The organism is Aliiroseovarius marinus, assembly GCF_050881025.1.
In the GTDB taxonomy this organism is placed as follows: Bacteria; Pseudomonadota; Alphaproteobacteria; order Rhodobacterales; family Rhodobacteraceae; genus Aliiroseovarius; species Aliiroseovarius marinus_A.
Window position 1 is genome coordinate 845,812 of sequence record NZ_JBNNXQ010000001.1, and the last position, 114,501, is coordinate 960,312.

105 protein-coding genes and 1 tRNA gene (2 of these 106 cut by a window edge) are annotated in these 114,501 nt (G+C 57.7%); 55 read left to right on the plus strand and 51 right to left on the minus strand.

Features of this window, described 5'->3' with window-relative positions:
• From ACRY08_RS04015 to infB, 5 genes are all read left to right on the plus strand, one after another.
• Positions 1-63, plus strand: partial view of a class I SAM-dependent methyltransferase gene (locus ACRY08_RS04015; RefSeq protein ID WP_432448560.1) — the 3' end only. Its footprint begins 552 nt before the window's first position; only the last 63 of its 615 coding nucleotides appear in the window; the start codon falls outside the window, past its left edge; the stop codon is at positions 61-63.
• A gap of 127 nt (positions 64-190) precedes the next feature.
• Positions 191-775, plus strand: coding sequence for a ribosome maturation factor RimP (rimP, locus tag ACRY08_RS04020; RefSeq protein WP_432448561.1), 585 nt, complete (start codon positions 191-193; stop codon positions 773-775).
• Positions 776-777: 2 nt separating this feature from the next.
• Entirely contained in the window at positions 778-2,406 is a 1,629-nt protein-coding gene (nusA, locus tag ACRY08_RS04025) for a transcription termination factor NusA (RefSeq protein ID WP_432448562.1), read from the plus strand.
• Between the two features lie 23 nt (positions 2,407-2,429).
• Entirely contained in the window at positions 2,430-3,068 is a 639-nt protein-coding gene (locus ACRY08_RS04030; RefSeq protein WP_432448563.1) for an RNA-binding protein, read from the plus strand.
• Entirely contained in the window at positions 3,065-5,557 is a 2,493-nt protein-coding gene (gene infB, locus ACRY08_RS04035; protein ID WP_432448564.1) for a translation initiation factor IF-2, read from the plus strand. The genes ACRY08_RS04030 and infB overlap by 4 nt, the downstream gene beginning before the upstream one ends.
• Before the next feature lie 96 nt (positions 5,558-5,653).
• Here infB and ACRY08_RS04040 read toward each other — a convergent pair whose 3' ends face one another.
• The 4 genes from ACRY08_RS04040 to ACRY08_RS04055 all read right to left on the minus strand — a co-directional run bounded on the left by ACRY08_RS04040 (position 5,654) and on the right by ACRY08_RS04055 (position 8,445).
• Positions 5,654-5,794, minus strand: a complete 141-nt coding sequence (locus ACRY08_RS04040; RefSeq protein WP_432448565.1) for a hypothetical protein — start codon at positions 5,792-5,794, stop codon at positions 5,654-5,656.
• Between the two features lie 68 nt (positions 5,795-5,862).
• Positions 5,863-6,261, minus strand: coding sequence for an 8-oxo-dGTP diphosphatase MutT (gene mutT / locus ACRY08_RS04045; RefSeq protein WP_432448566.1), 399 nt, complete (start codon positions 6,259-6,261; stop codon positions 5,863-5,865).
• Positions 6,258-7,553 carry a bifunctional glutamate N-acetyltransferase/amino-acid acetyltransferase ArgJ gene (gene argJ / locus ACRY08_RS04050; RefSeq protein WP_432448567.1) on the minus strand — a complete coding sequence of 432 codons (1,296 nt, stop codon included), beginning with the start codon at positions 7,551-7,553 and terminating at the stop codon, positions 6,258-6,260. Before argJ ends, mutT begins: the two co-directional genes overlap by 4 nt.
• A 10-nt stretch (positions 7,554-7,563) precedes the next feature.
• Complete coding sequence (locus ACRY08_RS04055) at positions 7,564-8,445, minus strand: peptidylprolyl isomerase (protein ID WP_432448569.1); 882 nt, start codon at positions 8,443-8,445, stop codon at positions 7,564-7,566.
• A gap of 189 nt (positions 8,446-8,634) precedes the next feature.
• Between ACRY08_RS04055 and secA the strand changes: the two genes are divergently transcribed.
• The gene (gene secA / locus ACRY08_RS04060; protein ID WP_432448571.1) at positions 8,635-11,307 is read left to right on the plus strand and encodes a preprotein translocase subunit SecA; all 2,673 of its coding nucleotides are present in this window, start codon (positions 8,635-8,637) and stop codon (positions 11,305-11,307) included.
• Positions 11,308-11,391: 84 nt separating this feature from the next.
• Positions 11,392-12,951 carry a phosphate ABC transporter substrate-binding/OmpA family protein gene (locus tag ACRY08_RS04065; protein WP_432448572.1) on the plus strand — a complete coding sequence of 520 codons (1,560 nt, stop codon included), beginning with the start codon at positions 11,392-11,394 and terminating at the stop codon, positions 12,949-12,951.
• Positions 12,952-12,954: 3 nt separating this feature from the next.
• Here the strand turns inward: ACRY08_RS04065 and radC are convergent, their stop codons facing one another.
• From radC to dnaK, 3 genes are all read right to left on the minus strand, one after another.
• Entirely contained in the window at positions 12,955-13,728 is a 774-nt protein-coding gene (gene radC / locus ACRY08_RS04070; protein ID WP_432448573.1) for a RadC family protein, read from the minus strand.
• A 221-nt stretch (positions 13,729-13,949) separates the two neighbouring features.
• The gene (gene dnaJ / locus ACRY08_RS04075) at positions 13,950-15,095 is read right to left on the minus strand and encodes a molecular chaperone DnaJ (protein ID WP_432448574.1); all 1,146 of its coding nucleotides are present in this window, start codon (positions 15,093-15,095) and stop codon (positions 13,950-13,952) included.
• A gap of 64 nt (positions 15,096-15,159) precedes the next feature.
• Entirely contained in the window at positions 15,160-17,076 is a 1,917-nt protein-coding gene (dnaK, locus tag ACRY08_RS04080) for a molecular chaperone DnaK (RefSeq protein WP_432448575.1), read from the minus strand.
• 192 nt (positions 17,077-17,268) lie between these two features.
• Between dnaK and ACRY08_RS04085 the strand changes: the two genes are divergently transcribed.
• Complete coding sequence (locus tag ACRY08_RS04085) at positions 17,269-17,889, plus strand: alpha-ketoglutarate-dependent dioxygenase AlkB family protein (RefSeq protein WP_432448576.1); 621 nt, start codon at positions 17,269-17,271, stop codon at positions 17,887-17,889.
• 38 nt (positions 17,890-17,927) lie between these two features.
• Here ACRY08_RS04085 and ACRY08_RS04090 read toward each other — a convergent pair whose 3' ends face one another.
• Complete coding sequence (locus tag ACRY08_RS04090) at positions 17,928-18,749, minus strand: ABC transporter permease (protein WP_432448577.1); 822 nt, start codon at positions 18,747-18,749, stop codon at positions 17,928-17,930.
• Positions 18,750-18,878: 129 nt separating this feature from the next.
• Here ACRY08_RS04090 and cysQ point away from each other — a divergent pair, with 129 nt between their 5' ends.
• From cysQ to ACRY08_RS04125, 7 genes are all read left to right on the plus strand, one after another.
• The gene (cysQ, locus tag ACRY08_RS04095) at positions 18,879-19,676 is read left to right on the plus strand and encodes a 3'(2'),5'-bisphosphate nucleotidase CysQ (protein ID WP_432448578.1); all 798 of its coding nucleotides are present in this window, start codon (positions 18,879-18,881) and stop codon (positions 19,674-19,676) included.
• A gap of 1 nt (position 19,677) precedes the next feature.
• Complete coding sequence (locus ACRY08_RS04100) at positions 19,678-20,928, plus strand: glycosyltransferase family 2 protein (protein ID WP_432448579.1); 1,251 nt, start codon at positions 19,678-19,680, stop codon at positions 20,926-20,928.
• Positions 20,929-21,032: 104 nt separating this feature from the next.
• Positions 21,033-21,926, plus strand: coding sequence for a UTP--glucose-1-phosphate uridylyltransferase GalU (galU, locus tag ACRY08_RS04105; RefSeq protein WP_432448580.1), 894 nt, complete (start codon positions 21,033-21,035; stop codon positions 21,924-21,926).
• 63 nt (positions 21,927-21,989) lie between these two features.
• Complete coding sequence (locus ACRY08_RS04110; protein ID WP_432448581.1) at positions 21,990-23,228, plus strand: glycosyltransferase family 4 protein; 1,239 nt, start codon at positions 21,990-21,992, stop codon at positions 23,226-23,228.
• Positions 23,229-23,275: 47 nt separating this feature from the next.
• Positions 23,276-24,286: a glycosyltransferase family 2 protein gene (locus ACRY08_RS04115; RefSeq protein WP_432448582.1), complete on the plus strand. Its 1,011-nt coding sequence runs from the start codon at positions 23,276-23,278 to the stop codon at positions 24,284-24,286.
• Positions 24,283-25,980, plus strand: coding sequence for a beta-1,6-N-acetylglucosaminyltransferase (locus ACRY08_RS04120; protein WP_432448583.1), 1,698 nt, complete (start codon positions 24,283-24,285; stop codon positions 25,978-25,980). The genes ACRY08_RS04115 and ACRY08_RS04120 overlap by 4 nt, the downstream gene beginning before the upstream one ends.
• A 3-nt stretch (positions 25,981-25,983) precedes the next feature.
• Positions 25,984-27,405 (plus strand): sulfotransferase family 2 domain-containing protein, encoded by a 1,422-nt coding sequence (locus tag ACRY08_RS04125; protein ID WP_432448584.1) that lies wholly within the window; start codon positions 25,984-25,986, stop codon positions 27,403-27,405.
• A gap of 4 nt (positions 27,406-27,409) precedes the next feature.
• On the opposite strand, the gene ACRY08_RS04130 is transcribed toward ACRY08_RS04125, so the two are convergent.
• The 10 genes from ACRY08_RS04130 to ACRY08_RS04175 all read right to left on the minus strand — a co-directional run bounded on the left by ACRY08_RS04130 (position 27,410) and on the right by ACRY08_RS04175 (position 36,399).
• A complete protein-coding gene (locus ACRY08_RS04130) occupies positions 27,410-27,874 on the minus strand; it encodes a PTS sugar transporter subunit IIA (RefSeq protein WP_432448845.1) in 465 nt (154 codons plus the stop codon).
• A gap of 34 nt (positions 27,875-27,908) precedes the next feature.
• Complete coding sequence (gene hpf, locus ACRY08_RS04135) at positions 27,909-28,484, minus strand: ribosome hibernation-promoting factor, HPF/YfiA family (protein ID WP_432448585.1); 576 nt, start codon at positions 28,482-28,484, stop codon at positions 27,909-27,911.
• 238 nt (positions 28,485-28,722) lie between these two features.
• Positions 28,723-29,481: an LPS export ABC transporter ATP-binding protein gene (gene lptB / locus ACRY08_RS04140; RefSeq protein WP_432448586.1), complete on the minus strand. Its 759-nt coding sequence runs from the start codon at positions 29,479-29,481 to the stop codon at positions 28,723-28,725.
• A complete protein-coding gene (locus ACRY08_RS04145) occupies positions 29,481-29,972 on the minus strand; it encodes an LptA/OstA family protein (RefSeq protein WP_432448846.1) in 492 nt (163 codons plus the stop codon). The genes lptB and ACRY08_RS04145 overlap by 1 nt, the downstream gene beginning before the upstream one ends.
• Positions 29,973-29,974: 2 nt before the next feature.
• Positions 29,975-30,598, minus strand: coding sequence for an LPS export ABC transporter periplasmic protein LptC (lptC, locus tag ACRY08_RS04150; protein WP_432448587.1), 624 nt, complete (start codon positions 30,596-30,598; stop codon positions 29,975-29,977).
• Positions 30,599-30,661: 63 nt separating this feature from the next.
• Positions 30,662-31,273 (minus strand): ribonuclease D, encoded by a 612-nt coding sequence (locus ACRY08_RS04155; protein WP_432448588.1) that lies wholly within the window; start codon positions 31,271-31,273, stop codon positions 30,662-30,664.
• 173 nt (positions 31,274-31,446) lie between these two features.
• Positions 31,447-32,316: a dimethyl sulfoxide reductase anchor subunit family protein gene (locus tag ACRY08_RS04160; protein ID WP_432448589.1), complete on the minus strand. Its 870-nt coding sequence runs from the start codon at positions 32,314-32,316 to the stop codon at positions 31,447-31,449.
• A 12-nt stretch (positions 32,317-32,328) separates the two neighbouring features.
• Positions 32,329-33,060: a 4Fe-4S dicluster domain-containing protein gene (locus ACRY08_RS04165; RefSeq protein ID WP_432448590.1), complete on the minus strand. Its 732-nt coding sequence runs from the start codon at positions 33,058-33,060 to the stop codon at positions 32,329-32,331.
• A complete protein-coding gene (locus ACRY08_RS04170) occupies positions 33,060-35,885 on the minus strand; it encodes a molybdopterin-dependent oxidoreductase (RefSeq protein ID WP_432448591.1) in 2,826 nt (941 codons plus the stop codon). Before ACRY08_RS04170 ends, ACRY08_RS04165 begins: the two co-directional genes overlap by 1 nt.
• A gap of 250 nt (positions 35,886-36,135) precedes the next feature.
• On the minus strand, positions 36,136-36,399 hold the full coding sequence (locus ACRY08_RS04175) for a hypothetical protein (RefSeq protein WP_432448862.1): 264 nt from the start codon (positions 36,397-36,399) through the stop codon (positions 36,136-36,138).
• Here ACRY08_RS04175 and ACRY08_RS04180 point away from each other — a divergent pair.
• The 6 genes from ACRY08_RS04180 to lpxK all read left to right on the plus strand — a co-directional run bounded on the left by ACRY08_RS04180 (position 36,280) and on the right by lpxK (position 42,900).
• Positions 36,280-37,278, plus strand: coding sequence for an NAD(P)-dependent oxidoreductase (locus tag ACRY08_RS04180; protein ID WP_432448847.1), 999 nt, complete (start codon positions 36,280-36,282; stop codon positions 37,276-37,278). The genes ACRY08_RS04175 and ACRY08_RS04180 overlap by 120 nt on opposite strands.
• Positions 37,279-37,359: 81 nt before the next feature.
• Complete coding sequence (locus ACRY08_RS04185) at positions 37,360-38,364, plus strand: ArsJ-associated glyceraldehyde-3-phosphate dehydrogenase (RefSeq protein WP_432448592.1); 1,005 nt, start codon at positions 37,360-37,362, stop codon at positions 38,362-38,364.
• Between the two features lie 65 nt (positions 38,365-38,429).
• Positions 38,430-39,617 (plus strand): organoarsenical effux MFS transporter ArsJ, encoded by a 1,188-nt coding sequence (gene arsJ / locus ACRY08_RS04190; RefSeq protein ID WP_432448848.1) that lies wholly within the window; start codon positions 38,430-38,432, stop codon positions 39,615-39,617.
• Positions 39,618-39,626: 9 nt separating this feature from the next.
• Positions 39,627-40,544 (plus strand): alpha/beta hydrolase, encoded by a 918-nt coding sequence (locus ACRY08_RS04195; RefSeq protein WP_432448593.1) that lies wholly within the window; start codon positions 39,627-39,629, stop codon positions 40,542-40,544.
• A gap of 80 nt (positions 40,545-40,624) precedes the next feature.
• Positions 40,625-41,905 (plus strand): 3-deoxy-D-manno-octulosonic acid transferase, encoded by a 1,281-nt coding sequence (locus ACRY08_RS04200; RefSeq protein ID WP_432448594.1) that lies wholly within the window; start codon positions 40,625-40,627, stop codon positions 41,903-41,905.
• Positions 41,902-42,900, plus strand: a complete 999-nt coding sequence (gene lpxK, locus ACRY08_RS04205) for a tetraacyldisaccharide 4'-kinase (RefSeq protein ID WP_432448595.1) — start codon at positions 41,902-41,904, stop codon at positions 42,898-42,900. Before ACRY08_RS04200 ends, lpxK begins: the two co-directional genes overlap by 4 nt.
• Positions 42,901-42,927: 27 nt before the next feature.
• On the opposite strand, the gene ACRY08_RS04210 is transcribed toward lpxK, so the two are convergent.
• Both ACRY08_RS04210 and ACRY08_RS04215 read right to left on the minus strand, forming a co-directional pair.
• Entirely contained in the window at positions 42,928-43,584 is a 657-nt protein-coding gene (locus tag ACRY08_RS04210; protein WP_432448596.1) for a DsbA family protein, read from the minus strand.
• A gap of 5 nt (positions 43,585-43,589) precedes the next feature.
• On the minus strand, positions 43,590-44,120 hold the full coding sequence (locus ACRY08_RS04215) for a DUF721 domain-containing protein (RefSeq protein ID WP_432448597.1): 531 nt from the start codon (positions 44,118-44,120) through the stop codon (positions 43,590-43,592).
• A gap of 78 nt (positions 44,121-44,198) precedes the next feature.
• On the opposite strand from ACRY08_RS04215, the gene mutY reads away from it, so the two are divergent.
• Together mutY and ACRY08_RS04225 are read left to right on the plus strand one after the other, a co-directional pair.
• On the plus strand, positions 44,199-45,239 hold the full coding sequence (gene mutY, locus ACRY08_RS04220) for an A/G-specific adenine glycosylase (RefSeq protein ID WP_432448598.1): 1,041 nt from the start codon (positions 44,199-44,201) through the stop codon (positions 45,237-45,239).
• Between the two features lie 55 nt (positions 45,240-45,294).
• Positions 45,295-46,434, plus strand: a complete 1,140-nt coding sequence (locus ACRY08_RS04225) for an alkane 1-monooxygenase (RefSeq protein WP_432448599.1) — start codon at positions 45,295-45,297, stop codon at positions 46,432-46,434.
• Between the two features lie 110 nt (positions 46,435-46,544).
• Here ACRY08_RS04225 and ACRY08_RS04230 read toward each other — a convergent pair whose 3' ends face one another.
• From ACRY08_RS04230 to ACRY08_RS04245, 4 genes are all read right to left on the minus strand, one after another.
• Positions 46,545-47,168 carry a glutathione S-transferase gene (locus tag ACRY08_RS04230; protein WP_432448600.1) on the minus strand — a complete coding sequence of 208 codons (624 nt, stop codon included), beginning with the start codon at positions 47,166-47,168 and terminating at the stop codon, positions 46,545-46,547.
• Positions 47,169-47,327: 159 nt separating this feature from the next.
• Positions 47,328-48,428 (minus strand): site-specific DNA-methyltransferase, encoded by a 1,101-nt coding sequence (locus ACRY08_RS04235; protein ID WP_432448601.1) that lies wholly within the window; start codon positions 48,426-48,428, stop codon positions 47,328-47,330.
• A gap of 112 nt (positions 48,429-48,540) precedes the next feature.
• Complete coding sequence (locus ACRY08_RS04240; RefSeq protein WP_432448602.1) at positions 48,541-49,179, minus strand: ribonuclease HII; 639 nt, start codon at positions 49,177-49,179, stop codon at positions 48,541-48,543.
• A 119-nt stretch (positions 49,180-49,298) separates the two neighbouring features.
• Entirely contained in the window at positions 49,299-49,793 is a 495-nt protein-coding gene (locus tag ACRY08_RS04245) for a hypothetical protein (RefSeq protein ID WP_432448603.1), read from the minus strand.
• Positions 49,794-49,960: 167 nt separating this feature from the next.
• On the opposite strand from ACRY08_RS04245, the gene ACRY08_RS04250 reads away from it, so the two are divergent.
• From ACRY08_RS04250 to ACRY08_RS04270, 5 genes are all read left to right on the plus strand, one after another.
• Positions 49,961-50,257 (plus strand): hypothetical protein, encoded by a 297-nt coding sequence (locus tag ACRY08_RS04250; RefSeq protein WP_432448604.1) that lies wholly within the window; start codon positions 49,961-49,963, stop codon positions 50,255-50,257.
• The gene (locus ACRY08_RS04255; RefSeq protein ID WP_432448605.1) at positions 50,229-50,933 is read left to right on the plus strand and encodes a winged helix-turn-helix domain-containing protein; all 705 of its coding nucleotides are present in this window, start codon (positions 50,229-50,231) and stop codon (positions 50,931-50,933) included. Before ACRY08_RS04250 ends, ACRY08_RS04255 begins: the two co-directional genes overlap by 29 nt.
• Positions 50,934-51,444: 511 nt before the next feature.
• Positions 51,445-52,203 carry a hypothetical protein gene (locus tag ACRY08_RS04260; protein ID WP_432448606.1) on the plus strand — a complete coding sequence of 253 codons (759 nt, stop codon included), beginning with the start codon at positions 51,445-51,447 and terminating at the stop codon, positions 52,201-52,203.
• A gap of 11 nt (positions 52,204-52,214) precedes the next feature.
• Complete coding sequence (locus tag ACRY08_RS04265) at positions 52,215-55,685, plus strand: toll/interleukin-1 receptor domain-containing protein (RefSeq protein WP_432448607.1); 3,471 nt, start codon at positions 52,215-52,217, stop codon at positions 55,683-55,685.
• A complete protein-coding gene (locus ACRY08_RS04270) occupies positions 55,685-57,376 on the plus strand; it encodes a RyR domain-containing protein (protein WP_432448608.1) in 1,692 nt (563 codons plus the stop codon). The genes ACRY08_RS04265 and ACRY08_RS04270 overlap by 1 nt, the downstream gene beginning before the upstream one ends.
• 71 nt (positions 57,377-57,447) lie before the next feature.
• On the opposite strand, the gene ACRY08_RS04275 is transcribed toward ACRY08_RS04270, so the two are convergent.
• The 4 genes from ACRY08_RS04275 to ACRY08_RS04290 all read right to left on the minus strand — a co-directional run bounded on the left by ACRY08_RS04275 (position 57,448) and on the right by ACRY08_RS04290 (position 60,817).
• Positions 57,448-57,524, minus strand: a tRNA-Arg gene (locus tag ACRY08_RS04275).
• 46 nt (positions 57,525-57,570) lie between these two features.
• Positions 57,571-58,611: a LacI family DNA-binding transcriptional regulator gene (locus tag ACRY08_RS04280; RefSeq protein ID WP_432448609.1), complete on the minus strand. Its 1,041-nt coding sequence runs from the start codon at positions 58,609-58,611 to the stop codon at positions 57,571-57,573.
• Positions 58,612-58,704: 93 nt separating this feature from the next.
• A complete protein-coding gene (locus ACRY08_RS04285) occupies positions 58,705-59,484 on the minus strand; it encodes an inositol monophosphatase family protein (RefSeq protein WP_432448610.1) in 780 nt (259 codons plus the stop codon).
• Positions 59,471-60,817 (minus strand): TldD/PmbA family protein, encoded by a 1,347-nt coding sequence (locus ACRY08_RS04290; RefSeq protein WP_432448611.1) that lies wholly within the window; start codon positions 60,815-60,817, stop codon positions 59,471-59,473. Before ACRY08_RS04290 ends, ACRY08_RS04285 begins: the two co-directional genes overlap by 14 nt.
• Before the next feature lie 115 nt (positions 60,818-60,932).
• On the opposite strand from ACRY08_RS04290, the gene ACRY08_RS04295 reads away from it, so the two are divergent.
• The 4 genes from ACRY08_RS04295 to ACRY08_RS04310 all read left to right on the plus strand — a co-directional run bounded on the left by ACRY08_RS04295 (position 60,933) and on the right by ACRY08_RS04310 (position 65,018).
• On the plus strand, positions 60,933-61,688 hold the full coding sequence (locus ACRY08_RS04295) for an SDR family oxidoreductase (protein ID WP_432448612.1): 756 nt from the start codon (positions 60,933-60,935) through the stop codon (positions 61,686-61,688).
• Positions 61,685-62,296, plus strand: coding sequence for an enoyl-CoA hydratase/isomerase family protein (locus tag ACRY08_RS04300; RefSeq protein WP_432448613.1), 612 nt, complete (start codon positions 61,685-61,687; stop codon positions 62,294-62,296). The genes ACRY08_RS04295 and ACRY08_RS04300 overlap by 4 nt, the downstream gene beginning before the upstream one ends.
• Positions 62,297-62,505: 209 nt before the next feature.
• Positions 62,506-63,831, plus strand: a complete 1,326-nt coding sequence (locus ACRY08_RS04305; RefSeq protein WP_432448614.1) for a mechanosensitive ion channel family protein — start codon at positions 62,506-62,508, stop codon at positions 63,829-63,831.
• Entirely contained in the window at positions 63,828-65,018 is a 1,191-nt protein-coding gene (locus tag ACRY08_RS04310; RefSeq protein ID WP_432448615.1) for a TIGR03862 family flavoprotein, read from the plus strand. Before ACRY08_RS04305 ends, ACRY08_RS04310 begins: the two co-directional genes overlap by 4 nt.
• A gap of 3 nt (positions 65,019-65,021) precedes the next feature.
• On the opposite strand, the gene holA is transcribed toward ACRY08_RS04310, so the two are convergent.
• The 4 genes from holA to ACRY08_RS04330 all read right to left on the minus strand — a co-directional run bounded on the left by holA (position 65,022) and on the right by ACRY08_RS04330 (position 69,822).
• A complete protein-coding gene (holA, locus tag ACRY08_RS04315) occupies positions 65,022-66,047 on the minus strand; it encodes a DNA polymerase III subunit delta (protein ID WP_432448616.1) in 1,026 nt (341 codons plus the stop codon).
• Complete coding sequence (locus ACRY08_RS04320; RefSeq protein WP_432448617.1) at positions 66,044-66,541, minus strand: LPS assembly lipoprotein LptE; 498 nt, start codon at positions 66,539-66,541, stop codon at positions 66,044-66,046. The genes holA and ACRY08_RS04320 overlap by 4 nt, the downstream gene beginning before the upstream one ends.
• The gene (gene leuS / locus ACRY08_RS04325; protein WP_432448618.1) at positions 66,528-69,230 is read right to left on the minus strand and encodes a leucine--tRNA ligase; all 2,703 of its coding nucleotides are present in this window, start codon (positions 69,228-69,230) and stop codon (positions 66,528-66,530) included. Before leuS ends, ACRY08_RS04320 begins: the two co-directional genes overlap by 14 nt.
• A gap of 73 nt (positions 69,231-69,303) precedes the next feature.
• Positions 69,304-69,822, minus strand: coding sequence for a DUF3576 domain-containing protein (locus ACRY08_RS04330; RefSeq protein ID WP_432448619.1), 519 nt, complete (start codon positions 69,820-69,822; stop codon positions 69,304-69,306).
• Between the two features lie 291 nt (positions 69,823-70,113).
• Between ACRY08_RS04330 and ACRY08_RS04335 the strand changes: the two genes are divergently transcribed.
• Both ACRY08_RS04335 and ACRY08_RS04340 read left to right on the plus strand, forming a co-directional pair.
• Complete coding sequence (locus ACRY08_RS04335; RefSeq protein WP_432448620.1) at positions 70,114-70,947, plus strand: porin; 834 nt, start codon at positions 70,114-70,116, stop codon at positions 70,945-70,947.
• Between the two features lie 92 nt (positions 70,948-71,039).
• Positions 71,040-71,693, plus strand: coding sequence for a YggS family pyridoxal phosphate-dependent enzyme (locus tag ACRY08_RS04340; RefSeq protein WP_432448621.1), 654 nt, complete (start codon positions 71,040-71,042; stop codon positions 71,691-71,693).
• Between the two features lie 75 nt (positions 71,694-71,768).
• On the opposite strand, the gene ACRY08_RS04345 is transcribed toward ACRY08_RS04340, so the two are convergent.
• Together ACRY08_RS04345 and ribA are read right to left on the minus strand one after the other, a co-directional pair.
• Positions 71,769-72,257 (minus strand): L,D-transpeptidase family protein, encoded by a 489-nt coding sequence (locus ACRY08_RS04345; RefSeq protein WP_432448849.1) that lies wholly within the window; start codon positions 72,255-72,257, stop codon positions 71,769-71,771.
• A gap of 17 nt (positions 72,258-72,274) precedes the next feature.
• Entirely contained in the window at positions 72,275-73,354 is a 1,080-nt protein-coding gene (gene ribA / locus ACRY08_RS04350) for a GTP cyclohydrolase II (protein WP_432448850.1), read from the minus strand.
• Between the two features lie 151 nt (positions 73,355-73,505).
• Between ribA and ACRY08_RS04355 the strand changes: the two genes are divergently transcribed.
• Entirely contained in the window at positions 73,506-74,192 is a 687-nt protein-coding gene (locus ACRY08_RS04355; RefSeq protein ID WP_133485480.1) for a response regulator transcription factor, read from the plus strand.
• A 121-nt stretch (positions 74,193-74,313) separates the two neighbouring features.
• On the opposite strand, the gene soxR is transcribed toward ACRY08_RS04355, so the two are convergent.
• Positions 74,314-74,778, minus strand: coding sequence for a redox-sensitive transcriptional activator SoxR (gene soxR, locus ACRY08_RS04360; protein WP_432448622.1), 465 nt, complete (start codon positions 74,776-74,778; stop codon positions 74,314-74,316).
• Between the two features lie 85 nt (positions 74,779-74,863).
• On the opposite strand from soxR, the gene ACRY08_RS04365 reads away from it, so the two are divergent.
• The 5 genes from ACRY08_RS04365 (at position 74,864) to ACRY08_RS04385 (ending at position 77,927) form a co-directional block, all read left to right on the plus strand.
• Positions 74,864-75,241 carry a VOC family protein gene (locus ACRY08_RS04365; protein WP_432448623.1) on the plus strand — a complete coding sequence of 126 codons (378 nt, stop codon included), beginning with the start codon at positions 74,864-74,866 and terminating at the stop codon, positions 75,239-75,241.
• Between the two features lie 87 nt (positions 75,242-75,328).
• Positions 75,329-76,117 (plus strand): exodeoxyribonuclease III, encoded by a 789-nt coding sequence (locus ACRY08_RS04370; protein ID WP_432448624.1) that lies wholly within the window; start codon positions 75,329-75,331, stop codon positions 76,115-76,117.
• Between the two features lie 53 nt (positions 76,118-76,170).
• Positions 76,171-77,073 carry a thioredoxin gene (gene trxA, locus ACRY08_RS04375; RefSeq protein WP_432448625.1) on the plus strand — a complete coding sequence of 301 codons (903 nt, stop codon included), beginning with the start codon at positions 76,171-76,173 and terminating at the stop codon, positions 77,071-77,073.
• 27 nt (positions 77,074-77,100) lie between these two features.
• Positions 77,101-77,745, plus strand: a complete 645-nt coding sequence (locus ACRY08_RS04380) for an LON peptidase substrate-binding domain-containing protein (RefSeq protein WP_432448626.1) — start codon at positions 77,101-77,103, stop codon at positions 77,743-77,745.
• On the plus strand, positions 77,742-77,927 hold the full coding sequence (locus ACRY08_RS04385; protein WP_432448627.1) for a Trm112 family protein: 186 nt from the start codon (positions 77,742-77,744) through the stop codon (positions 77,925-77,927). The genes ACRY08_RS04380 and ACRY08_RS04385 overlap by 4 nt, the downstream gene beginning before the upstream one ends.
• Positions 77,928-77,996: 69 nt before the next feature.
• Here the strand turns inward: ACRY08_RS04385 and ACRY08_RS04390 are convergent, their stop codons facing one another.
• The 11 genes from ACRY08_RS04390 to ACRY08_RS04440 form a co-directional block, all read right to left on the minus strand.
• Positions 77,997-79,259: an ABC transporter permease gene (locus tag ACRY08_RS04390; RefSeq protein ID WP_432448628.1), complete on the minus strand. Its 1,263-nt coding sequence runs from the start codon at positions 79,257-79,259 to the stop codon at positions 77,997-77,999.
• Positions 79,256-80,176, minus strand: a complete 921-nt coding sequence (locus ACRY08_RS04395; protein WP_432448629.1) for an ABC transporter permease — start codon at positions 80,174-80,176, stop codon at positions 79,256-79,258. The genes ACRY08_RS04390 and ACRY08_RS04395 overlap by 4 nt, the downstream gene beginning before the upstream one ends.
• 11 nt (positions 80,177-80,187) lie before the next feature.
• Entirely contained in the window at positions 80,188-81,300 is a 1,113-nt protein-coding gene (locus ACRY08_RS04400) for an ABC transporter ATP-binding protein (protein WP_432448630.1), read from the minus strand.
• A 125-nt stretch (positions 81,301-81,425) separates the two neighbouring features.
• The gene (locus ACRY08_RS04405; RefSeq protein WP_432448631.1) at positions 81,426-82,559 is read right to left on the minus strand and encodes an ABC transporter substrate-binding protein; all 1,134 of its coding nucleotides are present in this window, start codon (positions 82,557-82,559) and stop codon (positions 81,426-81,428) included.
• 343 nt (positions 82,560-82,902) lie between these two features.
• On the minus strand, positions 82,903-83,742 hold the full coding sequence (locus ACRY08_RS04410) for an EamA family transporter (protein ID WP_432448632.1): 840 nt from the start codon (positions 83,740-83,742) through the stop codon (positions 82,903-82,905).
• 4 nt (positions 83,743-83,746) lie between these two features.
• Positions 83,747-84,892: an iron-containing alcohol dehydrogenase gene (locus ACRY08_RS04415; protein WP_432448633.1), complete on the minus strand. Its 1,146-nt coding sequence runs from the start codon at positions 84,890-84,892 to the stop codon at positions 83,747-83,749.
• Positions 84,889-86,271: an aldehyde dehydrogenase family protein gene (locus ACRY08_RS04420; RefSeq protein ID WP_432448634.1), complete on the minus strand. Its 1,383-nt coding sequence runs from the start codon at positions 86,269-86,271 to the stop codon at positions 84,889-84,891. Before ACRY08_RS04420 ends, ACRY08_RS04415 begins: the two co-directional genes overlap by 4 nt.
• A 10-nt stretch (positions 86,272-86,281) precedes the next feature.
• Entirely contained in the window at positions 86,282-87,643 is a 1,362-nt protein-coding gene (locus ACRY08_RS04425) for a glutamine synthetase family protein (protein ID WP_432448635.1), read from the minus strand.
• 29 nt (positions 87,644-87,672) lie between these two features.
• Positions 87,673-89,352: a Na/Pi cotransporter family protein gene (locus ACRY08_RS04430; protein WP_432448636.1), complete on the minus strand. Its 1,680-nt coding sequence runs from the start codon at positions 89,350-89,352 to the stop codon at positions 87,673-87,675.
• Complete coding sequence (locus ACRY08_RS04435) at positions 89,352-90,131, minus strand: inositol monophosphatase family protein (RefSeq protein ID WP_432448637.1); 780 nt, start codon at positions 90,129-90,131, stop codon at positions 89,352-89,354. Before ACRY08_RS04435 ends, ACRY08_RS04430 begins: the two co-directional genes overlap by 1 nt.
• Positions 90,128-90,916: a DeoR/GlpR family DNA-binding transcription regulator gene (locus tag ACRY08_RS04440; RefSeq protein ID WP_432448638.1), complete on the minus strand. Its 789-nt coding sequence runs from the start codon at positions 90,914-90,916 to the stop codon at positions 90,128-90,130. The genes ACRY08_RS04435 and ACRY08_RS04440 overlap by 4 nt, the downstream gene beginning before the upstream one ends.
• 194 nt (positions 90,917-91,110) lie before the next feature.
• Here ACRY08_RS04440 and ACRY08_RS04445 point away from each other — a divergent pair, with 194 nt between their 5' ends.
• Complete coding sequence (locus ACRY08_RS04445) at positions 91,111-92,646, plus strand: alkaline phosphatase family protein (RefSeq protein ID WP_432448639.1); 1,536 nt, start codon at positions 91,111-91,113, stop codon at positions 92,644-92,646.
• Here ACRY08_RS04445 and ACRY08_RS04450 read toward each other — a convergent pair.
• Positions 92,619-93,302 (minus strand): haloacid dehalogenase type II, encoded by a 684-nt coding sequence (locus ACRY08_RS04450; protein ID WP_432448640.1) that lies wholly within the window; start codon positions 93,300-93,302, stop codon positions 92,619-92,621. The genes ACRY08_RS04445 and ACRY08_RS04450 overlap by 28 nt on opposite strands.
• Before the next feature lie 99 nt (positions 93,303-93,401).
• A complete protein-coding gene (gene ilvD / locus ACRY08_RS04455; RefSeq protein WP_432448641.1) occupies positions 93,402-95,237 on the minus strand; it encodes a dihydroxy-acid dehydratase in 1,836 nt (611 codons plus the stop codon).
• A 162-nt stretch (positions 95,238-95,399) separates the two neighbouring features.
• Between ilvD and ACRY08_RS04460 the strand changes: the two genes are divergently transcribed.
• The gene (locus ACRY08_RS04460) at positions 95,400-95,741 is read left to right on the plus strand and encodes a hypothetical protein (protein ID WP_432448642.1); all 342 of its coding nucleotides are present in this window, start codon (positions 95,400-95,402) and stop codon (positions 95,739-95,741) included.
• Positions 95,742-95,744: 3 nt separating this feature from the next.
• Here the strand turns inward: ACRY08_RS04460 and ACRY08_RS04465 are convergent, their stop codons facing one another.
• Positions 95,745-96,191: a hypothetical protein gene (locus ACRY08_RS04465; protein ID WP_432448643.1), complete on the minus strand. Its 447-nt coding sequence runs from the start codon at positions 96,189-96,191 to the stop codon at positions 95,745-95,747.
• 224 nt (positions 96,192-96,415) lie between these two features.
• On the opposite strand from ACRY08_RS04465, the gene ACRY08_RS04470 reads away from it, so the two are divergent.
• The 13 genes from ACRY08_RS04470 (at position 96,416) to ACRY08_RS04530 (ending at position 111,750) form a co-directional block, all read left to right on the plus strand.
• A complete protein-coding gene (locus ACRY08_RS04470; protein WP_432448644.1) occupies positions 96,416-97,438 on the plus strand; it encodes an NAD-dependent epimerase/dehydratase family protein in 1,023 nt (340 codons plus the stop codon).
• Between the two features lie 160 nt (positions 97,439-97,598).
• Entirely contained in the window at positions 97,599-98,879 is a 1,281-nt protein-coding gene (tviB, locus tag ACRY08_RS04475) for a Vi polysaccharide biosynthesis UDP-N-acetylglucosamine C-6 dehydrogenase TviB (RefSeq protein WP_432448645.1), read from the plus strand.
• A 59-nt stretch (positions 98,880-98,938) separates the two neighbouring features.
• The gene (locus ACRY08_RS04480; protein ID WP_432448646.1) at positions 98,939-100,678 is read left to right on the plus strand and encodes an ABC transporter ATP-binding protein; all 1,740 of its coding nucleotides are present in this window, start codon (positions 98,939-98,941) and stop codon (positions 100,676-100,678) included.
• On the plus strand, positions 100,675-101,820 hold the full coding sequence (locus ACRY08_RS04485; protein ID WP_432448647.1) for a glycosyltransferase: 1,146 nt from the start codon (positions 100,675-100,677) through the stop codon (positions 101,818-101,820). Before ACRY08_RS04480 ends, ACRY08_RS04485 begins: the two co-directional genes overlap by 4 nt.
• Positions 101,817-103,061 carry a glycosyltransferase gene (locus ACRY08_RS04490; RefSeq protein ID WP_432448648.1) on the plus strand — a complete coding sequence of 415 codons (1,245 nt, stop codon included), beginning with the start codon at positions 101,817-101,819 and terminating at the stop codon, positions 103,059-103,061. Before ACRY08_RS04485 ends, ACRY08_RS04490 begins: the two co-directional genes overlap by 4 nt.
• Positions 103,058-103,726, plus strand: coding sequence for a haloacid dehalogenase-like hydrolase (locus ACRY08_RS04495; protein WP_432448649.1), 669 nt, complete (start codon positions 103,058-103,060; stop codon positions 103,724-103,726). Before ACRY08_RS04490 ends, ACRY08_RS04495 begins: the two co-directional genes overlap by 4 nt.
• On the plus strand, positions 103,704-104,531 hold the full coding sequence (locus ACRY08_RS04500) for a hypothetical protein (protein ID WP_432448650.1): 828 nt from the start codon (positions 103,704-103,706) through the stop codon (positions 104,529-104,531). The genes ACRY08_RS04495 and ACRY08_RS04500 overlap by 23 nt, the downstream gene beginning before the upstream one ends.
• Positions 104,528-105,598, plus strand: a complete 1,071-nt coding sequence (locus ACRY08_RS04505; protein WP_432448651.1) for an EpsG family protein — start codon at positions 104,528-104,530, stop codon at positions 105,596-105,598. Before ACRY08_RS04500 ends, ACRY08_RS04505 begins: the two co-directional genes overlap by 4 nt.
• Positions 105,599-105,604: 6 nt before the next feature.
• Positions 105,605-106,771 carry a glycosyltransferase family 4 protein gene (locus tag ACRY08_RS04510; protein WP_432448652.1) on the plus strand — a complete coding sequence of 389 codons (1,167 nt, stop codon included), beginning with the start codon at positions 105,605-105,607 and terminating at the stop codon, positions 106,769-106,771.
• The gene (locus ACRY08_RS04515; RefSeq protein ID WP_432448653.1) at positions 106,768-107,526 is read left to right on the plus strand and encodes a metallophosphoesterase; all 759 of its coding nucleotides are present in this window, start codon (positions 106,768-106,770) and stop codon (positions 107,524-107,526) included. The genes ACRY08_RS04510 and ACRY08_RS04515 overlap by 4 nt, the downstream gene beginning before the upstream one ends.
• A 79-nt stretch (positions 107,527-107,605) precedes the next feature.
• A complete protein-coding gene (locus ACRY08_RS04520) occupies positions 107,606-109,750 on the plus strand; it encodes a YjbH domain-containing protein (RefSeq protein WP_432448654.1) in 2,145 nt (714 codons plus the stop codon).
• Positions 109,747-110,370: a YjbF family lipoprotein gene (locus ACRY08_RS04525; RefSeq protein WP_432448655.1), complete on the plus strand. Its 624-nt coding sequence runs from the start codon at positions 109,747-109,749 to the stop codon at positions 110,368-110,370. Before ACRY08_RS04520 ends, ACRY08_RS04525 begins: the two co-directional genes overlap by 4 nt.
• A gap of 9 nt (positions 110,371-110,379) precedes the next feature.
• The gene (locus ACRY08_RS04530; protein ID WP_432448657.1) at positions 110,380-111,750 is read left to right on the plus strand and encodes a polysaccharide biosynthesis/export family protein; all 1,371 of its coding nucleotides are present in this window, start codon (positions 110,380-110,382) and stop codon (positions 111,748-111,750) included.
• Between the two features lie 3 nt (positions 111,751-111,753).
• Here ACRY08_RS04530 and ACRY08_RS04535 read toward each other — a convergent pair whose 3' ends face one another.
• Positions 111,754-113,889, minus strand: a complete 2,136-nt coding sequence (locus tag ACRY08_RS04535; RefSeq protein ID WP_432448658.1) for a polysaccharide biosynthesis tyrosine autokinase — start codon at positions 113,887-113,889, stop codon at positions 111,754-111,756.
• A gap of 14 nt (positions 113,890-113,903) precedes the next feature.
• Positions 113,904-114,501 carry the 3' portion of a sugar transferase gene (locus ACRY08_RS04540; protein ID WP_432448659.1) on the minus strand. The gene runs 56 nt beyond the window's last position, so only the last 598 of its 654 coding nucleotides appear in the window; the start codon falls outside the window, past its right edge; its stop codon occupies positions 113,904-113,906.

Consider the following 114,501-nt stretch of genomic DNA (forward strand, 5'->3'; position numbering starts at 1 on the left):
GACTGGCGGCCCGAGGGTAAGATCAAGGCGCTTTTCCTGATCGCAAAAAGGCCCGACGCTTAGTCTCTTGCAGTTCCACGCGCTTTCCCCTATATCCATTGACAACAGCGGTGCTTCGGTCTCCACCCCCGAAGCTCCACCGGAAAATCCGACGGGCCCGCTGGCCCGTTTTTTTGTTTTGGAGAGATGTGTGAGCAACCTTGTTGCCAAAGCAGCAATTGACCGTCGACTGGCCGACATTGTCGGGCCGGTGATCGAAGATATGGGATTCGAGTTGGTACGCCTGCGGCTGATGGGCGGCAACACGCCCACGCTGCAGATCATGGCCGAACGTCCCGATGGCGGGATCGAGGTGGATGAATGTGCCCAGATCTCGACCGCGATCAGTGCGATCCTTGATGTAGAGGATCCCATCGAGGACAATTATACGCTGGAAGTCGGTTCGCCCGGCATCGACCGCCCCCTGACGCGCCTGAAAGACTTCGAGGCATGGTCGGGCTATGTCGCCAAGATCGAAACCGCCGAGCTGATTGACGGCCGTAAGCGCTTCAAAGGCGTGTTGGCCGGTGTCGAAGGCAACGAGGTTCTGGTCGAAATTGAAAACCAGGGCGAAGAGGTCACCATTGGCCTGGACTTCGACTGGCTTTCCGAGGCGAAGCTTGTTCTGACGGACGAATTGATCCGCGAAGCCCTGCGCCAGCGCAAGGATGCGGGTCAGATCGACGAAGCCCAATTTGACGAAATTCAAGAAATCACCGGTTCCGAGGAGGACTGACCATGGCAATTACTTCTGCAAACCAGCTGGAGCTCTTGCAAACCGCCGAGGCCGTGGCCCGCGAAAAGATGATCGACCCCGCGCTGGTCATCGAGGCAATGGAAGAAAGCCTCGCTCGGGCCGCCAAGTCGCGTTACGGCGCCGAAATGGACATCCGCGTGTCGATTGACCGCAAAACGGGCCGCGCCACCTTTACCCGCGTGCGCACCGTGGTCGAGGATGAAGAACTGGAAAACTATCAGGCTGAGTTCACCGTTGAGCAGGCCAAGCAGTATATGGAAAACCCGCAAGTTGGCGACGTTTTCTCGGAAGAGGTCCCGCCGGTCGAAATGGGCCGTATCGCTGCGCAATCCGCCAAGCAGGTGATCTTGCAGAAGGTGCGCGAAGCGGAACGTGATCGTCAGTACGAAGAGTTCAAGGATCGTGCCGGTACCATCATCAACGGTCAGGTTAAGCGCGAAGAATACGGCAACGTCATCGTCGATGTTGGTGCGGGTGAAGCCATCCTGCGTCGCAACGAAAAGATCGGCCGCGAGGCATACCGCCCCAACGACCGTATCCGCTGCTATGTGAAAGATGTGCGCCGTGAGGCCCGTGGCCCTCAGATTTTCCTGTCGCGCACAGCGCCGGAGTTCATGGCAGAGCTCTTTAAAATGGAAGTGCCGGAAATCTATGACGGTGTGATCGAGATTAAGGCCGTGGCCCGTGACCCCGGTTCGCGCGCCAAGATCGCCGTGATTTCCTATGACGGTTCGATTGACCCCGTTGGGGCCTGTGTTGGTATGCGTGGTTCGCGTGTGCAAGCCGTTGTGAACGAGCTGCAGGGCGAAAAGATCGACATCATTCCGTGGAATGAAGACCAGCCGACCTTCCTTGTGAACGCGCTTCAGCCTGCTGAAGTTTCCAAGGTTGTTCTGGACGAAGAAGCTGGCAAAATCGAAGTGGTTGTGCCGGACGAACAGCTGTCGCTGGCCATTGGCCGTCGCGGACAGAACGTGCGTTTGGCTTCGCAGCTGACAAACCTCGACATCGACATCATGACAGAGGCCGAGGAGTCCGAGCGTCGCCAGAAAGAGTTCGCTGAACGCACAGCGCTCTTCATGCAGACGTTGGATCTGGATGAATTCTTTGCACAGCTTCTGGTTTCTGAAGGCTTCTCGAGCCTTGAAGAAGTGGCCTATGTCGAAGTGGACGAGCTTCTGGTCATCGACGGTGTTGATGAAGCAACCGCCGGAGAATTGCAGGCCCGTGCCCGTGACTTCATTGATGCGCAGAACGCCAAGGCGCTGGAAAACGCTCGCTCGATGGGTGTCGAAGACAGCCTGATCGCCTTTGAGGGTCTGACCCCGCAAATGGTCGAGGCGCTGGCGGAAGACGGCGTGAAGTCGTTGGAAGATTTCGCCACTTGCGCCGACTGGGAACTGGCGGGTGGTTGGACCATCGTGGATGGCGAACGTTCGAAAGATGATGGATCGCTTGAAAAATTCGGCGTGACGTTGGAGCAGGCGCAAGACATGGTGATGACCGCGCGGATCCTTTTGGGTTGGGTTGATCCCGCCGAGCTGGAGGCCGAAGCCGAAGAAGGTGAAGGCGCAGAAGAAGCTGCAACTGCCGAAGGGGCTGAGGCCTGATCTCAGGCCTCAGGGGTTCCCGCATGACGCGCGGCGGTCACAAAAAGCGGCCTGATGAGCCGGAACGGCGCTGTATCGCGACCGGGGACACCCAGCCAAAAGCCGGGTTGATCCGCTTTGTCGTGGGGCCCGACGGAACGATTGTTCCGGACCTTCTGGGTAAGCTGCCCGGGCGCGGCATCTATGTTGCGGCCAACCGTGCGGCGATTGCGACGGCGATCAAGAAGGGCCTGTTTTCGCGCGCAGCGAAGCAGCAGGTCACGGTGCCCGATGGGCTTCTTGATCTGCTCGAGCGTGGCTACGCGGACCGCGTTGTCCATTTGATTGCCATGGCGCGCAAGGCGGGTCAGGCGATTGCGGGCTATGAAAAGGTTAAAGACTGGCTGGCCAAGGATCAGGCACAGGTTTTGATCCAGGCGTCGGATGGGTCCGAACGCGGCAAGTCGAAACTCAGGCCGCCCCGAGAACCGGGACGGTTTATTGAATGTCTGACCGGCAACGAGCTGGGTTTGGCGTTTGGACGTGAAAATGTGATACATGGCGCGCTTGCGTCTGGCGGTTTGGCCTCTCGTGTTGTAGAGGAAGCCCAGAAACTGACAGCGATGCGCGTGCAAGATAGCGACGGTGGGAAGGCCCGCCGGAAAGGTACGAAGACCAGATGAGCGATAATGACGGCAAAAAGACCCTCGGCCTGCGCGGAAGCCGCCCCGGCCAGGTGAAGCAGAGCTTCAGCCACGGGCGCACCAAAAACGTCGTGGTCGAAACGAAACGCAAGCGCGTTGTCGTGCCCAAGCCGGGTGCGGCAGCTGGTGGTGCGGGCGCCTCGCCTGCAGCTGGTGACCCCAAGAAACGCCCCGCCGGCATTTCAGATGCGGAAATGGAACGTCGCCTGAAGGCGCTTCAGGCTGCAAAAGCCCGCGAAACGGAAGAAGCTGAAAAGCGGGCCGCGCAAGAAAAGGCGCGCGAAGAAGAGCGTAAGCGTCGCCGCGAAGAGGCGGAAGCCAAAGAGCGTGCCGAACGCGAACGCGAAGAAGCCCTGAAGGCAAAAGCTGAAGAAGAGGCCCGCAAGAAGCGCGAGGCCGAGGAAGCCAAGACGCGCACGAAGCCTGCGCCTGCTGCCGATCCGGCTGCGGCTCAAGCCGCCGAGCAACGCGGAACAGGCAAACCATCTTCGGCACCCCGCAAAAAAGATGAGCGTGGCGGCGCCAATGATCGCCAGAACCGCAACAGCAAAGGTGGCCGCGATGATGGTCGCCGTTCGGGCAAATTGACCTTGAACCAAGCCATGCGTGGCGGTGACGGACGTCAGCGTTCGGTTGCATCGATGCGTCGTAAGCAAGAGCGTGCACGCCAGAAAGCCATGGGTGAATCGGTCGAGCGGGAAAAGGTCATCCGCGACGTTCAGGTCCCCGAAGCCATCGTCGTCTCCGAGCTGGCCAACCGTATGGCCGAACGTGTGGCTGATGTCGTGAAGGCGCTCATGAAAATGGGCATGATGGTCACGCAGAACCAAGCGATCGACGCCGATACTGCTGAACTGATCATTGAAGAGTTTGGTCACAAGATCGTCCGCGTTTCCGATGCAGACGTGGAAGACGTGATTGATACGGTCGAGGACAAAGAAGAAGACCTTGTCGATCGCGCCCCGATCATCACGATTATGGGTCACGTTGACCACGGTAAGACCTCGCTTCTGGATGCGATCCGGTCAACCAAGGTAACCGCCGGCGAGGCTGGTGGCATTACCCAGCACATTGGCGCCTATCAGGTGACAACGGAAAGCGGAACGACGCTGAGCTTCCTCGACACGCCGGGTCACGCTGCGTTTACATCGATGCGTGCGCGCGGTGCTCAGGTGACGGACATTGTTGTTTTGGTCGTTGCAGCTGATGACAGCGTCATGCCGCAGACCATCGAAGCGATCAACCACGCGAAAGCGGCTGAGGTTCCGATGATCGTTGCGATCAACAAATGCGACAAGCCCACTGCGAACCCCGATCAGGTCCGCGCTGAGCTTCTTCAGCATGAAGTGATCGTCGAGAAGATGTCGGGTGACGTGCAGGACGTTGAAGTTTCTGCCGTGACTGGCGCCGGCCTTGATGAACTGCTGGAAGCGATTGCCCTGCAGTCGGAAATCCTTGAGCTCAAAGCCAACCCGAGCCGTGCAGCTTCGGGCGCCGTGATTGAGGCCCAGCTGGACGTGGGTCGCGGCCCCGTTGCCACCGTTCTGGTCCAGAACGGGACGCTGAAACAGGGCGATATCTTTGTTGTTGGTGAGCAATGGGGTAAAGTCCGTGCGCTGGTCAATGATCAGGGTGATCGCGTGAAAGAAGCTGGTCCCTCTGTGCCGGTTGAGGTTCTCGGTCTGAACGGCACGCCCGAAGCGGGTGACGTTCTGAACGTGGTAGACACTGAAGCCCAGGCCCGTGAAATCGCTGAGTATCGCGAACAGGCGGCCAAGGACAAACGCGCCGCTGCCGGTGCTGCGACCACGCTGGAACAGATGATGGCCAAAGCGAAGGCCGACAAGGATGTGGCCGAGCTGCCCATTCTGGTCAAAGCTGATGTGCAGGGCTCTGCTGAAGCCATCGTTCAGGCGATGGAGAAGATCGGAAACGACGAAGTGCGCGTGCGCGTTCTGCACTATGGTGTGGGCGCAATCACCGAAAGCGATGTGGGTCTGGCCGAAGCCTCGGGCGCGCCGGTTATTGGCTTCAATGTGCGTGCGAACGCCTCGGCCCGTAACTCGGCCAACCAGAAGGGCGTCGAGATCCGCTACTACTCGGTCATCTACGATCTTGTGGATGATGTGAAAGCTGCGGCCTCTGGCCTGCTGTCTGCCGAAGTCCGCGAAAACTTCATCGGTTATGCGGAGATCCGCGAAGTCTTCAAAGTGTCTGGCGTTGGCAAGGTTGCCGGCTGTCTGGTGACCGAAGGCGTCGCGCGCCGCTCTGCTGGTGTGCGTCTGCTTCGTGACAACGTGGTGATCCACGAGGGCACATTGAAAACCCTGAAGCGCTTCAAGGACGAAGTGAAAGAGGTTCTGTCGGGCCAGGAATGCGGTATGGCGTTCGAGAACTACGATGACATTCGCCCGAATGACGTGATCGAGATTTTCGAGCGCGAAGAGGTCGAACGCACCTTGGACTAAGCCAAGCGTGTATGAATGCAAAAGGGGACGGAAATTCCGTCCCCTTTTCTTTTGGTGGCGAGCCAAAGTAGCGAGCGCCAATTCCAGCTTTGCAGATCAGGCAGCTTTCGCGTGCGTAACGGGCCATCCGATATGGATTTTTCCATCAACACGCAGCATCAGTCGCCCATCGGGCAGCTCTTTGACAAAGCGGCCCTGAACCATGATTCGGCTACCAAGCATGATCGTTTTCAGCATGAGACATCCCCCAGGAAATCTGAACTGTCCTTAGGATAGCATCTGAAAGGTAAAGTTCCTGTAAATTTTTAGAGAAGCTCTCTCAACACGGGGATCAAGGGAATGTCTGCCGGTGGCATCGGGTAATCTCGTAGCTCATTCACACGCGCCCATTTCAATACCTGCCCCTCTCGGGGCGTGGGTGTGCCCTCCCATTTCCGGCAGGCAAAGAGTGGCATGAGAAGATGGAAGTCCTCATAGTTGTGGCTTGCAAAAGAAAGAGGCGCCAAGCAAGAAGACCAGGTATTGATCCCCAGCTCCTCTTCAAGCTCGCGGATCAATGCGGCTTCAGGGGTTTCGCCAGCTTCGACTTTGCCGCCCGGAAACTCCCACAACCCCGCCATGGATTTCCCTTCGGGGCGTTGTGCCAACAGAATGCGCCCATCAGGGTCGATCAGGGCGACGGCGGAAACCAGAACCGTCTTCAAGACCGGTAGTCCGCGTTGATCTGGATATAGGCATGGGTCAGGTCGCAGGTCCAGACGGTTGCCTGCCCATCCCCAACGCCCAGATCCACGTCGATCAGCAGCTCGTCCTGCGTCATATAGCCAGCGCCGTCCTCTTCGCGATACTGGGGTGAAACCCAGCCCTTTTCGGCGACAAGGATATCACCAAACCGGATGGTCAGCTTGTCGCGATCCGCATAGGCGCCGGATTTACCGATGGCCATGACTACGCGGCCCCAGTTGGGATCCTCGCCGGCGACAGCGGTCTTCACCAGTGGCGAGTTGGCGATGGACAGGGCGTGGGTCTTGGCGTCCGCATCGGTTTTTGCGCCTGTGACGCGAACCTCGACAAACTTCGTGGCGCCTTCGCCGTCGCGCACGACTTGGTGGGCAAGGTCCAGCATCACCTCGTTCAAGGCGGCGCGGAACCCCGCGTGGTCGCGTTCAACCTCCACACCCGATGCCCCGGTCGCCGCCAGCAGCAGCGTGTCGGAGGTCGACGTATCGCTGTCCACGGTGATCGCGTTGAAACTGCGTTCGTTCAGGTCTGAGAGCATCGCTTGCAGATCGTCCTGCGCCACTTTTGCGTCGGTGAAAATAAAGACCAGCATCGTTGCCATATCCGGCGCGATCATCCCGGACCCTTTGGCGATACCTGCGATTTGTACGCTGCGACCGCCAATTTTTACCTCTGCCTTCGCGCCTTTCGGGAAGGTGTCTGTGGTGCGAATGGCCTGCGCCGCATCCTTCATTGCGTTGGGGGTTAGCGTGTCCTTCAATTCGGAGATGCGGTCTACGATCCGCTCATGCGGCAAAGGTTCACCAATCACGCCAGTTGAGGCGGTATAGACCCTGTTTTCCGGTACGCCCAATGTGCTGGCAACGGCGGATGAAATCGCTTCAACCGAGCCAGTACCGGCAGCACCGGTGAACGCATTTGAGTTGCCTGCGTTGACCAGGAAAGCTGCCCCATCAGAGCTGTCACTGCCCAGCTTGGCCTGACAGTCCAGAACGGGCGCAGACCGTGTTGCGGACTTGGTGAAAACACCGGCGATTGCCGTGCCGGGCTGCAGCTCAGCCAACATCACGTCCGGGCGGCCGACATATTTGACGCCGGAATTCACCGCAGAGAACCTTGCCCCCGCAATTTCTGGCATGTCAGGAAATGCAAGAGGGGCCAGTGGCGAAACCTCAAACGTGTGATCTTGCGCCGCTGCAAGCTGTGCCTTCAGCTTGGCGACCTTTTTCTTGAGCTTCTTTACCTTTTTACCCATGTCGCCGCCCTTACTTGTCCAACAACTCGGCATTGCCAAGAATGTCCGGGTCAATCCCGTCCAACTCGACCCGGTCGATCGTCGCGGCTTCCAGAAGCTTTGCAAGCGCGGCTTCGATCGCGTCATTTTCGATCTTTGCAGCAAGTTCTTCGCGAACTTCTTCAAGCGCGGGGGCGCCTTGCATGCGCTTGTCGTTCAGAATGATCACATGCCAGCCAAACTGCGTCTGAACCGGAGCTGAAACCGCGCCGCGATCCAGCGCGACCACGGCATCTTCAAACGGTTTCACCATCATTCCGGAGCTGAACCAGCCTAACTCTCCCCCATTGGGGCCGGACGGGCCGGTCGAATGCGTTTTGGCCAGAGCGGCGAAATCTGCCCCGCCCTCCAGTTCTGCGATCAGCTCTTTCGCCTTGTCTTCAGTTTCGACAAGGATATGCGAGGCGTTGAACTCTTCTGTCGGCTCTGCCCCGTCAAATTGCGCATCATATTCTGCTTTCAGGGCTTCATCAGTTACCGCACCTGAAATCACGCTGTCGATCATCTCGGCAGCGACAATTTCGCGACGCTGGTTTTCCAGCTGGATCGAGGTGCGGCGGCTAACTTCGCCAATGGCCTGACTGAGAACCGTTTGCTGGATCAGCTGTTCAACCAGACCCGGCAAAAGCACGTCATTGGGAAGCGATTGAAACTGTTCTGCCAACCCCAGACGCGCCGCAATCACATGCGCCATCGTGATGTCATCGCCATTTACGGTGGCCAGGATCGTGTCGCCATCTACAGAGATTGTGGCAGGTGTTTGCGCCGAAGCTGCGGTGTCTTCGGCATGGGCTGGCAGGACCAATGCGACGGCCATCGCAGTTCCCAGCAAAAAGGCGTTGCGGTTCAGCATGAATATGTCCTCAAAACAAGCCGGTTTCCCCGGCAACATTGACAGTTTTACACCCGACGCTTACATCGCTTGAAGGCTTGAGAGCGCTGGTTCTTGGGCTCCTAGATAGGGGGCCGGGCAGGGACGGGCAAGTTCCCTATGGTCACACCAGCGTCAGAAACGCTCAGAAATGCATTGAGGCACAAAAACATGCTTGGAAAAATCGCGCGCGCCGTCTTTGGGACCCCGAATGACCGCAAGATCAAAGCCACCCGACCGGTGGTCGAAAAGATCAATGCGCTGGAAGATGAATTTGCCGCGCTGAGCGATGATGGGCTTGTCGCCAAAACCGAAGAGTTCAAGAAACGCATTGCTGACGGTGAAAAGCTGGATGCGATCCTGCCTGAGGCCTTCGCAAACTGTCGCGAAGCCGCCAAGCGCGCTTTGGGCCTTCGGGCCTTTGATACACAGCTGATGGGCGGCATGTTCCTGCATCAGGGCAACATCGCCGAGATGAAGACGGGCGAAGGTAAAACGCTTGTGGCCACCTTCCCGGCCTATCTGAACGCGCTGACCGGCAAGGGTGTGCATATTGTTACGGTGAACGATTACCTCGCCCGACGCGACGCGGAATGGATGAGCAAGGTTTATGGCGCGCTGGGCATGACCACAGGAGTGGTTTACCCACAGCAGGACGATGCAGAAAAACGTGACGCCTATGCCTGTGATGTGACCTATGCCACCAACAACGAGCTGGGCTTTGACTATCTGCGCGACAATATGAAGTCCGACCTCAAGGACATGGCGCAGCGTGGGCACAATTTCGCAATTGTTGACGAGGTTGACTCGATCCTGATCGACGAGGCCCGCACGCCACTGATCATTTCTGGCCCGTCCGAGGATCGGTCCGAGCTTTACGTCACCATCGACGCGCTGATTCCAGAGCTGACCGAAGACCACTATACGATCGACGAAAAGAACCGTGGCGCTACCTTTACCGAGGATGGCAACGAGTTTTTGGAGGAGGTCCTGCATGCTCGCGGTCTGCTGCCCGAAGGTCAGTCGCTTTATGACCCGGAAAGCACCACCATTGTTCACCACGTGAACCAGGGCCTGCGTGCGCATAAGCTGTTCACACGCGACAAGGATTATATCGTTCGCGATGGCGAGGTTGTGCTGATCGACGAATTCACAGGCCGCATGATGGCAGGTCGCCGCCTGTCCGAAGGTCTGCATCAGGCTATTGAGGCCAAGGAAGGCTGCAAGACCCAGCCCGAGAATGTGACCCTCGCGTCGGTGACCTTCCAGAACTACTTCCGCCTTTATGGCACGCTGTCGGGCATGACCGGCACAGCGCTGACCGAGGCCGAGGAATTTGACGAAATTTATGGTCTGGGTGTTGTCGAAGTACCCACCAACCGCCCGATTGCCCGGATTGACGATCATGACGCGGTTTACCGTACAGAGCGTGAGAAATACGCCGCTGTGGTCGAAGAAATCGCCAAAGCCCATGAGAAAGGGCAGCCGATTCTGGTTGGCACCACCTCGATTGAAAAATCAGAAGAGCTGTCGCAGTTGCTGACACAGGCAAAGATCAAGCATGATGTTCTGAACGCGCGTCAGCACGAGCGCGAAGCACAGATCGTTGCCGATGCCGGCAAGCTGGGCGCAGTCACGATTGCCACCAACATGGCTGGCCGTGGTACGGACATTAAGCTGGGCGGCAATGTCGAGTTTAAGGTGATGGAGGCCATCGCGGCTGACCCTGACGGCAACCCCGATGAAATTCGCACCCGGATCGAAGCTGCACATGATGCCGATGAGCAGGCAGTTAAGGATGCTGGCGGCCTGTTCGTTCTGGCGACAGAGCGTCACGAAAGCCGCCGCATCGATAACCAGCTGCGCGGTCGTTCGGGCCGTCAGGGCGACCCGGGGCGCTCGTCCTTCTTCCTGTCGCTTGAAGATGACCTGATGCGGATTTTCGGCTCGGAACGGCTGGAAAAAGTGCTCTCTACCCTGGGTATGCAGGAAGGCGAAGCCATTGTGCACCCGTGGGTGAACAAATCGCTGGAACGCGCGCAAGCCAAGGTCGAGGGGCGCAACTTCGACATCCGCAAACAGCTTCTGAAATTTGACGACGTGATGAACGATCAGCGTAAAGCCATCTTTGGTCAGCGTCTGGAAATCATGGAAGCCGAGGATCTGTCAGAGATCGCAGGTGATATGCGTCATCAGGTTATTGATGACCTTGTCGACACCCATATGCCGCCGAAATCATATGCAGACCAATGGGATACGACCGGGCTTCAAGCGTCGGTGATTGAACATCTTGGTTTTGAGGTGCCGGTTGTTGACTGGGCCGCAGAGGAAGGCGTTGATGATGACATGATCCGCGAGCGCCTCTATGACGCGTCGGACGAGTTCATGGCCAAGAAGGCCGCTGACTTTGGGCCCGAGACCATGCGCTCGGTCGAGAAGCAGCTTATTCTTCAGACAATTGATGCGAAATGGCGCGAACATCTTCTGACCCTTGATCATCTGCGCTCGGTTGTGGGTTTCCGCGGCTATGCACAGCGTGACCCGTTGAATGAATACAAGACAGAAGCGTTCCAGCTTTTTGAAAGCCTGCTTGATAGCTTGCGGTCGGATGTCACCCAAAAGCTTGGACAAATCCGCCCGATGACGGAAGAAGAGCAACAGGCGATGATGCAACAGATGTTGCAACAGCAACAGGCGCTGGCAGAGGCGGGCGCTCAAAGTCAGGCCGCGCAGGAAGGCTTCGACGAAAATGATCCTTCGACCTGGGGCAATCCTTCGCGCAACGATCCCTGTCCCTGTGGATCCGGCAAGAAGTTCAAGCATTGTCACGGGCGGCTGGCCTGATCCAGCACGCTTGCGCATTGACGGTTGAAATCTGGGCCTCTTGCCCGGATGATTGGCCAGCGCGAGGCAGCTTGGGGTAACAGGATGAGTGTAGTCGGACGGATGGCAGCGGCCGCATTGGCGGCGCTCATCTGGGGGTTTCCAGCCTTGGCCGAGGACGTGACCCTCACGTCCCGCGACAAATCCATTGAGCTGACGGGCACGCTTCTGACCTTTGATGGCGAGTTCTATCGCGTTGACACGGAATACGGCATCCTGACGGTCGATGCATCCGGTGTCACATGTGACGGTCCGGGCTGTCCAAGCCTTGGGCCATATGTTGCAGAGCTGACCATTTCCGGTGCGCGCAACATGGGTGCGGTGTTGTTTCCGGCGTTGGTTGAGGGGTTTGCCTTGCGTCAGGGATACGCGCTGAAACGTGAAGAGCTGCGCGGCATCGGCACGCTTTATACTTTGCTCGAAGGCAATAACGGGCAGGAACTTGCCCGCGTCACTATCAAGCAATCCACCAGCTCAGAGGGCTTTGCAGACCTGCTTAGCCAAGAGGCAGATATGGTGCTGTCGATGCGTCAGGCATCGACCCGTGAACGCAGCATGGCGCGCGATGCAGGGTTGGGGGATTTGCGCATTGCACGACAAAGCCGTGTGATCGCCTTGGATGCGCTGGTGCCCATCGTGTCACCGGGCAACCCGGTTAGTCGCCTGTCCATTTCTCAGCTCGCCGCGATTTATGCCGGGAAGATCAAAAACTGGAAAGAGCTGGGTGGCGAAGACGCGCCGATCACGCCTTACATGATGGATATCGAGGAAGGCTTCAGCCCGGTTTTCATGCAGGATGTGATTTCTGCACAGGGTGTCTCTCTTTCAGACAAAGTGCTTTTCCACCCAACCAGCAGCGCACTTGCGGATGCGATTGCGCGCGATCCATTCGGGATTGCGATCACCACCTTTACGGAACGCGGAAATGGTGAAGTGGTCGAATTGTCAGGCGGGTGCGGGTTTTCGGTTCATGCGTCGCGTGCATCGATCAAGTCAGAAGATTATCCGCTGACCATGCCCATGTATCTCTACCTGCCAGAGCGGCGACTTCCCCTGATTGGGCGCGAGCTGCTTGACTATCTCCGCACTGAGAGCGCTCAGTTCGTCACGCGCCGCGCCCGTTTCGTGGATCAGGCCCTGACAGGACAGCCGCTGCGTGCGCAGGGTGATCGGTTCGCAAACGCGGTCACCGCCGCAGGATCCGAGATTGCGTTGGAGGACCTGAAGGGCATGGTCAGCGCACTCACGGGCAAAGAGCGACTGTCGATCAGTTTTCGGTTTGAAGGCGGCTCGACCCGGCTTGATGCGCCGTCACGATCAAATGTCGCTTTGCTGGCAGAAGCTTTGGAAAATGGACGGTTTGATGGCAAACGGTTGAGCTTCATTGGGTTTTCTGACGGGCAAGGTGATGCGGCGCAAAATTTGACACTGTCACGCAAACGCGCAATGCGTGTCAAAGATTTGGTGATGGGAGAGCTCGAGGCCTTCAACGCGGATCGCGTGACACTTCTGGTTGAAGGGTTTGGTGAAGCGATGCCAATGGCCTGTGACGACAGTGCGTGGGGGCGTGGCGTGAACCGTCGGGTCGAAATCTGGCTCGATTGACCTTCACAAATATCCCGCACTGCGAAAACTCAGCTCGGCCGATTTTCCAATGATAAGATGATCATGAAGAGTGATGTTTAACGCCTGCGCTGCATCGTTCACTTGGCTGGTCATCTGAATATCGCTTTCAGACGGCGTTGGGTCACCGGACGGGTGATTATGCACAAGGATAAGGGCCGAGGCGTTCAGCTCCAGCGCCCGCTTCACAACTTCACGTGGGTAAACCGGTACGTGGTCTACTGTACCTTTGGCTTGCTCTTCATCGGCAATCAGTACGTTCTTACGGTCCAGAAACAACACACGGAATTGTTCCGTGTCGCGATGCGCCATCGTGGTGTGGCAATAGTCCAGAACCGCATCCCAGCTTGAAATTACGTGGCGCTTGATCACCTTTGATCGCGCCATGCGATGCGCCGCGGCTTCGACGATCTTCAGGTCGGTGATCACGGTATCACCAATGCCCGGAACCGCGCGCAGTCTTTCCTTGGGCGCGGAGAGCACTCGATTGAAATCACCAAATGTCTCCAACAGTTCGCGTGCAATCGGTTTGACGTCACGACGCGGAATAGAGCGAAATAGTAACAGCTCGAGCAATTCATAGTCCGGCATGGCCTGTGCACCACCATCCATGAATCGCGCACGCAGGCGTTTGCGGTGATCCTTGATGTAAGACGGCAGTTTGCCGCCCTTCATCTGGATCGGAACGGCTGGCGCTTCCTCGCTGTCAAAGAGCGCCTGGGCCATCTCACCAAATTGGAATTGTCTGCTCTCGGTCATAAGACCAGACTGCCCAGAAACTGGTGAATGAATGGTTAACAGGCGTTAAAGTGTTTCGACTTATTGTTGAGGTACGACAATATGTCGAAACGCGCGGAACCTATTGATGTCGTGGGCGTTTCGAAATCAAGTTGTGATCGGGCTTAATCTCGAAACGCTTTAAGAAAGAACAATGGCCCGAGCTTTATAAGCCGGGCCATTGTTCGTTTCACGGTAGGGTGTCAGCCCTTCATGCTGTCCCAAAAGCTCTTCACCTTCGAGAAGAAATTAGAGCTTTCAGGATTGTTTTCTTCCGATAGTTTTTCAAACTCGCGCAGCAGTTCTTTCTGCTTCGAGGTTAGATTGACCGGGGTCTCAACGGCCAGTTCGATATACATATCGCCATTCGGGCCACCGCGCAGGCCGGGCATACCCTTCGCGCGCAAACGCATTTGACGACCGGACTGGCTGCCCGCCGGGATTTTAACCCGCGAACGGCCACCGTCGATGGTCGGGACTTCGATATCGCCACCCATTGCGGCGGCTGCCATCGAAACCGGGACGCGACAGTGAAGGTGGGTGCCTTCGCGGTCGAATATCTGGTGCTCGGCCACGTCGATGAAGATGTAAAGGTCACCCGAGGGTCCGCCCCGCATTCCAGCTTCGCCTTCACCGGCCAGACGAATACGCGTACCGGTTTCGACACCTGCCGGGATGTTCACCGCCAGCGAGCGTTCCTTTTCCTTGCGCCCGGCACCATGGCAAGACTTGCAGGGGTTTTGGATGATCTGGCCCGTGCCCTGGCAGGTCGGGCAGCTGCGTTCAACGGTAAAGAAACCTTGTTGCGCGCGGACCTTGCCCATGCCTGAACAGGTCGGACACATGGCTGGCTCGGCACCTGCTTCTGCCCCGGTTCCGTCGCATTCTTCGCATGCAACAGAGGTAGGTACGTTGATGGTTTTCTGCAGGCCTGAGAAAGCTTCTTCCAGCGTTACGCGCAGGTTATAGCGCAGGTCCGATCCGCGTTGTGCACGGGCACGTCCGCCACCGCGACCGCCGCCGCCCATGAAGTCGCCAAACAGATCGTCAAACACGTCTGAAAACGCGCTGGCGAAATCGCCTTGTCCGGGGTGTCCGCCACCGGGACGCCCGCCCATGCCACCTTCGAAGGCGGCGTGGCCAAACCGGTCATAGGCGGCTTTCTTTTCGGCATCCTTCAGCACGTCATAGGCTTCGTTCACTTCTTTGAACTGCGCCTCGGCGTTGGGATTGTCGGAATTGCGATCCGGATGAAGTTCCTTGGCCTTCTTGCGATAGGCTTTCTTCAGCTCATCTGCCGAAGCGCCCTTCGCGGCACCAAGGACCTCGTAATAATCACGTTTTGCCATGGGGTCTTCTCCCTTTGGGAGGGGGGCAGGGCAGCCATGCCGCCCCGCCTTTCACCTGATTGACTTAACGTTTGTTATCGTCAAGGTCTTCGAAATCGGCGTCAACGATGTCATCGTCCACAGCCGAAGGGCCATCAGCCTCTTCCGGGGCTTCACCCGCAGCTTCTTCCTGCTGCGACTTATAGATCGCCTCGCCCAGTTTCATGGCCGCTTCGGTCACGTTCTGGATGCCGCCTTTGATCTTGTCGGCACTGGCGTCGTCCTTGGCCAGATCGTCCTTCAGCGCGGCAATTGCCAGCTCGATGGCTTCGATCGTGGTCGGGTCGACCTTGTCGTTGTGCTCTTCCATCGACTTCTCGGTCGAATGGATCAGGCTTTCGGCCTGGTTGCGCGCTTCGACAAGTTCCTTGCGATCCTTGTCCGCTTCGGCGTTGGCTTCAGCGTCTTTCACCATTGCTTCGATGTCGTCATCTGACAGACCGCCCGAAGCTTGGATGGTGATTTTCTGCTCTTTGCCGGTGCCTTTGTCCTTGGCGCCCACTTCAACGATGCCGTTGGCGTCGATGTCGAAGGTCACCTCGATCTGAGGCATGCCGCGCGGTGCGGGCGGGATGTCTTCGAGGTTGAACTGGCCCAGGATCTTGTTGTCCGCAGCCATCTCACGCTCACCTTGGAACACGCGCAGGGTTACGGCGTTCTGGTTGTCTTCCGCGGTCGAGAAGATCTGCGACTTTTTCGTCGGGATCGTCGTGTTGCGGTCGATCAGGCGGGTGAACACGCCACCCAGCGTCTCGATGCCCAGCGACAGCGGGGTTACGTCCAGAAGAACAACGTCTTTCACGTCGCCCTGCAGAACGCCGGCCTGAATGGCGGCACCCATGGCAACCACTTCGTCCGGGTTCACACCCTTGTGCGGCTCTTTACCGAAGAACTTTGTGACCTCTTCGATCACTTTCGGCATGCGGGTCATACCGCCGACCAGAACTACCTCGTCGATGTCGCCGGTCGACAGACCAGCGTCTTTCAGAGCGGCCTGACAGGGCTTGATCGAACGCTTGATCAGGTCCGACACGAGGCTTTCCAGCTTGGCGCGGGTCAGCTTCATGACCATGTGCAGCGGTGCACCATCCGAACCCATCGAGATGAAGGGCTGGTTGATTTCGGTCTGCGAGGCAGACGACAGTTCGATCTTGGCTTTTTCAGCGGCTTCTTTCAGACGCTGCAGAGCCATCTTGTCTTTCGACAGATCAACCTGGTTTTCCTTTTTGAACTCATCAACCAGATACTGGACGATGCGCATGTCGAAGTCTTCACCACCAAGGAACGTGTCGCCGTTGGTCGATTTCACTTCGAACAACCCGTCGTCGATTTCCAGGATGGTCACGTCGAAGGTGCCACCACCAAGGTCGTAAACCGCGATGGTTTGGGTCTCTTCTTTGTCCAGACCGTAAGCCAGAGCAGCAGCGGTCGGTTCGTTGATGATGCGCAGCACTTCCAGACCGGCAATCTTGCCGGCGTCCTTGGTGGCCTGACGCTGTGCGTCGTTGAAATAGGCGGGCACGGTGATCACGGCCTGAGTGACTTCCTCACCCAGATAGCTTTCTGCCGTTTCTTTCATCTTGCCCAGAATGAAGGCCGAAATCTGCGAAGGCGAATATTTCTCACCAGCCGCCTCGACCCATGCGTCGCCATTGCCGCCGTCCACGATGGCGTAGGGAACCAGCTTCTTGTCTTTCTCGACAGCCGGGTCATTCATGTTGCGGCCAATCAGGCGCTTCACGGCGAAGACAGTGTTGTCGGGGTTGGTGACAGCCTGACGTTTGGCCGGCTGGCCCACCAGACGCTCTTCATCTTTGAAGGCGACGATCGAAGGCGTGGTACGTGCGCCTTCTGCGTTTTCAATGACTCGCGGCTGCGAGCCGTCCATGATGGCAACACACGAGTTTGTGGTGCCGAGGTCGATACCGATGACTTTGGCCATGCTCAAAATCCTCTCTTAGGCGATGTTGAAGGAACCGACCTTGCAAAGCATCGGCCCCTGATCCCAAATGTGACCGGTGCAGGTGTGCCTGCATCCGGTGTCGAGGCGTATATAAGTAGGCGAAATCGGGCCTGCAAGCCGTCCCGCACCCGGTAAGGGGCAAAAAAACGAGTCATTTTCAGGGTTTTGGTCATGTTTGCGCAAGACTTGGTGCCGCTCGATCTGGGTGGGGCGAAACTTTTCAAGGGGATGCTTGGTGCTGCGGCGCAAAGTGAACTGGTTGAGCAGGTGCGCGAAGTCGTTGCGCGCGCGCCACTGTTCCACCCTCAAACGGCGTCAGGGAAACAGATGTCCGTGCGTATGACGTCGTCTGGCCGCTTGGGTTGGGTGTCGGACCGCCGTGGCTATCGGTATGAGCCGCGCCACCCAGAGGGGACTGATTGGCCACCGATCCCGCCACTTGCTCTTGACGTGTGGCAAGCACTGTCAGGTGTGCCCCGTGACCCAGACAGCTGTCTGGTGAATTTCTATGCAGAAGGTGCGAAAATGGGGATGCACCAGGATCGAGACGAGGGCGATTTTTCGTGGCCGGTGATTTCGATCAGCCTTGGGGATGACGCGCTATTCAGAATTGGTGGTGTGGAACGAAAAGGCCCAACACAATCGCATTGGCTGACATCCGGCGACGTGTTGGTTTTGGGGGGGCCTGCACGTTTGGCCTATCACGGGGTGGACCGGATTAGATACGGGTCGTCTGCCTTGCTTAAATCATCCGGGAGGCTGAATCTAACCCTGCGCGCTGTTGATCAGTAGGTCTCAGCACTTTGCGAGATTGCGACAGGCCAGAAAGATCAACGCCGCGCATCCCAGCTGATCGAGGCGTGTTTGCGTGTATAGCTTTCCCCCATGAATCCGATCAGCGTGAAGGCCACCGAAACCAAAAGAGGATACATCCAGCTTGAGTGGTGAGGGTTGTAGTTGATGAAGGCAAAACCGCGCGCCTGGTCAATGATGTGAAACAGCGGGTTCCAGCTAAAGAAGACCAGCACATAAAAGGGCAATGTGTTGGCGACGAACATCTTGCCGGAGGCAATCATGTTCGCGCGCGTATAAACCGTTGAAGCAACGCTGGTGAACTGCGGAAACCACGGTTTCAGCGCCAGAAATATCAGGCCAAGTGACGCACCATTGAACCAGCCCAATAGCACCATCGAAAAGGTCGCGACCGGCTGATCAATTTCAACCGGCGTGACCGCCACATGATAGATGAACAGCACCACAAATACCGAAAACAGCTGGATATAGAGCGCCCCAAGAGCGGCCGAGATGATTGCGACAAAGGTGTTCATTGGCGCGTGTTGCATCATCGGGGATGCTGGACCCTCGGACCCGACCACAGCACCCAATGTCTTGGTATTGGTCATAAAGATGAAAATACCGGACATGATATAGACAAGGAAATCACCCCTCAGGGCGGACCCCCTCAGACCCAGAATGCCAAACATCACGTAAAATGTGGCGACCAGAACCATCACCTGGAACATATTGATCAGCAAGGCTGCAAAGGCATTGGCATGCGTCTTGCGCACGCTGCGCGCGGTCGCATGGTAGATGACTTGCATCATCATGAAAGCGGCAACCAGCTTTGACTGGCGTTGCTGAATCTCGAACATAAGGCTGCCTTTCGCCCGGTACGTGCTCTTTTTCGCAGGGAATTCTTGCTGTTCCTTTACCCAAATACCATAAGAGGGCTGCAAAATGTTATCAACAGGGTGAAAACCCGCTGTTTTAGGAGTGAGCCGTTGGATTTCGATCGTTTGGAAAGCGTGATGCGCAAACTGGCACTGGAAGCCGGAGATGTGATCATGGAAATCTACAATTCAGATGATTTCGATGTGCGCGCCAAGTCCGATGACAGCCCGGTGACCGCGGCAGACGAGGCAGCGGATGCGTTGATATCCAAAGGTCTGCGTGCCGTTTTCCCGGACGTGCTTCTGGTTACGGAAGAACAGGCTGACAGCCACAGTGAACAGGCCCGCGAATTTCTGATTGTTGACCCTCTGGACGGCACAAAGGAGTTCATCCATCGGCGCGGTGATTTCACGGTGAACATTGCCTATGTGGTCGATGGCACGCCGATCCGCGGCGTGGTTTATGCGCCTGCCAAAGGCCGCATGTTCTTTACCCGCGCTGGTGGCGAAAGCGTCGAGGAACAGGGCCCCTTTGATAAGGACGCCGTGGGTGCGTTGTCGCCGATCAAGGTTTCGACCCCTGACAATGATGCGCTGTTCATTGTGGCGTCCAAGTCGCACCGTGATCAGGCGACCGAAGACTACATCAACAAATATAGCGTCAAGGACAGCAAGTCCGCAGGCAGCTCGTTGAAGTTCTGTCTCGTCGCCACAGGGGAAGCTGACCTTTACCCGCGCGTGGGCCGGACCATGGAATGGGATACTGCTGCCGGCCATGCGGTCTTGAAAGGCGCGGGGGGCGACGTGGTGCGCTTTGACGATCACTCGCCGTTGACCTATGGCAAACCGATCTATGAAAACCCGTTCTTCATTGCCTATGCACCGGGCGTGGATCTGAAGAAAGCCTGATATGTCTGCCCTTGCCGCCCCTGTCAGCGTCATTGTCGTCAGCCGGGGGCGCCCTGCGCTATTGGGGCGATGCCTGCAGGGGCTTTCGCAGTTGTTCTACCCGTCTGTCGAAGTGATTGTCGTCGCGGATCCGGATGGCATCCGGGTGGCAGAGGCCTCGGGGTTGCCTTTGAAACTGGTGCCATTTGATGAAGCCAATATTTCGAAGGCGCGCAATTTGGGGCTGGCGCATGCGGCGGGCACGTTTGTTGCTTTCATCGATGATGATGCGGTGGCCGAACCCAGCTGGCTCAATCACCTGATCCCCCCCTTTGACGATCCGAATGTCGAGGCAACAGGGGGCTATGTGCGTGGGCGCAATGGGATTAGCCTTCAGTGGTCTGCGCAGTGGGTTGACCGGATGGGCCAGTCCCATCCTTTGGACATGACAGGCGATGTGCCCGAGCTGTTTCGTGGCCGAAAGGACATGGGCATCCGGACCGAGGGCACGAATTGCGCTTTTCGCCGCGACACTCTGTGTCGCATGGGGGGGTTCGACCCTGCCTATGCGTTTTTTCTGGATGAAACCGATGTGAATATGCGGCTGGGCGCACGCGGGGTGTCGACGGTTCTGGTGCCATTGGCCCAGGTGCATCACGGCTATGCTGAAAACGCGGTACGCACGGCAAGTCGCGCACCAACGGACCTGACGCAGATCGGGTCAAGCTCCGCTGTTTTTGCACGCAAACACGCGCCAGATGGCGCGGATGAGCCGGCGCGCGTGATCTGTCGCGATGCTCAGCGCCGGCGCCTTTTGCAACACATGGTGGAGGGGCGGTTGGAGCCGGGGCAGATCGCAACATTGCTGGGCGGGTTCGATGCTGGCTGGGCGTATGGGATAGAACGAGAATTAACGCCCCCAGTCCCCATTGAGCATGCGAAAGCTCCATTTAAGAGCATTTCGGCTAGCACGCGCGGGGCGCGGCTATTGTCGGGTCGTATATGGCAAGCCAAGCAGCTACGGGACAAGGCGCTGAAATTGCGAGAAAAAGGCCATGTGGTCACATTGATCCTCCTGTCGCCCAGCGCCCTTCCGATGCGTGAAGCATTTACCGAAGACGGTATTTGGGAGCGGTCGGGTGGGATATTTGGTCGCACCGATCGGCAAAATCGCATCGTTCAACTGAGCAGTTTCGGAAAACGCATTGCCAACGAAGTGAAAATTCTTGAGAAGCTGGGCCGATTGGATCAAAATCAAGAACAAACGCCATGATCTTGCCCGATTTGTCCGGTAATGAGGACACGAGTCATGTCTGATCAAGGCGCAATGTGAATATTCGGGCGCGAACCTGAATTTGTAGAAGAGGTAGAGTAACAATGAAGCGCAAGGTCACCAAAGCGATTTTCCCCGTCGCCGGCCTGGGAACGCGGTTTCTTCCCGCGACCAAATCTATTCCGAAAGAGATCATGACGCTGGTTGATCGTCCGCTGATCCAATACGCAATTGACGAGGCACGTGCGGCCGGCATCAAGGAGTTCATTTTTGTCACCTCGCGCGGTAAAGGCGCGCTTGAGGACTATTTTGACAACTCACCTGTGTTGGAGCAGGAGTTGCGCAAAAAGGGTAAAGACGAGCTTCTGGAAGTGCTCAAGGATACCAATATGGAATCCGGGGCCATCGCCTATATGCGTCAGCACAAAGCGCTGGGACTTGGGCATGCCGTTTGGTGCGCGCGCCGTTTGATTGCCAATGAACCGTTTGCCGTAATCCTGCCCGATGACGTCATCGCCGCGGAAAAGCCCTGCTTGCAGCAGATGGTGGAAGCCTATGAAGATACCGGCGGTTGTATGGTCGCCGCGATGGAAGTCCCACCTGAAAAAGCCAGCGCCTACGGTGTGTTGGATGTTCAGGAAGACATGGGTACGATGGTGCGTGCCAAAGGTATGGTTGAAAAACCTGATGTTGATGAGGCGCCATCTAATCTGGCCGTGATTGGCCGCTATATCCTGACCCCCGATGTCCTGCGCAGCCTCAACAAGATCAAAAGCGGTGCTGGCGGTGAAATTCAGCTGACGGATGCCATCGCAGAAGAGATCCAACAGGATCGTGGCGTCTATGGGTATCGGTTCCGCGGTCAACGTTTCGACTGTGGTTCGAAGGCTGGTTTCCTGCAGGCCACTGTGGCCTTTGGCATGGCCCGTCCCGAACTGCGCGAGGAGTTTACCGGGTATCTCCATGACCTCGTTGCCCAGCAAAAAGCAGCAGAATAATAGTGTTATGACGATGCCTGTCTACCGGGCGGGCGTCGTCATCCCTTTGCCCATGATATCTTCATGAGCGACTCATCCAACCTACCGTCCTTCTGTCTTGATCTCAGCCGCCTGGCATCGCGCGTCGGTCGTGGGCCCTGGACCGGTGTGGATCGGGTGGAGGCTGCCTATCTTGATTATTTGCTTGGTCAGCATGCGCCTCTCTTCGGCTTGGTGCGTACTGCGCTGGGCTTCGTGCTGTTGGATCGTACCGGGGTCGAGGCGCTGGCAGCGCGATTTCATGGCCGCCTGCCTTGGGGCGCGCCGGATCTGCTGTCGAGCATTTTCCTGAAAGCTTCGCCCGCCAGACGCGCGGTGGACAGTGATTTGCGTCGGATTTGCATTGCCCGATCTGGGCGCGGCGGGTTGGGGCGCATGCTGGCGCGTCATTTGCCCGCTGGATGTCGATACCTGAATGTCGGCCATGCAAACCTGAAACTACATGTTTTTGAGGCGCTCGCGCGCGTCCCCGGCATTTCGCGCGAAGTTCTGGTGCATGACGTGATACCGCTTGATCACCCTGAAATGCAGCGTGACGATACGGTTGAAAGCTTTGCAGCGCGTATGCGCGTGGTGTCGAAACATGCGGACCGCGTGATTTACAATTCGCGCACAAGCCAGCGGACAGCAGAAGCGCATTTTCAGGAATTTGGGCGTGTTCCGCCTTCGATTGTGGCCCATCTTGGTTTTGATATTCCAGAAGCCACAGCGCAGGACCTGCCGGGGGCGATAGACCCTACCCGACCGTTTTTCGTGACGATTGGTACAATTGAGCCACGCAAGAACCACACGCTTTTGCTGGATATTTGGGAACAGATCAGCACCGACACCCCCGCGGATACCTGCCCGCAACTGGTGATTATTGGCCAGCGCGGCTGGAAGAATGAAGACCTGTTTGCACGATTGGATGCCCGCCCCGCCAATGTAATTGAGCTTTCGGGATTGGATGATGCAGAGATGGTGACCTGTCTTGCACGTGCGCGGGCATTGTTGTTTCCCTCATTTGCTGAGGGATTTGGCCTTCCTCCGTTGGAAGCAGCCGCGCTGGGCGTGCCTGTGATTGTTCACGATTTGGATGTTTACCGGGAGTTTCTTGGAAATTATCCCATTTACGTAAACGTTTGCGACATATATCTTTGGCAAAAAAGAATAATGGACTTGGCATTGAAGCCCGGGACAGACAAGACGCCAGAACGCCAACACGCCTCGATGCATCCTGAGCTGCCCACATGGGGTGCTCATTTCAACAAGGTTCTGGCGTGATCGGGGTCCTCTGCGGTGGACTTCAAACCATATGAGAAGGGGCAAGATTGGGCGCAGTACGATCATATCGCCTGAGATTGCAGCGCAAGCGTTGGCGAATTCGTGCCCTGAGAAAGCGGCGCGAGCTAACTTCTGTTGCCGATCGCACCAGTCAGATTCGACCCGGCCATATTCTGTCCTTTTCGACCCTGCGAAACGAACGGGTCCGGCTACCTTACTTTCTGTCCTATTATCGCGACATGGGCGTGAATCACTTCCTGATCGTTGACAACGGGTCTGATGATGGATCGCGCGAATACCTTGCCGAGCAAGAGGACGTGTCGCTTTGGTCATCGCAAGCCAGCTATAAACGTGCCCGGTTCGGGGTGGATTGGCTGAATTGGCTGCAACGAAAATATGCGCATGGGCATTGGTGTCTTGTGGTCGATCCCGACGAATTTCTGGTCTATCCGTTCTGTGACACTCGGTCGCTTAAGGCGCTGACGGACTGGCTCGACGCAAGTTCGATCAAAAGCTTTGGCGCCATGCTTTTGGATATGTATCCCAAGGGCTCGATGGATGCGCAGCCCTACCTGGAAGGTCAGGACCCGATGGAGATTGCCAGCTGGTTCGACAGCGGCAATTACATGATCCAGAAAAATAGCTTGTTTGGAAACTTGTGGATACAAGGCGGCCCGCGCGCGCGGGCCTTCTTCCCGGACAAGCCCGAACGCGCCCCTGCTCTGAACAAGATCCCGCTGGTTAAGTGGGACCGCAGCTACACCTATGTCAGCTCGACCCATATGTTGCTCCCGCGCGGGTTGAACCTTGTCTATGATGAATGGGGCGGCGAAAAAGCGTCTGGATGCCTTTTGCACGCCAAGTTTCTGGACACATTCAGCGAAAAGTCAGCCGAAGAGCTGCAGCGCGGTCAGCACTATGCCAATAGCCATGAATACCGCGCCTATAACAAGCTGATGAAAGAAGATCCCGACCTCTGGTGCAAATGGAGCGAGAAATACATCAACTGGCGCCAGTTGGAGATTCTGGGTCTTATGTCTAAGGGAAACTGGGCATGAGCTTGGGTGTCGTCATGCTTGTCCACGATGCGCTCGGCCGGGCCGAAGAACTGGCACGGCATTGGGCGACGCATGGGTGCCCGGTGGTGGTGCATGTGGACAAACGCGTAAAGCGGGACGCCTATGCGCGTTTCGTGAATGCACTGAGTGATCTGGACAACGTCAAGTTTTCGAAACGGCACCGATGTGAATGGGGGACATGGTCCCTTGTCGCGGCCAGCCAGACGGCGTCAAAGCTGATGTTGAAAAGCTTTGCCGATGTACGCCATGTGCTGCTGGCTTCGGGCAGTTGCCTGCCTTTGCGCCCCGTGGCTGAAATGGTCGCCTATCTTGAAGAACGTCCGCAGACAAACTTCATCGAAAGCGCCACAACCGAAGATGTTCCATGGACTGTTGGTGGCCTGGATGCGGAACGGTTCACCTTGCGGTTTCCGTTTTCGTGGAAACGGCATCGTCGGTTGTTTGATGGCTATGTGCGGCTTCAACGCCGTGCCGGTTTCAAACGCAAGATACCCTCGGGCTTGGTGCCGCACTTGGGCAGCCAGTGGTGGTGCCTGACGCGCCAAACCCTGTCGGCCGTTTTGGAAGACCCCGAGCGCGAAACCTATGATCGCTATTTCAAACGCGTCTGGATTCCGGACGAGAGTTACTATCAGACATTGGTCAGGCTCTATTCGACCAATATTGAAAGCCGGTCACTGACCCTGTCCAAGTTCGATTTTCAGGGCAAACCACATATCTTCTACGATGACCACTTGCAGCTTCTGCGTCGGTCAGACTGTTTCGTGGCGCGTAAGATATGGCCTCACGCCAACAAGCTATACAGCAGCTTCCTGTCCGAAGATGCGTCGATCATGACAGGTGCTGAACCCAATCCGGGCAAGATCGATCGCATTTTCTCGAAGGCGGTAGAGCGCCGCACCAAGGGGCGGCCCGGCCTTGTTATGCAAAGCCGGTTTCCCAATGACGGCTGGGAGAACGGCACAACCGCTGCGCCATACTCTGTATTCGAGGGGTTTAACGAGCTTTTCGAAGACTTCGAACCGTGGCTGGCGCGCGCCGTGGGTGCCCGCGTGCATGGAAATCTCTTTTCCGCTGAAAAGGTCCAGTTCGCCGGGAACGAGACAGAGTTTTTTGGCGCGATGAGCTCGTCCGCGGCTGTGCGTGACTATAACCCGCAAGCTTTTTTGACCAATCTGATCTGGAACACGCGCGGGGAACGCCAGTGTTTTCAGTTTGGCCCGATGGATTCACAGGATGTCACCTGGACGCTTGCCAAGGATCCCAATGCGCAGATCTCTGTTGTAACCGGGGCATGGGCCTTGCCGCTGTTCAGGTCGAACCTGAACTTCTCGGATATTCGCCGCGAGGCTGCACGGCTTCAGAAAATCGAAAGCGATCATATTGATGTGCTGCGTTCCGGTTATGCGCGTGCACGCATCCGCATCTGGACGCTAGCCGATTTTGTGGCAAACCCGATGGAGCCGTTGCAAACTGTTATCGACGAGATTGGTTCACGCGGGTCTACTCGCCTGACAGAAGCGCCCCGCATGGTGTCTTTGGACGGATTTGGTCAGTTCCTGCAAAACCTGAAAAATCAGGGTATGCACCCATATCTTATGGGTGATTTCACCGTCGGGCAGGACCCTGGACCCACCGCTCGCTCTGAACGAAAACCCTATCTGGTAAAGTGATATATGACGCGTAAATTTGACTGTTTCATCATTTTCGCAGAGATGCGGACGGGTTCGAACTTCCTGGAAAGCAACCTTGATCAGTTCCCCGGGCTGAAATGCTATGGGGAGGCATTCAACCCCTATTTCATGATGTCACCCAAGATGAAGGAGCTTTTTGGGGTGACCGTCGCCATGCGTGACGCTGATCCGTTGCGCCTGATCGAGAAGATGAAAGAACATGCGCCGGGCATGCCGGGCTTTCGGTTCTTTCATGACCACGACCCGCGTGTTTTTGATGCCATGATTGAAGACCCGCGCTGTGCCAAAGTGGTTCTGACTCGCAATCTTCTGGACGCTTATGTGTCCCGCAAAATCGCGTGGGAAACTGACCAGTGGCAGCTGAATGATGTGAAACATGTGATCAAGAAGCAGGCCCGCTTCGTTCCGGAAGAATTCGAAAAGCTGTTCTATCGCATGAAAGCGTTTCAGCTGAAGGTTAAGGATCGGCTTCAGAAGTCCGGGCAGACGGCGTTTTATATCGACTATGAAGATGCGCAGGATATCGGGGTGGTAAATGGTCTCGCCAAATTTTTGGGCGAGACAACCGAAATCACCGAGTTCGCTGGGACGTTCAAGAAACAGAACCCCGAACCGGTCTCTGAGAAGGTGGTCAACTACGACGTGCTGCAGGAAACGGTGGCAAAGGTGGACACGTTTGATCTGCATCGTATTCCGAATTTCGAACCGTCCCGCCCGCCTGCAGTGACCACGTATTTTGCCTCAGAGGCGTTGCCATTGGTCTTTATTCCGATGAAAGGCGCCCCGCGAGAAGCCGTGTTGGACTGGATGCAGGGTTTTGGCGATCTGCGTGCAGACTTCACCCAGAAGACGTTGCGCCAATGGAAGAACCAGAACAAAGGCCATCGCAGCTTTACCGTTCTGCGCCATCCCGTGGCGCGGCTTCACGCGGCCTTCTGCCGATATCTGGTTTCGCATGGACCGGATACGTATTGGGAGGTGAAACACGCGCTGCGCAACAGCTATGGCGTGTCCCTGCCAGAGGAAGAGCCCGGATCAGACTGGGATCGTCAGGCGCATCGCGAAGCGTTCATGCAGTTCATCGAGTTTGTCGGCAAGAACCTGCAGGGGCGAACCGGCATCCGCATCGATGCGTCCTGGGCCACGCAATCAGCCATGGTTCAGGCGTTTGCAAATTTTGCCTCGCCGGATCACATTCTGCGCGAAGATCAGCTTGAAATGGGGCTTAAAAATCTGCTGGCCGAACTGGGTGAAGAGAGCCAGGAGGTGGCGCTTGGTCACGATCCAGAAGACATCCCATTCACATTGAGCGAGATTTATTCGGACGAGATCGAGAAAGCCGTACGCAAGCTTTACCAGCGCGACTACATGATGTTTGGGTTCAAACCGTGGAAAGCCGCCTGATCGCTTAGGCGGCTTTGTTCGACAGGCTGTCTGTCAAAAGCGCGTGCAGCGTCACGGAATCGCTGTTGGCGCGCAGTTTTGTGCAGATGGACGTATCGCGCATCGTGCGCGATACCAATGCCAGTGCCTTTAAGTGATCAACACCCGACCCTTCGGGGGCAAACAAAGCAAAAACAAGATCAACAGGCTGACGATCCACAGATGAAAAGTCAAAGGGCTTTTCGATGCGGATAAAGCAGCCAACCACACTGTCCAGACCTTCAAGGCGGGCATGCGGCAGAGCAACCCCATGTCCCACGCCTGTCGGGCCCAGAGACTCGCGTTGCTGCAGGGCATCAAATGCCAGGCCGCTGTCCAAGCCGTAGCAGTCCTGAACCATGTCCCCAAGATCCTGAAACAGGCGTTTCTTGGAGGACACGGTGGACATCACCTTGACGGCCGAGGGCGTGAGGATGTTCGAAAGTTCCATCATCAACCTTGTTCCCGCCCGCCAAGGCGGGGTTTTATGCTTCGCTAGCAGGGTCAATCCAGCCCACATTGCCGTCGTCGCGGCGGTAGACCACATTCATCCCCTGTGTTTTCTCATTACGGAAAACCAGAACCGGGGCATGTGCCAGCTCCATCTGCATGACCGCTTCACCCACGGACAGGGACGGGATACGCGTCTCCATCTCGGCGATGATCATCGGCTGCAAAGTTGCGGCTTCTGCCTCTTCTGGGCCTTCCTCTGCTGCGAGGATATACGAGGCTCCTTCGAAAACTTCAACCGGGTCTACGCGGTCGCGGTGATGATCTTTCAACCGACGCTTGTAGCGGCGCAGTTGTTTCTCCATTTTTTCGGCACATTGATCAAAAGCAGCATAGATTTCAGTTGCATGCCCCTTTGCCTGAGCGGTCAGGCCAGTAGAGAGGTGAACGACAGTTTCGCATACGAATTCATGCGCATTTTTTGAGAACACCACCTGAGCATCGGTCGGGCGTTCGGCATATTTCTGAACGATGCCGCCCAGTTCTTCTTTCACGTGAACCTGAAGAGCTTCACCAATGTCGATCTGTTTGCCACTGATTTGATATTGCATTCTACCTCCTATGGTATTTGCAGGCCTCAAGATATCGCGCCCGGGGGGCCACGATGAATTTCGTTTTTAGTTCTGATAGTTATGAGTGGTTTGCAGAAGGCCAATCGCCCAAATATTTCGGGGCGTTTCCTTGTGCGGACCCCTTCAGGGGCACGGCACGAACGAAGTGTCGCGTGTTCATGCATCCCCTTCATTTGGCGATGCGCGCGCGGCATTGTCAACCACAAGGCTGCATTTTTCAGGTGATCGAGAAGTTTTGTCCCAGATAAACGCGACGCACATTTTCGTCCCGTATCACTTCATCCGTGGTGCCGCTCATCAGCACATGTCCGTCATGCAGAATATAGGCGCGGTCCACAATTTCGAGAGTCTCGCGTACATTGTGGTCGGTAATCAGAACGCCGATTCCGCGATCCTTGAGGTCATGAACCAAGGTGCGAATCTCTCCAACAGCAATCGGGTCAACACCGGCGAAAGGCTCGTCAAGCAACAGATACTTGGGATTCGACGCCAAAAGCCGCGCAATTTCCACGCGTCGACGTTCACCGCCTGACAGAGCCAAGGCAGGTGTGCGCCGCAGGTGGCTGATCGAAAACTCGTTTAGCAGCTCTTCCAGCCGCTCGCGCCGTTTGTGCCGGTCTTTGGTCGAAATCTCGAGGATCGACAGAATGTTGTCTTCGACCGACATGCCGCGAAAGATCGACATTTCTTGCGGCAAATACCCGATGCCGAATTTGGCGCGACGATACATTGGCAAAAGCGTCACATCACGGCCGTCGATCAGAACCTGACCAGCCTCTGGCGTGACCAGTCCGGCGATGGAATAGAAGGTGGTGCTTTTCCCACAGCCATTTGGCCCTAAAAGAGCAACCACTTCGCCACGATGAAGTTCAAGGTTCACTTCCCGGATCACAGGTTTCTTGCGGTAGCTTTTCCGCAAACCGATGATGTGCAGCCCGGCATCACCATCTTCTACAGTCAGGGTCGGAGCAGCCATCAGTTACGCCCTGTCTGGATGATTGTTTTCACCCGCCCGTCCATCTGCCCGGTGCCGGTCGTGAGATTCACTGTAAGCGTGTCTGAGGAGAGCGCGTTTTGTCCCTGTGTCAGGATAACACCGCCTGACATGATAACGGTTCCGGATTTGATCGTGTAGACCGCCTCACGCGCTTCCGCCGCCTCTGCGCCATTGACCAACGTCACGCCATTTGTTGCGTGAAGGCGCGAGATCTCGCCTGTTGCATCTGGCCCGGACGCATATTCAACCCGCACTTTTCCAGCTGCCAGGCGCATTTCGCCTTGGCCAATCAGAACATTGCCAGTGAAGGTCGCAGACCCATCTGCCTGATCAACGGAAAGCGCATCGGCCGTGATTTCGACCGGCAGGGAACTGTCATGTTTCAAACCGCCAAAGGAAATTTGGGCCTGCGCATGTGCAAACATGGGCAGGGTCGCTGCAAGCACGAGCGTATAGAAGAAACGACGCATGATCACCGGGGTTCCCCCTTGTTCTGCGGATCGTATACCAGTTTTACCCTGTTTTTGAAAACAAGAAGATAGGGGGCAGCATCTCCCTCCTGACGTGTAATCTGGGCGTGACCCGCAGTCAGGGTCCCCATCGGTCCGTTCGCCTCAACCGGACCACGGCTTTCCACGCGTGTCGCATCCATTGCGGTCATCATCCCATCGGTGGTGATCCGGTAATTGGTCGAGGTCACCAAAGACACACCACCTGACAGGTCCACCAGATTGCGATCCCCGTCAATCTTCGCGCTGTCGGCTGTGATATCAACGAAAGCGCCGTCCGGCGTTTCGATGTGCGCGACCAATGCGCGCGCGGTGAAGCGGTTTGGCAGATCTGCGTCGGGCACCGCGCTTTCTGCAGAGAATTGGATCGAGGCGCCATCTGATGTCACGCTTGAAAATTGTGGGTTGGAGATCCTTTGCTCACCTGTCAGCTCCTCCAGATTGATCCGCGCATAGGTTAAAGAGCTGCCGGGATCGATGGAGTTCGAAATCAGGAACATGGTCGACAGCAACCCAAGCGCTGTCACTGGAAGAATGATCTTCAACCAGTTCACAAGGCGCGTATAGGTGAAGCCCGAACTGGACATGCGACGGTTCCCGTAACTACTACAGATTATCTAGCGCTATGCGCTCCATTTCCAAGGGGTGCGTTAGTGGGCAAATATGTCCTGCTCGGGCCAGCCAGCCAAATCCAGCTGGGCGCGCATGGGCAGGAAGTCGAAACAAGCCTGTGCCATTTCAGTCCGGCCTTCGCGCGCCAGACGCTGATCAAGCTCTTCACGCAGACGGTGCAGATACAGGACGTCCGACGCGGCATAATCCAGCTGTGCATTGGTCAGCTCTTCGGCTCCCCAATCGCTCATCTGCTGTTGCTTGGAAATGTCGACCTTCAAGAGTTGATCCAGCAGGTTTTTCAAACCGTGCCGATCCGTGTAGGTCCGCACCAGTTTTGACGCGATCTTGGTGCAATAGACCGGTGCTGTAACCACGCCGAAAGCGTTCAGCATTGCGGTGATGTCGAAGCGTCCAAAGTGGAATATCTTCAGAACATTGGGGTCGGTCAGCATCTTTTCCAGATTCGGCGCGCTGGTCTGCCCCTTCTCGACCTGCACCATATGTGCATTGCCGTCTCCGCCCGACATCTGCACCACACACAGGCGGTCGCGATGCGGGTTCAACCCCATGGTTTCGCAGTCAATGGCGACGACCGGACCAAGGTCCAGCCCGTCTGGAAGATCGCGCTTGTAAAGATGGTTGGCCATGTCGCCCTCATTAAAACCGTATCGGGTTCAGCCCGGATGGGATGAAGCCGATACGTGGCAAGAGTTATCAGTGTTACGGGCGTTTCGAAATAAACTTGGACCCAAGTTCATCTCGAAACGCTTTTATTCATCCCCGTGATAGGCCCACAGGGATGAAGGTTCAATGAAAAGGGTTACTTGCCGTAGTACAGCCCGACCACATGCTCGGCTTCGGCGAAAAATAGCCAACGGCCGATGATGGCGCCTGTGATGTGCAGCGCCAGGGCAATGAAAGCCGTGATATGACCTGCCGGGGTCAAAAGCAGGATGGCAGCCGGCAGCACTGTGCCAAGGCCCAGCGCGATCATGCGCAGCTTCTGGGCGTGCTTGCGACCCACGCGATAGACCATTTCGTCCAGCACATAGTTGCGTGCGGTATGGCCGCTTTCAAACATGCGGACTTCGCCCAGATGGCCAAGCCCGGTGGCGTCGCCCAAAGTGCCCCGGTTTGCCGCCCGTTTGTCACCCTGCTGCCAGTGCAGCCACATGACAACGGCAAGCGCGGCCAGCAACAGGCCCGCGATCTTTACTTCTCCGGCCAGAAGGGCGCCCCCTGCGATGGCGTGCAGCAGGAACAGCGCTGGGGTCAGCGGTTGGTTCCAGCGCGAAATGGTCTTGAGCTGGGTGTAGATCATGGATGTTGTGAATACTGTGATCAGCGCCAAAACAGAGCCTAATGCACCCAAAAACATCATGTCGGAGTCAAAGAAAATCCGCATCAGTCCGATCAATCCAAACAAGACAAGCGTCGCGACCGCAGCCACGCCCTCACGGCTCAGCCAGCTCGTGCGCCATTGGCTGAAGGCATATATGGCGTTTTTCTTGTTTCCGAGGTGGAAGGTCGAGGCCAATAACCCGCCCGCTGCCAGCACATAGGCAATCACGAAGAACGCAAAAAGCGTTGAACCACTAACGCGCGGAATACCAAGCCCCATCCAGGCCAGAAGCCCGAAGCCAAGCCCGGAAAAGGTGGTGAAGATAATAACACTGGGTGCGGGATGCATCCGTTTCCTCCGTCAGAGCTTTTCAAGCGCTTTATCAAGCCAGCCGAGGAAGCCTTTTGGCTCTTCGGCAAGGGCGTTCAGCGGGGCAGTATTCAGCTGATCTTTCGGGCGCGGTGGCAGATATTTGTTCACGGGTTTGGTGCCCAGATCGGGCATCAGGTCAAACCCGCCACGATCTGCCACTAGCTTGGACACGTCACTCTCTGGGTCACCCAGATCGCCGAAATGACGTGCCCCAGAGGGACAGGTGCGCACGCAGGCGGGCACACGGTCCTCTTCGGGCAAGTTTTCGTTGTAAATCCGATCAACGCAGAGCGTGCATTTCTTCATGATGCCTGCTTCGCGGTCCAACTCGCGCGCGCCATAGGGGCAGGACCATGCGCACAAGCCGCAGCCGATGCACCGGTCCTCGTCGACCAAAACGATCCCGTCTTCTTCGCGCTTATAGCTTGCGCCGGTCGGGCAGACCGTCACGCAGGGTGCGTCTTCGCAGTGCAGGCAGGACCGCGGCATGTGGACGGTTTGCGATGCGCAGCCCTCTTTCTGGGCTTCATAGCTGAACACGCGGTTCAGAAACGTGCCAGACGGGTCGGACCCGTAAGCGTCCTGATCCGACAACGGCGCGCCGTAGTTCTGGGTGTTCCACCCCTTGCAGGCGGTCACGCAACCATGGCAGCCTACACAGGTGTCCAGATCAATGACCAGACCCAGCTTCTTTTCGGTTTTCTCAGGCAAAGCAGTCATCAGATCTTCCTCGCCACGGTTTTGGGTGCCCTGCCGACCGGGGATTTGATCGGCGGGTGCGCAGGCTGGCTTTCAGCCGGTTTAGACACTGTTTTCTCAATCTTTACCCGCAGATCGAACCACGCAGCCTGCCCGGTGATCGGGTCGGAGTTCGCCCATCTGAGTCCGTCACTCTTGGGCGGTTGCAGCTCGTGGATCAGGTGGTTCAGAAGGAAGCCTTCGGTCGCTTCCGGCGCCTTTTCGTCCAGCGCCCAGGCCCCCTTGCGCTTACCGATCGCGTTCCACGTCCAGACGGTGTTTCCGTTCAGGCCCGCGTGATGCGCGACCGGCACGGTGATCGACCCGTGAACCGAGGACACGGTGGCATAGTCGCCTTCCTCGAAACCTTTCGCTTCCCAGATTTTGGTGGGCAGGTAGAGGTAGTTTTTGCCAGTGATCTGACGCAGCCAGGCATTTTGCGTGCCCCAGGAATGATACATATGCATCGGGCGCTGGGTCAGGGCGTGGATCTGGTATTCCTCGGTATCGACATTCCCATCCTCGAACGGTTCATACCAGATCGGCAGCGGGTCCATCGTGCGGGCAATCCGATCCCGCAGATTGTCAGGCGGTTGGATGTCGCCATGGCCCTCGGCGGCCAGTTGGAATTTCCGCATCGGTTCGACATAGAGGTTGAATACGTAGGGCGCTTCGGCATCGAAAATCCCGCGCTTCACCGCCCATTCCTGATAGTGCTTGTTCCACGGTTTGTAGAAGCTCGCATTCTCGGGGATGTGGTCAACCCAGAAGCCGCCGTTCTCGATATAACGGTCGAGTTGGGCTGGATTAGGCTCTCCTCTGCCCTTTCCATTGCCATCCGTGCCGCGCCAACCGGCCAGTGGCCCAACACCGGGGCGGCGTTCGTGGTTCACAAGGTAATCTGCGTAGTCCTCAAACTTTGCAGTACCGTCTTCGGTCACAAAGCCTGGTAGGCCAAGCTTCGCGCCCAGTTGGATCAGAACGGTCTGAAAGCCACGCACATCGCGATCCGGTTCGACCACCGGCCAGCGGATCGCATCCGCGGCCCCGTCCGCCTCGCATATCGGGCGGTCCAGCAGCGAGATACAATCATGCCGCTCCAGATAGGTGGTGTCCGGCAGGACCAGATCCGCATAGGCCACCATTTCCGAGCTATAGGCGTCTGAATAGATGATATTCGGGATCACGTAGTCGCCATTGTCGTCCTTGTCGGTGAGCATCCGCATCACCTTGGACGAGTTCATCGACGAATTCCACGCCATATTCGCCATATACATGAACAGCGTGTCGATCTTGTAGGGATCACCCGCATGCGCGTTCGAGATCACCATATGCATCAGCCCATGCGCCGACATGGGGTTTTCCCACGTAAACGCCTTGTCGATGCGTTTGGCGTTGCCCGCGTCGTCCAGCAGCAGATGCTCCGGACCCATCGGATAACCCAGATGGGGGCCGTCCAGCGGTTGCCCGGGGGTTACGCCAGCGTGCGGTTTTGGGTGCGCTTCGGGCGGTTTTGGATAGGGTGGTTTAAACCGGAACCCGCCCGGAACTTCGACCGAGCCCAGTAGAATTTGCAGCATGTGCAGCGCGCGGCAGGTCTGAAAGCCATTGGAATGCGCCGAAATACCGCGCATCGCGTGGAAGCTGACCGGCCGTCCGATCATCTTGTCATGCTTTTGGCCCTTCCAGTCCGTCCAGGGCTGGTCCAGAACGATCTCTTCCTCGAAGGCAACTCGCGCGAGTTCGGCTGCAATAGAGCGTGTTTTCTCCGCGGAAACACCTGTGCGCTCCGCGACGGCTTCGGGCGCATAGTCATCCGAGAGGTAGCGTTCGCAAAGCAGCTGAAACACAGGGCGGTGTGTGGCGCCAGCATGGCGATGGCTTGCTGCCAAGTCAGGCATCACGCCGGGTGTATCATAGTCAGTAAGCCTGCCGGTCTCACGGCAGATGATTTGGGGTTTCCCGGTCTCACCGCGCAGAAAAAGACCGTTTTCTGCCGAATTAGGCTCTTCATTTACTATGAAACCGGCATTTGTATAACGTGAAAGATAGCCAAGATCGATCTTGCCAGCGCCTATCAACTCGTGAACCAGCGCGAGTATGAACAACCCGTCAGTTCCGGGAGTTATCCCAACCCAATCATCGGCAATTGCATTGTAACCGGACCGTATCGGGTTCACGCCAATGATGCGCGCGCCGCGTTCCTTCAGTTTTCCCAATCCGATTTTGATGGGGTTTGAATCGTGGTCTTCTGCCACGCCAAACAGCATGAAAAGCTTGGTGCGATCCCAGTCGGGCTGACCAAACTCCCAAAACGCACCGCCCATAGTGTAGATGCCAGCGGCGGCCATGTTTACGGAACAAAACCCGCCATGCGCCGCGTAGTTCGGTGTGCCATAGGCTTGCGCAAACCAAGAGGTGAAGCTCTGGCTCTGGTCACGACCCGTGAAAAAAGCGAGCTTCGATGGGTCATCGTCGCGCAGGGGCGCCAGCAACCCGGCAGCCATCTCGAGCGCTTCATCCCATGAAATCTCTTCAAATTCACCGGACCCGCGTGGACCAACTCTTTTCAGCGGGGCCCGCAAGCGCGAGGGCGCATAGTGCTGCATGATCCCAGCCGATCCTTTGCCGCAAAGCACGCCTTTATTCACGGGATGATCTCGATTGCCCTCAATGTAAGCAACCTGGCCATCCTTCATATGGACGTTGATCCCACAACGGCATGCGCACATGTAGCAGGTGGTCTTGCGAATTTCGTCAGAGACCGGCGGAGATTTATCAACCATTGGGTCGTCTACTGTGCTCATTGTGTCTGGCTGTCCTGAATCAGGTGAATGCTGGTCGGTGAAAAAGGCGGCGCCCCTGTTCACGCATCTTATGACAAAAGAACCAGTCGACTGGGGTGCTCGGTAGGTCCAGTTGAGCAGGGGTCTAGAGCCAGATTTCAAGGCATAAACATCTTGAGATTCGTCTTCTGGGTGCGGTATGGCGTGCTGATAACTTTGCGAGTTTTGGATTGATATTCTGAATTTGTCGACGATTTCAACTATACTTTCCTTACCGTGCCGCCATATTCGCGAAATCTATGGAAATAATTCCCTTTGCGCCACACATAACCGAAAGCATCGGAGGCGCGATATGAATCATCTGCCAATTTTTCTGGATATAAACGGGGCAAAAGTGGTTGTTGACGGTGGTACGATAACCGCCGCTCGCCGGGTGGAGCGTGCGTTGAGTGCGGGCGCCGAGGTACATGTTTTTGATCCAGCGCCCTGTGAAGAGGTAAGGCGCCTGCTTGGCGCCCCCCGATTGACTCATCATGCGCGACTGCCAATTCCCGAGGACTACTCTGATTGCTTGATTGCCTATGGGGCATCGGATGACCCTAAGCGCGACAAAGCCCTTCACCGGGCGGCAAAGGCGGAGGGCGCGCTTGTGAATGTTGCCGATGTGAAACCACTTTGCGATTTCATAACGCCGTCGATCGTTGACCGCAGCCCGGTGGTCGTTGCGATCTCGACCAGCGGTGCTGCGCCAGTGATCGGCCGCATTTTGCGCGCCCGTATCGAGGCGTTGCTGCCCGCAGGATATGGTCGCCTTGCCTCCTTTTTAAGCGCATTTCGGGCAAGAATAGAGGCGAATTTTTCCTCGGGCCGCGTGCGCCGACGATTCTGGGAGCGAATGATCGATGGGCCCGTGGCGGATGCCTTCCTGTCGGGTGATACATCCGCATCCCATGCGCTGCTGAATTCAATGCTGGAAAATGGTGCCGATGAAGGTGGTGCTGTTTGGGTGGTGGGCACCGGAGATGATGTCGCCGACCTGATGACCTTTCGCAGCCTCTCTGTCATGCAGCGGGCCGATGTGGTGTTTCATGATGCCAGACTTTCCAATGATATTGTCGCGCTGTTGCGTCGCGATGCCGGGCGCGAAACCAACGAGCTGACAGCAGAGAGAGCGGCCCGCTACGCCCAAGAAGGTCAGCGGGTGGTTTGGTTGATGCCGGGCGATCCCGCGCAGGACCCGGAAGCAAAGGCAATCGCGGCAAGAATCGCGGGTTTTGGTGTCAGTATCCAGGTTCTTCCCGGTGTCTCGGATACCGGGCTTGATGCGCAGGTAGACGGCAAGGTGATCACGTTGCATTCGCGTGAAAAGGCGCAACCCCACGCGATGAGCCTTGTGCCGCGCGCCACGCTTTAGTGGGCCATGCGTCATAAATCTGTTACCCCATTGCCATATCCCGCGCAGGCGGACGAATGACAGGTCAAAGGGGGCACGGATATGGCACGAATTGCGATCAACGGTTTGGGGCGTATGGGGAAACTGGTCCTGAGGGATTTGGTGGACAACGGGTCCTCAGACCAGATTGTGTTGCTGAACGACCCAGTTGGAGACGCGGTTCAACACGCGCATCTTTTGGAATGGGATACCGTGCACGGTCGCTGGCCGGCTGAGATTTCACCCGGCGAGGATTGCATCATCATCAATGGGCGCAAGGTGAGTTTGAGCGCCTCTTGGACACTCGAAGACCTGCCGCTCGAGACGCTCGGTGTTGATTTGGTGATTGATTGCACCGGCGCTTTCAAAACGTATGAAAAGCTTGCGCCTTACTATGCGGCGGGGGTGAAAAAGGTCGTGGTTTCGGCGCCCGTGAAGGAAGAAAAGGCGCTGAATATTGTATATGGCGTGAATCATAACCTCTACGATGGGCATGATCTTGTGACCGCAGCATCCTGCACCACGAATTGCCTGGCCCCGGTGGTCAAAGTTCTTCTGGACGAGATTGGCATCAAACATGGTTCAATGACCACGATTCACGATGTGACCAATACGCAGACCATTGTGGATCGGCCAGCCAAGGATCTGCGGCGCGCTCGTTCGGCTCTGAACTCGCTCATTCCCACATCCACAGGTTCCGCAAAGGCAATTACACAGATTTTCCCTGAACTCGCGGGCCGCCTGAATGGTCATGCCGTACGTGTTCCGCTTCTGAATGCGTCGCTGACAGACTGCGTGTTCGAGGTGGAGCGGGCAACAACAGCTGAAGAGATCAACGGGTTCTTTAAAGCCGCTGCAGACGGACCTTTGAAGGGCATCTTGGGTTACGAAGAACGGCCGCTGGTCTCTGCGGATTATACCAATGACCCGCGCAGTGCGATTGTCGATGCATTATCGACCATGGTCATCAACGGCACGCAGGTCAAAATCTACGCGTGGTATGACAATGAATGGGGATATGCCTGCCGTTTGGCGGATGTGGTGCGTATGGTCGGAGCCTCGATGTGACAACGAGCGAACGCCCTCAGGGGTTGGCGGCCTATGTCACTGTCACGGTGGCATATTGGGCTTTCATGCTGACAGACGGCGCCTTGCGTATGTTGGTGCTTTTGCACTTTCATACACTTGGTTTCTCTCCTTTCACCCTTGCCTGGTTGTTTCTGCTCTATGAGTTCATGGGGATTGTGACCAATCTGTCCGCGGGTTGGATCGCTGCGCGGTTTGGTTTGAACTCTACCCTGTATTCGGGTCTAACACTGCAGGTTTTGGCGCTTCTGGCGCTGTCACAGCTGTCGGTAGATTGGGCGCTGGCCCTGTCGGTTGCCTATGTGATGGTCGTTCAGGGCATGTCGGGGGTCGCCAAAGATCTGGCCAAAATGTCCTCAAAAAGTGCGGTGAAGCTTTTGGCGCCAAACGCCAGCGAAGGGCTATTCAGTTGGGTGGCTCTTTTGACCGGTTCAAAAAACGCGGTGAAGGGTATTGGCTTTCTTTTGGGCGCAGCGCTGCTAGCGCTTATCGGGTTTAAGGCATCGGTTGTTGCGATGGCCATCGCGTTGGGGATGATCCTGATCAGCGTGGTCATTTTCATGCCATCCGGGCTGCCAAAAGGCTCTAAGTCAGCCAAGTTTTCACATGTTCTGTCGCGAGACGTTCGGATCAATCGGTTGTCTTTGGCGCGCATGTTCCTTTTTGGCGCGCGCGATGTTTGGTTTGTGGTTGGTATCCCGGTTTATTTTCACGCTGTGGTGTCCGATGGCTCCCACGCAGGCGACCGCATGGCATTTTTCATGATCGGCAGCTTCATGGCGCTATGGATTATCGGATACGGGGCGGTTCAGGCCTTGGCGCCTAAATTGCTGCGCGCAGCGACACGGGAACCCGAAGACTTTCCCCTGTTGGCGCAGCGTTGGTCTGGCATTCTGGCCATCTTGATTGCCTCTCTCGCATTCCTGACAGTATTCCCCGGCCCGTGGCTGACCCCCATATTGATTGCAGGGCTTTTGGTGTTCGGCTTCGTGTTCGCCGTGAACAGCTCGCTTCATTCCTATCTGATCCTGGCGTTTTCAAAGGCGGAAAGAGTGACGATGGATGTGGGTTTTTACTATATGTCCAACGCAACTGGCCGTCTGATCGGCACTTTGTTGTCCGGCTTGTCCTATCAACTTGGTGGATTGACGCTCTGTCTCAGCACAGCTGCCGCAATGGCTGCAGCAAGTTGGGCCGGTGCAGCTTGGCTTGCAAAGGCGAAAGTTGGAACATAGCTTCCGCTTATGGACTACAAGACACTGATTGATGAAGAGATCTGGGCCTTTATTCGAGAGACCGAGCGGTACTATCCGCCTGACGCGGTCAATCTATCGGTTCCCGAACAGCGCAAGGTCTATGACCGTATGTGCCGCGCCTTTTTTGCGGGCTATCCTAAGGGCGTGAACGTACGAGACGATCAAGCGCACACCGTACCACTTCGGATCTATGAAACGGGAAACTCACCCGGAACCATCATCTATTTTCATGGCGGTGGGTATGTTGTCGGCGGGCTTGATAGCCATGATGATATATGTGCCGAACTGTGTCTGCGCACCGGGCTGCGTGTGGTCAGCGTTGACTATCGGTTATGTCCTGAACACCGACACCCTGCGGCTTTCGAAGATGCGATCGAGGCGGTGCGATATGTGGCTCTAACATGGCAAGAACCGCTTGTTCTTGCCGGTGACAGTGCTGGCGGAAATCTGGCGGCATCAGCGGCGCATGCGCTGCGTGAAGAGCTTCGATTTGCTGGGCAAGTTTTGATTTATCCGGGTCTTGGAGGCGATATGTCAAAAGGGTCGTATCTGGAACATGCGCAAGCACCAATGCTGACGCGTGCGGATCTCGATTTCTATTCGGCCATGCGTTACGCAGCTGATGACCACACCCGCGACGCAACGTCGATGCCGCTGTTGGATAGCTCCTTCGCAAATCTGCCCGATACATTTGTGGTTACCGCAGCCTGCGATCCGCTTGCGGATGACGGCCGGGATTATCGCGATGCCATACAGGCCGCCGGAGGCCGTGCGGTATGGGTGAACGAGCCGGGTCTCGTGCATGGCTACCTTCGTGCGCGACAGGGATCGAGCCGCGTCAGGAAAAGCATAGAACGCATCGCGCAGGCCTGTGCCCAAATGGCAGAGGGAAGCTGGGAAGACTGAGCCTTTCCAGCCAGACCCACATATCGTATTCTGGCGCAAAATCAGGCGTGTTCTTTTTGCGCCAATAACGAGAGCAGCGCATGACACCACCGGCAGCATCCACGTTGTTTCGCAGCTTCCAAGGGCTGGTCGGACTAGAGAAAAGGCTGGATCAGGAGCTGGCAGACGGGCTGGTCGATCCTGATGGCGCGCGCCAACGCCTGGGAGAGGCGTCACGCCCGCGCCCCGAAGGTGATCTGATCTGGGCACATCTAGATACCGCAGGTGCCGTGCCTGAGCTTGTCGGGCTGTACAATGCGCTTCTTGACGAAAACCCCGACCTTCATCTTTTGATTACATCAGAAAAAACGCTGGATTCCAAAGAGCTCCCGCGGGGGTCTTTCTTCCAACATGCACCATATTTCGCTTCAGAGAGCATGGATGTGTTTCTGAACCACTGGACGCCACAGGCCGCTTTGTGGATGGCGGCGGAAATGACACCCACAGTGACGTCGGGGCTGTCTGCGCGCCGGATCGGCGTGGTTTGGATCAATGCAATTGCACCGCGCGAATCGCTCTGGCAACGGCATTTGATGATTGGGCAACTGAAGCAATCCCTTAGCAGATTTGTCTCTATCGTGCCCCGATCAGAAACAGATCTGGCGGCTTTCCTTCGTCTGGGTGTCGCGCAGGGCAAGCTGCTGGAGAGCGGTCCCTTGCAGCCGCAAATTGCACCTCCCGCGTGTGATATGGATGAACGAGATCGCCTGGCGCAAAAGCTTCAGGCACGTCCGGTCTGGCTTGCTTTGCGTGCAGATCCTGCGGAACTTCCATCCCTGCTTGCCGCGCATCGTCTAGTCAGCCGCAAATCACATCGCCTGCTTTTGATCTTGTCTTTGACCGACCCTTCCGAGGGGGCCAGAGTTGCAGCCGAGCTTGAGAATGAGCATTGGCAAGTGGCGTTGCGTTCACGTAGCGAGGATCCGGATCGGGATTGCCAGATTCTGATCGCAGATGGCGAAGAAGAATGCGCGCTTTGGATGCATATTGCACCGATCACGTTTGCCGGCGGCAGCTTGGCCTCTGGAAGCGATGTCCAACCGCTTGAACCTGCGGGGCTTGGGTCGGTCGTGCTCTATGGCAATGCCATGGGGCGCCACAAAGATGCCTTCCGGCGGTTGTCCGGCGCTGGCGCTGCGCGCCGCGTTCGGGATGTGAACACTTTGGCACGCGAGATCGAACACCTGTTGGCCCCCGACCGTGCGGCAAAGATGGCAATGGCGGCGTGGGAATTGACCACAAGCGGCGCTGAAACCTGTGATCGCCTGCGCGATACGGTCCTTCAAATCGTCGACGACGCTGTTGTAGAGGCGAACTCATGAAGACACCCGCTTTCTGGTTCGGCGATCCAAAGGCTCCGGGAATCAAGGCGCGCCTTCTTGCGCCTTTCGGCTGGCTGTATGGATATGGCACGGCACGTCGTCTGGCGCGCGGCAAGGGCGATGCTTATCAGGCCAAGATACCCGTAATTTGTATCGGTAACATCAATGCCGGGGGCACCGGAAAAACGCCGACAACCATCGCGCTTGCCCAGCATCTGATCGCGCGCGGGTTTTGCGTTCATATCGTTTCGCGAGGCCACGCCGGAAAGATCGAGAAACCCACGCGGGTGTCAGAGCGCGACCATAGCGCGGCGGATGTGGGGGATGAGCCGCTGTTGATGGCCGCATTTGCCGACACATGGGTTTCCCGTGATCGTGCTGCGGGCGTGCGGTCGGCAGAGCATGCGGGGGCTGAGGTTATCTTGATGGATGACGGATTCCAAAACCCCGCGGTGCACAAGTCACTTTCGATTGTTGTGGTGGATGCCGTGAAAGGGTTTGGCAACCGCCGGTGCATTCCGGCCGGGCCCCTGCGTGAACCCGTCACGCCCGGACTTCAGCGCGCGGACCTTATCTTGTCAATCGGTCCCGATGGTGCGCAGAAACGCTTTTCCAAGACCAATGCACCGCTGCCCTGCCCGCATGTGCAAGGTAAGTTGCAACCGCTTCCGACGGGTATGGACTGGAGCGGTATGAATGTACTGGCTTTTGCAGGTATCGGGCTGCCCGAGAAATTCTTCGCCACATTGCGTGAGCTGGGTGTGAATATCCTGCGCGCCGAGGCTTTGGCTGATCACCAACCGTTGACCGAAGCGTTGATGAAACGTCTGGAAATGGAGGCAGCAACGCTGGGCGCACAGCTTGTCACGACCGAAAAGGATGCCGTGCGCCTACCGGACGCGTTTCGCCGCAAAGTGCTGACTGTGCCGGTTCGGCTTGTGTTGAATGATTGGACTGCCCTGGACCAACAGCTGGATCGGATTGGGCTGGGTTAGAGCCAAAACTGACTCTGACCCGATCCCTTATTCAGCCAGTTTTTCGTCCAAAATCTCGGCGAAATCACCGTAGGACATGTTGGAGTATTTCTCGCCATTGATGATGAATGACGGCGTTCCCGTGATTTCATCCGCGCCTGCATTGGCTTGATACGCGGCGACCATGGACTGTGCCATTTCTTCATTTTGCAGGCAGGCATCCATCTCGTCATTGCTCATGCCAGTCGTGCGACCGATCTTCTTGAGGTTCTCAAGGATTGTCGCGGGTGTTCCATCGGCAATCCATTCTTCCTGACCCTGATAGATCAGATCAATCAAACCGAAATAGCGCGCATCACCGCCACATCGGGCGATCATGCCTGCCCACAGTCCGTAGCGGTCAAAGTAGACCTCGCGATGGATGAACTTGACCTTGCCAGAGTCCACATATTCGGACTTGAGTTTCTTGAAAACATCCTCGTGAAAATTTGCGCAATGGGGGCAGGTGAACGAGGCATATTCCACAACGGTTACCGGTGCCGCATCGTCGCCAAGCGCCATGTCCGGGGCAGGGTCGACCGATGCATCAGCCTCTTGCGCTTCTGCAATGGAAACACCCGGCAGGCTGCCGCTGTTCTGGGTCATGTAAATCGCACCACCAATGGCCAAAAGCGCGGCGGCGACGAGGGGAAGGTAACGGGTCATCTGATTCAACCTCTTTGGAGTTTTTGCTTTGTCAGCACATTGCGTGCCAGCATTTCAATGGCATTGCGCAGCCCATCATCCCCGATTTCTTCGGCGACCATGGCAGCCTTCGCGCAGGTTTCGGCATCTGGCTTCGCGTTTGACTTCGGAGCCGGCGTAAACTGCACTTGCCCTTCTGCAAAACCTGTGGCGGCAGTTTGCGTGATACGGACACGGGCAATTGCGTTATAGCCGTAAACGGCGTTCACCTTCTCGCGCAGTTGATCTTTCTGCATTTCCAGCATCGGTGCTTGCGCGCCAGTGGTCAGAACGGTCAGCGTCGCGCCCATACCGCCACGCGCGTATGAGATGTCAACTGGGCGGCTTATGGCAGCATTGGCCTCGCCAACGATTTCCGCCCAGTGGGTGAGCACGCGAGACACAGCAAACCCACGCGACTCGCCTGCCTCGCGGATGCGGGCGGATAAAAGGCTCGACGTGCGTTCGAAGCCTTTCTTGCGTCGTGCAGGGGATTTGATGTCTTTTGCGCTTGGCACTGGTCTCTTCCTGATCTGCGCCTATTTTAGGTTCTTCACGCTGCTATGCCAGCACAAACGTCTGATAGGGGATAACACTTGTGTGACGCATCAAAACCCGTCGAGCTTTTAGCTTGGTATGATCGCAATGCGCGTGATTTACCATGGCGTGTCAGCCCCGCAGATCGCGCATCTGGTGTAGTGCCCGATCCATATGCCGTGTGGCTTTCTGAGATTATGTTGCAGCAGACAACTGTGGCTGCAGTCAGAGACTATTTCACCCGATTTCTATCCTTGTGGCCTACAGTGGCGGCCTTGGCTGCGGCCGAAGATGACCGTGTCATGGGGGAATGGGCCGGGCTTGGTTACTATGCGCGCGCACGAAATCTGCTGAAATGCGCGCGGGTTGTTGCGAATGATGGTGCCTTTCCAGAAACACGCGAAGGATTGCAGGCGCTGCCGGGAATCGGTCCCTATACGTCAGCTGCGATTGCTGCGATTGCATATGATCTGCCCGAAACAGTGGTGGATGGGAACGTAGAACGGGTCATGGCGCGGCTCTTTCATGTGACGACCCCTTTGCCAGATGCGAAACCCGAACTGAAACGTTTGGCGGCGACGCTCACACCAGAGAACCGGCCAGGAGATTATGCACAAGCCGTGATGGATCTGGGAGCAACAATTTGCACGCCCAGATCGCCTTCCTGTGGTATTTGCCCGTGGAATAGACACTGTTTGGCCCGCCGTGAGGGCGATCAGGCAGACCTGCCAGCCCGAAAACCGAAAACCAAAAAACCAACGCGCTACGGTATCGTATATTTGGCGCGCAACCCGTCAGGAGAATGGTTGGCAGAGCGGCGGCCCGACACGGGGCTGTTGGGTGGCATGCTCGGTTGGCCGGGCGCTCCATGGGATGATGTAGCTGTTGCAGCTCCACCATTTGAGGCGGACTGGATCGATCCTGGGATCGAGGTGCGCCATACCTTCACGCATTTCCACCTGCGCTTGTCTTTGCGTGTCGTCGATGTCGGTCACAAGGTTGAACCGAAGGTGGGTCAGTTTCAGGACATTCGAGCCTCGGACCTACCCACGGTCATGCGCAAGGCATTTCATGCGGCAAGAAGTATTGTGTCGCATTGAGGCAAAGATGAATTGGGGGTAACGTCCGCGTGAGGGAACCAAAAGGACAAGACCAATGCTTCCTGCGTCAACCGTATCCCAATTCAGCCGCGCGGCCCCATTTGGCATCTCTATCATATTGCCGTTCCTTGTTCTGGCTGCAGCCACACAAGGGGGATGGTGGCTGTTGTTGCCCCCGCTTGGCACATGGTGGCTCTACACCATTCTTGACGCCATCATGGGCCGTTATACGGAAAATGCTGACCCGGATATCGAGGACCACGACCTTCTCTGGTATCGCCTGATCACGATGATCTGGTTCCCGATTCAGTTCGTGATGATCTATGGGATGCTGTGGTATGTGACGGGGGCGGATCACCTCTCCACAGCCGAGAAATTCGGTGCCTTCTTTGGTGTCGGTGTGCTGTCGGGAACGGTGGGCATTGTCTATAGCCACGAGCTGATGCATCAATCCAATCGGTTGGAACGTTGGTTGGCGGATCTGCTATTGGCAACCGTTCTCTACAGTCATTTCCGTACAGAGCATTTGTTGGTGCATCATCCCCATGTGGGCACCACCCGCGACGCGGTAACCGCGCGCTACAACGAAGGGTTCCATCGCTTTTTCTTCCGGGTGCTTCATGAGGCACCCCGTTCGGCATGGCAGGCAGAAAAGGCTATGCTGGCACGGCGCGGCTATTCGGTGTTTGACGGATCGAACCCGTTCTGGCGCTATGGAGTGTTACAGCTGATGGCGCTGATCCTGGCTGTCTTCGTCGGCGGCTGGCTGGGGCTGGCGCTGTTCCTGTTTCAGGCAATCGTGGCGATTTGGCAGTTGGAGCTGACCAACTATGTCGAACACTACGGTTTGACCCGCAAACATCTGGGCGACGGCAAATACGAACGCGTCATGCCGCATCACAGCTGGAATGCAGATCACAAGGCGTCAAACTGGCTTCTGATCAACCTACAGCGCCATTCGGATCACCACTACAAACCGGCGCGCCGTTTTCCGCTGCTGCAGACGTACCCAGCCAGCGAGGCACCGCAACTGCCGCGGGGCTATCCGGTTATGACCGTGGCGGCGATGATCCCACCTGTCTGGCGGCGCCTGATGAACCCGCGCGTGCGGGCATGGCGGCGGCAGTATTACCCCGAGATCGAAGATTGGACGCCCTACAAGGTCGGCAGCCTGCCGCCCCCGGTGATCCGCTAAAGCGTTTCGACTTATTGTTGAGGTACGACAATCAGTCGAAACGCGCGGAACCCATCAATGTCGTGGGCGTTTCGGAATCAAGTTGTGACCCAACTTAATCACGAAACGTTTTAGGGGAAGAAAACTGGCGCGTCGCCCTCGACCCAGGGCGCGCGCTTTTGCATGACTGATGCGAGCCTGTCACTGGCCAAAAACGTCTCTAACCAAGCGGAAACGCGGGGTGTGGCTTCGGCATCAAAACGCGGTTTTTTGATCATGGCGAACTGCCGGACAAAGGGCAGGATTGCCAGGTCGGCAAGGGATGGGCGGGAGCCAAAAAGCCAGCCGCTGGACAGTTGACCTTCAAGCTCTGCAAGGATTGCCATGGCCTCGGCGCGGGTCTGTTCAGGGTCGCTACCGGGATGACGTACCGCGTATTTCGTCAGGTCGAGCGCGGATTTGAACGGGCCGTCAAAGCGTTCGATCAGGTCAAACCCGGCTTCAGCCATGTCCAAAAGCCCCTCGGGATCAGATTGCTCCAGCGCCCAGCGCATAATGTCAAAGCTTTCATCCACCACGCCATCGTCAGTGACCAGACAGGGGACCGTCGCGCTGGGCGAGGCGTCCAGAAAGGCCGGTGCCTTGTCGCGCAACAGGATTTCGCGCAGCTCAACCGTGACGCCCGCGCTGGCAATCGCCAGACGTGCACGGATCGCATAGGGGCAGCGGCGGAAGGAATAAAGGATCGGGGTCATGGTCATCCTGTTCGCAAAGCCCGTCCAGCAAAGCAAAAAAAACCCTGCCCAACAAGTGGGCAGGGTCAGTTGAGACGTGCCGTGGCGGCGGGCCACAGGCACAGGCGGTACCTCGTGTGGCGGGCGCGTTGGGCGCGCCTCGCCGAATTCAATTTGGGATCAGTTCATTTCTGCGCGGATTTGCTGGCGCAACAGGTCGATCGGAACTTTCTTGCCGTCCTGCTTGAAGTGCCAGTAGGTCCAGCCATTGCAGCTGGGCGCGCTTTCCAGCGCCGCACCAACCTGATGGATTGACCCACGGGCCTCGCCGGAAATCAGCGTACCATCGGCGCGCACCTTCGCGGTTTTGCCACGCGGGCTGGACAGGATTTCGCCTGGACGCAACATGCCGCGTTCGACCAATTGGCCGAAGGGCACACGCGGTTCAGCACGTTTCGAGGGCGTTGTGGTCAGCGCCTCTTTGTCGAACTTTCGCACCTTCTCGATGCGCTTGGCGGCGACCTTACGGTAAGCCTCTTCGCGTTCGATGCCGATGAAGTCGCGACCCAGCATCTTGGCGACAGCGCCGGTGGTGCCAGTGCCAAAGAACGGGTCAAGGATCACGTCGCCCGGATTGGTCGAGCCGACCAGAACGCGGTGCAGCAGGCTTTCAGGCTTTTGCGTCGGGTGCGCTTTGTCGCCGTTCTCATCTTTCAGGCGTTCGTGTCCGGTACAAATCGGCAGAACCCAGTCGGAGCGCATCTGAACGCCCTCGTTCAGCGCTTTCAGGGCTTCGTAATTGAAGGTGTATTTCGCACCCTCGGCTTTTGAAGCCCAGATCATTGTTTCATGCGCGTTGGTAAAGCGTTTGCCGCGGAAGTTCGGCATCGGGTTGGACTTGCGCCAAACCACGTCATTCAGAATCCAATAGCCTTGGTTCTGCAGCTCGGCGCCCATACGGAAGACGTTGTGATACGATCCGATCACCCAGATCGCGCCATTGGGTTTCAGAATGCGGCGCGCGGCCTTCAGCCAGGCACGAGTGAACTGGTCATAAGCTTTGAAGCTGTCGAACTGGTCCCATTCATCGTCAACGGCATCGACCTTGGAGTTGTCGGGGCGATGAAGCTCGCCTTTCAGCTGCAGATTATACGGGGGGTCGGCAAAAATCAGGTCGACCGAGTTTTCCGGCAGACTGTTCATCACCTCGATGCAGTCACCGTCAAGAATCTGGTTCAGTGGCAGCTCGAGAGCCGCCTTCGTTTTGGTTTTCGTCTTCATTTCTGCCTCTTGTACCCGTCGCCTTCAGCGATCTGCGGTGGCGTGTTTTCACGCTCGTTTTGATGAGGTCAGCATGAGTCAAAGCTGATTCGCGGTCAAATTCTTTTTTGAATCAGTCACTTACATTTTTCTGTTGATACAAGATATTGTGCACTGGTTTGAACGAACGTCTATGGTGTGGGGTCACACCAAGATTTTGAAGCGCCAACCTGTGGCTTTTTGACGGGTATCCCGCGTTCGTCTCCCAGCCATAGCCGGGGTAGTGTTGCGCCAAATCCACCATGATCCGATCACGACATATTTTCGCCACAATTGAGGCCGCCGAAATCGACAAAGATCGTGCGTCGCCTTTGACAATGGTCTCGGATGACAGGGTCAGGCCGCGTGGGGTTTGGTTTCCATCAATCAGCAGATGATCCGGCTGGACAGACAAACCGGCCACAGCGCGCTCCATGGCAATGTGACTGGCGCGCAGAATATTGTGTTCGTCGATCTCTTCCACGGTTGCATGGGCAATCGAAACTGTGGCCGCGTCATGGATCGCGTCCCACAAGGCTTCTCGTTTTCTTGCAGATAGCGCCTTTGAATCATTCAGGCCTTCGGGAATATTGTCCGGGTCCAGGATCACTGCGGCGGCAGTCACGGGACCAGCCAACGGACCGCGCCCCACTTCATCCACACCGGCGACAAGAGACTGGCCGCGTGCGATAGCGGCGGTTTCAAAACTGAAATCTGGAACGGGTTTTGTCATAGAAATGGGGTGGCCCATCCTGCGTCCCACCGCAAGTAAAAAGGGCAGAGGCCGGAGCCTCTGCCAGTTAAGCGGCGCGACAGGTGAAGGGGATAGGCGCACCGCTGCTCGATGTTGGGTTAGCGGGTTTTGCGGTATCCGTTGGCGCGCATGCAGCTGGGTTCATAGACCTTGCGGGCGACGTATTTACCCTTTTGATTTCGGACGACGGCGGAGTTTGCGCACTGCCGGGGCAGGTTGGCCACACGCACGCCGTTTTGGCTCAAGCAGTATTCACCCCAGTAGCGAACCTTACCGAATTGGGTGTTGTGCCGACGCAAACACTGGGAAGGCAGACGTTTGAACTTTGGTCTCTTAGGTTTCTGCACCTTCGGTTTGTGGACGCGTTTGGGGCGGTGCGTATACTTTTTCTCGTCGTCATCATCCGAGAGGATTGCACCAAGAGCCGCCAAGCCAAAGAGAGCAGCGATGAAGGTCGCCACATCCTGATTGGTTTCCGATTGGCGATAGTGGTGCGGGTTTGAATTCGCGGCGGCGGGTGTCAGGGCAAGGGCCAATGACAAGGTGACGACTGATGTGATCTTGATCATACGTGTCAGGGGAAGGCTGCGCATCATATGTTCCTTTCTTTGGGCAGGTGTCGCAAGGCGCGACGGAAGATGCCTCAACCATGGGGTCAGGTCAGAAAGTCAGGCAATATCGGCGGGCTGATAGGTGATAACCGCTGGGCCCATGTGCAATTGATATTGAATAACGGCCCGCCCACGCGCATGGTTTCGGCATGATGAAACTTCGCACATATCTCCTGACCTCGGTGGCTGGCCTGATGCTGGCGCTACCCGCTCAGGCATCCTGCTTTGCTGATTATAAGGCCAAGCAAGATGACCCGCTGAAACTGCACTATGGTGTGATTGAGCTGCCGGATACGGCCTGCGCCAACAAGAAAGCCGCCGCGCGCCAAATTCGCACGCGGCTGGAGGCCGAAGGCTGGCACTTGTTGAAAGTACAATCCTTGTTTGACGAGAACGGGCTTGAGGAAAGGAAAGAGAGTGCCGGAAAATTCTTCCTTCGCTTCTGATACACGCCGCCTGTCGAACCGAGTGATCGTGATCGGCGTTGCTGCCATCGTCGCGATCCTTCTGGTTGCCGCGGTCTTCTTGTTCATGACCTTGCCGGATGCCAATGCATTCAACACGCGGGTCGAGCAGATTTTTGTCGAAAACGACAACCTGACGTCTGGCGCCGAGATCAAACTGTTGGAGATCCTTGCGCAAAGCGGCACCGCCTTTGCCGACACGTTGACCAGCTATCGTATGGTGATCTTCGTGCTTTTGGTGTTTGCCACGGCGCTTCTGGTGGCCTCTTTGGTGTTCCTTGTCGTCATCATCGGCCTAAACCGCCGCATGGGCGAGATCGAGCGCGCTGGCATCCAGGTCAACTCGTTGATCATCAGCCGCGAGGAACGGACCGTTTACCTGAACAACATGGAGTTTTCGCTGACCGAAGCCGCGATCGAGACGCTTTCCGCCCTTGCCGAGGCGCGCATGGACGAAGAGGTGCTTTCCGGGTCTGAGCTTGAGGGGCTGATTTCGGGTCGCAACGCCGCTGATTGTGACGAGGCCGCCGGCGCCACACGCATCAAACGTTTGCGGGACGCGCTGGGCAACCAGATGATGAGCGAACTTCTTGTCAAAACCATCGCGCGACGTGGGTATATGCTGTCTATCGACAAAGACGTAATTCGCATGGTTTGATGAAAAGGTGCCGATGCACTGCGTGACGGCCCATTGGAGCAGGCGGTTTTCGACCCCGGGCCATTGTTTGGCCATGTCACCGATGAGATCATACTTCGGTATCTGGAATTTCACTCCACGCTTGAGTTTGCCGGAGTAACTGGCGGTGGTTCACTCTGTCGAGAATGGCAATCTGTCTAGTGGTTATTGACCAGTACGAAACTATATCGATCTGGACCAGAACCCAAAAATACGCTATCGGAAATCAAGATCGCCAAGGGCGAATTGCTGTTGTTTTTCAAAAAGGAATTAGAGCGCTTTTGGAACCACCGAGAAGAAAATTTGGCTGGTGGATGCCCATCTTTTTTGTTTCAAGCTAGGATATTTTTTGAACCGCCGCAGTCTACACATCCCCTGCCATAACCCCGACCAACTCAAGAATGGACTGCAACTACGGTTCGTTGGGTTGTTGAGAATATTGATTCTCGTGACCTTGCCGCTTGGTTCACAGTTGATCGCAGGACCGCTGCGGATGTTAGACGGTACGCGCGCAGACTGTGCGTTCATGGATGAGTTCTCGACCGATTATGACCTGCGTGTCGCTTGGACCGGGGCTTGTGAAAACGGGTTTGCGCAGGGGTCGGGTACGGCGGTTGTGGTCGATGCCACCAGAATGCGCTGGTATTTCCGTTTTGAAGGCACTGTGGTGGATGGCGTCATGCAGGAGAGGGGCTATGTGGCCTGGCCGTCGGGGTTGTTCGCGCTTGTATCGTTCGAAAACGGCAAGATGAACGGGCCAGGGCAGGTGGCGCTGAAAGGGTCCTGGGGCATTCGTCTGATGACCGAGGGCATTTTTGTGGACAACAAATTTCCCGATGTCGATGAAGAAAACGGTGCCGAGATGGGCAGCCCGGCTTACGATAAATGGCTGGCTACAGATGTTGCGCGAATGCGTCGCGATGGCGACAGCATCGAGGCGCGTGAGGCTGGCGATGACAGCTGTCGGGGCCATCTGGAAGAGATGGCGCTTCTCGCGCAGCTTGACTGGCTGCACAAAGGCTGGAAGGCGGATGCCTTCGACGGGAAGATCTGGGATTTGGAAGGTTGCCGATATTCCCTGGAGAAACTGGCGGCTGGCCCAAAGCAAAGCGCCTCTCAGCGTGAGCAACGCAAACAGTTGAGGGCGCGTGCTTATCAGCAGGTCGCGCGCGAGGCCAAGCAGTTTGAAGTGACTTGGGCGGAGTATCTGACCCCCGAAGTTACCGACGCTCTGCGGTCGGCTGGCAAGTAAGGGGCCGCGTGATGAGTCCAAAATCCGCAACTGACACCGCAAAGATATTTCTGTCCTATTCACGCCGCGACCGGGAGCGGGTGGCCGATCTGGGCGCGGCTCTGGAAGAAGCAGAAGACCTGACGGTGTTTCGCGACACCGAAGACATTCTGCCGACCGAGGAATGGAAACCCCGGCTAGAGGCCCTGATCCGAAAATCGGACACGGTTGTATTCGCGCTGAGCCCTGCGTCTGTCGCCTCAGAAGTTTGCGCGTGGGAAATCGACCTGGCCCTGTCGCTCAACAAACGTATCATCCCGGTGGTGGTGGATGATGTGGATGGCGATGTGCCCCCGGCGATTTCCAAGCTGAACTATATCTTCATGACCGCACGCGATGACTTTCGTGCTGGGGTCATGAAGATCAGGGATGCCATCCATCTGGATATCGACTGGATCCGGGAACACACCCGTGTGGCCGAACTGGCAAACCGTTGGGGACAGGCGCAACGTCTTGGGGCGCAGCCCTTGCGGGGGCGAGAGCTTGAGGCGGTTGAACAATGGCTGATGTCGCATCCCGTCAACGCGCCCGCCCCAACGGATGAACAACGCGCCTTCATCCGCGACAGTCGGCGGCGGGCGCAGCGCAGGATGCGCATAGGGGTCAGCGTGGTTGTGGTGGCCTTTGCCATCGTCAGCACGCTGGCGCTTCTGGCTTGGCAGCAGCGAAATCAGGCCGTGGCCAGCGATCAGGCCGCGCAAAAGGCCCGTGCGGTGGCCGAGACCGAAAAGCAAAAGTCCCAAAAGTCGGAATCGCGCTTCATCGCCCGGCGCGCGATGGAACTGATGGATCAGGGTGCAACCGAAGATGCTCTGGCCCTTGCCCTGCGCAGTCTGCCCGATCCTGACATACCCAACGACCGCCCGCTGGTGCACGAGGCCGAACTGGCGGCGATCCGCGCCTATGGGGCGTTGAACACTCAAAACATTGTGGAGTTTGATCAGGCAATTGAAACCGTGGCCTTTGCCAAGGACGACCAATGGGCGCTTCTGGGCGGGTTTCGGCTTGGGCTGAAGCTTTTTGATCTGACCACCAACCGGGTGCTGCGCTCGTTCGAGGCCCGCGATCCAAAGGCCAGTAAGTTCGAAGCTTCTTTGCCGATTGCCGGGGGCGTCATCTCGGTCGCGGTACACCCGAGTGATCGCATGGTGGCGACCGGAGGTGATGGCGTGCTGCGCTTTTGGTCTTTGCGCGATGGGCATCAGTATTCTCAGGTTAATCTGCGGGATCAGGCCTTTGAGAAGCTGGCTTTCAGCCCGGATGGGGAACAGCTGATCGCTCATTTGCAGGACAAAAGACTGCTGCGTTCGACGATCAGATCCTGGCGCAGCTTGAAGTCGCTGCCGGACAAGGCACAAGCGTTTTGGATCTCGGATGACTCTCGGTTCCTGTTGGTCCAACACGCGCGGCCAGAGCGCGAGATTGGCGACGATGCGCCATTGGCAGACGATGTGCTCACCACCTATGATCTGCGCACCCTCGAAGCCATCTCGACCCGCAGCTTCCCCTATGAAGAGGCCAGAGCCATTGCCGTTGTGCCGGGGCGGGATGCAGTTCTGGTCCTAGGTAAGAAGGTCAACCGCGAGGTCAAAATCTCCGACCTGCATCACGAGGTTTTCTTTGATCGGCCCGCTGTCACACCGATGAAAGTCAGCTTCTCGGACGCGGGCGACAAGGCGCTTGTCCGTGTTTGGCAAAACCGTGCACAGGTTCTGGAATATGTGTCGGAGCCGACCCAAGCCCAGGGACAGGGGCGCTGGCAGGCTGTGATCTATCCCAAACAGACGTTTTCATTGTCCAAACCCAGGGTGCATGTCCCCGAGGTCTACGGCGATGCCATCGGTTTTTGGAACGGCGAGGGCCGTATTTGGGGGATGAATAATGATCGCAATGAACTGCGGGTGCATCGCCTTGACACGGCCGAAGATGGGCGGCCGGCCAAGCTGGAACTGCCCCTTCCCTTTGATCTTAAAGACGCAGCCCGAAACCTGTTTCATCTGAACGGCGGGCAGTTTGCCCTGATCTCGGGTCAGACCTTCAAGACCATGACCTTGCAGCCCGAAGCCGCCTTGGATCAGGTCGATCTGGGCAATGGGCTGATCCGTATCGAGGCCGCACCACGGGGGGATTACGCCGTGGCATTGGGGGCCGAGGCGCAGCTTCTGAACATTTCGACACTCCCGGGGGCTGTGGGCGACACAGTTGACCCGCTGGTGCGCGGGGCGACCGATCCGTTGGCGCCACGGTTCCAGATCACCCCTTATACGCGGGATCTGGACAAGGGGGCGGCCAAGCCGTTCAGCCGTATCGGTGATGTGATGTTTAGCCCCGATGGGCGCTATGTTCTGGTGGAATCGGACAAACCCGACACCCTGTTTGCCGTGCGCACCTACGAGCTGTTTGACAGCACGACGTTCAAAAGACTTCTCAGTTTTGATGGCAATTTTCCCGAGGTGGCGTTTGACCCACGCCAAGATGCGCTGGTCGTGTCGGGCTGGACCTCACTCACCCGCGATGGGCTGTCGCGAGATGGAACTGCAGACCGCGAGGATTTTGACAAGGACGCGCGAGATGGGTTGTTCAGGCTCAATCTTCAGGATGGCAGCATTCAACAACTATTTGACGGCGATCCGGCGGCGGTGACAGGGCTGCACCTATCCGCGGATGGCGCGCGAATTGCGGTGCAGACACACAAGTCGATCCGGGTTCTGGACCACGCGGGAACGGCCCTTGCCAGAATTGATGCTGAACGGATTGGTCCGGTTTTCATTACACCTGATGGGCGCAATATATTGCACACGGCCCGGGTCGAAGGGCAGGGCGGCAAGTATAAGATCGAGATTTATGATGCTGAAAGCGGTCAGCTTCGTCACTCGGTCGAGGGGCTGTCTTACACGCCAGACGTCTTGCGCTTTGGAAAAGATAGTCAAGCGGCGTTTATGACCGATGGCAAAAACATGAGCCGGCTGGACGTGGATTCAGCCAGCCTTGTCTGGACCGTCGGGAACCTGGAAACCTCGGCTGACGACTTGCTGCTGAGCGAGGATGGTCGTTTCGTCTCGAAACGCTTCCTTGAACGGGGCGATGCGTTGTTGCGGACCGAGACAGGTGAAGCGGTCTGGGATGGAGTGACCTTCGCAGAGCGCAGCAATTATGACAGGTGGCTGACCCATCGCTATGGGCAAAAGCGTCTGTGGGACCTGAGCAGCGGGCTGGCGAGCATGGATCTGCGCCACCACAAGGCATTGCTTGATGCGGTGTTTTTGCCGGGCAAAGAAGTGCTGTTGCTGTATTCGAGCGACGGGCAGGTCTTTCTGTCGCATCTGTGGCAAAACAGCGCCGCGATCTCACGCGACGCCCACAGGAAGGTAGAACGCCTTGCCCCGTTGACGCTCGACGACAAATGCGCCTTTAACCTGATCGCGCTAGAGGAGTGCCTGTAATGCGTAGATGGCAAACACCACTTGCGGTTCTGAGTTTTATCTTGGGAATGGCGGGTTATCTTCTGAACCTGTCGGCGGCCGGGCAGGGGATCACGACCCAGCCGGTGCTGGACGCTGTGTTCTTTACGTTCAAGCTGTTTGCAGGGGTGGCGCCCATGCAGATTACGGGAGACAGCGCGCTGGGTGTTGTGTGCCTGAACATTGCGCGCTTCACCGCCCCTGCGACCCTTATCATTGCCTTCCTGCGTCATTTCGATGATCTGTGGCGCCCGGCTATGATCCGCTTTCGACTGCGGCGATTGCTGCAGTTTGACGTCATCGTCGGGGCCGGGCAGGTTGCGGATGACCTCTTGGCGCGCAATGCCGAAGACAGCCGGTGGAGCATTCATGTCCTCGGCGGGTCAGATGAGGCGCCCAAATCCGGGATTGATTGGGACCCGAAGGCGCGGATTATCCGCCTGACTGGCGAGGCCCTGCACCGGATCACGCGCCGTCGCCCACTTGTGCCCGAGACCATAGTGTTTGCCGATGAATGCGACCTTGTGAACATCCAGACTGCGGAAAACTTTGACCGAGACCGTGTGACGGCAAATTGCGAGCTTGCCCATATCGGAGGCGAGGATTTGCGTCTGGACACCATCGCAGCCGGGGGCACGCGTGCGTCGGGCAACGGGCAGCGCACTCAGGTGTTTTCGACGCACGAATTGGCCGCGCGTGGCTATTTCCACACCAACGATGTCTTTATGGGGGCTGTTGCACGGGGTCAGGCTGCTTTGCATCTGGCCATTGTCGGTTTTTCGGATGATGCGGCGGCGTTGGTTTATCACACACTCAAGATTGCACCATTTCCCGATCTTGATCCGGTTCGGATCACCATTTTTGCCAGCGATCCGGCAGAGGTCTCGTCCCGGCTTCAGGCGCGTCTTCAGGGTACGGATTTGTTGGATCAGATCCAAGTGCGCCCCTGCACCACCTATGCCGCCATGGCGCCGCTGGTGGACGCGATGGCGGCAGAGAACGATCTGACAATGTGGTACCTAAGCGAGGCCAGCCTTGCCGGGGCTTATGGGCGCGCCATCGGCGTTGCGCAAAGGGTGCGCCAAGTGGCGGCTGGCCGGGCGCAGGTCGTCCTGCCCCTAACAGGAAAGGCGCTGGCCTTCGTCAAAAGCCTGCCGGGGAATGCGGATGGCGCGGTTCGTTGCCTGTGCGACAGCCTTGCCCCTTTGTCACATCAAAGCCTTGCCGGAGAAATGGACGCGCTGGCGCGCCGCATTCACGCGGCCTATCAGGGGTATAAGGTGATCACAGACCCCGAGGACGAACGTCGTCAGCTTGAAGACTGGTACGCGCTGGAAGAGAACTTCAAGGCCGCGAACCGCCGGGCTGCCGACGCGACCAAAACCAAGTTGGAAGCGCTGGGTGTGGGCGGTGCACTGGCCGATCTTCTGGACCGAAAGGTCAGCCTACCGCCGCTGGACCCCGCCCGCCTCGAGGCTCTGTCCAGGGCCGAGCATCTTTCATGGGCGGCGGACCGCTGGATCAACGGTTGGCGCTTTGCGTCCGAACGGGACAACACAAGGCGACTTCATCCTGACCTAGTTCCCTTCGAAGATTTGAGCGAACCCGTGAAAGAACTGGATCGCAAACAAGTCGAAAACGTTCTTTCGAGACTACACCTGTCTTCTGGATGACTATGCGAAACAAGAATCGAGACACAAAAAACGCACTGAAAAGCAAGGGAAATCAGGCGGGAAATGTAAACTGGCGACCCCGGCAGGATTCGAACCTGCAACCTGCCCCTTAGGAGGGGGCTGCTCTATCCAGTTGAGCCACGGGGCCGTCGAGGCGTGGCATAGGCAAACACAGTGGGCTTGTCCAGTTGCGTTCAGCGCCGCTTGAGGGTCTGTCCGCTGTCGATCTTAGGGGCCAGCTCTATTCGTTCGCCTCCTCCCGGTTCACCGGCTTCGGCACTTCGGTCTGCGATGATCTGTGCGGCGGCGCGCCCGATCTCTTTCCGGCACGCGTCCATTGTCGCAAGCTTGCGTGGCAGCCCGTCCAGCAGCTCAACCCCGTTAAATCCTGCCAGACCAACCTGTCCGGGCACGCTGATCCCTTTGTCGAGGCAATAAAGCAACCCGCCCGCACCGATCATGTCGTTGGAGTAATAAAGGAAGTCCAGTTCTGGTGTACGTTCCAGCATGGCCTCAGTCATTTCGCGCCCTTTGGCCAACGCAGATCCGCCCTCGTAGAACTCGCGATCCGCGATTTCGATACCTTCTTTTGCCAGTGCTTCGGTGAACCCTTCAAACCGTTTGCGGGCGCGGTGGTCCAGGGGCATCTTTGTGCCAAGGAAGCCAATGTTGCGATAGCCGGCCTTTAGGATCGCCTTGGCCATTTTGCGGCCCGCACGGCGGTGAGAAATGCCTACGCAGGCGTCAATGGCATCCCCATCAGTGTCCATGATTTCGACAACAGGAATGCCCGCCGCCTTGAGCATTGCTTTGGCCGCGTCGGAATGTTCCAGCCCAGCGATGATGACACCAGAGGGCCGCCACGAGAGCATTTCGTAAAGCACCTTTTCTTCGCGCTTCGGGTCGTAATTTGTCACGCCAACCACAGGCTGCAATGGCGTTTCGTCCAGCACCTCGTTGATGCCCATCATGACTTCGGGAAACACCATGTTCGACAGCGACGGGATGATCACGGCGACAAGATTTACCCGCTGCGACGCCAACGCTCCTGCGATTTTATTGGGGACGTAGCCCAACTCCTTGGCTGCTTCCAGCACACGTTCGCGCGTTCCCTGGCTGACGTCACCCCTGTTGCGCAGCACCCGGCTGACTGTCATTTCGCTGACGCCGGAGGCTTCGGAAACATCTCTGAGTGTGAGGGGGCGGCGGTTTGGAGAGGGGGCTTTATCTGTCACGAATGCGTCCTTGAATATATAGCGTCAGACACATGTTAGCGATAAAGAATTTCTTGGCAATGGCCTAATTTAAAAGGATGTTAGCCTAACAGCTTAAGCAAGCCTTTCCACCAACCCACGTTGCACCCGGGGCGCACCCGCGACCAGCCCGCGCAGTTGCGGATTTGGGTTGTTGAACAACGCGGGCCGTCCAAGTTGGTCCGAGACCTGACCGCCAGCTTCTTGAACGATCAATGCACCGGCTGCTACGTCCCATTCCCATGTCGCGCGCAGTGTCATCATGGCGTCAAACCGGCCTTCGCCAACCAGCGACATCCGGTAGGCCAATGAGCTGCGAAAGTTACGCTCTACCGGCGGGACATGCCGCCCTTTCCACATTGAAGGGTCCAGATTTGGCTTTGCGGCCAGAACCGTCGCGCCGTCCAGTTCAGCTTTTTCGCTGATCGCGACCGGCGTGCCGTTCAGCGTTGCGCCTTGTCCACGCGCAGCGGCATAGAGCTTGTCGCGCTCTGGCAGGTAGACAACGGCGGCCTCAACCACGCCCTTGCGGGCAATCGCAAGCGAATGCGCCCATGTGGTCGAGCCTTCAATGAACGAACGCGTACCGTCGATTGGATCGACGATAAAGACCTGCTCGGCCTCTAGCCTCTGTGGCGTGTCCTCGGTTTCTTCTGACAGCCAGCCATAGCCGGGCCGGGCACCGGTCAGCTCTGCGCGCAATAACCGGTCAACTGCCAGATCGGCCTCGGTGACCGGACCTTGTCCGCCGGGTTTTTCCCAGCGCTCGGCAGCCCCTCGGAAAAACCCCGATGCCACCTTTCCAGCTTGCTGTGCAGCCGCGATCAGAAGAGCGAGATCATCAGTCACCGGCAAGGGTCATCCCTTCGACAAGCAGGCTTGGAACCATCCGGCTAAGATGCGTTTCGGCGTCATTGGCGGGGATGATGCGTTTCAGCATATCCCGCAGATTGCCTGCGATGGTGCATTCGTTGACCGGATATGCGATTTGGCCGTTTTCCACCCAGAACCCCGAAGCGCCACGGGAATAGTCCCCTGTATTGGGATTGATTGTGGACCCGATAAGGCCCGTCACCAAAAGCCCGGTTCCCATTTGGGATATCAGCTCGTCTCGGGTCACATTCCCTTGAGTTAGGGCCACATTGGAAACCGAAGGCGATGGCGGCGAAGACGTCCCCCGCGAGGCGCTGGCCGTGCTTTCCATTCCCAGTTTGTGCGCGGTGGCAAGGTCCAGCGTCCAACCGGTCAGCACACCTTTTTCGATGATCTTGCGCGTTGTGGTGGCCAGCCCTTCGCCGTCAAAGGGGCGCGATCCCGATATGCGTTTGCGATGCGGATCTTCTACAAGGTCCAGGGTCTCGGGCAGTATCTGCTCGCCCAAAAGGTCCATGGCCCAGGATGAGCCGCGCGCAATCATGGCGCCATTTGCGGCAGCCAGCAGGTGGCTAATCAAAGAAGACGAGATGCGTTCGTCATACAGCACCGGATAGGCGCCGGTGGGCGGCTTTCGCGAGCCTGCGCGCTCGACCGTGCGGGTGCCTGCTTTGACGCCAATCTCGGCGGCAGATGGAAGGTCGCTTTGGAAGATACGCATTTCGCCAGCATAGTCGCGCTCCATTGTGGCGTCTTCACCCGTGATCGCAACTGTGGTGATCGCGCGGTTGGTGCGACCATAACCGCCTGAAAATCCGTTCGACGTCGCAAGGTGGAACTGGTGCCGCCCATATCCGGCCGAACTGCTGGCAACCTGACTGATACCTTTGACGCCAAGTGCTGCGGCTTCTGCTTCCAGCGCGTCACGTTCAAGTGCGGCGGGATCGGGTTCCGCGGTTGGATCGGCAAGCTCCAGAGCGCTCAAATCCCAGTTTTGCGCCAGTGCCCCGGGTTGGGCCAGCATGACATGTGGATCTTTGGGGGCTTCTTTGGCCATGGCCACCGCACGTTCGGCCATGCTGGCGATCGTATCCGCTGATACATCCGAGGCAGAGACACAGGCCTGACGCTGACCGACAAGCACGCGCAGCCCGATATCCACACCCTCGGAACGTTCGGCATGTTCCAACTGGCCGTTCAGCACATCAATTGAAACCGATGTGCCATCGACCGCCAGTGCATCTGCCTGATCCGCACCCGCTTTTTGGGCGGCGTCCAATAGCTGCTGGGTCAAGCTGTCAAGCGTGTCGCGCATGTGGCATCCTTTCATTGCGTGCCTTTCAGGTAACCTCTGCATCTCGTGCTCGCAAGATGTGTCTCTGGTATCCGCTCGAATGCTGCGCTAGCATTCATTCGAGGAGGGCCGCAACATGCAGGAAATGACAGGAAAAACCGTTCTGATCACAGGCGCAAGCCGTGGGATCGGAGAAGCCGCCGCACATGTTTTTGCGCAGGCTGGTGCCAATGTGGTCTTGACGGCGCGCAGCGCATCGCAGATTCAAGCCATTGCCAATGATATCGGGGACAAGGCGTTGGCCGTGACCTGTGACGTGGCGAATTGGAGCCAGGTTAAGGCGGCGGTTGATCTGGCCATCGCGCGGTTTGGAGCCGTGGATGTGTTGATCAACAACGCCGGCATGATCGAGCCCATCGGGCCCATTTCTGAAAGTGACCCTGCAGATTGGGCGCATGTGATCGATGTGAACCTGAAAGGTGTCTACTACGGCGCAAGAGCGGTGCTTCCTGGAATGATCGGGCGTGGCAGCGGCTCGATTTTGACCATCAGCTCAGGGGCGGCACATCATCCGTTGGAAGGATGGGCACATTACTGCACATCAAAGGCGGGGGTGCACATGTTTAACGAGGCGTTGCACCTTGAGAACGCGGGCAAAGGCATTCGCGCGATCGGGTTGTCACCGGGCACGGTAGCGACCCAAATGCAGCGCGAGATCAAAGCTTCCGGCATCAATGCGGTTGCCCAGCTGAATTGGGATGACCACATTCCGCCAGAATGGGTGGCCCGCACGCTTCTGTGGATGTGTTCTGAGGATGCAGATGAGTTCAAAGGGCACGAGGTTTCTTTGCGCGATGTGGCAATTCGAAAACGGGCGAAAGTGTTTGAATGATTGATCTGCAAAAGGAAGATGGTGTCTGGACGGTGACGATCAACCGCCCGGACAAGGCAAATTCGCTGACCAAGGCGATGCTGGAGGAACTGGCTCAGATTGCTCAGGAGGCTGCCGGGGATGCGCGCGTTATGATCCTGACCGGTGCCGGCAAGGTTTTTTCTGCCGGGGCTGATCTGGACGAAGCCAAGGCCGGACTGGCGACGGATGATGTGTGGGAGCGCCTATCCGGCGCGGTTGCCGCTGCGCCGTGCCTGACCATCGCTGCTTTGAACGGCACACTCGCGGGGGGTGCGTTCGGTATGGCCTTGGCATGTGACCTGCGTGTTTCGGTGCCGGGGGCCAAGTTTTTCTACCCGGTGATGAAGCTGGGTTATCTGCCCCAACCTTCGGACCCCGCACGCCTTTCAGCACTGGTGGGACCGGCGAAGGCCAAGATGATCTTGATGGCCGGGCAGAAAATCCTGACGGATGAGGCTTTGGCGTGGGGGCTGATCGACCGGGTTGTCGATACGGATGACGTGTTGGCTACTGCGTTTGAGCTGGCGGATCATGCGCGGTCTCAAAGTGCAGAGCACGTTGCAGCGATGAAGCGAATGATCCCCTGATATTGGCTCTATGCCGGCCTACTTGCACTCTTTCTGAGGCAATCACCCCTCAATCGGGACACAAAATGATAGCGGCTTTGCGCGACGTTAGGCGGGATCGGCTGACTGCGAAGGGCACAGATCGGCAAGGAATCCTTGCCCTTTGAGGCCAAACCGCTATCCATGCGCGAAAGCTTGATCAGGCAAGTTGTGAAGGCAGGGGACTTCAGATGGAAAACCGACCCGAAATTCTGAACACGGCGCTGGGCTATTTGAACCAGGGCTGGGATATCGCAGAAGGCTGGCTGTTATCTCCTGCCGCGTGGTCCCAGTTTGGCTTGCTGGTCGTGGCCTATCTGGCTGCAAGGTTCGCTGACAAGAAGCTGGAACCCTTGTTGACGCGCCTTTTGACGCCAAGTGGTGATCGCAATCACCCGATATCGAAACTGCGCCTGTTTGCCCTGATTTTCCTGCCCTTGACCATGCCGCTTCTGGCCTGGGTCTTTACGGGGATTGGCGAACAGGTGACCCGGTCCATCTTTGGGTCCGGGGCTGTTATCGCTTTTGGTAAACGCGTTTTCCTGTTTTTGGCGGTGCGTGCCTTTGCGCGCGAGATCATCAAGGATCCGTTCCTGAAGCTGTTGGGCAAATACATCCTGATACCCATGGCTGCGCTTTACGCGGTGGGATTGCTGGAGCTGGTCACCACGAAGCTTGACGAAACTGTCGTGCCGCTTGGCAATATGAGTTTCTCTTTGCTGTTTGCCATTCGCTTTGCGGTCGTGGGCGGCATCATTTTCTGGCTTGGGCGGTGGTCCAACGACCAAACCGCGCAAGTGATCAAAAAGCAGGAAGAAATGCGCCCCGCCACGCGCGAACTGGCAGCGAAAGCGGCCGAGATTGGCATCTTCGGTGCGGCCTTCCTGGTGTTGATGAACATTATGGGCATCAATCTGACGTCGCTGGCCGTTTTGGGTGGTGCGATTGGTGTCGGGCTGGGGTTTGGTTTGCAGCAGATCGCGTCGAACTTCATCTCGGGGATTATCCTTCTTGTCGAAGGGCAGGCCACTGTTGGGGACTATGTTGAACTGGATGGCGGCGAAGCTGGGACCATCGTCAAAATGACGGCCCGTGCGGCGATCCTCGAGACCTTTGATGGGCGCTGGATCGTTGTTCCGAACGAGCACTTCATTACCACGCGCGTGGTGAACTATTCAGATGCGGGCAGTGCCAATCGCTATGAGGCGCCTTTTTCTGTCAGCTACAAAGCCGATATCGAAGCCGTTCCGGGCATTGTTGAAAAGGCGGTGGCGGAGCTTGATTTTGTTCTGACAGACGGCGCGGAACATATGCCCGATTGTGAGCTGCGTGCCTTTGGCGACAGTGGCGTTGATTTCGCGCTGGAGTTTTGGGTGAACGGCATTGATGACGGCCGCAACAAGTTTACACCGCGCGTTATGATGCAAATCTGGAAGACCCTGAAGGCCAACGAGATCGAAATTCCCTATCCGCACCGTGTGGTCGAGATGCTGGGTGAAACGCCCAAGTCATCGTGACCACTGCGCTGGTCATTGGCGCAGGCCCGGCTGGCCTGATGGCGGCAGAAGAGCTTGCCCAAGCGGGCCTTCGCGTGACCATTGCCGAGGCCAAGCCCTCGCCAGCCCGTAAGTTTCTGATGGCGGGGAAGTCTGGTCTTAACCTTACAAAATCAGAGCCTGTTTCAGCGTTTTTGCCCCAAATTCACGGTCCAGACAGGCTTAGGGACATTGTCGCGGGCTTTGGTCCCGATGCGGTTCAGGATTGGGCCCGCGCTTTGGGGCAAGAGGTCTTCACTGGGTCGTCTGGCCGCGTTTTTCCGCAGGTGATGAAAGCGTCGCCTCTGCTTCGTGTCTGGCTTGCGCGGCTTGATGCATTGGGCGTCGAGCTGCTCCGAAACTGGAGATGGGTGGGCGTATCTCAGGACGGCCTGCAGTTTGACACCCCTGAAGGTCGGCAAGATTTGCACCCTGACGTGACGGTTCTTGCGCTGGGCGGCGCCAGCTGGTCACGGTTGGGGTCGGATGGAAAATGGGTGTCGATCCTGCAAGAAAACGGCGTCAGATGCACAGCCTTTCAACCCGCAAATATGGGTTTTCATATCGCGTGGAGCGATCATATGGAGCGCCATTTTGGGTGCCCTGTAAAGCCCGTGCGGGTGACGGCAGGCGAGCAATCTGTGTTGGGAGAATTTGTGCTGTCATCGCGTGGCGTTGAAGGGTCCGCGATCTACGCGATAAGCCGCGCCGTGCGCGATGGCGCGCAGCTATCGTTGGATCTTCAGCCGGATCGCAATGTTGCAGATGTTCAGGCGCGCATTTCGCGACCGCGCGGCAAGGCCAGTTGGTCAAATCACCTGCGCAAAGTGCTGAAACTTGATCCGGTGAAACTGGCTTTGCTGCAGGAATTCGCGCGGCCTCTTCCCACCGATCCAGCTGCGCTTGCCAGTCTGATCAAGGGCTTGCCGGTCCCGATCCAAGGCCCGCGCCCGATGGACGAGGCGATTTCAACCGCAGGAGGCCTGCCATTTGAGGCTCTGGACGACGGCTTGATGATCTCGGCCCTGCCAGGGGTTTTCGCCTGCGGCGAGATGCTTGACTGGGAGGCGCCCACGGGGGGCTATCTTTTGACCACCTGTTTTGCCACAGGGCGTCATGCCGGGCGAGCTGCTGCTGAATACGCCTTGAACGAAAGCGCTTCGGGATAAGCTTTAGCGCCGGCCACCCATCATTGCCAAGCGGATCAACGTGCGCTCCATCAACGCCATCTGAGGCGCTTTCTGTGCGGACCGAAGGGTCAGATCGGTCTCAATCAAGACCTCAAGCGCTTGCTCCAGGCGCCTCAACCCCCATTTCTGCGCCTGCCGGACCATACGATCACGGGACTTAAAATGCACCGGAGGGCGCAAGCGATTGATGCCTTGCCCGGGACCGGATGGGTCCGAACTGGCCGCATGTAGCGCGCGGAAATGGCGCGTGGTGCCAATGCACAGCCCAACGGCAGCAACGCCCTGAGCCTGCAGTTTTGCAAGAATAGGGCCGATCTCACCCGCGCGCCCCTCGGCCACCACGTGCAGAAGATCATCCAGTGCGGCTTCTGTTGATGCAGGCGCCACAGCCAAGACATCGTCGGGAGTAACCGGTGACGGATCTGACAGTTTGTAAAGCCCCAGCTTCTCGACCGTCTGGCGGAAATCTCCCGGATCCAGAGCGCGTGACAAGCCCATCAGGTCATTCATCGCCTCGCTGTCTACCTGCGCCACGCCAGCCCGTTTCAAATCGGCTTCGATTTCATCACGCGACGGCGGGTCGTCATAGATACCGGCGGCATAGGCGTTTGGATGGCCCTCAAACAGCTTGCGCAGCGCTGATCGGGCGGTCAGCGAGCCTGCTGTCACAACAACCTGCGCGTCGCCCTCTTGCCAGTCCGCAATTGCCGGGGTGATGATTTTGGTCAGCGTATCGGTTGCATCCTCGACAAAGGCGACGCGTGGACCGGGAAAGAACCCCTGTGCCTTGATCGCATCAGACAGCAAGGCAGGGTCCTTGCGCAAATCTGCAGCCGGAATGCGTGTCAGACGCATTTCATCTTCGCCTTCGGGGCCGATCAGATTGGCAATCAACTCTTGCCGCTTCAGCGCGACGCGCATGGCATCTGACCCAAAGATCAGAACACCGGTGCGCGAGGGGTCGGGTTTCGCGAAATACCGCGCGGCATCCCGCGTTGCCAGTTTCATGCGCCCCAATCCGCGTAGGTCGCGATGAAGCGGGTCGTCATAAGATCCGCCAATGACACCATCAGGCGACGATTTGCGTCCCGCTCGACGGCGGCCGTTGATACGGTTGACCCTTCAGTCGAATAAGAAGTGAAATTCGAGATGTTCCCGCGTTGCACCACGTCACCACTTGCGACCGAGGTCACGGTAAACTCGACAGCTCCCAACACCTGCGTTCGGGTGATTTCCTGCCGGGGTGTGATGCCGACGCCTTCGGATCGCGTGGTAATCGTGTAGTCAAGACGGTAAGGCGCGGACAGATTGCGCCCCAACCGGGTTTCCAGTTGCTTCACGAACTCATAGCTGTTGGCGTCACTGGGTTCTGCGACGCTGACCGCGCCGCGCAATCCGTCTGCCGAGCCTCCGGGTGCATAGGCCGGGGTGAATCCGCAGCCAGAGATCACGCTTGCAACGGCAAAGAATTTCAAAAACTTGCGGCGATCAGACCACGACATTCACAATACGTCCCGGAACAACGATGACTTTCTTCGGGGCCTTACCATCCAGCGCCCTGACAACAGCATCCTCGGCCAGCGCGAGTTTTTCAACCTCGGACTTGTCCATGTCTTTGGGCACGCTGATTTCCGCACGGCGTTTGCCGTTGATCTGGATCGGCAGGGTCACGGTATCCTCGACCAACATGGCTTCGTCGGCGACGGGCCATGCGGCCTGCGCCACCAGACATTCGCCGCCCAGCATCGACCAGATTTCCTCGGACAGGTGCGGCGTCATGGGCGACATCAGCTGCGCCATGGTGCGCATCGCTTGCTTTTGCGCCTTGCCGCCTGCTTTCGATTTCGAAATGGCGTTCTGGAAGGCGTAAAGCTTGGCGATGGCTGCGTTAAAGCCGAAGCTTTCGATGCCCATGGTCACGTCATGGATGGCTTTGTGCATGGCGCGCAGAAGCTCTTCATCGTTGCCGTCCGCGTCATCCATATCGGCGATTTTCACCGCGGTCGCATAAACGCGGGCCAAATGCTTCGCGGCGGCTTCTGCACCGGATGCGGTCCATTCCACGTCACGTTCAGGGGGCGAATCGGACAGGACGAACCAACGGGCGGTATCCGCGCCGAAGGCTTCGATGATGTTCACCGGGTCAACGACATTGCATTTCGATTTCGACATCTTGGCCGAAGGATAAACACGCAATCGTTTGGGTTCATCAGACGGATCTAGCTCATCTTGCGCGCGCCACCATCTAATGAGTGATGACGTGTCATTGGGATCGAGACCTTCCTCTTCGATGTCTTTCTTTGAAAAAGCCATTGGCTTTCCGGAATCCTCAAAGCGGACGACGTCTTCTGGGTAATAATATACAGGACGTGCATGCCAGACCAGTTTGGCAGAAGTGCCATCTGCTGTTTCAGCATCTTCGCCAGCCTCGATCTTTTCAGAACCTACGTACATTTCGTGGGTCACCATGCCTTGGGTGAACAGTGCGTTGAACGGCTCACGTGCTTTTTCTGGCAGGTGGCCGCAGATATTCATCGCGCGGGCGAAGAAGCGCGAATAGAGCAGGTGCAGGATCGCGTGCTCAATGCCGCCAATATACTGGTCGACATTCATCCAATAGGAGGCCTCCTCCAGATCGGTCGGCGTCGCCGCATTGGGCGAGGTGAAGCGCGCGAAGTACCAAGACGAATCGACAAACGTGTCCATCGTGTCCGTTTCACGCTTGGCGGGCTTGCCGCAGGATGGGCAGGCACAATCACGCCAGGTCGGGTGACGGTCCAACGGGTTGCCGGGGGTGTCGAAGCTGACATCCTCGGGCAGTTTGACCGGCAGGTTCTCTTTCTTTTCGGCCACAACACCGCAATCGTCGCAGTGAATGACGGGAATCGGGCAACCCCAATATCGCTGGCGGCTCAGGCCCCAATCGCGCAGGCGGAATTTCTCGACACCTGTGCCCCAGCCGGCGTCTTCGGCGAATTTGACGGTTGCGTCGATCGCCTCTTCCCCGGTGGCCTCGTCCAGACCGGCGAAATGGTCGACCCATTTCACCTTCTCGGTTTTCGGCGGCACGAAGGCTTCGTCTTCAACGGGCTTCGGATCGTCCAGCGACAGGAACGTGTCAACGACCGGCAGGTCATACTTCCGGCAGAAGTCCAAATCGCGCTGATCGTGCGCTGGGCAGGCGAAAATCGCGCCGGTGCCGTAATCCATCAGGATGAAGTTGGCGATCCAGACGGGCAGCTCCCAATCGGGGTTCAGCGGGTGTTTCACGCGAATGCCGGTGTCATACCCCAGCTTTTCGGCGGTTTCGATGGCTTCGGCGGTGGTGCCTCCCTTGCGCATTTCGACCAGCTGCGCGGCAATCTCGGGGTTTTCCGCCTCGAGCGCCTTGGAAATCGGGTGATCGGGTGAGATACCGACGAAGCTCGCGCCCAACAGCGTGTCGGGGCGCGTCGTATAGACCTCGATCCCGTCGCCACCATCCACGCGCTCGAAGGAGAACTGCAAACCTTGGCTGCGGCCAATCCAGTTGGCCTGCATGGTGCGCACTTTCTCGGGCCAGTTGTCCAAACCGTCCAGCGCATCCAGCAGTTCACCCGAATAATCCGAGATCTTGAAGAACCACTGCGTCAGGTCGCGACGTTCCACCGGCGCACCCGAGCGCCAGCCGCAGCCGTCGATCACTTGTTCATTGGCCAGAACCGTCATGTCGACCGGGTCCCAGTTCACCGTGGCGTTCTTGCGGTAAACCAGCCCTTTCTCCATGAAATCGATGAACATCGCCTGCTGCTGGCCGTAATATTCCGGGTCACAGGTGGCAAATTCACGGCTCCAGTCAATCGACAGACCCAGCGGGCGCATCTGACCTTTCATGGTCTTGATGTTGTCGTAGGTCCATGTGCCGGGGTGGCCACCCTGCGCCATTGCCGCGTTTTCGGCGGGCATCCCGAACGCGTCCCAGCCCATCGGGTGCAGAACCGAGAAGCCGCAAGATGACTTATACCGCGAGATCACGTCGCCCATCGTATAGTTGCGCACGTGGCCCATATGGATACGACCTGACGGATAGGGGAACATCTCAAGCACATAGTATTTGGGCTTGGTTTCATCGCGCTTGGCGGTGAATATTCCAGCCTCGTGCCAGGCTTTTTGCCATTTCGGTTCGATATCGGCGGCAGTGTATCGCGACATTCGTCAGGTCCTTGATGTGAAAACGCCGGGCGAGGGGCCCGGCGCATGTCTTATAAGTCTGATCGTTTCGGGTCTAGAGTTTACCGTCACGAATGCGCAGCTGGCGCGCACGGGTCAGGATTGCATCTTCGACCTTGCGCACGGCTTCTGCACTGGCCGGCCCACTGCGGGTATAAAGCGCAACTGAAAGCGACCGCGCGTCTAGTGCGGGATCACGGACATAGACTGTGGCCTTATGCGCCGTGCCGCCACCGGATGGGCGGCCATATCCGAAGACAATGATGCCTGAGAACGGGTCAGCGGCCTGTACCGGCATAAAGCTCAGAACGTCCAAAGAGGCATTCCAGATGTAGCGATTCACTTCGACCGTTGTGTTGGGATCGTCTACATTCGTGAACAAATCCCAGATGGTTTCACGCTTTTCTTCAGGCTTTGGCTGGTGCCGTAGGCCGCCAGTTGACTGTTTTTGGTTGCCAGATCCACCACCAAAGATATTACCCGATCCGGCTGAACCGCTTCCGCCGCTACAAGCAGCCAAGCCCAGCACAGCAACCAGTGCGATGCCTGATGCAAAAGTCTTCACGATGCGCATGAAAAATGCCCCGTTTCCCGATTTCTTCTTGTTAGTATATAAGGGGTCGGCAACGGGCAAGCGTTTTTGCGGCTGCGAAACAAGCGTGAAATTAGGGATTTCACGCGAATTTCCGGGGCTTGTAGAGTTTGGCGGGAAAAACTGTGGCATAGAAGCACCAATGCCTTCCGCAATCCAATTTACGGTTTCAGTCTGCTTGCAATGACCGCCTGAAAGATGGAATTACCCAAGCATACTCAATTCGGATTCCCCTGAATTGAGGCGAACTCTTGAAACATGAGGGAAAACGAAATGAAAAAGATTCTCTTCGCTTCGACCGCTCTGGTCGCATCGGCTGGCATCGCCGCCGCTGAAGTAAGCTTCTCGGGTGAAGCCGGCTTCGGCTTTGTCTACACCGACGGCGCTGCCGACGAGTGGGCACCTGATTACTACACCACCCTGTCGGTTGCCATGCGTGGCGAAACCGATGGTGGCCTGTCGTTCGGCGCTGACTTCGACATCACCATGGACGGCGGTGCAACCGCAGTTGGTGACACCGAAGTGTTCATCGAAGGTGGCTTCGGCAACCTGAGCGTTGGCGCTGTTGGTTCGGCTGTTGACGACACCCTGGGTCTGTCGGACATCGGTTACTCGGGTCTGGGTGTAGACAACGTTGCAGAAGCTCTGATCGACGCTGCTGACGTTGGCAACATCATGTACAAAGGCACCTTCGGTGACTTCGGCGTTGCTCTGTCGTACGACATGAACGGCACCGAGCAGTTCTCGATCGCTGCTACCTACGCCATGGGCGACTACAACTTCGGCCTGGGTTACGACGACATTGCTGACGGTTCGAGCACGATCCACGTGAAAGCTGGCGGTGCAATCGCTGACTTCGCTGTGAACGCTCTGTACTCGCGCAACAGCGACAACGACATCACCGCATACGGCCTGCACGCTGCCTACACCATGGGCGCTGCTACCGTTTCGGCTGCTTACTCGGAAGTTGACGTAGCCGGCGCTTCGGCTGACGCTTGGGGTCTGGGCGTTGCCTACGACCTGGGCGGCGGCGCTTCGGTTAACGCCGGTGTTGGTGAAGTTGGCGGCGTGACCGTTGCTGACCTCGGCATCATCATGACCTTCTAATCCTAACGGATTATTTGGTAAGGGAAGAGCGGGCCTTGCGCCCGCTCTTTTCTTTTGGGACATCTGTTATTGAAGAAACGACAGGATGACCCATGGCTCTTTCAGACATTCAGGACCACATCGCCAAGGAAGAGGCCCGAATGGGCCGTGCGCCGGGGTCTACACAATTAATTGCCGTGTCCAAGGTGCAGCCGTTGGACCGTGTGGTCGCGGTTCTGGACGAAGGGCATCGCGTGTTTGGCGAAAACAAGGTGCAGGAAGCGGCGGGCAAGTGGCCTGACCTGAAAGAGAAGTTCGACGGCATCGAGCTTCACCTGATAGGCCCGCTTCAAACCAACAAAACCCGGCAAGCTATGGGGCTTTTTGACGTCATTCAGACAGTTGATCGTCCAAAGCTTGTTCGTGCAATCGCACGTATCGCTCAGGAAGAGGGGTCTTGCCCCCGGTTGTTCATACAAGTGAACACAGGTGAAGAGCCCCAGAAGGCAGGTGTATTGCCGGAAGGATTGGGTGAGTTGGTCGAATTGTGCGATGAGCTGAAGCTGCCCATTGAAGGTCTGATGTGTATCCCACCATCAGACGAGGAACCCAGTCTTCATTTCGCGCTTTTGGCCAAGCTCGCGAAGCGGCATGACCTGTCCGGACTGTCCATGGGAATGAGCAGTGATTTTGAGCGGGCCGTTGCGCAAGGTGCGAGCTATGTCCGTGTGGGATCTGCGATATTTGGCGCCAGGGACTATGGCTAGGGGCTTTGCCCCTCTGCGCGGACGCGCATTCACTCCAAGGTATTTGGGACAAGAAAATAGAGATCGCGCAGATTCTTAACGGACGAATATCCGGCTTTGTGGTGTCCAACGCGCCAAAATCCAGCGCAAGTCTTTTGGCGCAAAGGCAAGGCAGCCCGCCGTAGGGTGGCGTGGTTTGCGCCATTGGTGGACAAAGATGGCCGACCCGCGCAGAGGAACTGCATTTGGGAAGTTCCAGTCACTATACAGCACAACATCGTACAGGCGCGCCGTCATGTGCAGCTTCTCGTGGCTCATCGGATAACTGGCAGCACGGAGCGGGTGATTGTAGCTTGTGTCAGAAGGGTCATCTGACCAGATATCATCGGGTGCAATCGGGTCCAGGCACATCATCCCATCTGGATGAGTCACGCGATCTGAACGGTATTTCCCCCCCACCAGCCGCCAGATGCCACGTGGTGTGGCGCCATCCCCCTCGCATTTATCGTCAGTCATGCCGCCGCGGCCGATTGATACGGGAAACCGGCGCCCCATGAAACGTGCACCCCAGCGCGTGACGACCATATCATGGCGTCGCGGGGTCACAGGAGATGTCCGGATTTCGCGGCTTTGGTGGCCAGATATGCGGCGTTATGCGCACCCTCGCCCACTTTCAACGGCACGCGGTCCGTGACTTTGATGCCCGTGGCCTCCATCATCGTCACTTTGCGTGGGTTATTGGTCATCAACCGCACCTTCGTGAAACCCAGGGATTTCAGGATTTCTGCCCCGATGCGGAAATCACGTTCATCATCTTCAAAGCCCAAACGATGATTGGCCTCGACCGTGTCGAAGCCCTGATCCTGTAGAGAATAGGCGCGCATCTTGTTAGCCAGCCCAATGCCGCGCCCTTCTTGGTTGAGGTAAAGCAGAACGCCCGCGCCTTCTTTCCCCATGGCACCAAGGGCGCCATGAAGCTGTGGGCCGCAATCGCATTTCAGGCTGCCCAGAACATCTCCGGTGAAACAGGCCGAGTGCAGGCGCGCAAGCACCGCTTCGTCGCGCGAGGGGCGGCCGATTTCGACGGCATAATGCTCTTCACCTCCGTCCTGTGGGCGGAAGATATGTAACCGACCTGCTTCGCTCACGCTGATGGGCAGACGGGCATGTACAACCGGTGCCAGCGACAATTCCCGCAGAGTGTCTGCATTCAGTTGAATTGCCGTCAGCGCGTTTGTGGCGGCAAGTGATGGTGCCTCGTTGGTCGCAATTACCAAAGCCGAGGGCAAAAGCTGGGCGGATTTACACAACGCGATCGCTTGCGCCTCTAACCTGTCATCCCCACCCCGGCAGGTGCGAAACGGACCTTTCATTGGGTTGGACAGATCATCCGCCGGGTCGGCCACAGCGGTTATCCAAGCAGTGTCTGCTTCTCTGGGCAGCTCGATCCGGGCCACACGGTCGGAATATGCGCGTGCTTTCAGGGTTTCGGCCCGGCGCGGGGTGATGGCCAGGGTGGCATCGCCAAGCGCGCGCAGGTTGTCCAGCCGCCCGGCAGATAAGGTCTCGGCTGCCGCTGCGATCACCCAACGCCCGTCCAGATGCAGCGCCACCGGCACACCCATGCGTAAATCAGCACGGGCGCGGGCAATCAGTTCGGTCTGGTCTGGGGCAAGCGTCATGGTCATCCTCGTTGCCCTTAGATAGGCGGTTCTGACACGATATGAAACATTTCCCGGCGAATTGACACGAGGGCGTGAGGGAAATGTAGCAACTCTTGTCATTTTCGTGCGCGCCCACAAATCTGATGTCAACACGACGAAGGAGGGCACCATGTCCACACTGAAGAAGATTTTGCTGGTTGATGATGACGAAGATCTGCGCGACGCTTTGGCTGAACAGCTTCTGATGACCGAAGACTTTGACGTGTTCGAAGCCGGAAACGGGGCCGAAGCAATCACCAAGTCCAAAGAAGCGCTCTATGATCTGGTGATCCTTGACGTGGGGCTGCCCGACACGGATGGGCGCGAGCTGTGCCGCGTGATGCGCAAGCAGGGTGTAAAATGCCCGATCCTGATGCTGACGGGACATGATACCGACGCCGACACTATTCTGGGGCTGGACGCAGGCGCCAATGACTACGTGTCCAAACCCTTCAAATTCCCGGTGCTTCTGGCCCGTATTCGCGCCCAGCTGCGCCAGCACGAACAATCCGAAGATGCCGTTTTCCAGCTTGGGCCGTATACGTTCAAGCCGTCCGTGAAAATGCTGGTGACCGAAGATGACCGCAAGGTGCGTCTGACCGAAAAAGAGACGAACATTCTGAAGTTTCTTTATCGCTCAAACGACGGAGTTGTGGCGCGAGACGTGCTCTTGCACGAGGTCTGGGGCTACAACGCCGGTGTCACCACCCACACGCTGGAAACCCACATCTATCGCCTGCGTCAGAAGATCGAGCCTGATCCCTCGAACGCACGTCTGTTGGTGACAGAAAGCGGCGGGTATCGGCTGAACGCCTGAAGTTCCCTTGTGCCTGGGGTTATGGGCACATTCCTCCCTGCAAGACTGGCCGGGCCCTCGTGGCCCGGTTTTTCTTTCACAGGAAGGTATCCGAACTCTGCTGTGTTTTCGCCAGAGCTCTCTATGCCTCCGGCCTCACGGCCTCATCCCCCATCAAATACCGCGGTCCTGCGCCTTTATCCGCTGCCACATCATCCGGGTTGTAAAGCGCGCAACGGTCCAGTGATAGACAGCCGCAGCCTATGCAACCGTCCAGCTTATCACGCAGGCGGGTCAGGGCTGCGATCTGTTCATCGAGTTCCGCGCGGAAGTCTTGCGAGATTTCGGTCCAGTCCTTGGCGGTGGGCGTGCGGCTTTGGGGAAGGCGCCCCAGCACGTCGCGAATCCGGTCCAACGTGAAGCCGAACTTCTGTGCGATCATCACGAAGCTTAGGCGGCGGATGTCAGACCGAAGAAACCGCCGCTGACCACCCGCATTGCGTTCAGGCGCGACCAAACCTTGGGTTTCGTAGTACCGGATCGCAGACACGGCCAGCCCGGTGCGATTGGCTAAGGTGCCTATGGAAATCTCGTTTCTGCGGTCCATGTGCATCCTCCGAAAGAAAAAGCTTGAGCTAAAGTTAGCTTTAGGAATTATCAACCGAGTCGCACCAAAGATCAAGGAGGCCAAAATGGCAAATCTGGAGCATGTGAATGTGACTGTATCGAACCCCAAGGCGACCGCCGCATGGCTGGGCGCCGTGTTCGGATGGAAGATCCGCTGGGAGGGGGATGCGATGTCGGGTGGATACACGGCCCATGTGGGCGATGAAGACAGCTATGTGGCTCTATACACGCCGAATATGGCGGTAAAAGACCCACAGCATTCCTATACAACCCGCGCTGGGTTGAACCATGTGGGTGTTGTTGTCGATGACATTGACGCGGTCGAAGCGCGCGCCAAAGCCGCCGGGTTCAAGCCGCATAATCACGGGGACTATGAACCAGGCAAACGCTTTTATTTCGACGATCACGATGGCGTTGAATGGGAAGTCGTGTCCTATGCCTGATGAAAGGGGGCGGGATGAAACTCGCCCCTGTTCACCCTATGTTTCTCGGTGTAGGGTCGCCTCAAACGCGCGAAACCGGAGGATATCATGAGCTTCACCCTGGCCACCTGGAACATCAATTCGGTTCGTCTGCGCGAGCCGATTGTCCTGAAGCTTCTCGAGGACGAGGCGCCCGATGTGCTCTGCCTTCAGGAATGCAAAAGCCCGGTGGACAAGATACCGCTCGAAGGCTTCAAGGCGCTGGGCTACACCCACATGGTGGCGCGCGGGCAGAAGGGTTATAACGGCGTCGCAATCCTGTCGCGCATCCCGATGGTCGAGGCTGAAAGTTTTGATTTTGCCGACCTCGGTCACGCCCGCCATATTGCCGGGCAATTGGAAAATGGCGTGACGGTGCATAATTTCTATGTCCCTGCAGGTGGCGATGTCGCAGACCGTGAGGTGAACGAGAAATTTGGCCAGAAGCTCGATTACCTGACAGATATGCGCGACCATTTTGGACGTGAGAAACCACAAAAATCGATCCTTGTGGGTGATCTGAATATTGCCCCGCGTGAAGATGATGTCTGGGACCACAAGAAGCTTCTGAAAGTCGTTAGCCACACACCCGTCGAAGTCGAGGCCCTAGCCGAAGTTCAGGACGCCGCCGGTTGGGTCGACGTCACCCGGCAGGATATCCCCGAAGGCCAGCTTTACAGCTGGTGGTCCTATCGGGCGAAAGACTGGGATGCGGCGGACAAGGGCCGTCGTCTGGATCATATCTGGGCAACGGGTGATATCTCGAAAGCGGGTCATGGGTCACGTGTCCTGCGTGCGGCGCGCGGGTGGGAAAAACCGTCGGACCATGCGCCGGTCTTCGCGACGTTTGACCTTTAAACCCGGGCGCGCAGGGTTCATATAGACCCCAAGGAATTAACGGAGCCAAAATCATGGAATTCGAACTGGGCGGCGCGCCGGACGGCGTGGAACTGATCAAGGATGTAAGCGAAGCAACCTTCATGCAGGACGTGGTCGAAGCGTCGCAAGAAGTTCCGATCATCGTCGATTTCTGGGCGCCTTGGTGTGGCCCGTGCAAAACACTTGGCCCCGCACTGGAAGCGGCTGTGACCGAGGCTGGCGGCAAAGTGCGCATGGTCAAGGTGAACGTGGACGAGAACCAGATGATTGCCGGCCAGATGCGCGTGCAATCCATTCCGACTGTCTATGCCTTCTGGCAGGGTCAGCCCGCCGATGGGTTTCAGGGTGCGTTGCCCCCCAGCGAAATCAAAGCCTTCGTTGACAAGGTCGCGGCCCTTGGTGGGGACGGCGGTCTGGCCGATGCGATTGCCGCAGCTGACGAAATGCTTGAAGCGGGCGAGGTTCAGGACGCCGCCCAGACCTATGCGGCGATCTTGGAAGAAGACCCCAATTCGGCCCCTGCCTTTGCGGGTCTGGCCCGCTGCCATCTGGCCGCCGACAAGCCCGATGACGCCGAAGCCACGCTGAACGGAGCCCCGGCCGAGATTGCCGATGCGCCCGAGCTGGAGGCCGTGCGCGCCCAGATCGAGCTGGCCCGTCAGGCTGAAAGCGCCGGCCCCGTGGCCGAGCTGCGCGCCGCTGTTGATGCCAACCCCGATGACCACCAGTCCCGCTTTGATCTGGCCGTGGCGATGAATGCGGCTGGCGATGTGCAGGGTGCCGTCGATGAGCTGCTCGAGCTGTTTCGCCGTGACCGCGAATGGAACGATGCCGCGGCCAAGACCCAGCTTTTCACGATTTTCGACGCGCTGGACGCCAAGGATCCCATCGCACTGACTGGGCGTCGCAAACTGTCGTCGATGATCTTTGTATGACGGGCAAGGTCGCGCTAGACTGGTTTTATGATCTCTCACGCTGACCTGCCTGACACTCTGCCGCTCTTCCCTCTTTCGGGCGCGCTGCTCTTGCCGCGCGGCCGCTTGCCCTTGCATGTTTTCGAACCGCGATACCTTGCGATGGTGGATGATGCGCTGAAGACACCGGGTCGGATGATTGCGATGATTCAGCCCATCGGCGAGGAATGCGGCATCAACACGCGGCTGCAATCCATCGGCTGTGCCGGGCGGATTACATCATTCACCGAGACCGAGGATGGGCGCTATATGGTGACGTTGACTGGCGTATCTCGGTTTCGGGTGGGCAAGGTCGAACAGGGTTTCACGCCCTATCTTTGCGCGGGCATGGACTGGGCGAGCTTTCATGCCGATCTGGGTGCCGCCGAGCATGATCAACAGATGGACCGCACGGGGTTTCTGGACCTTCTGACGCGGTATTTTGATCTGGAAGAGCTGCAGACTGACTGGGACAGCCTGCAATCCGCCGAAGACGAGTTGTTGGTCAACGCGCTGTCGATGCTCTGCCCGTTTGACCCGGCTGACAAACAGGCGCTCTTAGAGGCGCCATCTCTGACCACCCGTCGTGAAACGCTGGTCACGCTGATGGAATTTGCCCTGCGAAAAGGACAGGGAGAGGAGAAAATACAATGACTGAAACGCAAGGTTTTGACCGTCGCATGATCGAGGCATTGGTCTGCCCCGTCACCCAGACGCCGCTGAGCTATGACGCTCAGGCGCAGGAGCTGGTGTCGAAAGCCGCGAAGCTGGCTTTCCCGATCCGGGGTGGCATTCCGGTGATGCTGGTGGACGAGGCGCGCAAGCTGGACGATTGATCCAACCGACCCAAACGTGAAAAGGCCCGGCGTGATGCCGGGCCTTTCCTGTTTTGGGTCGCAGCGCCGCTAGTTGTCGTCGCTGTTCAACGCATTTGGATCGAACACGTTTCCGAAACCGGAATTGTTTGACGATCCGGCTTCAGGTGCCGCGCCTTCGTCCTCTTGCAAGGTGCTTGGGGCAAAGACGTTGCCGAAGCCCGAGTTGTTGGACGGCTTGGGTGCAGACGTCACAGCCCCGCCCTCGGCGCCTTCTTTCGCGGCCTTCTCGGCGGCGTCCTTGGCACGCTTGTCCTTCAGCTCTTGAATGCGCTTCTCGGTCTCGATGCGCTTTTGCTCCTGCACACCGGCGATACATTGCGCGGGGCTATAGGTCATGGCAGAGCCAATCACCGTCACCGTTCCGATCAAAAGCACGATCAGCGCGATGGCAGCCGGGTTGCGGCTGATGATGCCGGGCACCTCGATCTTGCCTGCAAGCTCGCCCACTGTGGCATCCTTGCGCGCATCCGCAATCATCGCTTTGCGCTTGATGTTGGCTTCGTTCAAAAGCGCGAAGAACACCGTCAAAGCCACGATCATGAAGGCCAGCGCCGAGATCGCCGGGGTGATCCCGTAACGGACCTTTTGGGCCAGTTCGATCGTCAGCGTCGGGTATTCCCCGAAGGTGAAGGTGGTGGTGTTGTAGTTCTCGAACGAAGCGAGGAACGCCAGCACCGCCGCCGACAGGATCGCGGGCATCATGAAGGGCATCAGCACCTTGCGGAACGCCTGAGCATGTGTGGCACCCAGGTCCAACGCCGCCTCGGTCAGCGCAATGTCATAGCGCTGAAGACGGGCCACCAGGACCAGCATGCAATAGCTGGCAATAAAGGTGGACTGACCGATGATGGTCAGAAACAGCCCGTTCGACAGGAAGCTGTCCGCGCCCAGTCCAAGCATCCGGTTGATCCGATCCCAGAACACCAGTGTCGAGATACCGATCACAACGCCCGGAATAAGGATCGGTGCGATGATGATCGTGTAGTAGGTCGCCCGAAGCTTGGGCCAGATCTGCGTCAGCATCAGTGCCCCCGCCAGACCCATGGCGACCGACATGACCACGGTGCCCATCCCCACAAGGATCGAGTTCTTGATCCCGTTCAGGATACGTTCGTCCTGAAACAGCGCTGAGAACCATTCGAAGGTCAGGCATTCCCAAGGGGCCGCCCGCGGGAAGCTGGGCGAGTTGAACGCCGTGATCGACATGACGACCAGCGGACCCAGCAGATAGGCAAAGAAAATGCCCAGATAGACCCAGATCGAGACGCGTATGATTTTATCAGAGGTCATTTGCCGATATCCCCCATGTTCACTTTGAACACGCGCATCAAGGCCAGCACCAGAAGGATACAGGTGACAAGCAGAACGATCGCGTAGGCCGCACCTTGTGGCCAGTCAGAGTTGTCGTTGAACTGCTGATAGATCAGCTGGGTGAACCAAAGCGAGGATGGCCCGCCAAGGATCTGCGGCGCGGCCAGCGCACCTGCAGACAGCATGAACACCATCGTACAGCCCGAGCTGATGCCCGGTTTGGCGTAGGGAATGACCACCCGCTTGTGGATGCGCCACCAGGGTGCACCAAGGTCACGTGCGGCCTCGATCTGATTGTGATCAAGGCTTTCGATCACGTTGTAGATCGGGAAGATCATCAAAAGGATGTAGGCATACCCAAGACCCGCATAAAGCGCGATGTCATTGCGGATGAAGTCAAAGGGCGTGTCGAAAACCCCCGTGCCCACAAGCAGCGTGTTGATGACGCCGCTTTCGCCAAAGATGATGCGCAGCGCAAAGGCCCGCAGAATCTCGTTGATCCAGTAGGGAATGATCAGCATCAGCGCGAAAACGCGGATGTGATTGCCCTTGGTCTGGCCCAGATAATAGGCAATTGGATAGCACAGGATCAGGTTGAACAGCGTCACACAGACGGCGGCCACCAAGGTGCGGAAGAATACTTTCAAGTCCACCGCGTTGTAATCCTGTGACCCGCCTTCGGGGCCATAGATCAGGTATTTGTAGTTCTCGAGCGTATAGACATCCTTCGGCCCACCGATTTCGGGCGGGGGAAGGTTTGGTCGGAACGAGAAGTCCAGCATCGACAGCTGTGGCAGGATGATCAGGCCAATGGTCCAGAAAAGGACCAGACCCAGCATCAACGATCCCATCAGCGTGCCGTTCCGGTTGAAGAATTCCTTCAGGAAACTAGGCATCGCTCCACTCCTTATTCCGCGGCCAATTCGCCGGCGGGGACGGCAACGGCGTTGTCGACCTCGTATTCCAGCGTCATGTCCTGGCCTGAATGGTCATCGAAGGACTGGCCGTGATTGGGGATGGCAACTTTCAGTTCCTTGCCGCCGTCGCCTTCCATGAAGATGTTGAAGCTGTTGCCTTCAAATTCCTCGTGGGTGACTTTTGCGGTGACGAAATGGTCGCCCTGTGTGCCGGTCGGCGCCAGAGAAAGCGCCTCGGGGCGGATGAACATCATAGCGTCGTCGCCGACCTTCATCTTACCGTGATTGGCGGTCGAAATGCGCGACAGCAGATCGCCCGAACGGTTGGTGCGGATCAGGGCGTGGTTGTCACGCACCTCCAGCACCTTGCCACGGAAGACGTTGTTTTCGCCCACGAAACTAGCGGCAAATGCGGTCGCCGGATCGTTGTAGATGGTTTTGCCATCGGCGATCTGGTCGATCACACCTGCGCGCATCACGGCGATGTCGTCCGACATGGTCAGCGCCTCGCCCTGATCGTGCGTGATGTAGATGAAGGTGATGCCCACCCGCTGCTGAATCTCGCGCAGCTCGGTGCGCATGTGTTGGCGCAGCTTCAGGTCCAGCGCGGACAGCGGTTCGTCCAGAAGCAGCACGTCCGGTTCGGCGCACAGTGCACGGGCAATCGCCACACGCTGACGCTGGCCGCCTGACAATTCGCTGGGCAGCTTGTCGCCCTGTCCGGGCAGCGCAATCATGTCCAGAAGCTCGTCTGCGCGCTTGCGACGTTCGCGGGCTGAAGCCCCGGCAATCTCCATCGAAAACGTGATGTTTTCCCAGATTTTCATCAGGGGAAACAGCGCGAGGTTTTGGAAAATCAGCGCGGTTGGGCGTTTGTTCGGCCCGATCCCACGCATGTTGTTGCCCCCGATCAGCACATTGCCTTCGCTGGGCTCAAGAAAACCCGAAACGGCGCGCAAGATCGTGGTCTTGCCGCAGCCCGATGGCCCGAGGAACGAAAAGAAATCGCCCCCTTTGATGTGCACATTCGCGTCGCGCACGGCGACGAAATCTCCAAAGCGGATCCAGAGGTTTTCAAGATCGACGCCTACTCCGGCACTCATATGGTCTCTCCCCATGAACAGGCCGATCACGCGCTGAGATCAGGCGTGCGACCGTTTTCAGACGTTTCAGTCAGGTTGGTGACGCGCCCCCACCCCATGGCGGAGGCGCGCAATCTTCAAGTCGCTTAGGCGCTCTTGAACTTGTTGACGAACTCGGTGCGCACGTCGGCATACCAAGGCGCTTCAGCAGGCCAGGGGTTCAGGTTGGCCAGGCTGTCACCCGGATAGGCTTCGGCGAAGTTCTTCTTGTAGGTGTCGCCCGAATGGGTGTCGGCACCCAGAACCGGCGAGTTATAGCCGTGGCTGTCGATCGCCTTGCCGGCTGGCTGCTGGCGATAGGCATAGTCGATGAAGGCATAGACTTGCTCTTCATTGGTGGCACCAACCGGCATCGACATGCCGTCCACCCATGCCATCGCGCCTTCGACAGGTGCCTGATAATGCACCGGCTCACCTGCCGATTTCAGGGCCAGCGGCGGACCATCCCAGGTCTGACCAACCACGACGCCTTCGTTCAGAAGACCGTTCTTCTGGGTGTCAGCGTCGTTCCAGATCAGCTTGATGCGGTTCTTGCGTGCGATACACCAATCGGCGATCTGACCCCAAACCTTGCGCATGGTGTCTTCGTCGTTGTAGGCGGCCCAGACCGAGCCCGGCTCCATCTCGCCCGAGGCTTCCATGTAAAGGCCAGCCCCCAGCATCATCGAGTGGGCGCGCCCCATGGTCTTGCCTGCGTTTTCTTCCGACCAGACGTCGCCATAGCTGGGCGCGTCGCCCGAGGGCAGCCATTTGTCGGTGCGATAAGCGATACCTTCCGTGCCCCAGATATGCGGCAGCCAATGGGCGCCCGCGTCACCGAAGTTCCATGCGTCGGTGCCGATTTTCGCCATCGCCGGGTTCACCGCGTCAATGTTCACTTTCGACAGGTCGAATGGTTTCAGCAGTTCAAGCGGCCCCCACTGCAGCGAGCGGTTGTTGGTCGGCGATACGATGTCAAAGCCCTGACCCTTGGTCGCTTTCATCTTGTTGATGATTTCTTCGTTCGAGCCAATGCCGGTGTAGTTCACCTTGATGCCGGTCTCGCCTTCGAACCCTGCGATGAATTCGGGCGGCAGATAGTCCGACCACATCAGGATGTTGATCTCGCCCGACGATGCCAGCGCGTTTTTCACGTAGAGAGGCGTGGCCAGTGCCGCTGCCCCCATCGTGGTCGCGCCTTTCAGCACCGAGCGGCGGCTGAATTTGGTCTCTGTTGTCATGGTTTTCTCCCGTTGGTTTTGTCGTCTTTTGTTATGCAGTCAGTCTTTGACATAAAGATCGGTCAAAATAGCACCAGCTACCTCTGCCCGATCAGTCCAGATGGAAGGAGTTCCAAGGTGCGACGGCAATAAATGCCTATCTGGATGCACGATTTCACCCTTCTTTCTTATTTGCACCCCGACTCAACTGCGCGTTTTATGTGGCTCGTTTTTAGCCCACACCCGGACATTGTTCTCGATTTTAGAATCGATTTCATGACAATCCAGTTTGCAGAACGCATGTAAGTGTCGGACGTGTTTGCGCTATCTGTCAACATTCCTCTGTGTCGGATTCCCTCCTCTGTCAGATTGAAAGGCCGATCAATGCCACACCTGATGCCATCAGACAGGCCGCCATCAGGCGTCGTTTCCAGTTGCCTTCTTTCAGAAAGAGAAACCCGATCAACGCCGCAAAAATGACCGAGGTTTCCCTAAGCGCGGACACCGCGCCCAAGGGCGCAAAGTTCTTGGCATAGAGCACCAGACCATATGCGACCATCGATACGCCGCCGCCCAACATCCCGATGACCCAGCTGCGCAGGGGCAGCGAAAACATCGCGCGCCCGCGCCGGATCGCCACGAACCCGGTGATGAAAATATGTAAAACCGAATGCCATGCCCAATAGCTTAGGGTTTGGCCGGAAAGGCGTACCCCGACGCCATCAACAAGCGAATATCCTGAAATGCAGATCCCGGTGCCCACGGCAAAAAACAAGGCAGCCCGCCCAACCCCGTGGCGCAACGCGGTCCAGCTGGACACTTGTATGGCCACTGCAATCAAAGCAATGCCCAACCAGGCTTGCGCGGGCAGAATTTCGCCCACAAAAAGCATCGCCCAAAGCGACACCAAGGCCGGCACAATGCCCCGGGCAATTGGATAGACAACGCTGAGGTCGCCATGCTTGTAGGCCTGTCCCAGCATATAGAAATATCCGAAGTGGATCACCGTTGAGGCCAGCAGGTAAGGCCAGCTTTCTATTGCTGGTAACGGGAGCACCGCAATCATCGCCAGACCGGGGATCACATGCCCCAAGGCCACCAGCCCCAATGTCGCCGTCCGATCCCCCGCCGTTTTCACGATGGTGTTCCATGTGGCGTGCAGCAATGCCGCCGACAGAATGATCAGGACGATGCCAGGGGTCATCGGGTCAGATCACCGCATCAAAAAGTTGCCGCAGGTTGTCACGGGTCAGCTCGACCGGGTTGCCGCCGCAACTAGGATCGTGAATGGCCCCTTCGACCAGTGCGTCCATCTTTTCGGTGCTCACGCCCATCTCGGACAGTTTGCGCGGGATGTCGAAGCTATCGTTGAACGCCTTCACGAAATTCTGAAAACCCCTGAACCCACCGTCTACGCCCAAATAGCCCGCCGCGCGGTCAAAGCGGTCTTTAATGGCGTCTGCGTTGAACTCAAGAACAGCGGGCATACAGACCGCATTTGTTGTGCCGTGATGGGTGTTGAAGATCGCGCCAACCGGGTGGGACAGCGCGTGGATCGCCCCCAGCCCTTTTTGAAACGCGGTCGATCCCATGGCGGCGGCGGACATCATCTGCGCGCGCGCTTCAAGGTCCGATCCGTCCTTATAGGCGCGCGGCAGATAGTCGATGACCAACCGCATGCCCTCCAGCGCAATACCTTGGCTCATCGGGTGATAATGAGGGCTCGAGAAGGCCTCGACGCAATGGGCGAAGGCATCCAATCCGGTGCCTGCCGTGATGAATTTCGGCATGCCAACGGTCAGTTCAGGGTCGCAAATCACGACAGATGGCAGGACCTTCGGGTGGAAGATGATTTTCTTCTCATGGGTGGCAGAGTTGGTGATGATCGAAGCCCGGCCAACTTCGGAACCGGTCCCTGCGGTGGTGGGAACGGCAATAATGGGGGCGATGCCGGCGGGGTCCGCGCGGGTCCACCAATCACCGATGTCTTCAAAATCCCAGACCGGGCGGGTCTGACCAGACATGAAGGCGACCATCTTGCCCAAGTCCAGACCCGAGCCACCGCCAAAAGCGATTACCCCGTCATGGCCGCCGGCCTTATAGGCCTCTACCCCGGCATTCAGGTTAATCTCGGACGGATTTGGATCGACCTCGCTGAACAGGCCACGGCCAAGTCCAGCGGCTTCCATGATATCGAGCGCCGCGTCTGTGATCGGCAGGTCAGCAAGCCCTTTGTCGGTCACCAAAAGCGGGCGCTTCATGCCAGCTTGCATGCAGGCCTCGGGCAGCTCCTTGATGCGGCCAGCGCCAAATTTCACAGCGGTCGGGTAAGACCAGTTTCCCATAAGGCTCATGATGTCACCTTTTTCAGATGGTAGGATTTCGGGCGCGTGAGGTTGTGAAAACCAATGACGGACAAACCGCCACCGCGCCCAGTGTTTTTGCAGCCGGTCCAGCACAGACCCGGGTCAAGATAGTCGGCACGGTTCATGAAAACTGTCCCCGTTTCGACCTGATCCCCCACACGCGCGGCACGATCCATGTCTTGGGTCCAAAGGCTCGCGGTCAGACCAAATTCGCTATCGTTCATCAACGCGATGGCGTCTTCATCGGACGTGACCTTCATGATCCCCACAACAGGGCCAAAGCTTTCATCCCGCATCACGCGCATATCGTGGGTGACACCCGTCAGGATTTGCGGGGTCAGGTAGGCGCCGCCGTCATCCTCGGCAAACCTGTCGATATGGGCCACGGCCCCATCGGCCAATGCCTCGGAAATCTGCGCGCGCACCTCATCGGCAAAGCGCACATTCGCCATTGGACCAAGCGTGGTTTCCGGGTCCAGAGGATTGCCCAGCTTGTAACCCTTCACGATCTCGATGGCCTTCGCGACGAAGTCATCAAACAGGCTCTCGTGCACGTAGATCCGTTCGATCCCACAGCAGCACTGACCGGAGTTGAACATCGCGCCGTCAATCAACGTGTCGACCGCTGCATCCAGATCGGCGTCTTCCATGACATAGCCGGGGTCTTTGCCGCCCAGCTCGGTGCCAACGCCCGTGAACGTGCCCGCCGCCGCGCGCTCCATCGCCCGACCACCGCCAACGGACCCGGTGAAGTTCACGAAGTCAAACGCGTTGCCCGCGATCAGATCATTGGTCACGTCATGGGACAGGAAGACATTCTGAAACACGTCCTCGGGAAGGCCTGCTGAATGAAAGGCCTGTGCCATGCGCTCACCCACCAGCAACGTCTGGGTCGCGTGCTTCAAAACGACCGCATTGCCCGCAATAAGCGCCGGTGCGATGGTGTTGATCGCTGTCATATAGGGGTAGTTCCACGGGGCCACGACAAAGACGACGCCATGCGGCACACGCTTGATATAGCGTTTGAAGGTCTCGTCCTCGCCCACCTCGATATCAGCAAGGCTCTCTGCAGCGATCGAGGCCATGTGGCTCGCGCGTTCTTCAAACCCGCCAAATTCGCCACCATAGCGCACGGGTCGGCCCATCATATGCGCCAGCTCTGGCACAATCTCGTCGTTCATTGCGCCGACGGCGGCCACGCCTGCCCTGACCAGATCGACACGTTCGGCCAAGGGGCGCGCGGCCCATGCCTTTTGTGCGCCCCGGACGCGATCAACGACGGCACGCGCAGCCTCAAGCGACAGCACTTCACGCTCTGCAAAAACCGATCCATCAATCGGCGAGATACATTTCAACAGCTCAGACATGTTTGCTTCCTTATGCCCGCTCAAATCCGCGCGCGATTTCCCAATCGGTCACCACGCGTTCAAATTCTTCGATTTCGACCTCGGCGGCGCGGGTGTAGTGGTCCACCACCGCGTCCCCCATCGCGGCCCGCAACATCGCTGACCCGTGAAGCGCATCGCGCGCGGCCTGCAAATTGCCAGGGATCATCCCGCTTTCACCCTGATAGACATCGCCCGAGGCAGGCGGTTGCAGCTCCAACCCCTCCTCGATCCCCGCGATCCCGGCGGCAAGCATCCCGGCAATCGCCAGATAGGGGTTCATGTCCGACCCGGGAATGCGGCACTCAACCCGCACGGCTTTGGTGCCGTCTCCACAGAGCCGATAGCCCGCCGTGCGATTGTCCACTGACCAGATGATCCGCGTGGGCGCAAATGTGCCCTTCATGAACCGCTTATACGAGTTGATGTATGGTGCCATGAACGCGGTATAATCGGGAGCGTATTTCAAAAGCCCCGCCATGTAGTTTTTCATCAGCGCCGACATACCCAGATCATCGCTGGGATCAAAGAAGGCGTTCGCCCCGTCTTTCCACAGCGATTGATGCACATGGGACGACGACCCCACCTTGTCGTGATGCCATTTCGGCAGGAAGGTCGCGGCATGCCCCTGCTGCCACGCGATTTCCTTGACCGCGTGTTTGGCGATGGTGTGATAAGCGGCTGTGTCCAGCGCAGGGGCGTATTTGATATTCAGCTCTTCCTGCCCGGTCTCGGCCTCGCCTTTCGAGTTCTCCACCGGCACGCCCGCATTCCACAGGTGATTGCGGATGGGGCGCATCACGTGTTCTTCCTTGGTGGTCTGCAGGATGTGGTAGTCTTCATTGTAGCCAGAGATCGGGGTGAGATCGCGAAAGCCTTCCTTGCGGATCTCATCAAAGCTCTTCTCGAACAGGAAAAACTCCAGCTCTGTTGCCACCATGGCGTCAAAGCCCATTGCCTCCAGCCGCGCCACTTGCCGTTTCAGGATTGCGCGGGGCGAATGGGGGACTTCTTCGTGGCTGTGATGGTCAAGAATATCGCACAGCACCATCACTGTGCCGTCCAGCCACGGCAAGGGGCGCAAGGTCGACAGGTCCGGCTTCATGACATAGTCGCCATAGCCGCCTTCCCACGAGGTCGAGGCGTAACCGTCGGGCGTGCCCATCTCCAGATCCGTGGCGAGCAGGTAGTTGCAGCAATGGGTTTCCTCGTATGCACCCGCCACGAAGTGACCCGCGTGAAACCGCTTGCCCATCAGGCGCCCCTGCATGTCGACAAGGCACACCAGCACCGTGTCGACCGTTCCGGCGGCGACCTGCGTTTTCAGGTCCTCAAATGTCATCACGCCCGTCATGGCGTTTCCTCCCATGTTGGGTCCGGCGGCTATCTTGCCACTTCGGACATGTCTTCGATCAACCGCGTTTCCAGAAGTTGCCCGTTGCGGTACAGCACCGGATAGGCGACCGCGGCGATATGGCTGTTAAACTCACGAAAGGCGCGCAGGGTTTCCAGATGGATGTCCGAGGTTTCGAAACTGTCCACCAGCCCTTCTTGCAACCGTTTCAGATGCCGCTTGCGGCTTTTGCGCTCTGCGCGTTTCACCTCGGTCTTCTCAAGGCTCAAAAGCCGCGCGCTTTCCAGATCATCTGACAAAAGCACATTCGAAGCGAGTTTCAGATTGGCGAGGCTGCACTCATGCAGGTTGCGCAGCTCGGTCCAGCCCTGTTCGGAAAACCGCGCCTGTTTTTCGCGCATTTGCCGCGCCAGAGGGGCCAGACGCTTGGCCACCACATCCCCCGCCGTTTCCAGCCGGATCGCGTATTCCATCAGGTCGCGCGCCAGCTTGGCGTTTTCCTTGCCAAACTCGCGTTGCGGGATCGCAGCGACAAACTCGCGGATACCGGTCAGGCGATCGTTCACGTCGCGATCCAGTGCAATCACAGCCCGGATGCTGTCTTCGTCGCCGCGGCGATACAGGTCGATCGTGGGCCGAAACATATTGCCGACCATATCCGACATCGTCAGAAGCTCTTGCTTCAGGCTGGCGATGGCCTGTGCAGGTGTGCCGATGTTTTCAGGATCAAGCGCCGAGTGCGACTGCAGTGTCGCCAAGGGATCATCGGGGTGTTTTGACCCGTTGGGCATCACCCCGGCGATGGGCGCCTCTAGCAACCTGACGAACGGCAAAGCAATCAGCAGAAGCGAGGCATTGAAGGCGATATGCGCGCTGACCAGCGCCTGCCCGGTTTGGGGCCAGGTGATCATCCCGGCGCGGGTGGCCAATGTGCAGGCAAACAGCATCGCCACCGCCCAGCTGCCTCTGAGCAGTAGGTTCGCAAAGGGAATGCGCCGCGCGGCGGGGGACATGCCACGAGACAGCCAGACCGGAATGAACCCTGCACCGAAATTGGCCCCCAGCATCAGGGACAGCCCCGCCGCAAACGGCACCGCGCCGATCTGCACAAGGGTCACACACATCAGGATCGCCGCAACCGAGCTGTGCATGACGAAAGCCAGCGCGCCACCGACAAGGAACGCGGTGATATAGTCGCGTGCAAGGTAGTTGGCGATCGCGGGCAGGAACGCACTGTCACGGATCGGGTCCATGGCTTCGCGCAGGAACCTGAGCGAGATCAGGATGAAGGCGATCCCCATCAGGATACGTCCGGCCTGCCGCCAGCTACGGTTTTCTGTTTTGACAAACAACCAGCCGCCTACCGCCAAAAGAACCGGCACCAGCCAATCAAGGCGGAACGAGAGGATCTGGATGATCAGAGCGGACCCAAGGTCACCGCCCAGCACAATCGCAAGGCCCGAAGCGAAGCTCAGGAACCCGCCAGCGGCAAAGCCCGCCGCCAAAAGCGCAACTGCGGCCGAGCTTTGCAAGACCACCGCCAGCCCAAGACCCGCCGCTGCGGTGCCGAGAAGGCTGCGTTCGCTGGTCATCATACGTTGGAACGAGGCCCCATAGCTTCGTTCGATCCCTGTGCGCACCATTCGTACGGCAAAGAGCAGCAACATGACTGCACCAAAAAGCTGGATGAGGAAGCTCAGGATCGCCATCAGTCGCCCCGTACCAAATCGAGCAACTCCGCGTGCAGGTCCGGCGTCGCCGCCGAAACCACCCGCCCATCTGATCCGAGGTTCAGCGCCTTGCCGTCCCAATCCGTCATCACGCCACCCGCCGCTGTCACCACGGCAGCGACCGCAAGAAAGTCATAGGGTTCCAGATCATAGTCGATCACCGCATCCACATGGCCCGCCGCGACCAGCGCATGCGGGTAGCAGTCATAGCCAAAGCGCCGCGTCTGCCCGGCCTGCATCAGCCGATCAAACAGCGCAGGGTGGTCACGATGCAGCTTGTCACCTTCGTTCACGTAGAGAATGGCCTGATCCAGCCGGGTATGACCCGACGCCTTGATGGGCTTGCCGTTCAGGCTTGCGCCCTGTCCGGGCACGCCTAGAAAGACCTCTTTCAAGGCCGGCATGCCGATGACGCCCAGGTCGGGGGAACCGCCCGTCAGATGGGCCAGCAAGAAGCCAAACAGCGGGTGACCGGACAGAAAAGACCGCGTGCCGTCGATCGGGTCGATGATCCACATGCGCCCCGCAGGATCGCCCTCGACTCCGTGCTCCTCGCCAAAAATGCCGTGCTCGGGGAAATGTGTTTTCAGATAGCGCCGGACCTCGGTTTCAACCGCCTTGTCGGCTTGTGTGACCGGGCTTTCATCTGCTTTGAACGCGACCCCAAGGCGGCCGTGGAAAAACTCCATGGCTGTGTCGCTTGCCATCTCGGCCATGCGCAGCGCATGGGTGGTCAGGGCGAGGTCCGATCCGTTCATTTCCGCTTGGCCTTGCAGATGATCAGCTCTACGCCCCAAGCCACCAACGCCTCGGCCAGCTTGCCTTTCGGGGCCTTATCGGTCAGGGCGAGGTCTACCCGTTCGGGCGGCATGCCCTGATGTGGGGCTTTCTCGTCGAATTTGTCATGATCCATGCAGACGGCGATCCGATCGGCGCATTCGGAGATGACTTCGGCCAGCGCCGCTTCGGCCGGGTTGGTGTATAGAAACCCCCGTTTGGCTGACACGGCATCAATGCTTAGAACCCCAACATCAAATGCAAACCGTCTGGCTTGCTGGGTCGTGACGTGACCGAATGTCCCGCGCTCGTCACTTTGCATCTCGCCACCCAAAAAATGCACCCTGTTGCCATTGTGGTTCATCAGGGTCTGGGCAACACCAATGGAGTTGGTAACCACCGTCAGGTTCCAGCGCGCGCGCAGCTCTTCGGCAACGAATGCGGTGGTCGATCCCACATCCAGAAACACGGTCATTCCATCCGCAATCAGATCGGCCATTCCCGCTGCAATCTGGCGTTTTTCATCTGCATTTTGTGCGATGCGTCGAAAGAAACTGGGGTCCGTTTGTCCGCCCGCCAGATAGGCGCCGCCATGCACCCGTTCTACCGCCCCGGCTTTTGACAGCGACTTGATCACCCGGCGCACGGTTTCTTCAGATACATCCAAAATCTTCGCCAGTTCTGCTGAACGCGCTGATCCTCCCATTCGGCGCAGGGCAGAAAGCAATTCCAGCTCGCGGTGAGACAGGGTTGATGGGTCGGTCACAGGTGGCTCCAATTGGTCAGATACCCACATCCATCCATAGAAATCCACAAGTCGGCAAGAAAAATGTCACTTATTCGACCAGATTCGTGAATGCGAATGCAAAAACTGTCAAAATCCCCCAAAACCACAACTTGTGCTGGACCCGGCGAAAAATACTGTCCTATCAATTCGGGGATACGCACAGGAGAATCGCCGTGACGGACAGGAAAAACGTGCTTTTTATCATCATCGACCAGCTGCGGGCGGATTGCCTGCACGGTGCGCTGGCCGATCATGTCGATTTGCCGAACCTGCGGGCGTTGATGGCTGACAGCACCACGTTTCAGCGACATTTCTCGGTTGTGAACCCGTGCGGGCCGTCGCGCGCCTCGATCCTGACCGGGCAATATTCGATGAACCACCGGTCGGTGCGTAATGGGACGCCCCTGCGCCACGACACGCCCACCCTTGCCAGCGAGATGCGTAAGGCGGGCTATCTTCCCATGCTGTTTGGCTATACCGACACCACGCATGACCCGCGTGTTCATACGCCCGATGATCCGTTGATGCAGACCTACGAAAGCCCCATGGCTGGCTTTGTCGAGCAGGTCGAGATGCGGCTGGAGATGTCCTATCCGTGGCGATCATACCTGATGGGCAAGGGGCATCATTGGGACAACTACTGGCAGCTCTATATCCCCGGCGGAGATGGGTCCGCTATCAATGCGCCCGCTGTCTATAGCGCCGAGGACAGCGACACCGCCTTCCTGACCGACCAGTTCCTTGACCGCATGCCTGCCTATGCCGATCAAAGCTGGTTCGCCCATCTGACCTATATCCGCCCGCACCCGCCGCTGGTCGCGCCCGCGCCCTATAACGACATGTATGACCCTGCCAGCTTGCCTTCACCTGCGCGCGTTGGGTCGCGTGACGATGAGGCCGCGGTACATCCTTTCTTTGGGCCCGCACTGGCCAAGGAAACGGCTGCGAATTTCGTCATTGGGGCCAAGGCGGATGACAGCGACGAGACCTTGCAGGCGCTTCGTGCGGTCTATCTGGGTCTGGCCACCGAGGTGGATCACCATATCGGGCGCGTGGTCACATTTCTGAAAGAGAGCGGTCAGTGGGAGGATACGTTGCTGATCGTCACGGCGGATCACGGCGAAATGCTGGGCGACCACCATGCCTGGGGCAAGCATTCGGTCTATGATGCGGCCTATCACACACCTCTTATCATCCGGGCGCCGGGAGGCATTGGCGGACATGTGGTGGACGTGCCGACCGAAAGCATTGACCTGACACCCACCATCCTGAACTGGGTGGGGCAGGAGGTGCCAAACGCAATGGACGGGCGGTCTTTGCTGCCCTTTCTATCGGGCGCCACGCCTGATGACTGGCGGAGCTATTCCTACTCGGAGCTGGACTTCGGTGACCCGATCACGCCAACCCTTTGGCAGAAGAAGCTGGGCTTGGACGCGAGCACGTCCAATGTAGCCATTCTGCGTGACAACCGCTTTACCCTGATCGAATTTGCCGCCGACCTTCCGCCGCTTCTGTTTGACCACGACGGAAAAGGCGAGCTTCAGAATGTCGCCGAAGACACGGCGTTCTTGGCTGATCTGACCCGACTGACACGTCAGATGCTGCGCCATCGGATGCGCAATATGGACCACACGCTGTCGCATGACATGGTCACAAATGACGGCCCCAAACGTGCAACGCGTTATCCTGAAAACGACGCCAGCGCGTAGTCGGCCACGTCCTTAAGGCTTTGCCCGCGGGCCATGGGTTCTACGCCCAAGCGGTCCATCGGCAGACCTGCGCGGTTCAGCCAAATGGTGTGATAACCGAACCATGTGGCCCCACAGATGTCCCAGCAGTTGGACGAGACGAAAAGGATCTCGGACGCGTCACAGCCAAACGCATCCGGGCCCATCTGATAGGCCTCGGGCGCGGTTTTGAACTTACCCACGGTGTCGACAGACAAGACATGATCCAAAAGCCCGCCCAGCCCTGCGGCGTTGAGGGCGTTGTCGATCATCGCACGCGTTCCATTTGACAAGATCGCCATCGGCACGCCCGCAGCCTTCAGACGGGTCAGCTGCGCGTGGTTTTCATCAAATGCGGCAAGTCTGTCATAGGCCTGCATCAGGGTCGCGCGTTGCTCTGCGCTGGGCGAAACAGAGTGCAGCGCGCAGGCATAATCCAGCCCGTCACCGGTGACCTGCCAGAAATCGGCATAGCGGTCGCACATGGTGCGAAGGCGCGTGTACTCAATCTGCTTGTCGCGCCAGGTGGTGACAATCGCTGGTCCTTTGCCCGGGAACAATTCTTCCGCCAGAGCACCCACAGAATAGACATCCAGAAGGGTGCCATAGGCGTCAAACGCAATCGCTTTGATGGACATGGGGGATCCTTTCCGTTTGGCCAAGCCTAGGGGCAGATGGGGCCGTCAGGAAAGGGAAAACGGGCGCGTGGGTATTCCTACCAACGCGCCCGGATGTGTTTAGTCGATGACGCGAACAGCGCCTTTTGCAGCGGACGAGGCCAGCATCGCATAGGCTTTCAGCGCTTTAGACACTTTCCGCTTGCGCGGCTCGGCGGGCACCCAGCCTTTTTCGTCCTGCGCGACCCGGCGCGCGGCCAGTTCTTCGTCCGAGATGGCAAGGTTGATGGTGCGGTTCGGGATGTCGATCTCGATCTTATCACCGTCCTGCACCAGTCCAATGGCGCCACCTTCTGCGGCTTCCGGCGAGGCGTGACCGATCGACAGGCCCGAGGTCCCACCCGAGAAACGGCCGTCTGTCAGCAGCGCACAGGATTTGCCCAGACCTTTCGATTTCAGGTAGCTGGTCGGATAGAGCATTTCCTGCATACCCGGGCCACCGCGCGGGCCTTCGTAGCGAATGACCACAACGTCGCCTTCCTTGACCTTGCCTGTCAGGATGTTGTTCACCGCCGCGTCCTGGCTTTCGCAGACATGGGCGGTGCCGGTAAATGTCAGGTTCGACGCATCAACGCCAGCAGTCTTCACGATGCAGCCATCCTCGGCGATATTGCCGAACAGAACCGCCAGACCACCGTCTTGGCTGAATGCATGTTCCTTCGACCGGATCACGCCACCTTCGCGGTCGGTGTCGAGTTCCTTATAGCGGTTCGATTGGCTGAACGCCTGCGTGGTGCGCACGCCACCGGGGGCCGCCTTGAACAGGCTCTCGGCCTCGGGATTGTTGGCGACCTTGATGTCCCATTTGGCAATTGCCTCGCCCATGGTCGAGGAATGCACGGTCGAGCAGTCGTTGTGCAAAAGCCCTGCGCGCGACAATTCACCGAGGATCGAGAAGATGCCACCCGCACGGTGCACGTCTTCCATATGCACGTTGTGGATGTTTGGCGCGACCTTGCACAAGCAGGGTACTTTGCGGCTGAGTTGATCCATATGGGTCATGTTGAAATCAACTTCACCCTCGTTGGCGATGGCCAGAAGGTGAAGAACCGTGTTGGTCGACCCACCCATGGCGATGTCCAGAGACATGGCGTTCTCGAACGCTTCAAAGGTCGCGATCTCGCGCGGGAGCAGGCCTTTTTCTTCGTCCTGATAGTGACGTTTGGTGATCTCGACGATCTTGCGGCCGGCTTCAAGGAACAGGTTCTTGCGGTCCGCATGCGTGGCAAGTGTCGAGCCATTGCCCGGCAGCGCCAAGCCCAGCGCCTCGGCCAGACAATTCATCGAGTTCGCGGTGAACATGCCTGAACACGACCCGCAGGTCGGGCAGGCGTTTTCTTCGATATGCTGAACCTGCTCGTCGGTGAAATTATCATCCGCCGCGGCAACCATTGCGTCCACAAGGTCAATCTTGGTCATGTCCAGATCGGCAATGTCAATCTTGCCCGCTTCCATCGGACCGCCGGACACGAAGATCACCGGGATGTTCAGGCGCATGGCGGCCATCAACATGCCCGGCGTGATCTTGTCGCAGTTCGAGATACAGACCATCGCGTCCGCACAGTGGGCGTTGACCATATATTCGACACTATCGGCGATCACTTCGCGCGACGGTAGCGAATAGAGCATCCCGTCATGGCCCATCGCGATCCCATCATCCACGGCAATGGTGTTAAACTCTTTGGCGACGCCGCCTGCGGCTTCGACTTCACGCGCGACCATCTGGCCCAGATCTTTCAGGTGGACGTGACCCGGCACGAACTGCGTGAAGCTGTTCACAATGGCGATAATCGGTTTGCCGAAATCGCTGTCGGTCATTCCGGTGGCGCGCCAAAGGCCGCGGGCACCGGCCATATTGCGGCCATGGGTCGAGGTTCTGGATCTGTAAGCGGGCATTTGGTCCCTACCTTGTCTGAAATTCTGCCGAATTGCCCTACCATCAAGTCGAAGTCGAAGCCAGCTTTGATTGCGGCGCGCATGGGTCGCGTTAATGGTTTGTTAACTTTCGGATCATAGCAAGAACACGGACCCCTGACGCGACCAAAGGAAGGCGCAGCAATGAAAGTTATCCTGTCAGCAGCGAGTTTTCTTCTGTTTGCTACCGCCGCCACCGCCCAAGAGCCTGACGCCCTGGCCCGTGCGATCGAGCTTGGGAAATGTCCTCAAACCGGCGTGAAGTCAGCAACATATCTGACGTCGGGGGCATTGCAGATCACGTGCAAGCGCAAGTCATTGTTCCGCAGCAAACCAAAAGATCAGGTTGCGCCCGTTGGTGCAGAAGCCACCAATATCGGACCGTTTGTCGGATCACTGGGACCGGGTGTTTTTGGTGCCGGCGCTGCAGGGGCCGGTGTTCTTGCGATTGCGGGCGGCAATTCGTCGTCCTCAGACACGCAGTAGAGCTTAGCAGCTGGGATATCCCATCCGGATCAACTCTGCGCCCGAAAGCCGCTTGAAGCCACGCGTGGTATAGCGCGCTTCGTTCAGAAACCAGCGGCGCAGTGCAGGCGCGTAATGTGCCGCAATCACCTGTGACCAGTGCTCGAAATCCGTCGGGTGCAAGGGTTGGCCATAGTGACTGGGGCCGTGAAATCCGAAGCGTGCACGCGGGCTGATGCACAGGTTTTCGACCGCCAGCAAAAGTGTGCAGGAAGACAGGCATTGTCCGGCGTGAATTTCGACCCTTTGACCGCTGGCCCGAAGCGCGGCAACTTCGGCAACGCGCGTGTGGATCACGCCCCCGCGATCGTTTCGCACGATCAATGCGCCACGTGGCGCGGCAAGAACCGGGCCCATGGTTTCGAAAACAACCAGCAGGACAAGCGCCATCATCGCGATAGCACGTGTCATGGCACGGCTCCCCAGCCGCGCGTTTCTTAAGGCAAACATGGCTCACCCCACTCCGCGTATATTGTTACACGGCCACCCCTCTGTGACCGAATCCAGAGTGGCACCAAGGGCTTAAGCAGAAGTTGAAGATGCGATTCGCCTAAAATTGACCGCAACGGGATGCCCGCGCTTTCCCCGGCGCGCGAGACGGGCTACAGGTTATGCAACGTCAAAAGGAGCACCCCATGTCGCGACGCAAAGCTCTGGTCACCGGATCTGCCGGCTTCATCGGCTTTCACCTTTCAAAACTTCTGCTGGCCGAAGGGTTCACGGTGCATGGCTTCGACGGCATGACCGATTACTATGACGTTTCGCTAAAGCAACGCCGCCACCAGATGTTGCTGCAAGACGCGCATTTCTCGGCCACAGAAGGGATGCTGGAAGACGCCGAGCTTTTTGACCGTGTGGCCGACGACTTCGAACCTGACGTGATCGTTCATCTGGCCGCGCAGGCAGGGGTGCGCTACAGCCTGGAAAACCCGCGCGCTTATATCGATTCAAACGTCGTGGGCACGTTCAACGTGATGGAGGCCGCCCGCCGGCACGCGGTCGATCACCTGCTGATGGCCTCGACCAGCTCGGTTTATGGCGCCAATGATGACATGCCTTTTTGCGAAACTGAAAAGGCAGATACCCAGCTGACCATCTATGCGGCCACAAAGAAAGCCAACGAAAGCATGGCGCACAGCTATGCGCATTTGTGGAACTTGCCGACAACGATGTTTCGCTTCTTCACCGTTTACGGCCCTTGGGGGCGGCCTGACATGGCGCTGTTCAAGTTTACCAAAGGGATCATCGAAGGCACGCCAATCGACATTTACAACAATGGCGACATGTATCGGGATTTCACCTATGTCGAAGATCTTGTGCGCGGCATTCGCCTGCTGATCGACGCGGCGCCCGAACGCCCGGACAGCCCGGAAGACATCGAGGAAGGTGACAGCCTGTCCCCGGCCGCGCCCTATCGCGTGGTGAACGTGGGCAACTCGGACAAGGTGAGACTCTTGGATTTCGTTGAAGCGATCGAAGATGCCTTGGGCAAAAAGGCTGTGCGAAACTACATGGAAATGCAAAAGGGTGACGTGCCAGCGACATGGGCGGATGCAAGTCTTCTGCATCGCCTGACCGGATATCGCCCGGCCACTGATTTTCGGGATGGCGTGAACAGTTTCGTCGACTGGTATCTGGACTATTTCAACCTAAAATAGAATTCGGAAGTTTTGGGCGCGGTCTCAGGATTTCATTTTGTCTGAATTCCGTTGAATTCGATCTAATTTTTATAAAAGTTAACTTCCCTTTAACGAATAATTAAGCAAGATTAATCGCGCGAGGGTTGTGGGGTGCTGACAGATATGAAGGCACTCGACCATGAAAGATTTACGAGAGCACGAAACCGTGGCCGTGGTGGGTCTGGGTTATGTGGGTCTGCCGCTGGCGGTAGAGTTCGGCAAGCAGCGCGACGTCATTGGCTTTGACATTGATACCACGCGCGTCGCCGAACTGAGCGCCGGTCAGGACCGCACTCGCGAGGTGCCCGAAGGCGATCTTGATGCTGCCTGTGGGCTGAGGTTTTCGTCTGATCCGAAAGCGCTGGAAGATGCCTCAATCTATGTGGTCACCGTGCCGACGCCCATTGATGCGCATAACCGCCCCGACCTGTCGCCCCTGATCAAAGCCAGCGAAACCGTGGGCGCCGTGCTGATGCCGGGCGATATCGTGATCTATGAAAGCACGGTCTATCCGGGTGCGACAGAAGAGGTTTGCGTGCCCATTCTGGAGGCAATGTCCGGGCTGTCCTTCAATGCAGATTTCTTTGTTGGCTACAGTCCCGAGCGCATCAATCCGGGCGACCAGGTGCATCGCCTTCCAAGCATTGTGAAGGTCACGTCGGGGTCCACCCCCGACGCGGCAGAGAAGGTCGACGCGCTCTACGCGCAGATCATCACCGCAGGCACGCACAGGGCGGAAAGCATCCGCGTGGCCGAGGCCGCAAAGGTAATCGAGAACACGCAGCGCGACTTGAACATCAGTTTGGTGAACGAGCTGGCGATCATCTTCAATCGGCTCGGAATTGATACTGGCGCTGTTTTGGAGGCGGCGGGAACCAAGTGGAATTTCCTGCCCTTCCGGCCTGGTCTGGTTGGCGGACACTGCATTGGTGTCGACCCCTACTACCTGACCCACAAGGCCGAAGAGGTTGGCTATAATCCACAAGTCATCCTGTCCGGGCGGCGCATCAATGACGGCATGGGCGCCTATGTTGCCGGACAGATGATCAAGGCGATGATGAAGAAGGGGATCAACGTTGCCAAGTCGCGCCTGTTGATCCTTGGGTTGGCCTTCAAGGAAGACTGCCCCGATCTGCGCAACACCCGGGTTGTTGATATTCTGGAAGAGCTTCTGGAATACGGCGTCAAGGTCGACATCCATGACCCGCTTGTCGACCCGGAGGGTGCGCGGAGCGAATACGGGATCGAACTTGTGCCCGACCCGCCCGCCCATGCCTATGATGGCGTGATCTTTGCTGTGCCACATCGTGTGTTTCTTGATCGTCCGGTGGGATGGATTGGTCGCTATGGAAAGAACCTGTCCGTCACCTATGATGTGAAATCTGCGCTTGATCGCCAACTTGCGGATCTGCGCCTGTGACGGGGGGGACGTTAACCAAGCTTAACGCGCTTCTGACCCCAAGAGAGCGCCGCCGTGGCATGTCAGTGCTTGCGCTGGTGGTTGTGATGGCCGCGTTTGAGGTGCTGGGCGTCGCCTCGGTTCTGCCGTTCTTTATGGTGCTGTCCGATCCGACGTTGATTGACAGCCAGCCGATGCTACAGCGGCTCTTTGCGCTTGGTGGCTTCGACAGCGCGAACGGTTTCCTGCTTGCGCTTGCGTTGCTGACCTTCACGTTTCTCATCACTGCAGCGCTGATCCGCAGCGCAGGCGAATATGCCATGACACGCTTTGTTCAGATGCGTCGTCACAGCTTGGGCACACGACTGCTTACGCGATACCTGCGCCAGCCCTATGCGTTTTTCCTTGGGCGGCATACGGGCGAGATGTCCAAAAACATCCTGTCAGAAGTTGAACAGGTCACCATGTTTGCCCTTGCTCCGGTGATGCGTTTTGCCATGGCCTCGGTCACGCTTGTCGCCATCCTGATTTTCCTGATGGTGATGGACCCCGCGATTGCGATCGGGGCAATTTTGGTTCTGGGCGCTGCCTATCTTGGCATCTTCGCAACCATCCGAAAAATCGTCACCCGCAACAGCGCGCGTCGGGTCGCGGCGGATCAGGCACGATACACGATTGCCCGCGAAGCGCTGGGCGGCATCAAGGACGTGCGCATTCTGGGTAAGGAAGACAGTTACCTCAGCCATTTTCGCACCCCATCGATCGAGGTGTCCCGTATGCAGGCCGCCAATCAGGTGTTGGGACAATTGCCAAAATACCTGGTCGAAGCCGTTGGCTTTGGTGGCATGTTGTTGTTGTGTGTTGTGCTTCTTGCCGCGCAGGGTGCAGGGGCCAGTGCTGGGGCGATATTGCCCAAGCTTGGGGTCTATGCATTTGCGGGTTATCGCATGCTGCCGTCTGTGCAGGCCATCTATCGGGCAATGGTCGAGTTCCGGTTCGGCGCCGGTGCAGTGGATGTGCTTTATCGTGATATGACCCAGTTGCCCGACGCACCGGCTGGCGTGGAGCAGGCACGCCCCCTGCCTTTGAGGTCCGCGCTTTCTTTGCAGAATGTGGGCTTCAAATATGACGCCAAGGGGCAGGGTGTCAAAGCGCTGACACTTTCGATCCCGGCGGGAAGTTCGGTTGGGATTGTTGGTGGGACAGGCGCGGGAAAAACCACCTTCGTCGATCTGGTGCTTGGCCTTTTGACCCCTGATCAGGGTGAAATCCTCGTCGATGGAGTGCCGGTCACCGATGACAACCTGCGGCGTTGGCAATCTTCCATTGGCTACGTGCCGCAGTCCATTTTCCTTGGTGACATGAGCATCGCTGAAAACATCGCCTTGGGTGTTGCGAAGCCTGAAATTGATATGGACCGTATTCGCGACTGCGCGCGACTTGCTCAACTGGATCAGTTTGTGGAAACCCGGTTGAGCGATGGCTATGACACGGTGATTGGCGAAAGCGGTGTGCGTTTGTCTGGCGGCCAACGTCAAAGAATTGGCATCGCGCGTGCGCTGTATCGCGATCCCGATATTCTGGTTTTCGACGAAGCCACCAGCGCGTTGGATACCGTGACCGAGCGCGACGTCATGAAGGCGATCAATGCGCTTTCCGGCAAGAAAACCATTCTTATGATCGCACACCGGATTTCAACTGTGGAAGCCTGCGACAAGATCATTCTGCTTGAACAGGGGCAGATAAAGGCTCAGGGCAAATATGCGGATCTGCTCAGCGACCGCGCTGAGTTTCGCGCGCTGGCAGGGGAAGCATCATGAAGATGGAGCTGCCACCCTCTGCCGGTTGTGACCCGCGCGCACGCATCGGATTTGTTTTGCCGGATTTGCGCGGCGGTGGGGCCGAGCGCGTTATGGTCACTTTGGCCCGCGAGTTCGCCGCCTTGGGGTATCGCCCGCATTTCCTGCTTGCCAAAGCACAAGGCGAGCTTTTGCACGAAGTGCGTGCGGCCCGCTATGGCGTAAGCGATCTTGGTGCGGATCGGTTGCGCCATATGGTTGGTCCCCTGCGCGCGTGGTTGCGCTCTGAAAACCCTGCCGCATTGATCCCGGCCATGTGGCCGGTGACAAGCCTTTCGGTGCTCGCGGCATCGGGGACTGGCGTGCCGGTCATCACGACGGACCATGCGACGCTTTCTGCGCAATATCGACCGAAGGGGTGGCTGCATATGGCGCTATTGCGTGCAAGTATCCGTGCGACCTATCCGCGTGCCGCTGCCAATGTATCGGTGTCGCGCGGGGCCGCAAAGGACTTGGAACAATTGGGCTGGCTGTCTGACGGACGGGTCGAAACCATTCACAACCCCGTGCCGCGACCGGTGTTTTCAGGGCCACCCGCCAAATGGCCAAACGGCAGGCGCCATCGCCTTTTGGCGGTGGGTGGGCTGCGGTGGCAAAAGGACTATCCCACATTGCTTCATGCGATGCGGCAGTTGATCGATCAGGGGGTTGATGCCGAACTGGTGGTGCTGGGCGATGGTCCTGATCGCTCTGATCTGATCGCGACGGCATCGCGACTGGGCGTAGAGGGGCATGTGTGCTTTGCAGGCTATGCCCAAACGCCGGGGGCCTACTATGACAGCGCGGATCTGTTTGTGCTGTCATCAAAAAGCGAGGGCTTTGCCAATGTTCTGGTCGAAGCGCTGTCTTATGGACTGCCCGTTGTTTCAACAGATTGTCCGCATGGACCCGCCGAGATTTTAGAGAATGGGCGCCATGGTGCATTGGTGCCTCCGGGGAATGCCCCCGAACTTGCCAAAGCCATCAAGGACACTCTGGCCGCTGCGCCGGACCCTGATGCAGCACGCCAGCGCGCGCGGGCCTTTCGCCCATCTGTTGCAGCCACGCGGCTTGCGGCGATGGTGCCCGCTTTGGCCGGATTGCAGGCAGGGGAAGACCGATGACCCTGCAAACATCCGTATTCGTGACCAATAACGGCCTGTCCGACCATATCGGGCTTGCGCAGGTGCTGCCCTATCTGGAAGGTCTCAGCCGATCCGGGCACAAGATTGTGTGTCTGTCTGTCGAACGCCCGGACAAAGCTCAAACCTATCATGACGAGGTTGCTCCCCGGCTGGCGCGCGCGGGCATCAGGCATCACCCGGTTCTGCGGCATGGTTCTGTGCTTGCGTCTCGGTTGGAGCGGTTTTTCATGCCGGCAACTCTGTCCTCGCATCTGGACCGGATTGTGCAGCGCTACAAAGCAAGTCTGATCCATTGTCGCAGCTACATGCCCTTGGCCTCGGCGCTGACCGCCAGCCGGAAACACCATGTGCCGATGCTGTTCGACATGCGCGGGTTTTGGATCGACGAGCGGATTGAAAGCGGCATTTGGAGCGGTGCGTTGGGGCAGGTCTATGCGCGCCATTTTCGCAAGTTAGAAGCCAACGCCTATGGTCAGGCCGATGGGATTGTCACCCTGTCACAAGATGCGCGCAGCGTGGTTCTGGGGGACCCGGCATATCGTGGGGCGCCGATTTCGGTCATCCCGTGCAGTGTAGATCAGTCTCTGTTTCAGCCCGATCGAGTGCTGGGCGGCCGTATCCGCGAGGTGCTTGGCATCGACCCTGATGAACTTGTGCTGGTGCACTCAGGGTCAGCCGGCCCGCTTTACAAGATGGAGGCAGCGTATCAGTTGGTGAAGGCACTGGAAGCCAAAGGCGCGCGCGTGCGACTGTTGCTTTTGGGGGATCATGATCCCGATACTCATCTGGCGCGTGCCCAAGCCGCCGAGGCGCCGCTTGCCAAACAACAGATCATTTGCCTGAAAGTCGCCCACCATGAAATGCCGGGGCTTTTGAACGTCGCGGATATCGGGCTGTCTTTTCGTCTGCAGAGCCGTTCCAGCTTTGGGGTGTCCGCGACCAAACTGGGGGAATACCAGGCCATCGGGTTGCCGGTGATCAGCAACGACGGCATCGGGGACATCCGCCAAATTCTCGCCCAGGAAGGTCTGGGCCTGGTTCTTACTGACCTTGGACCCAAGTCGATTGACGCCGCCGCAGGTAAAATACTCACGCAGAAATTTAGCGCGCCCGAGGCCATCAGGGCGGCTGGCCAAATGCGATACGACATGGATCGTGCGGTCCTGTCCTATGACGCGATGTATCGCCGTATCGGCGACAGCAGGAGGGCCGTGGCATGATACAAAGCAAACCGGTCGTGGCCGTAGATATATGCGGCACACTCTATCGCACCAACACCACGGCGGGCATGATCGCGCATCACCATATGCGCGTGGGAAACAAGTTGCGCGCGCAGCTATTGACCTTGCTGACGAAAAGGCGGCATCCGGTCCAGTTTGCCTTGGTGGCGATTGCGCGTCTCACCGGGCGTGACATGCATCGCGCATTGGTGCTTTGGACCCTGAAGGGCGAGGATTGTGACCACGTCGACGCATCCGCGCGGGACTATGTGGCGACCTGTTTGCCTGAGCTTGCGATCAATGCCACCCATACGCGCTTGGCTGTGATGCAGGATGCGGGCTGGGCGCCGGTTCTGATCTCAAACGCAATTGACCCGGTGGTGCGTGCGATTGCGAGCCATCTGGGACTGCCAGCGCTGTCATCGCAGTTGGGCCGGCGTGATGCTGTGTTCACCGGGGAGTTGGAACAGGATCTGACCGGCAAGAAACGTGCAGCGCTCGAGGCCTATCTGGGCCATTCACTGTGCCCTGACAGCTTCACGGTCATGACCGACAACAGATCGGATCGCGATCTGGTTGGTGCGGCGCAAACGGCGATCCTTGTCGCGCGTGGTGCACCGCGAAAATGGATGGGAGAGTGGGATGCCGAAATTCTCTGTCATTGATCTGACCAAGGCCGGGCTTCTGGTGCCGCTCGTTTATGGACAGCGCACACGGTACGATTTCCCGCGCGGGTTCGGCGTGAATGCCATCACGGCTTGGGTGCCGGGGGTGATCCTTGCGGCAGGATTGACCGGGGCAAGCTGGGGTGCGGCAAGCCTGAGCTATGCGCTTGGCTACATAGCGTTCTTTTGTCTGTACGAGATCGGCTACATGGTGAACGACAGCTATGGGCTGCGGCATGACCCGACGCCCCGGCCACGCTGCCCTGTTCCGATCACCATCGGATTTGCAGCGTTGTTTGTCGCGGTGCGCCTGTCGGTGTTTGTGTTGTTGCTGTCCTATCTAAATCTTTGGACGGCACCGATTTACCTGGGCGCGGTGGCGGCACTGCTGGTCGTGCTGGTGCTGCACAATCTGCTTAGACAAGTCGAGTTGAAAATCTTCAGCTTTGTACAGCTTTCGCTTCTGCGCTTCCTTCTGCCCCTTCTGCCTGCGCTGTTGTTGTCTGAGGCTGAGGGTCATATCACCACGGTGCTGGCTACCGGCGGGGTGTTGTTCACGCTGCCCCGGCTTTTGACATATCTCGATGCCAAGGGGCGCCTGACGCTACCCGAACGAAAAGAGCGGCCATTCTACCTTCAGGCACATCTGGCAAGCGCGCCATTGGTGGCGGTGATTGCGCTTGTTGCCGACACGCCCGCGCCCATCTACGTACTGGGTTGGTTGATCCTGGCGCAGGTAGCCTATGTTGCCCTTGGCGCGCGACGTTCTGCGATGAGCCCCTCACAAAAGGCATCGCAGGCGTGATCTATCCAGCTCTCTTTGCGGTATTGATATTGGTGCGTTTCGTTCTGGCTCGCGCTCCTGAATTACGCGATCAGTTTTACTGGGTGGTGTTGGCAGGGCTGTTTGTGTTCAGCGCATTCCGACTGGAAGTCGGGTGCGATTGGTGGGGCTACTACAAGCATTTCAGCCTTCAATATGACCTGCAAATGGCCGACGCTTTGGTGCGTCGCGATCCGCTTTGGTGGGTCTTGGTGCAAACCATTGGAGCGCTGGGGTTAAGCTATCCTTGGCTGAACGTCGCAAGCTCGGCCCTATTCTTTGGCGGCATTCATATTCTGGCGCGAACACAACCGGACCGGCTTGGCTTTTTGATCCTTCTTTACCCGGTTTTGATCCTGAACATGCCCATGTCGGGTATTCGCCAAGCCGCGGCAATTGGGCTTCTGGCCGCCGCCTTTGTCAGCTTTCAAAGGGGCAATCCCCTGTCCTATGCGCTGCGGGTCGTGATCGGCGCGGGGTTTCATTCCAGCACGGCCGCCTTTCTTTTGCTGGTTCCACTTGTCGGAAAATCTCATCCGCGGCTACGCCTTTTTTCCACGGCAATTTTGCTGGTGCCCGGTCTTGTGTTGTTGACCACGGGACAAGATGCGCAACTGGCGATCAGCCGCTATGTGAATACAGGCGTTGACGCGCAAGGGGCGCTGTATCGTGCGGGCATGCTGTTCTTAACGGGCCTTTTGTTCGTGCTTGCCCTTCGCAAGCCTTGGACACAGACCTTCCCGCCTGATCGGCGACTGGTCGGGTTTGGGGCGTTGATGATGCTGGCGACCCTGCCGCTCGCCTCGTTGTCATCCGTGATTGGCGACCGGTTGGGGTATTTTCTGGTGCCCCTGCAGGCGATTATCCTGGCGCGCCTGCCTTTCCTGCCACTGGGGTCTGCGCGGCCGATACTTAGCGCGCTGCCCTATCTTGCATTGCTGTTGATGTTATCCGTCTGGGCGCTGCGCTCATTTCACTTCGGCTATTGCTATCTGCCTTATGACACGTGGCTTTTCGGGTTGCCGGATCGCTACCGTTCGCCCTTGTGAGGTTTCATGAAGATCATCCTGACCGTAAATGCCGCATGGAACGCTTTGAACTTTCGCCGCCCGGTGATCGAGGCCCTTCTGGCACGAGGGGACGACGTGGTGGTGTTGGCGCCTGCTGACGATTCAGTGCCGATGCTGGAGGCCTTGGGCTGTGAATGTGTCGACCTTGAAATGGATGTGAGCGGCTTGTCCCCCTTGCGTGATGGTGCTCTAGCGCTGCGCATGGGGCGTCATTTTGCGCGCCTCGCACCAGATGCGATCCTTGGGTACACCATCAAGAACAACCTTTTCGGCGCTGTGGCCGCACGCAGGTTGGGGATACCATTCCTGCCCAATGTCTCGGGTCTGGGAACTGCGTTTCTGTCAGGTGGTGCGTTGCAATATATTGCCGAGACGCTCTACCGCCATGCGTTTCGCAATCTGCCGACCGTGTTTTTTCAAAACCCCGAAGACAGCGATCTGTTCATTTCACGAAACCTGACCCGGCCTGCGCAGGTCACGCTTTTGCCCGGCTCTGGCATTGACCTGCAGCGGTTTTCACCCCGTCCGAAATCCAAGGATAAGACCACGCGTTTCCTGATGGTGTCACGCTTGTTACGTGACAAAGGCGTGTTGGAATATGTCGACGCCGCGCGCTTGTTGAAAGCAGAAGGGGCAAGGGTGGAGTTCCAGATGATCGGTGCCACACAGGCCGAGAACCGCTCTGTCATCAGTGAAGATGACCTTGCCGCGTGGCAGGCCGAAGGGGCGATATCCCATTTGGGGGAAACCAATGATGTGCGCCCCTTTATTGCGCAGGCGGATTGTGTGGTCTTGCCCTCCTATCGTGAAGGCGCACCGCGCACGTTGATCGAAGCCGCCGCCATGGCGCGCCCGTTGATCGCAACCGATGTGCCGGGTTGTCGTCAGGTTGTCGAACATGGGACAACCGGGTTGCTTTGCGCTGTGCGCGATGGGCACGCGTTGGCTGACGCTTGTCGCCAGTTCCTTGCAATGCCTGAGGATGCGCGCAACACTATGGGAAAGGCAGGCCGCGCGAAAATGGTGTCGGAATATGATCAACGCCTTGTCGTGCAAGCCTATCTGACAGCCATCGACGCCCAGACGCGTCCGCCCCAGACGGCCATCTCGGATGGCTTTGGGGCAAAGAACCAAAGGGCAAAACGCGCATGAGTTTCTTCCAGCGGCGGCGCAGCCAACAAGACCTGGATGCCTTCCTGCCAGAAACGATTTCCCCTGATGCACCGTTCTGTGCGGTTGGGGATCTTCATGGCAGAATTGACCTGCTGGAGCGGATCGAGAAGGTGATCCTGCGGACAAGCCCGGGCCTGCCAACGGTCTTTGTCGGGGATTACATTGATCGCGGAGAGCACAGCGCAGATGTGCTCAGAATGCTCGCTTCAGGGGCCGAAACGGGCGATCAGCCGGTGATTTGTCTGATGGGAAACCACGAGGAAATGTGCCTGAATTTCATTGATGCACCTTGCGGTCCCGCAACTGCCTGGCTGCGTCATGGAGGCCTGCAAACGCTGGCAAGTTTTGGGATCGGAGGGGTTAGCCCGACCAGTGCAGAAGCTGCACTGACAGAGGCCCGCGATGCGCTCGTCGATGCCATGGGCCCGGATCTTTTGGCGTGGTTGCGCGCGCGCCCCCTGTCTTGGCAAAGCGGAAACGTGGCTGTAACCCATGCGGGCGCTGACCCGACCCGCGCCATATCGGCACAAAGTTCAGGCAGTTTGTTGTGGGGGCATCCGGGCTTTGCCAACCACGCCCGCAAAGATGGGGTTTGGGTGATCCATGGCCATGTGGTGCATGAACATGCGGGTCATCGTGATGGTCGGATCTGGGTCGATACGGGCGCCTATGCCACCGGACGGTTGAGCGGGGTGCATGTATTGCCCGGAGAACTGAGGTTTTTCAGTTCCTGACGGCCAAAAACCGGGATTTTTCAAATACAACCACAGGTTTTTACGTGAAGTGCATTTGCAATTCAGGTATGTATTAACCATGAGCGCCAACCGCCCCCAATCACGCAGGTCTCTGGCTGCGTATTTTCCTGTCGCCTGTCTGGTGACGGGGTTGGTTTTGCCGCCGAATACCGCGCATGCCGAACCATGGGCAGGGTTTAACAGCTATGGGTATCCGGGTCTGATTGACATGCCGCAGGCCCTTAGTCGGCAGGATGGCGAATTGGCCTTCACCACCAGCCACTTTCGCAATCAAACCCGCAACACGTTGACCTTTCAGATCACGCCGCGTTTGTCGGGGTCTTTTCGGTATTCGTCGCTGAACCATATCCGCCCCTATCCGGGACAGCCTGTTGTGCCCTACCGGTTTGATCGCAGTTTTTCCCTGCATTACCGGCTGATGGATGAAACCGCTCTCTGGCCCGCGCTGGCGGTTGGGTTGAATGATTTTCTGGGTACCGGACAGTATTCCTCTGAATATGTCGTGGCCACCAAGACAATTGCCCCACGTCTTCGCGTGACCGGCGGGATTGGTTGGGGACGTTTGGCTGGGGTTGGTCGCTTCGACAACCCTCTTTCTGTCTTGTGGGATGGTTTTGATCACCGCCCGGGCCGGGAAGCAGGCGATTTCGGCGGCAACGTTCACGGCAACAACTGGTTTCGTGGTCCTGCTGCGTTTTTTGGCGGGATCGAGTACCTAGCGACCGAGAAGTTGTCGTTTACGCTGGAATATTCCTCCGACGCCTATCCGAACGAAGATGGCACTGCGTTTGATCGCAAAAGCCCGATCAACTTTGGCCTGTCTTATCAGGCCACGCAAAATATGCGGTTTGACCTGAGATACCTCTATGGGTCCGAGATTGGGGCAGGCGTGACGCTCAGCTTAAACCCGCGCCATCCGCGATCGGGCGGAGGCACGGATCCGGCGCCGCAACCGGTTGTGCCACGTTCACAAATCGCCGCGCTTGGCTGGGGTGATCTGTCCGAAAACGCCCTGCGCGCCCGCCTGCGTCAGGCCTTTGCCGATGAAGGGCTAAGGTTGCACGGCGTGTCACGCACCGGGGCCCATATCAACGTCACGTTTGAAAACCTCTCATTCCCCAACACGGCGCAGGCCATTGGGCGCGCCGCGCGCCGCATGACGGCAGCGCTGCCAGCTGAGATCACGCGGTTCACATTGACCCCTGTGTCAAACGGGCTCACCGGGGCAGCTGTCACCCTTGCCCGCGCCGATCTTGAAGCGCTTGAACATCATGTGGATGGGTCGCAACTCAGCTATTCACGGGCGCAGATCACATCGGCAAAATCAGCGCGGGCATCAGCTGTCGATCCTGATCGCTACCCGTTGCTTGACTGGGGGGTGAAACCCTATCTGTCGACCAGCCTGTTTGACCCGGATGACCCTTTGCGTGCGGATGTGGGCGCCGAGCTGTTTGCGCGTTTCGAACCTGCGCCCGGGCTGGTTCTCGCAGGTGTGATGCGTCAGCGTCTGCTGGGCAATCTTGATGAAAGCACCCGGCCCTCGACATCGGTCCTGCCGCATGTGCGTTCGGATTTTAACCTCTATGAGCGGGAAGGTGGCACCGCGCTGACAGAGTTGACCGCCGCTTACTTTTTCCAGCCGGGAGATGCTCTCTATGGGCGCATCACGGCAGGCTATCTTGAGCCGATGTTCGCCGGGATTTCAGGTGAGCTGCTGTGGAAGCCAATCGATAGCCGTATCGCGCTGGGGCTGGAGCTGAATTACGTCAAACAGCGCGACTATGACCAGCTGTTTGGGCTAAGGGATTACGGCGTCGCAACCGGCCACGCGTCGCTTTATTGGGATATGGGCCGCGGGTTCCATGCGCAGGTTGATGCCGGGCGCTATCTGGCCGGAGATTGGGGCGCAACCGTGACCCTTGATCGTGAGTTCAACAATGGTTGGAAGGTGGGTGGTTTCGCGACCTTTACCAATGTCAGCGCCGCAGATTTTGGCGAGGGGTCTTTTGATAAAGGCCTGCGGTTCACCATCCCGCTGGCATGGGTGTCAGGCCGTCCGCGTCAAGACAGCTATCAGACCACAATTCGCCCAGTAACCCGTGATGGAGGCGCCCGGCTTGACCTGTCCGAACGCCTTTACGAGACCGTGCGCGGGTCACATGTTGCCGGGTTGGAACGTGGATGGGGGAGGTTCTGGAAATGACCCGATTTGCCCCTCTTGTCTTGTTGCTTCTTGCTGCTTGTCTGCGTCCTGCCGCAGGACCATCACTTGATGCTGCTCGCGCTCAGATCGCCAGTCTTCCTGCCCATGTGGTGTCTCGTGGCGTCATTCTGGTGCAAGCCGGATCGCCCCCACGTGTGGCGTCGTTGACCCCCAGCGGGAAGAATGGGCCGGTGACCACATGGCAAAGCGGTGACCGGGTCAGCCTGTCATTTCTGCAAGGCGTTTTGGTGGCGACGCGCGGGCTTGGCGATGATCTGATGGCGCAGGATGCGGGTCCGCTACCAAAACTGCTCTCGCAGGGGCAGGGTGGAACCTACCAGCGTCAAACCCGCCACCTTTCGGGCGAAAACCAAATCCGGGGCACGACGCTGACCTGCAGTCTGGAGCCCGGAAACCCTGAACGGATCTTGCTGGCAAACGGCACAACCGACGCCCGTCGATTTGTGGAAAACTGCCATGCCGGGACGCTCAGAATTACGAACCTTTACTGGCGTGATACGCGCGGCAGCCTTGTGAAATCCTATCAATGGATCAGCGAGGGCGCCGGATATGCGACCATCGAGATGATCTCGGCCCCGCCGGGACAGAAAAGCCCCTAGGAGATCAATATGACATCATTTCGCTCCTTGTTGCGTACCAGTGTTCTAACATCTTCTCTTGCCGTGACCCTGGCGGGTTGTGGCGTGACCTATAACAGCCCTACCGTGCAATCGCAGGCGGCGGGAATGGATGTCAAAGTCGTGCCTTTAACCCCGCAAGCGGTCGCGGTGGCAAACCGTTCAAACTATACCCCTTTGGCGCTGCCTGCGGCTTTCTATGCTGCGGCCGGCGGCAGTGGTCTGCGCGGCGCGGGCGCACTGCCAGAGATGCCCGACGGACCAAATCAGTCACGTAAGGCGATCGAAACCCGATTGCCAAAAGCGCAAAAACCACCGCGCTATCGGATTGGGGTCGGGGATGTGGTGCTTCTGGCGACCAAGGGATCCGCATCTACCATCGAAGGTTTGTCGGGTCTTTTGGCCGCGCAGAACCAACGGCAAGGCTATACGGTACGTGATGATGGAACGATCTCTATTCCGGATATAGGCCAGGTTGAGCTTGCCGGTTTGACCCTGGAGCAAGCCGAAGACGCGTTGTTTCAGGCGCTTGTCTCCAACAATGTCGACCCGGCCTTCAGCCTGGAGATCGCCGAGTTCAACTCGCAACATGTGGCGGTTGGTGGTGCAGTAAAACGCGGCGGTCTGGTCCCCGTCACGCTGAACCCGCTTGAGTTGGGCGAAGCATTGGCACAGGCGGGCGGCATTTCAGCCAAAGACGCCGACCTGACCGCGATCCGTATTTACCGCAATGGCTCATTGTATCAGATGCCGGTCAGCACATTCCGCAACGACCCCAAGATGCGACATCTTCCGCTTTTGCAGGGCGATGCGGTGTTTGTCGACAAAAGCTATGACCTTGATCGGGCGATGGGGTTTTATAAGGCGCAGATTGACGCCATTGGCCTGAAACGCTCGGCCCGGCGAGAGGCATTGGCCGAACTGGATGCAGAGATTTCGCTTCGACGTGCGGCATTGGATGAACGGCGCGATACATTTGCCGCCCGGGCAGAGCTGGACGCAGAGGAACGCCACTATGTCTACTTGGCGGGCGAGGTGAAACGACAAGGCCGAACGGCGCTGCCTTATGGGCGTCAGGCCACATTGGCGGATGTGCTCTATGAAAATGGGGGGTTTGATACCACAACTGGCGATCCCACACAGATTTATGTGCTGCGTTCCGGGCAGGACCTTAGCGAAATCACCGCGTGGAAACTGGATGCGCGCAATGTGATCAACATGACCTTGGCCACGCGGTTGGAGATGAGACCCAATGACATCGTCTTCATCGAAGAACAACCGATCACGAAATGGTCGCGCGCCCTGCAACAGGCATTCCCGATCCTTGTGAACAAAGCCGCCAATCCAGACAGCGGGTCTTAAGGGCTAGCGCGCGCCGTAATAGCCGTCTCCGAAGGTCGAGTAAGCGCCGTAGTTTCCGGCATAACCGTAGCGCGCCATGCCTTCGGGTTCGATCTGCGCCAAGACCATACCTGTGATCGGTATGTTGACCATGTCGAACTGGCGCATCCCTTCGGCGATTTGTGACCGCTTCGTGTTATCCCATGCCACCGAGTAGAGCACGGCATCCGCGTGACGGGCGATCACGCGCGCATCGGGTACGACCAGAACCGGCGGCGTATCAATGACGATATAGTCATAGGCGATACGGGCTTGCTGCAGAAGCTCTTCAAACTTGGCCGAGGCGAATACATCCGCCGCATTCGCATGTGAAAGCTCGCCAGCCAGAACGTCCGCCTTGAGGGAGGGATCGTGGAACACCGCCTCCGGCAGCGTGGTGGTGCCAGACAGCACAGAGACGATTCCATAGGTATGGTCGGCGTCAAAATACCGCGCAAAGGTCCGCCGACGAATATCACCTTCAATCAGCAAAACACGTTTGTTCAATCCAGAAAGGTTGTGCACCAAAGCAATGGACTGCGTGGTTTTCCCTTCACCGGGGACCGATGATGTGGACAGGATGATCTGCGGGGGATTGTCCAGATTGGACATCAGGATGGACGTGCGCAGATTTCGGATGGCTTCGGTCGCGGCAGAAGTTGGCTGCCCCGAAAGGAACCCCAGAAGCTGACTGCGATCCTTGATTGGAATGATCGGCACCTGCCCCAGAACCGGAACACCGGTATCACGCTCCAGATCAGCGGCGTTTCGATATCCGGAATGCAGAAACTGGCGCCCCAGAACCGCACCTCCGGCCCCAAGCATTCCTGCCATCAGGGACAGGATCAGGATAAGTGATTTGCGTGGCGCGACATAAACTCCCTGAACGGCTTCGGATAAAATGCGGCTGTCGGCCTGTTGAAGCCCACGTTGCACACTGGTTTCCTTTAACCGCGTCAGGAAGGTTTCATAAAGCACGCGGGTCGCCTGTGCTTCCCGATCAAGCTGTTGCAGCTGTGCAAGATCCGCGGCCTGTTGTTCTACCATGGCAGCTTGTTCTTTCTCGGCACGCAGAAGCGCATCATACTGAAGCGTAAGCCTGTCCTGATTGGTTTGAAGCCGTGTTTCCACCTGCTTGAAACGCTCCTGAAACGCTTGGGAGCTGTCCGACGAAGCCAGAAGACGCGACAGGGTTTTATCCTGCGAAAGATCCGCCATGACGGGCAGGTTGCCTGCGTCTTTGGCGGCCATCAGTTTATCCAGACGGGCACGTCCACTCACCGCCGCTTCCTGCATATTGGCAAGACGCCGCCTTGTGTCTTTTAGTTGCGTATTAGCCAGTTTAAGCGCTTGCGGACTGGCTGCGGTTGCGCGGCCACGCATTTCGGCGACGGCATCTTCTCGCTTTCGAAGCTCTGTCTCAAGCGTACTGACCCTTTGCGATAGCCACAGCACGGCGTCTTCAACCGCTGCAAACTTGGCGCGAACCTGATCTTCCAGATAAAGCTCGGCCAGCGTGTTGGCCATCAATGCGGCTTTCTGTTTGTCCAGCGAAGTGATGCTGATGGTAAACAGGTAGGAGTTGCGCTGCAGTTGCGCCGAGATGCTGGATTGAACATTTCGCACCACCTGATCGCGCATCACGTCTGTGGCGGGCGATACAGTTGATTGCTGACCCGCCAGAACAGAACGCAGAACGTCTTTCAGACTTGCAACGCTCAGTAGCGATCTTGTTCTGAGCTCTGGATTGAACTCAGGGTCTTGCGTCAGCTGTAGCCTGTCGACCAACTGCTCGACCAACCCCCGGGAACGGATGACATGCAGTTCGGTATTCATGCTGGAGATTTCGGTCGAGACATTGGCCATGACGGCGTTCAAATCCGGCATCTGCTGTTGGCCCGGCTGCAAGATCAACGTGGTGGTTGCCGCATAATGCGGCTCGGCGATGCGAAATCCATACATCCCCCCAAGACACATGCAGGCCGCTCCGACGCCCAAAATGAATCTCTTGCGCCGCCACAGGGTGTGAAGGATTTCAACCGGATCAAATCGCGCGTCCGGTGCGCGCGCATCGCTTTGAGTGGTGGCGGAAACAGGGCTGGCGTTTTGGTGGATATTCATGTGGCGGTCACTCGCTATTGCCCGTTTTGCCGAAAGACTGTCTGCAAAGTGCGCCCAAGCAACCAAAGCTCCAGAGCAAATCCTCGATGGCGGATGTAGTATAGGTCCGCTTCGACCTTCAGTTGGGTTTCTTCCGCCCCTTGGACGTAGCCCACTTCGGTCTGCGCATAACCGCTGATGCCGGGCAGAACGCGGTGGCGCTCGCGGTAACCGGGCACCTCTGTCAAGTAGGACATGGCGTGTTCATAGCAGTCCGGGCGCGGGCCGATCAGGCTCATCTCGCCGCGAAGGACGTTCAGAATTTGTGGCAGTTCGTCGATGCGGCTTTGCCGCAGGAAACGGCCAAGGCGCGTAATCCTGTCGGTTTCAAGCGGATCTTCAGGTCCACGCGCTGGCCCATTGCAGCTATGCATGGTGCGAAACTTCAACGCGTTAAACGGCGCACAGGATTTGCCCATGCGTCGCTGCACATAGAACAAAGGTCCGGCGTTAAACCACGGGTTTAAAAGCAGCAAACCTAGCGCAATAGCGACAAGGATCGGGAAAAGAAGAATGCTGAGAACGAGGTCGAACACTCTTTTTCCAACCCGATAGGCCATATGATTACGGTAA

Excerpts from the sequence above, each read along its gene's own strand:
- dnaK (WP_432448575.1), bottom strand. The coding sequence starts at position 17,076 with ATGGCCAAAGTCATCGGTATCGACCTCGGCACCACAAACTCGTGTGTT.
- argJ (WP_432448567.1), bottom strand. The coding sequence starts at position 7,553 with ATGGGTAAAAAGGTAAAGAAGCTCAAGAAAAAGGTCGCCAAGCTGAAG.
- ACRY08_RS04515 (WP_432448653.1), top strand. The coding sequence starts at position 106,768 with ATGAGTTTCTTCCAGCGGCGGCGCAGCCAACAAGACCTGGATGCCTTC.
- ACRY08_RS04120 (WP_432448583.1), top strand. The coding sequence starts at position 24,283 with ATGAGCTTGGGTGTCGTCATGCTTGTCCACGATGCGCTCGGCCGGGCC.
- ACRY08_RS04345 (WP_432448849.1), bottom strand. The coding sequence starts at position 72,257 with ATGGTCGTCACGCGCTGGGGTGCACGTTTCATGGGGCGCCGGTTTCCC.
- ACRY08_RS04385 (WP_432448627.1), top strand. The coding sequence starts at position 77,742 with ATGACTGAAACGCAAGGTTTTGACCGTCGCATGATCGAGGCATTGGTC.
- ACRY08_RS04195 (WP_432448593.1), top strand. The coding sequence starts at position 39,627 with ATGGACTACAAGACACTGATTGATGAAGAGATCTGGGCCTTTATTCGA.
- ACRY08_RS04295 (WP_432448612.1), top strand. The coding sequence starts at position 60,933 with ATGCAGGAAATGACAGGAAAAACCGTTCTGATCACAGGCGCAAGCCGT.
- ACRY08_RS04230 (WP_432448600.1), bottom strand. The coding sequence starts at position 47,168 with ATGACCCCGATCCTTTATTCCTTCCGCCGCTGCCCCTATGCGATCCGT.
- ACRY08_RS04470 (WP_432448644.1), top strand. The coding sequence starts at position 96,416 with ATGTCGCGACGCAAAGCTCTGGTCACCGGATCTGCCGGCTTCATCGGC.
- ACRY08_RS04465 (WP_432448643.1), bottom strand. The coding sequence starts at position 96,191 with ATGACACGTGCTATCGCGATGATGGCGCTTGTCCTGCTGGTTGTTTTC.
- tviB (WP_432448645.1), top strand. The coding sequence starts at position 97,599 with ATGAAAGATTTACGAGAGCACGAAACCGTGGCCGTGGTGGGTCTGGGT.
- ACRY08_RS04270 (WP_432448608.1), top strand. The coding sequence starts at position 55,685 with ATGCGTAGATGGCAAACACCACTTGCGGTTCTGAGTTTTATCTTGGGA.
- ACRY08_RS04530 (WP_432448657.1), top strand. The coding sequence starts at position 110,380 with ATGACATCATTTCGCTCCTTGTTGCGTACCAGTGTTCTAACATCTTCT.
- infB (WP_432448564.1), top strand. The coding sequence starts at position 3,065 with ATGAGCGATAATGACGGCAAAAAGACCCTCGGCCTGCGCGGAAGCCGC.
- ACRY08_RS04380 (WP_432448626.1), top strand. The coding sequence starts at position 77,101 with ATGATCTCTCACGCTGACCTGCCTGACACTCTGCCGCTCTTCCCTCTT.
- ACRY08_RS04510 (WP_432448652.1), top strand. The coding sequence starts at position 105,605 with ATGAAGATCATCCTGACCGTAAATGCCGCATGGAACGCTTTGAACTTT.
- ACRY08_RS04400 (WP_432448630.1), bottom strand. The coding sequence starts at position 81,300 with ATGAGTGCCGGAGTAGGCGTCGATCTTGAAAACCTCTGGATCCGCTTT.
- ACRY08_RS04520 (WP_432448654.1), top strand. The coding sequence starts at position 107,606 with ATGAGCGCCAACCGCCCCCAATCACGCAGGTCTCTGGCTGCGTATTTT.
- hpf (WP_432448585.1), bottom strand. The coding sequence starts at position 28,484 with ATGCAATATCAAATCAGTGGCAAACAGATCGACATTGGTGAAGCTCTT.
- ACRY08_RS04300 (WP_432448613.1), top strand. The coding sequence starts at position 61,685 with ATGATTGATCTGCAAAAGGAAGATGGTGTCTGGACGGTGACGATCAAC.
- ACRY08_RS04460 (WP_432448642.1), top strand. The coding sequence starts at position 95,400 with ATGAAAGTTATCCTGTCAGCAGCGAGTTTTCTTCTGTTTGCTACCGCC.
- ACRY08_RS04485 (WP_432448647.1), top strand. The coding sequence starts at position 100,675 with ATGAAGATGGAGCTGCCACCCTCTGCCGGTTGTGACCCGCGCGCACGC.
- ACRY08_RS04535 (WP_432448658.1), bottom strand. The coding sequence starts at position 113,889 with ATGAATATCCACCAAAACGCCAGCCCTGTTTCCGCCACCACTCAAAGC.
- leuS (WP_432448618.1), bottom strand. The coding sequence starts at position 69,230 with ATGTCGCGATACACTGCCGCCGATATCGAACCGAAATGGCAAAAAGCC.
- dnaJ (WP_432448574.1), bottom strand. The coding sequence starts at position 15,095 with ATGGCAAAACGTGATTATTACGAGGTCCTTGGTGCCGCGAAGGGCGCT.
- lptB (WP_432448586.1), bottom strand. The coding sequence starts at position 29,481 with ATGGCTGCTCCGACCCTGACTGTAGAAGATGGTGATGCCGGGCTGCAC.
- ACRY08_RS04090 (WP_432448577.1), bottom strand. The coding sequence starts at position 18,749 with ATGTTCGAGATTCAGCAACGCCAGTCAAAGCTGGTTGCCGCTTTCATG.
- ACRY08_RS04100 (WP_432448579.1), top strand. The coding sequence starts at position 19,678 with ATGTCTGCCCTTGCCGCCCCTGTCAGCGTCATTGTCGTCAGCCGGGGG.
- galU (WP_432448580.1), top strand. The coding sequence starts at position 21,033 with ATGAAGCGCAAGGTCACCAAAGCGATTTTCCCCGTCGCCGGCCTGGGA.
- ACRY08_RS04340 (WP_432448621.1), top strand. The coding sequence starts at position 71,040 with ATGGCTCTTTCAGACATTCAGGACCACATCGCCAAGGAAGAGGCCCGA.
- ACRY08_RS04125 (WP_432448584.1), top strand. The coding sequence starts at position 25,984 with ATGACGCGTAAATTTGACTGTTTCATCATTTTCGCAGAGATGCGGACG.
- ACRY08_RS04410 (WP_432448632.1), bottom strand. The coding sequence starts at position 83,742 with ATGACCCCTGGCATCGTCCTGATCATTCTGTCGGCGGCATTGCTGCAC.
- ACRY08_RS04145 (WP_432448846.1), bottom strand. The coding sequence starts at position 29,972 with ATGCGTCGTTTCTTCTATACGCTCGTGCTTGCAGCGACCCTGCCCATG.
- ACRY08_RS04370 (WP_432448624.1), top strand. The coding sequence starts at position 75,329 with ATGAGCTTCACCCTGGCCACCTGGAACATCAATTCGGTTCGTCTGCGC.
- ACRY08_RS04305 (WP_432448614.1), top strand. The coding sequence starts at position 62,506 with ATGGAAAACCGACCCGAAATTCTGAACACGGCGCTGGGCTATTTGAAC.
- lpxK (WP_432448595.1), top strand. The coding sequence starts at position 41,902 with ATGAAGACACCCGCTTTCTGGTTCGGCGATCCAAAGGCTCCGGGAATC.
- ACRY08_RS04395 (WP_432448629.1), bottom strand. The coding sequence starts at position 80,176 with ATGCCTAGTTTCCTGAAGGAATTCTTCAACCGGAACGGCACGCTGATG.
- soxR (WP_432448622.1), bottom strand. The coding sequence starts at position 74,778 with ATGGACCGCAGAAACGAGATTTCCATAGGCACCTTAGCCAATCGCACC.
- ACRY08_RS04170 (WP_432448591.1), bottom strand. The coding sequence starts at position 35,885 with ATGAGCACAGTAGACGACCCAATGGTTGATAAATCTCCGCCGGTCTCT.
- trxA (WP_432448625.1), top strand. The coding sequence starts at position 76,171 with ATGGAATTCGAACTGGGCGGCGCGCCGGACGGCGTGGAACTGATCAAG.
- ACRY08_RS04155 (WP_432448588.1), bottom strand. The coding sequence starts at position 31,273 with ATGGCCAACCATCTTTACAAGCGCGATCTTCCAGACGGGCTGGACCTT.
- ACRY08_RS04330 (WP_432448619.1), bottom strand. The coding sequence starts at position 69,822 with ATGCGCATCGTGAAGACTTTTGCATCAGGCATCGCACTGGTTGCTGTG.
- ACRY08_RS04365 (WP_432448623.1), top strand. The coding sequence starts at position 74,864 with ATGGCAAATCTGGAGCATGTGAATGTGACTGTATCGAACCCCAAGGCG.
- ACRY08_RS04430 (WP_432448636.1), bottom strand. The coding sequence starts at position 89,352 with ATGGCGATCCTGAGCTTCCTCATCCAGCTTTTTGGTGCAGTCATGTTG.
- ACRY08_RS04055 (WP_432448569.1), bottom strand. The coding sequence starts at position 8,445 with ATGCTGAACCGCAACGCCTTTTTGCTGGGAACTGCGATGGCCGTCGCA.
- ACRY08_RS04260 (WP_432448606.1), top strand. The coding sequence starts at position 51,445 with ATGTTAGACGGTACGCGCGCAGACTGTGCGTTCATGGATGAGTTCTCG.
- ACRY08_RS04525 (WP_432448655.1), top strand. The coding sequence starts at position 109,747 with ATGACCCGATTTGCCCCTCTTGTCTTGTTGCTTCTTGCTGCTTGTCTG.
- ACRY08_RS04250 (WP_432448604.1), top strand. The coding sequence starts at position 49,961 with ATGATGAAACTTCGCACATATCTCCTGACCTCGGTGGCTGGCCTGATG.
- ACRY08_RS04420 (WP_432448634.1), bottom strand. The coding sequence starts at position 86,271 with ATGTCTGAGCTGTTGAAATGTATCTCGCCGATTGATGGATCGGTTTTT.
- holA (WP_432448616.1), bottom strand. The coding sequence starts at position 66,047 with ATGAAACTGGCAACGCGGGATGCCGCGCGGTATTTCGCGAAACCCGAC.
- ACRY08_RS04435 (WP_432448637.1), bottom strand. The coding sequence starts at position 90,131 with ATGAACGGATCGGACCTCGCCCTGACCACCCATGCGCTGCGCATGGCC.
- ACRY08_RS04495 (WP_432448649.1), top strand. The coding sequence starts at position 103,058 with ATGATACAAAGCAAACCGGTCGTGGCCGTAGATATATGCGGCACACTC.
- ACRY08_RS04265 (WP_432448607.1), top strand. The coding sequence starts at position 52,215 with ATGAGTCCAAAATCCGCAACTGACACCGCAAAGATATTTCTGTCCTAT.
- ACRY08_RS04065 (WP_432448572.1), top strand. The coding sequence starts at position 11,392 with ATGAGTGTAGTCGGACGGATGGCAGCGGCCGCATTGGCGGCGCTCATC.
- ACRY08_RS04040 (WP_432448565.1), bottom strand. The coding sequence starts at position 5,794 with ATGCTGAAAACGATCATGCTTGGTAGCCGAATCATGGTTCAGGGCCGC.
- ACRY08_RS04355 (WP_133485480.1), top strand. The coding sequence starts at position 73,506 with ATGTCCACACTGAAGAAGATTTTGCTGGTTGATGATGACGAAGATCTG.
- radC (WP_432448573.1), bottom strand. The coding sequence starts at position 13,728 with ATGACCGAGAGCAGACAATTCCAATTTGGTGAGATGGCCCAGGCGCTC.
- secA (WP_432448571.1), top strand. The coding sequence starts at position 8,635 with ATGCTTGGAAAAATCGCGCGCGCCGTCTTTGGGACCCCGAATGACCGC.
- ACRY08_RS04240 (WP_432448602.1), bottom strand. The coding sequence starts at position 49,179 with ATGACAAAACCCGTTCCAGATTTCAGTTTTGAAACCGCCGCTATCGCA.
- ilvD (WP_432448641.1), bottom strand. The coding sequence starts at position 95,237 with ATGCCCGCTTACAGATCCAGAACCTCGACCCATGGCCGCAATATGGCC.
- ACRY08_RS04160 (WP_432448589.1), bottom strand. The coding sequence starts at position 32,316 with ATGCATCCCGCACCCAGTGTTATTATCTTCACCACCTTTTCCGGGCTT.
- ACRY08_RS04480 (WP_432448646.1), top strand. The coding sequence starts at position 98,939 with ATGTCAGTGCTTGCGCTGGTGGTTGTGATGGCCGCGTTTGAGGTGCTG.
- ACRY08_RS04175 (WP_432448862.1), bottom strand. The coding sequence starts at position 36,399 with ATGATGAGTCAATCGGGGGGCGCCAAGCAGGCGCCTTACCTCTTCACA.
- ACRY08_RS04165 (WP_432448590.1), bottom strand. The coding sequence starts at position 33,060 with ATGACTGCTTTGCCTGAGAAAACCGAAAAGAAGCTGGGTCTGGTCATT.
- ACRY08_RS04030 (WP_432448563.1), top strand. The coding sequence starts at position 2,430 with ATGACGCGCGGCGGTCACAAAAAGCGGCCTGATGAGCCGGAACGGCGC.
- ACRY08_RS04425 (WP_432448635.1), bottom strand. The coding sequence starts at position 87,643 with ATGACGGGCGTGATGACATTTGAGGACCTGAAAACGCAGGTCGCCGCC.
- ACRY08_RS04245 (WP_432448603.1), bottom strand. The coding sequence starts at position 49,793 with ATGCGCAGCCTTCCCCTGACACGTATGATCAAGATCACATCAGTCGTC.
- ACRY08_RS04225 (WP_432448599.1), top strand. The coding sequence starts at position 45,295 with ATGCTTCCTGCGTCAACCGTATCCCAATTCAGCCGCGCGGCCCCATTT.
- ACRY08_RS04415 (WP_432448633.1), bottom strand. The coding sequence starts at position 84,892 with ATGAGCCTTATGGGAAACTGGTCTTACCCGACCGCTGTGAAATTTGGC.
- ACRY08_RS04335 (WP_432448620.1), top strand. The coding sequence starts at position 70,114 with ATGAAAAAGATTCTCTTCGCTTCGACCGCTCTGGTCGCATCGGCTGGC.
- ACRY08_RS04185 (WP_432448592.1), top strand. The coding sequence starts at position 37,360 with ATGGCACGAATTGCGATCAACGGTTTGGGGCGTATGGGGAAACTGGTC.
- ACRY08_RS04290 (WP_432448611.1), bottom strand. The coding sequence starts at position 60,817 with ATGCGCGACACGCTTGACAGCTTGACCCAGCAGCTATTGGACGCCGCC.
- ACRY08_RS04450 (WP_432448640.1), bottom strand. The coding sequence starts at position 93,302 with ATGTCCATCAAAGCGATTGCGTTTGACGCCTATGGCACCCTTCTGGAT.
- ACRY08_RS04390 (WP_432448628.1), bottom strand. The coding sequence starts at position 79,259 with ATGACCTCTGATAAAATCATACGCGTCTCGATCTGGGTCTATCTGGGC.
- ACRY08_RS04500 (WP_432448650.1), top strand. The coding sequence starts at position 103,704 with ATGCCGAAATTCTCTGTCATTGATCTGACCAAGGCCGGGCTTCTGGTG.
- ACRY08_RS04200 (WP_432448594.1), top strand. The coding sequence starts at position 40,625 with ATGACACCACCGGCAGCATCCACGTTGTTTCGCAGCTTCCAAGGGCTG.
- ribA (WP_432448850.1), bottom strand. The coding sequence starts at position 73,354 with ATGACGCTTGCCCCAGACCAGACCGAACTGATTGCCCGCGCCCGTGCT.
- ACRY08_RS04110 (WP_432448581.1), top strand. The coding sequence starts at position 21,990 with ATGAGCGACTCATCCAACCTACCGTCCTTCTGTCTTGATCTCAGCCGC.
- ACRY08_RS04210 (WP_432448596.1), bottom strand. The coding sequence starts at position 43,584 with ATGACCCGTTACCTTCCCCTCGTCGCCGCCGCGCTTTTGGCCATTGGT.
- ACRY08_RS04490 (WP_432448648.1), top strand. The coding sequence starts at position 101,817 with ATGACCCTGCAAACATCCGTATTCGTGACCAATAACGGCCTGTCCGAC.
- ACRY08_RS04130 (WP_432448845.1), bottom strand. The coding sequence starts at position 27,874 with ATGGAACTTTCGAACATCCTCACGCCCTCGGCCGTCAAGGTGATGTCC.
- ACRY08_RS04085 (WP_432448576.1), top strand. The coding sequence starts at position 17,269 with ATGTTTGCGCAAGACTTGGTGCCGCTCGATCTGGGTGGGGCGAAACTT.
- ACRY08_RS04405 (WP_432448631.1), bottom strand. The coding sequence starts at position 82,559 with ATGACAACAGAGACCAAATTCAGCCGCCGCTCGGTGCTGAAAGGCGCG.
- ACRY08_RS04235 (WP_432448601.1), bottom strand. The coding sequence starts at position 48,428 with ATGAAGACGAAAACCAAAACGAAGGCGGCTCTCGAGCTGCCACTGAAC.
- nusA (WP_432448562.1), top strand. The coding sequence starts at position 778 with ATGGCAATTACTTCTGCAAACCAGCTGGAGCTCTTGCAAACCGCCGAG.
- ACRY08_RS04320 (WP_432448617.1), bottom strand. The coding sequence starts at position 66,541 with ATGTCGTGGTCTGATCGCCGCAAGTTTTTGAAATTCTTTGCCGTTGCA.
- lptC (WP_432448587.1), bottom strand. The coding sequence starts at position 30,598 with ATGTCCAGTTCGGGCTTCACCTATACGCGCCTTGTGAACTGGTTGAAG.
- arsJ (WP_432448848.1), top strand. The coding sequence starts at position 38,430 with ATGCTGACAGACGGCGCCTTGCGTATGTTGGTGCTTTTGCACTTTCAT.